The organism is Streptomyces sp. V3I8 (assembly GCF_030817535.1).
Lineage (GTDB): Bacteria > Actinomycetota > Actinomycetes > Streptomycetales > Streptomycetaceae > Streptomyces.
The window spans coordinates 4,847,205-4,962,547 of sequence record NZ_JAUSZL010000002.1 but is presented as its reverse complement, the minus strand read 5'-3'; the positions used below and the strand labels follow the sequence as shown (position 1 = coordinate 4,962,547).

At 71.6% G+C, this 115,343-nt stretch carries 94 protein-coding genes, 3 rRNA genes and 1 pseudogene (2 of these 98 cut by a window edge); 34 read left to right on the top strand and 64 right to left on the bottom strand.

Annotated elements, in window-relative coordinates; genetic code table 11:
- A protein-coding gene (locus QFZ75_RS22045) for a sortase-dependent protein (RefSeq protein ID WP_307539427.1) crosses the window boundary here: on the bottom strand, positions 1–145 show its 5' end (the start). It extends 212 nt beyond the left edge of the window; only the first 145 of its 357 coding nucleotides appear in the window; it begins with the start codon at positions 143–145; its stop codon lies off the left edge, out of view.
- Between the two features lie 521 nt (positions 146–666).
- On the opposite strand from QFZ75_RS22045, the gene QFZ75_RS22040 reads away from it, so the two are divergent.
- Entirely contained in the window at positions 667–2,811 is a 2,145-nt protein-coding gene (locus QFZ75_RS22040; protein ID WP_307539426.1) for a hypothetical protein, read from the top strand.
- A gap of 50 nt (positions 2,812–2,861) precedes the next feature.
- Here the strand turns inward: QFZ75_RS22040 and ccsB are convergent, their stop codons facing one another.
- The 7 genes from ccsB to hemL all read right to left on the bottom strand — a co-directional run bounded on the left by ccsB (position 2,862) and on the right by hemL (position 10,828).
- Entirely contained in the window at positions 2,862–4,001 is a 1,140-nt protein-coding gene (ccsB, locus tag QFZ75_RS22035; RefSeq protein ID WP_307539424.1) for a c-type cytochrome biogenesis protein CcsB, read from the bottom strand.
- Positions 3,998–5,854, bottom strand: a complete 1,857-nt coding sequence (locus QFZ75_RS22030) for a cytochrome c biogenesis protein ResB (RefSeq protein ID WP_373465918.1) — start codon at positions 5,852–5,854, stop codon at positions 3,998–4,000. Before QFZ75_RS22030 ends, ccsB begins: the two co-directional genes overlap by 4 nt.
- Before the next feature lie 3 nt (positions 5,855–5,857).
- On the bottom strand, positions 5,858–6,628 hold the full coding sequence (locus QFZ75_RS22025) for a cytochrome c biogenesis CcdA family protein (RefSeq protein ID WP_307539422.1): 771 nt from the start codon (positions 6,626–6,628) through the stop codon (positions 5,858–5,860).
- Positions 6,629–6,632: 4 nt separating this feature from the next.
- A complete protein-coding gene (locus QFZ75_RS22020; protein ID WP_307539420.1) occupies positions 6,633–7,256 on the bottom strand; it encodes a TlpA disulfide reductase family protein in 624 nt (207 codons plus the stop codon).
- Positions 7,257–7,334: 78 nt separating this feature from the next.
- A complete protein-coding gene (locus tag QFZ75_RS22015) occupies positions 7,335–8,678 on the bottom strand; it encodes a hypothetical protein (protein WP_307539419.1) in 1,344 nt (447 codons plus the stop codon).
- A 159-nt stretch (positions 8,679–8,837) separates the two neighbouring features.
- Positions 8,838–9,512, bottom strand: coding sequence for a histidine phosphatase family protein (locus QFZ75_RS22010; protein WP_307539417.1), 675 nt, complete (start codon positions 9,510–9,512; stop codon positions 8,838–8,840).
- Entirely contained in the window at positions 9,509–10,828 is a 1,320-nt protein-coding gene (gene hemL / locus QFZ75_RS22005; protein ID WP_307539415.1) for a glutamate-1-semialdehyde 2,1-aminomutase, read from the bottom strand. The genes QFZ75_RS22010 and hemL overlap by 4 nt, the downstream gene beginning before the upstream one ends.
- A 139-nt stretch (positions 10,829–10,967) precedes the next feature.
- Here hemL and QFZ75_RS22000 point away from each other — a divergent pair, with 139 nt between their 5' ends.
- Positions 10,968–11,630 carry a hypothetical protein gene (locus QFZ75_RS22000; protein ID WP_307539414.1) on the top strand — a complete coding sequence of 221 codons (663 nt, stop codon included), beginning with the start codon at positions 10,968–10,970 and terminating at the stop codon, positions 11,628–11,630.
- Between the two features lie 195 nt (positions 11,631–11,825).
- On the opposite strand, the gene QFZ75_RS21995 is transcribed toward QFZ75_RS22000, so the two are convergent.
- The 4 genes from QFZ75_RS21995 to QFZ75_RS21980 form a co-directional block, all read right to left on the bottom strand.
- Positions 11,826–13,154 carry an ABC transporter permease gene (locus QFZ75_RS21995; RefSeq protein WP_307544675.1) on the bottom strand — a complete coding sequence of 443 codons (1,329 nt, stop codon included), beginning with the start codon at positions 13,152–13,154 and terminating at the stop codon, positions 11,826–11,828.
- Between the two features lie 5 nt (positions 13,155–13,159).
- Positions 13,160–13,891 (bottom strand): ABC transporter ATP-binding protein, encoded by a 732-nt coding sequence (locus QFZ75_RS21990; protein ID WP_307539412.1) that lies wholly within the window; start codon positions 13,889–13,891, stop codon positions 13,160–13,162.
- A gap of 356 nt (positions 13,892–14,247) precedes the next feature.
- Positions 14,248–15,666 (bottom strand): HAMP domain-containing sensor histidine kinase, encoded by a 1,419-nt coding sequence (locus QFZ75_RS21985; RefSeq protein WP_307539410.1) that lies wholly within the window; start codon positions 15,664–15,666, stop codon positions 14,248–14,250.
- Positions 15,667–16,374 (bottom strand): response regulator transcription factor, encoded by a 708-nt coding sequence (locus tag QFZ75_RS21980; RefSeq protein ID WP_307539408.1) that lies wholly within the window; start codon positions 16,372–16,374, stop codon positions 15,667–15,669. It abuts the gene before it with no gap.
- Between the two features lie 237 nt (positions 16,375–16,611).
- Here QFZ75_RS21980 and QFZ75_RS21975 point away from each other — a divergent pair, with 237 nt between their 5' ends.
- Positions 16,612–17,958, top strand: coding sequence for a glycosyltransferase family 4 protein (locus QFZ75_RS21975; RefSeq protein WP_307539406.1), 1,347 nt, complete (start codon positions 16,612–16,614; stop codon positions 17,956–17,958).
- Between the two features lie 182 nt (positions 17,959–18,140).
- Here the strand turns inward: QFZ75_RS21975 and QFZ75_RS21970 are convergent, their stop codons facing one another.
- On the bottom strand, positions 18,141–18,905 hold the full coding sequence (locus QFZ75_RS21970; RefSeq protein ID WP_307539404.1) for an FMN reductase: 765 nt from the start codon (positions 18,903–18,905) through the stop codon (positions 18,141–18,143).
- Complete coding sequence (locus tag QFZ75_RS21965; RefSeq protein WP_307539403.1) at positions 18,902–20,020, bottom strand: LLM class flavin-dependent oxidoreductase; 1,119 nt, start codon at positions 20,018–20,020, stop codon at positions 18,902–18,904. The genes QFZ75_RS21970 and QFZ75_RS21965 overlap by 4 nt, the downstream gene beginning before the upstream one ends.
- A gap of 320 nt (positions 20,021–20,340) precedes the next feature.
- Here QFZ75_RS21965 and QFZ75_RS21960 point away from each other — a divergent pair, with 320 nt between their 5' ends.
- Together QFZ75_RS21960 and QFZ75_RS21955 are read left to right on the top strand one after the other, a co-directional pair.
- Positions 20,341–21,135 carry an SDR family NAD(P)-dependent oxidoreductase gene (locus tag QFZ75_RS21960; protein WP_307539401.1) on the top strand — a complete coding sequence of 265 codons (795 nt, stop codon included), beginning with the start codon at positions 20,341–20,343 and terminating at the stop codon, positions 21,133–21,135.
- Positions 21,135–21,293 (top strand): hypothetical protein, encoded by a 159-nt coding sequence (locus tag QFZ75_RS21955; RefSeq protein WP_307539399.1) that lies wholly within the window; start codon positions 21,135–21,137, stop codon positions 21,291–21,293. The genes QFZ75_RS21960 and QFZ75_RS21955 overlap by 1 nt, the downstream gene beginning before the upstream one ends.
- A 21-nt stretch (positions 21,294–21,314) precedes the next feature.
- On the opposite strand, the gene QFZ75_RS21950 is transcribed toward QFZ75_RS21955, so the two are convergent.
- Complete coding sequence (locus tag QFZ75_RS21950; RefSeq protein ID WP_307539397.1) at positions 21,315–22,508, bottom strand: RtcB family protein; 1,194 nt, start codon at positions 22,506–22,508, stop codon at positions 21,315–21,317.
- Positions 22,509–22,713: 205 nt separating this feature from the next.
- Between QFZ75_RS21950 and QFZ75_RS21945 the strand changes: the two genes are divergently transcribed.
- The 3 genes from QFZ75_RS21945 to QFZ75_RS21935 all read left to right on the top strand — a co-directional run bounded on the left by QFZ75_RS21945 (position 22,714) and on the right by QFZ75_RS21935 (position 26,330).
- Positions 22,714–23,595: a DUF3558 domain-containing protein gene (locus QFZ75_RS21945; protein WP_307539395.1), complete on the top strand. Its 882-nt coding sequence runs from the start codon at positions 22,714–22,716 to the stop codon at positions 23,593–23,595.
- Between the two features lie 149 nt (positions 23,596–23,744).
- A complete protein-coding gene (locus QFZ75_RS21940) occupies positions 23,745–24,686 on the top strand; it encodes a DUF3558 domain-containing protein (RefSeq protein WP_307539393.1) in 942 nt (313 codons plus the stop codon).
- Positions 24,687–24,914: 228 nt separating this feature from the next.
- Entirely contained in the window at positions 24,915–26,330 is a 1,416-nt protein-coding gene (locus QFZ75_RS21935; protein ID WP_307539392.1) for a DUF2637 domain-containing protein, read from the top strand.
- Between the two features lie 108 nt (positions 26,331–26,438).
- On the opposite strand, the gene lysS is transcribed toward QFZ75_RS21935, so the two are convergent.
- Positions 26,439–28,181, bottom strand: coding sequence for a lysine--tRNA ligase (gene lysS / locus QFZ75_RS21930; RefSeq protein WP_307539391.1), 1,743 nt, complete (start codon positions 28,179–28,181; stop codon positions 26,439–26,441).
- Between the two features lie 328 nt (positions 28,182–28,509).
- Between lysS and argS the strand changes: the two genes are divergently transcribed.
- The 3 genes from argS (at position 28,510) to QFZ75_RS21915 (ending at position 32,340) form a co-directional block, all read left to right on the top strand.
- Positions 28,510–30,300: an arginine--tRNA ligase gene (gene argS, locus QFZ75_RS21925; RefSeq protein WP_307539389.1), complete on the top strand. Its 1,791-nt coding sequence runs from the start codon at positions 28,510–28,512 to the stop codon at positions 30,298–30,300.
- Positions 30,301–30,537: 237 nt separating this feature from the next.
- Positions 30,538–31,464, top strand: coding sequence for a phosphotransferase family protein (locus tag QFZ75_RS21920; RefSeq protein ID WP_307539387.1), 927 nt, complete (start codon positions 30,538–30,540; stop codon positions 31,462–31,464).
- 78 nt (positions 31,465–31,542) lie between these two features.
- Positions 31,543–32,340 carry a DUF4253 domain-containing protein gene (locus tag QFZ75_RS21915; RefSeq protein WP_307539385.1) on the top strand — a complete coding sequence of 266 codons (798 nt, stop codon included), beginning with the start codon at positions 31,543–31,545 and terminating at the stop codon, positions 32,338–32,340.
- Between the two features lie 4 nt (positions 32,341–32,344).
- On the opposite strand, the gene QFZ75_RS21910 is transcribed toward QFZ75_RS21915, so the two are convergent.
- Both QFZ75_RS21910 and QFZ75_RS21905 read right to left on the bottom strand, forming a co-directional pair.
- Entirely contained in the window at positions 32,345–33,247 is a 903-nt protein-coding gene (locus QFZ75_RS21910) for an SAM-dependent methyltransferase (RefSeq protein ID WP_307539383.1), read from the bottom strand.
- A gap of 147 nt (positions 33,248–33,394) precedes the next feature.
- Entirely contained in the window at positions 33,395–34,690 is a 1,296-nt protein-coding gene (locus QFZ75_RS21905) for a helix-turn-helix transcriptional regulator (RefSeq protein WP_307539382.1), read from the bottom strand.
- Positions 34,691–34,905: 215 nt separating this feature from the next.
- On the opposite strand from QFZ75_RS21905, the gene QFZ75_RS21900 reads away from it, so the two are divergent.
- The gene (locus tag QFZ75_RS21900; protein WP_307539381.1) at positions 34,906–35,625 is read left to right on the top strand and encodes a DUF4232 domain-containing protein; all 720 of its coding nucleotides are present in this window, start codon (positions 34,906–34,908) and stop codon (positions 35,623–35,625) included.
- A 24-nt stretch (positions 35,626–35,649) separates the two neighbouring features.
- Here QFZ75_RS21900 and hemB read toward each other — a convergent pair whose 3' ends face one another.
- The 6 genes from hemB to QFZ75_RS21870 all read right to left on the bottom strand — a co-directional run bounded on the left by hemB (position 35,650) and on the right by QFZ75_RS21870 (position 42,742).
- Positions 35,650–36,642, bottom strand: a complete 993-nt coding sequence (gene hemB / locus QFZ75_RS21895; RefSeq protein WP_307539379.1) for a porphobilinogen synthase — start codon at positions 36,640–36,642, stop codon at positions 35,650–35,652.
- A gap of 133 nt (positions 36,643–36,775) precedes the next feature.
- Positions 36,776–38,464, bottom strand: coding sequence for a bifunctional uroporphyrinogen-III C-methyltransferase/uroporphyrinogen-III synthase (locus QFZ75_RS21890; protein ID WP_307539377.1), 1,689 nt, complete (start codon positions 38,462–38,464; stop codon positions 36,776–36,778).
- Entirely contained in the window at positions 38,461–39,423 is a 963-nt protein-coding gene (gene hemC / locus QFZ75_RS21885) for a hydroxymethylbilane synthase (RefSeq protein WP_307539375.1), read from the bottom strand. Before hemC ends, QFZ75_RS21890 begins: the two co-directional genes overlap by 4 nt.
- The gene (locus QFZ75_RS21880; protein ID WP_307539373.1) at positions 39,420–41,309 is read right to left on the bottom strand and encodes a glutamyl-tRNA reductase; all 1,890 of its coding nucleotides are present in this window, start codon (positions 41,307–41,309) and stop codon (positions 39,420–39,422) included. The genes hemC and QFZ75_RS21880 overlap by 4 nt, the downstream gene beginning before the upstream one ends.
- On the bottom strand, positions 41,306–42,079 hold the full coding sequence (locus QFZ75_RS21875; protein WP_307539371.1) for a redox-sensing transcriptional repressor Rex: 774 nt from the start codon (positions 42,077–42,079) through the stop codon (positions 41,306–41,308). The genes QFZ75_RS21880 and QFZ75_RS21875 overlap by 4 nt, the downstream gene beginning before the upstream one ends.
- A 363-nt stretch (positions 42,080–42,442) precedes the next feature.
- A complete protein-coding gene (locus QFZ75_RS21870; protein ID WP_373465917.1) occupies positions 42,443–42,742 on the bottom strand; it encodes a glutaredoxin family protein in 300 nt (99 codons plus the stop codon).
- A 206-nt stretch (positions 42,743–42,948) separates the two neighbouring features.
- Here QFZ75_RS21870 and QFZ75_RS21865 point away from each other — a divergent pair, with 206 nt between their 5' ends.
- The 3 genes from QFZ75_RS21865 to QFZ75_RS21855 all read left to right on the top strand — a co-directional run bounded on the left by QFZ75_RS21865 (position 42,949) and on the right by QFZ75_RS21855 (position 46,518).
- Positions 42,949–43,887 carry an HAD family phosphatase gene (locus QFZ75_RS21865; protein ID WP_307539367.1) on the top strand — a complete coding sequence of 313 codons (939 nt, stop codon included), beginning with the start codon at positions 42,949–42,951 and terminating at the stop codon, positions 43,885–43,887.
- A gap of 322 nt (positions 43,888–44,209) precedes the next feature.
- A complete protein-coding gene (locus QFZ75_RS21860; protein WP_307539365.1) occupies positions 44,210–44,986 on the top strand; it encodes an ECF subfamily RNA polymerase sigma factor, BldN family in 777 nt (258 codons plus the stop codon).
- Positions 44,987–45,291: 305 nt separating this feature from the next.
- Complete coding sequence (locus tag QFZ75_RS21855; RefSeq protein WP_307539363.1) at positions 45,292–46,518, top strand: DUF5667 domain-containing protein; 1,227 nt, start codon at positions 45,292–45,294, stop codon at positions 46,516–46,518.
- 91 nt (positions 46,519–46,609) lie between these two features.
- Here the strand turns inward: QFZ75_RS21855 and QFZ75_RS21850 are convergent, their stop codons facing one another.
- The 11 genes from QFZ75_RS21850 to QFZ75_RS21800 all read right to left on the bottom strand — a co-directional run bounded on the left by QFZ75_RS21850 (position 46,610) and on the right by QFZ75_RS21800 (position 59,089).
- Positions 46,610–47,671, bottom strand: a complete 1,062-nt coding sequence (locus QFZ75_RS21850) for a lysophospholipid acyltransferase family protein (protein ID WP_307539361.1) — start codon at positions 47,669–47,671, stop codon at positions 46,610–46,612.
- Positions 47,672–47,696: 25 nt separating this feature from the next.
- Entirely contained in the window at positions 47,697–48,758 is a 1,062-nt protein-coding gene (locus tag QFZ75_RS21845; RefSeq protein ID WP_307539360.1) for an NAD-dependent epimerase/dehydratase family protein, read from the bottom strand.
- 331 nt (positions 48,759–49,089) lie between these two features.
- Positions 49,090–49,188 (bottom strand): 30S ribosomal protein bS22, encoded by a 99-nt coding sequence (locus tag QFZ75_RS21840; RefSeq protein ID WP_003948845.1) that lies wholly within the window; start codon positions 49,186–49,188, stop codon positions 49,090–49,092.
- 167 nt (positions 49,189–49,355) lie between these two features.
- Complete coding sequence (locus QFZ75_RS21835) at positions 49,356–49,565, bottom strand: helix-turn-helix domain-containing protein (RefSeq protein ID WP_093781815.1); 210 nt, start codon at positions 49,563–49,565, stop codon at positions 49,356–49,358.
- A gap of 129 nt (positions 49,566–49,694) precedes the next feature.
- On the bottom strand, positions 49,695–50,510 hold the full coding sequence (locus QFZ75_RS21830; RefSeq protein ID WP_307539358.1) for a phosphatase: 816 nt from the start codon (positions 50,508–50,510) through the stop codon (positions 49,695–49,697).
- A gap of 222 nt (positions 50,511–50,732) precedes the next feature.
- Positions 50,733–51,905 carry an acetoin utilization protein AcuC gene (locus tag QFZ75_RS21825; RefSeq protein ID WP_307539356.1) on the bottom strand — a complete coding sequence of 391 codons (1,173 nt, stop codon included), beginning with the start codon at positions 51,903–51,905 and terminating at the stop codon, positions 50,733–50,735.
- Positions 51,856–53,085, bottom strand: coding sequence for an MFS transporter (locus QFZ75_RS21820; protein ID WP_307539355.1), 1,230 nt, complete (start codon positions 53,083–53,085; stop codon positions 51,856–51,858). The genes QFZ75_RS21825 and QFZ75_RS21820 overlap by 50 nt, the downstream gene beginning before the upstream one ends.
- 90 nt (positions 53,086–53,175) lie before the next feature.
- Positions 53,176–53,823 carry an HAD family phosphatase gene (locus tag QFZ75_RS21815; protein ID WP_307539353.1) on the bottom strand — a complete coding sequence of 216 codons (648 nt, stop codon included), beginning with the start codon at positions 53,821–53,823 and terminating at the stop codon, positions 53,176–53,178.
- A gap of 73 nt (positions 53,824–53,896) precedes the next feature.
- Positions 53,897–54,013: ribosomal RNA gene (gene rrf, locus QFZ75_RS21810) — 5S ribosomal RNA — on the bottom strand.
- Between the two features lie 108 nt (positions 54,014–54,121).
- A 23S ribosomal RNA gene (locus QFZ75_RS21805) occupies positions 54,122–57,244 on the bottom strand.
- A gap of 317 nt (positions 57,245–57,561) precedes the next feature.
- Positions 57,562–59,089: ribosomal RNA gene (locus QFZ75_RS21800) — 16S ribosomal RNA — on the bottom strand.
- The 16S, 23S and 5S rRNA genes sit together here, the layout of an rRNA operon.
- 852 nt (positions 59,090–59,941) lie before the next feature.
- On the opposite strand from QFZ75_RS21800, the gene trpS reads away from it, so the two are divergent.
- Entirely contained in the window at positions 59,942–60,940 is a 999-nt protein-coding gene (trpS, locus tag QFZ75_RS21795; RefSeq protein WP_307539351.1) for a tryptophan--tRNA ligase, read from the top strand.
- Positions 60,941–60,986: 46 nt separating this feature from the next.
- On the opposite strand, the gene proC is transcribed toward trpS, so the two are convergent.
- The 5 genes from proC to QFZ75_RS21770 all read right to left on the bottom strand — a co-directional run bounded on the left by proC (position 60,987) and on the right by QFZ75_RS21770 (position 64,802).
- Entirely contained in the window at positions 60,987–61,796 is an 810-nt protein-coding gene (proC, locus tag QFZ75_RS21790) for a pyrroline-5-carboxylate reductase (protein WP_307539349.1), read from the bottom strand.
- Between the two features lie 106 nt (positions 61,797–61,902).
- The gene (locus tag QFZ75_RS21785) at positions 61,903–62,724 is read right to left on the bottom strand and encodes an ABC transporter permease (RefSeq protein ID WP_307539347.1); all 822 of its coding nucleotides are present in this window, start codon (positions 62,722–62,724) and stop codon (positions 61,903–61,905) included.
- Complete coding sequence (locus tag QFZ75_RS21780) at positions 62,721–63,560, bottom strand: ABC transporter ATP-binding protein (protein ID WP_307539345.1); 840 nt, start codon at positions 63,558–63,560, stop codon at positions 62,721–62,723. The genes QFZ75_RS21785 and QFZ75_RS21780 overlap by 4 nt, the downstream gene beginning before the upstream one ends.
- A 364-nt stretch (positions 63,561–63,924) precedes the next feature.
- The gene (locus tag QFZ75_RS21775; protein ID WP_307539343.1) at positions 63,925–64,410 is read right to left on the bottom strand and encodes an EamA/RhaT family transporter; all 486 of its coding nucleotides are present in this window, start codon (positions 64,408–64,410) and stop codon (positions 63,925–63,927) included.
- 77 nt (positions 64,411–64,487) lie between these two features.
- Entirely contained in the window at positions 64,488–64,802 is a 315-nt protein-coding gene (locus QFZ75_RS21770; RefSeq protein ID WP_307539341.1) for a hypothetical protein, read from the bottom strand.
- 148 nt (positions 64,803–64,950) lie between these two features.
- Here QFZ75_RS21770 and QFZ75_RS21765 point away from each other — a divergent pair, with 148 nt between their 5' ends.
- Complete coding sequence (locus QFZ75_RS21765; protein WP_307539339.1) at positions 64,951–67,173, top strand: PQQ-binding-like beta-propeller repeat protein; 2,223 nt, start codon at positions 64,951–64,953, stop codon at positions 67,171–67,173.
- A 90-nt stretch (positions 67,174–67,263) separates the two neighbouring features.
- Here the strand turns inward: QFZ75_RS21765 and ilvD are convergent, their stop codons facing one another.
- The 4 genes from ilvD to QFZ75_RS21745 all read right to left on the bottom strand — a co-directional run bounded on the left by ilvD (position 67,264) and on the right by QFZ75_RS21745 (position 71,923).
- Positions 67,264–69,117: a dihydroxy-acid dehydratase gene (ilvD, locus tag QFZ75_RS21760; protein WP_307539337.1), complete on the bottom strand. Its 1,854-nt coding sequence runs from the start codon at positions 69,115–69,117 to the stop codon at positions 67,264–67,266.
- A 226-nt stretch (positions 69,118–69,343) separates the two neighbouring features.
- Positions 69,344–69,958 (bottom strand): TetR/AcrR family transcriptional regulator, encoded by a 615-nt coding sequence (locus QFZ75_RS21755; protein ID WP_307539335.1) that lies wholly within the window; start codon positions 69,956–69,958, stop codon positions 69,344–69,346.
- On the bottom strand, positions 69,955–70,779 hold the full coding sequence (locus tag QFZ75_RS21750; protein ID WP_307539333.1) for a sugar phosphate isomerase/epimerase: 825 nt from the start codon (positions 70,777–70,779) through the stop codon (positions 69,955–69,957). Before QFZ75_RS21750 ends, QFZ75_RS21755 begins: the two co-directional genes overlap by 4 nt.
- A 211-nt stretch (positions 70,780–70,990) precedes the next feature.
- Positions 70,991–71,923, bottom strand: coding sequence for a Ppx/GppA phosphatase family protein (locus QFZ75_RS21745; protein ID WP_307539331.1), 933 nt, complete (start codon positions 71,921–71,923; stop codon positions 70,991–70,993).
- A gap of 140 nt (positions 71,924–72,063) precedes the next feature.
- On the opposite strand from QFZ75_RS21745, the gene QFZ75_RS21740 reads away from it, so the two are divergent.
- Complete coding sequence (locus QFZ75_RS21740; protein ID WP_373466052.1) at positions 72,064–72,879, top strand: hypothetical protein; 816 nt, start codon at positions 72,064–72,066, stop codon at positions 72,877–72,879.
- 118 nt (positions 72,880–72,997) lie between these two features.
- Here QFZ75_RS21740 and QFZ75_RS21735 read toward each other — a convergent pair whose 3' ends face one another.
- Positions 72,998–74,890, bottom strand: a complete 1,893-nt coding sequence (locus QFZ75_RS21735; RefSeq protein WP_373465916.1) for a hypothetical protein — start codon at positions 74,888–74,890, stop codon at positions 72,998–73,000.
- Positions 74,891–75,108: 218 nt separating this feature from the next.
- On the opposite strand from QFZ75_RS21735, the gene radA reads away from it, so the two are divergent.
- A complete protein-coding gene (gene radA, locus QFZ75_RS21730; RefSeq protein ID WP_307539326.1) occupies positions 75,109–76,518 on the top strand; it encodes a DNA repair protein RadA in 1,410 nt (469 codons plus the stop codon).
- Between the two features lie 70 nt (positions 76,519–76,588).
- Positions 76,589–77,713, top strand: coding sequence for a DNA integrity scanning diadenylate cyclase DisA (gene disA, locus QFZ75_RS21725; protein WP_307539324.1), 1,125 nt, complete (start codon positions 76,589–76,591; stop codon positions 77,711–77,713).
- A gap of 226 nt (positions 77,714–77,939) precedes the next feature.
- On the opposite strand, the gene QFZ75_RS21720 is transcribed toward disA, so the two are convergent.
- Positions 77,940–78,776: a hypothetical protein gene (locus tag QFZ75_RS21720; RefSeq protein ID WP_307539323.1), complete on the bottom strand. Its 837-nt coding sequence runs from the start codon at positions 78,774–78,776 to the stop codon at positions 77,940–77,942.
- 233 nt (positions 78,777–79,009) lie between these two features.
- On the opposite strand from QFZ75_RS21720, the gene QFZ75_RS21715 reads away from it, so the two are divergent.
- The 5 genes from QFZ75_RS21715 to cseC all read left to right on the top strand — a co-directional run bounded on the left by QFZ75_RS21715 (position 79,010) and on the right by cseC (position 83,901).
- Positions 79,010–80,035 carry an A/G-specific adenine glycosylase gene (locus tag QFZ75_RS21715; RefSeq protein ID WP_307539322.1) on the top strand — a complete coding sequence of 342 codons (1,026 nt, stop codon included), beginning with the start codon at positions 79,010–79,012 and terminating at the stop codon, positions 80,033–80,035.
- Between the two features lie 323 nt (positions 80,036–80,358).
- A complete protein-coding gene (locus tag QFZ75_RS21710) occupies positions 80,359–80,916 on the top strand; it encodes a SigE family RNA polymerase sigma factor (RefSeq protein WP_307539320.1) in 558 nt (185 codons plus the stop codon).
- Positions 80,904–81,557, top strand: coding sequence for a hypothetical protein (locus QFZ75_RS21705; RefSeq protein WP_373465915.1), 654 nt, complete (start codon positions 80,904–80,906; stop codon positions 81,555–81,557). Before QFZ75_RS21710 ends, QFZ75_RS21705 begins: the two co-directional genes overlap by 13 nt.
- Before the next feature lie 135 nt (positions 81,558–81,692).
- Positions 81,693–82,421 (top strand): two-component system response regulator CseB, encoded by a 729-nt coding sequence (cseB, locus tag QFZ75_RS21700; RefSeq protein WP_307539316.1) that lies wholly within the window; start codon positions 81,693–81,695, stop codon positions 82,419–82,421.
- A 181-nt stretch (positions 82,422–82,602) separates the two neighbouring features.
- Positions 82,603–83,901: a two-component system sensor histidine kinase CseC gene (gene cseC, locus QFZ75_RS21695; RefSeq protein WP_307544673.1), complete on the top strand. Its 1,299-nt coding sequence runs from the start codon at positions 82,603–82,605 to the stop codon at positions 83,899–83,901.
- A 216-nt stretch (positions 83,902–84,117) separates the two neighbouring features.
- Here the strand turns inward: cseC and QFZ75_RS21690 are convergent, their stop codons facing one another.
- Positions 84,118–85,692, bottom strand: coding sequence for an MDR family MFS transporter (locus tag QFZ75_RS21690; protein WP_307544671.1), 1,575 nt, complete (start codon positions 85,690–85,692; stop codon positions 84,118–84,120).
- A 311-nt stretch (positions 85,693–86,003) separates the two neighbouring features.
- Here QFZ75_RS21690 and QFZ75_RS21685 point away from each other — a divergent pair, with 311 nt between their 5' ends.
- Positions 86,004–86,588, top strand: a complete 585-nt coding sequence (locus tag QFZ75_RS21685; protein ID WP_307539314.1) for a TetR/AcrR family transcriptional regulator — start codon at positions 86,004–86,006, stop codon at positions 86,586–86,588.
- A gap of 39 nt (positions 86,589–86,627) precedes the next feature.
- On the opposite strand, the gene QFZ75_RS21680 is transcribed toward QFZ75_RS21685, so the two are convergent.
- Both QFZ75_RS21680 and QFZ75_RS21675 read right to left on the bottom strand, forming a co-directional pair.
- A complete protein-coding gene (locus QFZ75_RS21680; RefSeq protein ID WP_307539312.1) occupies positions 86,628–87,320 on the bottom strand; it encodes a M23 family metallopeptidase in 693 nt (230 codons plus the stop codon).
- 388 nt (positions 87,321–87,708) lie between these two features.
- Positions 87,709–89,364, bottom strand: a complete 1,656-nt coding sequence (locus tag QFZ75_RS21675) for a carboxylesterase/lipase family protein (protein ID WP_307539310.1) — start codon at positions 89,362–89,364, stop codon at positions 87,709–87,711.
- 175 nt (positions 89,365–89,539) lie between these two features.
- Here QFZ75_RS21675 and QFZ75_RS21670 point away from each other — a divergent pair, with 175 nt between their 5' ends.
- Together QFZ75_RS21670 and QFZ75_RS21665 are read left to right on the top strand one after the other, a co-directional pair.
- Entirely contained in the window at positions 89,540–92,650 is a 3,111-nt protein-coding gene (locus QFZ75_RS21670; RefSeq protein ID WP_307539308.1) for an NACHT domain-containing NTPase, read from the top strand.
- Positions 92,651–92,804: 154 nt separating this feature from the next.
- Positions 92,805–93,446 (top strand): HAD family acid phosphatase, encoded by a 642-nt coding sequence (locus tag QFZ75_RS21665; RefSeq protein ID WP_307539306.1) that lies wholly within the window; start codon positions 92,805–92,807, stop codon positions 93,444–93,446.
- 157 nt (positions 93,447–93,603) lie between these two features.
- Here the strand turns inward: QFZ75_RS21665 and QFZ75_RS21660 are convergent, their stop codons facing one another.
- The gene (locus QFZ75_RS21660) at positions 93,604–96,132 is read right to left on the bottom strand and encodes an ATP-dependent Clp protease ATP-binding subunit (RefSeq protein ID WP_307539305.1); all 2,529 of its coding nucleotides are present in this window, start codon (positions 96,130–96,132) and stop codon (positions 93,604–93,606) included.
- Between the two features lie 440 nt (positions 96,133–96,572).
- Between QFZ75_RS21660 and QFZ75_RS21655 the strand changes: the two genes are divergently transcribed.
- Entirely contained in the window at positions 96,573–97,217 is a 645-nt protein-coding gene (locus QFZ75_RS21655) for an SCO3374 family protein (protein WP_307539304.1), read from the top strand.
- On the opposite strand, the gene QFZ75_RS21650 is transcribed toward QFZ75_RS21655, so the two are convergent.
- The 10 genes from QFZ75_RS21650 to QFZ75_RS21605 all read right to left on the bottom strand — a co-directional run bounded on the left by QFZ75_RS21650 (position 97,196) and on the right by QFZ75_RS21605 (position 106,187).
- A complete protein-coding gene (locus QFZ75_RS21650; protein ID WP_149512141.1) occupies positions 97,196–97,531 on the bottom strand; it encodes an Lsr2 family protein in 336 nt (111 codons plus the stop codon). The genes QFZ75_RS21655 and QFZ75_RS21650 overlap by 22 nt on opposite strands.
- A gap of 259 nt (positions 97,532–97,790) precedes the next feature.
- Positions 97,791–98,330 carry an amino-acid N-acetyltransferase gene (locus QFZ75_RS21645; RefSeq protein WP_307539301.1) on the bottom strand — a complete coding sequence of 180 codons (540 nt, stop codon included), beginning with the start codon at positions 98,328–98,330 and terminating at the stop codon, positions 97,791–97,793.
- Positions 98,331–98,339: 9 nt separating this feature from the next.
- Positions 98,340–98,756, bottom strand: a complete 417-nt coding sequence (locus QFZ75_RS21640; protein WP_373465914.1) for a BlaI/MecI/CopY family transcriptional regulator — start codon at positions 98,754–98,756, stop codon at positions 98,340–98,342.
- Positions 98,757–98,953: 197 nt separating this feature from the next.
- Positions 98,954–99,133, bottom strand: coding sequence for a hypothetical protein (locus QFZ75_RS21635; protein ID WP_307544669.1), 180 nt, complete (start codon positions 99,131–99,133; stop codon positions 98,954–98,956).
- A 78-nt stretch (positions 99,134–99,211) separates the two neighbouring features.
- On the bottom strand, positions 99,212–99,904 hold the full coding sequence (locus QFZ75_RS21630) for a hypothetical protein (protein WP_307539296.1): 693 nt from the start codon (positions 99,902–99,904) through the stop codon (positions 99,212–99,214).
- Positions 99,905–100,590: 686 nt separating this feature from the next.
- On the bottom strand, positions 100,591–101,388 hold the full coding sequence (locus QFZ75_RS21625; protein WP_307539294.1) for a type III pantothenate kinase: 798 nt from the start codon (positions 101,386–101,388) through the stop codon (positions 100,591–100,593).
- Positions 101,389–101,390: 2 nt separating this feature from the next.
- Entirely contained in the window at positions 101,391–102,407 is a 1,017-nt protein-coding gene (nadC, locus tag QFZ75_RS21620) for a carboxylating nicotinate-nucleotide diphosphorylase (RefSeq protein ID WP_307539292.1), read from the bottom strand.
- 5 nt (positions 102,408–102,412) lie between these two features.
- On the bottom strand, positions 102,413–104,239 hold the full coding sequence (locus QFZ75_RS21615) for an L-aspartate oxidase (protein ID WP_307539290.1): 1,827 nt from the start codon (positions 104,237–104,239) through the stop codon (positions 102,413–102,415).
- Positions 104,236–105,225, bottom strand: coding sequence for a pantoate--beta-alanine ligase (gene panC / locus QFZ75_RS21610; RefSeq protein WP_307539288.1), 990 nt, complete (start codon positions 105,223–105,225; stop codon positions 104,236–104,238). Before panC ends, QFZ75_RS21615 begins: the two co-directional genes overlap by 4 nt.
- On the bottom strand, positions 105,222–106,187 hold the full coding sequence (locus QFZ75_RS21605; protein WP_307539286.1) for a Rossmann-like and DUF2520 domain-containing protein: 966 nt from the start codon (positions 106,185–106,187) through the stop codon (positions 105,222–105,224). Before QFZ75_RS21605 ends, panC begins: the two co-directional genes overlap by 4 nt.
- 212 nt (positions 106,188–106,399) lie before the next feature.
- On the opposite strand from QFZ75_RS21605, the gene QFZ75_RS21600 reads away from it, so the two are divergent.
- Entirely contained in the window at positions 106,400–107,569 is a 1,170-nt protein-coding gene (locus QFZ75_RS21600) for a low specificity L-threonine aldolase (protein ID WP_307539284.1), read from the top strand.
- Positions 107,570–107,687: 118 nt separating this feature from the next.
- On the opposite strand, the pseudogene QFZ75_RS41170 reads toward QFZ75_RS21600, so the two are convergent.
- A pseudogene (locus QFZ75_RS41170) lies at positions 107,688–107,870 on the bottom strand (hypothetical protein); the annotation flags it as partial.
- A gap of 229 nt (positions 107,871–108,099) precedes the next feature.
- Between QFZ75_RS41170 and QFZ75_RS21590 the strand changes: the two are divergent.
- On the top strand, positions 108,100–109,203 hold the full coding sequence (locus QFZ75_RS21590; protein WP_307539282.1) for a DUF5937 family protein: 1,104 nt from the start codon (positions 108,100–108,102) through the stop codon (positions 109,201–109,203).
- A gap of 247 nt (positions 109,204–109,450) precedes the next feature.
- Here the strand turns inward: QFZ75_RS21590 and QFZ75_RS21585 are convergent, their stop codons facing one another.
- Both QFZ75_RS21585 and QFZ75_RS21580 read right to left on the bottom strand, forming a co-directional pair.
- Complete coding sequence (locus tag QFZ75_RS21585) at positions 109,451–110,122, bottom strand: response regulator transcription factor (RefSeq protein WP_307539280.1); 672 nt, start codon at positions 110,120–110,122, stop codon at positions 109,451–109,453.
- Between the two features lie 42 nt (positions 110,123–110,164).
- Positions 110,165–111,370 (bottom strand): sensor histidine kinase, encoded by a 1,206-nt coding sequence (locus QFZ75_RS21580; RefSeq protein ID WP_307539278.1) that lies wholly within the window; start codon positions 111,368–111,370, stop codon positions 110,165–110,167.
- A 149-nt stretch (positions 111,371–111,519) separates the two neighbouring features.
- Between QFZ75_RS21580 and QFZ75_RS21575 the strand changes: the two genes are divergently transcribed.
- Positions 111,520–112,596 (top strand): SAM-dependent methyltransferase, encoded by a 1,077-nt coding sequence (locus QFZ75_RS21575; protein WP_307539276.1) that lies wholly within the window; start codon positions 111,520–111,522, stop codon positions 112,594–112,596.
- 76 nt (positions 112,597–112,672) lie between these two features.
- Here QFZ75_RS21575 and QFZ75_RS21570 read toward each other — a convergent pair whose 3' ends face one another.
- A complete protein-coding gene (locus QFZ75_RS21570) occupies positions 112,673–113,824 on the bottom strand; it encodes an NADH-quinone oxidoreductase subunit D (protein ID WP_307539274.1) in 1,152 nt (383 codons plus the stop codon).
- A gap of 31 nt (positions 113,825–113,855) precedes the next feature.
- Between QFZ75_RS21570 and QFZ75_RS21565 the strand changes: the two genes are divergently transcribed.
- On the top strand, positions 113,856–114,383 hold the full coding sequence (locus QFZ75_RS21565) for a PH domain-containing protein (RefSeq protein WP_307539272.1): 528 nt from the start codon (positions 113,856–113,858) through the stop codon (positions 114,381–114,383).
- A protein-coding gene (locus tag QFZ75_RS21560; protein WP_307539270.1) for a PH domain-containing protein crosses the window boundary here: on the top strand, positions 114,380–115,343 show its 5' portion. The gene runs 347 nt beyond the window's last position; only the first 964 of its 1,311 coding nucleotides appear in the window; the start codon lies at positions 114,380–114,382; the stop codon falls past the right edge of the window. Before QFZ75_RS21565 ends, QFZ75_RS21560 begins: the two co-directional genes overlap by 4 nt.

Below are 115,343 nucleotides of genomic sequence, written 5' to 3'. Positions count from 1 at the left end.
AGGGGTCGGTCTCGGCCGGTGCGGCGCTCGGGGCCTTGGTGGCGGGGACGGGAGTCGGGGACGGCCCGTCGGCGAACGCGGGCACGGTGCCCGCCAGCACGGCGGTGCAGGCGAGTGCCAGGGCACTGAGGACAGTTCGGCGCATGTGGATGCTCCCTCTCATCGGTCCGCCCGCACGAGGACGTGACGGGCGGCGGGCGACTGCGTCATGGATCGAGCGGAGAGACGAGGCAGCGGTGGCACAGGTTGTAAAGGGATGGCAAAGTTCCGCGCCCCCGCCGCACGCGCCCCTACCGCACGCGTCGCCACCGCACACGTCGCCAACCGCCAACCGCCGGTGGCCGGCCACCGGTGGCCGGCCACCGATCGCTGCCTGACGAGGCGACGGCCTGGCAACCGTCGCGGCCCGCCTTCCGGGGGGGGGCAGGTGGTGGACGGTCTGATCGTGCTGTCGGGCGCGCGGGCCGGGGATCCGGGCGCGTGGACCGTGGCGGGCGCCCCCGGACCGCTCCGTGCACGGTCGGACTCCGTCGGCGGGACCGACATTTGCGGAAGCCGGAGGACACTCCGCGATCCATCCCGAAGCAACGCCCCCTGGCCGCCCCGCGGTTGATACACCTCACCTCAGTACGAGAACCGGACCCACGGGCCCCAGGGGGAGAAGCGGTGCGCACAGGGCTGTACGGCCGAGGCGCGTTGTTCGACACGGAACCGCCGGGCCTCGCCGCACGGCTCGTCGGTCTGCGTCCGTTCCAGCACGGGACCAGTCCGTACGAGCACCCGAGGGATCTGCCCTTCGTGGTGTTCGCCGGCGCCCGCGGGCTCGGCAGGAGCGCCGTGCTGGCCGAGCTGCGGGCCGCGTACGAGGGGCACACGCCCGTCGCGCTGATCGACTGCGAGGAGGACCGGTTCGCGCGGTGTCCCGCCGGGCGCCCGCAGGAGTCCTGGTCGCCGCTGTCGCAGGCGCTGGTGACGATCGCCGAGCAGCTCGCGGAGCCCGTGGCCGACGCGGGACGGATTCCGTTCCCCCGCCTCGCGACGGGCCTGCTGGCCGTGGCGGCGGGCGGCTGGAACGACCGGGACGTGCCCCGCGTCCGCCGGGAGGCCGAGCGCATCCTGCTGCTGAACGACACCGGTTCGTGGGCCGGCGGACACACGCGCCGCTGGATCGGCCGGGTGTCCGCCCGGCTGACCGACCCTCTCACCGGCCCCCTCACCGGCTCGCCGTCCGGTACGGGGCCGGTGGTCGAGCCGGTCGTCGAGGCCGCCCTGGAGGCGTTCTCCGAGGGGGTCTCCCCCACGCACCGCCGGCTGCGCAAGGCCGCCACCTGGTACCGCGACCACCCGAACGCCGGGGGCAGCCCCAAGCTCGGACTCCTGCTGCTCTCGGGCCACTTCAGGGCGGGCGGCGACCCGCGCGCCCACGCCGAGGGCCATCTCGTACGGGCCCTGCTGGCCGACCTCGACGACGCGTACGGCGGTGCGCTGCCGCGCGCGAACCGGCCCGGGCGTCCGGTGGTCCTCGTCGACAACGCGCAGACCGCTCCGGGGACCGGGCTGATCGGTGCGGTGCTGCGCGACCGGGCCGCCGGCGTCGCCGACCGGGTGGCGTTCTTCGCCGGGCTGCGCGGCCACGGCCATCCGGCGCTGCGCAACGCGGCCCGCGGCACCCTGTCCGGGCTGGCCCGCGCGAGCGGCTGGGAGCCCGGCGGCACGGCCTCCTCCCGGGCGCTGCTGGTGCCGCTGCCGCCGCTGTCCCCCGACGACTGCGCGCGGGTCGTCGAGACGGCCTGCCGGGGTCTGGCCGTACCGTCCCGGCTGCCGCGCGCCGCCCACCGGCTGACCGCGGGCAACCCGCTCGGCACCGCGCTGCTCGCCGAGTCGGCCCGCCGGAACCTGCCCCGCGGCGCCGTCACCCCCGGCGACCTGCTCACCGCGGACCTCGGCCGGGGCGACGGCGACCGCGCCGCCTGCCGCGAGCTCCTGGACCGTCTCGTGCCGGACGGGTGCCGGGACGCGGCGGCGCTGCTGGCCGTGGCGCACGACCGCGCGTCGGCGTGCGCGCTGGCCTCGGCGCTGCTGCCCGGCGACTTCGGCACGGCGGGGGTCCTCGCCCTGGAGGCACGCCTCGCCGAGGAGGGACTGCCCACGGTGCCCGGCCGGTTCGTCGGCGACCCGTTCCTGCGGGCCCTGCTCCTGCTGGAGCTGTACCGCGGGGACCCGGACCACACCGCCTGGCGGGCCGCCCACCGCACACTCGTCGCCCACTACACGGACGCCCCGGGCACCGAGGCCGCTCCGGACGACCGCGGGAGCGCGGACGACGGGGCGCGGCGCGTCCTGTACCGGCTGCACCACGAACTCGCCCTCGGCGCCACCGAGCCGGCGGTCACCCACCTGCGCGACGCCTTCCACCGCTCGGCCCCCGCGCAGTGGCTGTCGGCGCTGGCCTTCCTCGCCTCGGCCCCGTACCACCCCACCGCCGTGTCCGAAGCGGTCACCGTGCCCGAGGCCGTCCCCGCCGCCGTCGCCGATGACCGGCCGCCGGTCGCGCTCGGCCGCGTCGGCACCGGCCCCCGGCCGCCGGACGGCGTGGACACCGCGCTGCACCTGCGGGTGCGCCGGCTCCTGTACGGGGTCTGGCAGGTGACCGACCCGCTGGCGCTGCCCGACCCGGTCGTCGCCGAGCGGCTGCGGTCCGAGCTGGAGCACCTGTCGAGGCTCCGGCCCGCCGACGCCGAACCGCTGCGACGGGCCTCACGTCACTGGCCGCAGGACGCCCTGGCGGGCCGGCCCCTGCGCGTGGGTTAGCCACGCGCAGGGGCCGGCCCGCCAGGACCTGCGGGAACGTACGAAAGACGTCAGACGCCGGCGTACGAGTGCTTGCCGGTGACGAAGATGTTCACGCCGTAGTAGTTGAACAGCCAGCAGGCGAAGGCGATGAGCGCGATGTACGCGGCCTTGCGGCCCTTCCAGCCGGCCGTGGCACGGGCGTGCAGGTACGTGGCGTAGGCGACCCAGGTGATGAAGGACCAGGTCTCCTTGGGGTCCCAGCCCCAGTAGCGGCCCCACGCGTCGCCCGCCCAGATCGCGCCGGCGATGATCGTGAACGTCCACAGCGGGAAGACGGCGGCGTTCACGCGGTACGAGAACTTGTCGAGCGAGGCCGAGGCGGGCAGCCGCTCCAGCACGGAGGTCGCGAACCGGCCGGGCTTTCCGCCGGTCGCGAGCTTGTTCTCGTAGCTGTCCTTGAAGAGGTACAGGATCGTGCCGACCGCGCCCACGTAGAAGACCGCGCCGCAGAAGATCGCCGTGGAGACGTGGATGTACAGCCAGTACGAGTGCAGGGCGGGCACCAGCTGGTCGCTGGCGGTGTAGAGGACCGTGACGGCCAGACCGAGGTCCAGGAGGACCGTCGTCGTCAGGAAGAGGCCCATCCAGCGGACGTCCTTCTTCATCGCGAGCAGCGCCAGGTACACGCCGACGGCGACGGTGGAGAAGGTGATGTTGAACTCGTACATGTTGCCCCACGGCGCCCGCTGCACCGACAGGGCGCGGGTGAGCACGCCACCGAACGCGATGAGGAAGGCGAGCGCGGTGAGGGAGACCGCGATCCGACCGTAGAGGTCGCCCTGCTCGTCCCCGCCGTGCGCGCCGGGCCCGTCCGGCACGTCGCGGGCGCCGGCCGCGGCCCGGGTGACGACCTTGGGCCGTTCCAGCACGGCGGTGCCGCCCGCGTTCTGCACGGTGACCGCGGGGCCCGCCGCCTTCTTGGCGCCCTTGGCCCCCGTGGCGTCCTTGTCGGCGGTCAGCGCGGCGGCCGTGCGGCCGACCTTGCTGCGGCTGCCGAGGAGCCATTCGGCGATGTACGCGAAGAAGGCCAGCGTGTAGACGGCCATCGCGGAGTAGATCAGCGTGTTGCTGAGGTTCGCGAGGTTCTCGTTGGTCGCGGCAGCCAGATCGGTCGCGGCGGCGAGGTCGGTTGCGGCGGCGAGCGTCACTTCGTCTCAGCCCCTTCGGCAGGTGCGGCGGGAGGTTCGGGGGTGGTCTCGTTCTCGGCGTCCGGGCCCGGGTCCGGATCGGAGCCCGGGTCGGGGCCGGGGTCCGGGTCGGGGTCCGGGCTGTCGGGTGCGCCGGGTGCCAGGTCGTAGAGGTGGCCGGCCAGGACGCCCAGCTCCTCCGGGACCTTGGCGGACTCGCTGCGGCCCAGGCCCGCCATCTCGACGACCGTGACACCGTCGGGGCCCGTCACCGCGCGCACCCAGACGCGGCGGCGCTGGATGAAGAGGGAGGCAGCCAGTCCGAAGATGGCGCCGAAGGCCCCGGCGAGCGCCCAGCCGGCCCCGGGCTGCCGGGTGACCTGGAAGTTCGCCCACTCCTTGATCCCCTTCTCGAAGGTGATCGAGCCGGCGCCGTTCGGCAGCTGCATGGTCTCGCCGGGCTTCAGGTTCTCCCGCAACTGCTTGCCCTTGGAGTCCTTGAACTCCTTCAGGTTCTTCTTCTCCAGCTGGTACACGCTCTGCGGCAGGCCCGCGTCGACGCCGAGGTCGCCGTGGTACGCGGTGAGGTTCAGCACCGGGTTCAGCAGCGAGGGGAACTGCGAGACCACCGCGGTGCCGTCCCCGCCGTACGCCGGCAGGAAGAACGCCTGGAAGCCGAGCTGCTCCCGCTCGCCCTTGCCGTTCTCGTAGCCGTCCATGACCTTGATCGCGCCGGTCGAGGTGGAGTTGGAGTCGAGCGGCAGCAGCGGCACGGCCTGGCGGTAGACGACGTCGCCTGCGCCGTTGCGGACGGTGACGACGGGCGCGTAGCCGTGGGCGGTGAGATAGACCTTCGAGTCGTCGATGTCCAGCGGCTTGTTGACCTTGATGGTCTTCTTCTTCTCGGCGCCGTCGGCGCCCTCGCTGTAGTCGACGGTCGCCTGGTACGTGCGCGGGGTGCCCCGGTTGGGTCCCGTCGCCTCGTACGTACCGGTGAAGTCGTTCAGGACGAAGCTGAACGGCTCCAGGTCGTCGGTGTCGAAGAGGGCGCCGGACTTGAAGTCGTCGTACTGGGTGAGCGTGTTGGCGAACCCGTCGCCCTCGACGACCAGCTTGTTGCCCTCGGACTTGAAGAGCTGGCCCCAGGCGAAGGCGGTCAGCATCACGATCAGCGCGATGTGGAAGGCGAGGTTGCCGACCTCACGGAGGTAGCCCTTCTCGGCGGCGACCGCGTCCCCGGCCGCATGCGCCCGGAAGCGCCGCCGCTTCAGGAGCTTCAGCGCCTCCTCCCGGACCTCCTCGGGTCCGGCCTCGGTCCGCCAGGTCGTGTACGCGGGCAGCCGGGTCAGCAGGCGCGGCGCGCGCGGCGGGCGGCCGCGCAGCTGGCCGACGAACTGCCAGGTGCGGGGCACGATGCAGCCGATGAGCGAGACGAAGAGCAGGATGTAGATCGCGGAGAACCACACGGAGCTGTACACGTGGAACAGCCCGAGCTTCTCGTAGACCGGGCCGAGCGTGGTGTGCCGGGCCCGGAAGTCGGCCACCTTCGTCTCGTCGGTCCCGGACTGCGGGATCAGCGAGCCGGGGATCGCGCCCAGTGACAGCAGGAAGAGCAGGAGCAGCGCGACCCGCATCGAGGTCAGCTGCCGCCAGATCCAGCGCACCCAGCCGACGGCCTCGCGGCCGGTCCACACGAGCCATCCGGTGACACCGGGCGTGCGCGCGCCGCCGAAGGAGCCGGGCATCGCCGTCTCCCGGGGCGCGGTGGACAGCTGGGACCCGGCCTCGCCGAGCTCGCCCGCGTCCCGCGCCGCGGCGTCGCTCCCGTCGCTCTCCCCACCGGTTCGCACGTCAGTGTCCCGTGTCGTGCTCATACGTCAGACCCCTACCGTGAAGCCGTCGGACCAGCCCTGCATCTCCTGCACGATGCTGTCCCATGCGCCGGTCAGCAGGAGCAGACCGGTCGCGATCATCATGCCGCCGCCGATGCGCATGACCCACACGTAGTGGCGCTTGATCCACCCGAAGGCACCGAGCGCCTTGCGGAAGGCGAGCGCGGCGACGACGAAGGGCACGCCCAGACCGAGGCAGTACGCGACCGTCAGTATGGCCCCGCGGCCGGCGCTCGCCTGGTCGGAGGAGAGCGCCAGCACCGAGGCGAGCGTCGGTCCGATGCAGGGCGTCCAGCCGATGCCGAAGAGCGCGCCCAGCAGGGGCGCGCCGACCAGCCCGGCCACCGGCCGCTTGTGGAAGCGGAACTCGCGCTGGGTGAGCCAGGGCATCATGCCCATGAAGAACACGCCCATGACGATCATGAGCCCGCCCAGCACCTTGGACAGGATGCCCGCGTGCTCCTGCAGGGTGGAGCCGAAGTAGCCGAAGAGGGCGCCGCCGGAGACGAACACGGCGGTGAAGCCGAGGACGAACAGCGAGGCCCCGGCGACCATCCGGCCGCGGCGCGCCTCGGCCAGGTCGGTGCCGCTGATCCCGGTGACGTACGAGAGGTAACCGGGCACGAGCGGCAGGACGCACGGTGAGAAGAAGGAGACGAGCCCGCCGAGCAGCGCGATCGGGATGGCGAGGACGAGCGCCCCGGTGAGGACGGTCTGGTTGGTGCCGGTGCCGGCGGCGGCCACGAGGAGGGACACGAGGTCACTTCTCCGCGAGGATCGGCTTGAGCATCTTGCGCAGGCTGTCCTCGCTGAGCGCGGCCAGCGACCGGGAGGCGACCTTCCCGTCCCGGTCGAGCACGAGCGTGGAGGGGATCGTCTGCGGGTTGAGCGTGCCCTTCTCGAAGCGGAGCATCAGCTTGCCCGTGGGGTCGTACAGGCTCGGGTACTCGACGCCGTGGGCCTTCTCGAAGGCGATCGCCGGGGTGGTGCTGGTGTCGCGGGTGTTGATGCCGACGAACTGCACACCTTGGTCCTTCAGGTCCTCGGAGACCTTGACGAAGTTCTTGGCCTCCAGGCGGCAGGGGCCGCACCAGGAGCCCCAGACGTTCAGGACGACGACCTTGCCCTGGTAGTCGGCGACGTCGAGCTGCTTGCCGTCGATGGTCTTCCCGGACAGCTCGGGGGCCTGCGCGCGGCTGCCCCGCTCGACCGTGGCGATGCCGTCGGAGCCGGTCACGAAGCCGGTGTCGCCCGACCCGCCGGACCGGCCCCCGGATCCGCACGCGGACAGGAGCAGCGCCGCGGCGACGGCTGCGCCGGTCAGCGCGGCGGCGCGGCTACGGGTCCGGTTCGTGCGCCGTGGGGCGCGGCTGGCGGCACTCATGTGAAAAGTTTCGCATGTCCGTTCCGGGGATCTTGCGCACCCCCCTCGCGGGGACGGAACGGCGGGCAGGACCGCGTTTCAGGCAGCCTTCGCCGGGTTCCCCGTGCCACCCCGGCCGGAGCCGGAACCGGAGCTGGAACCGGAGCCGGAGCCGCTCCCGGAGTTCGTGGTGACCTCACCGAGGAAGGTGCTCCAGCCGCCGGAGGGCTCCTGCCCCACGTCCAGCGACCGCAGCTGCTCCAGGACGGCCTCGTCCTGCACGTCGAGCCAGTCCACGAACTGCCGGAACGACACCAGGCGTACGTCCTTCTTGCCGGCGATGTGCTTCAGCGCGCCCTCGACGGCGTCCATGTAGATGCCGCCGTTCCAGTCCTCGAAGTGGTTGCCGACGAAGAAGGGGGCGCGGTTCGTCTCGTAGGCCCGCGTGAAGCCCGCTATGTACGACTCGGTCGCCTGCTTGCGCCAGGCCGGGTAGTTGGCGGGCGGGGCCTGCGTCGTGGCGACCGACTGGTTCGCGAGGATGTTGTAGTCCATCGAGAGGACCTCGAAGGTGTGCCCGGGGAAGGGCATCGCCTGCAGCGGCAGGTCCCACAGGCCCTCCTTCTTGCCGGGCCAGACCTGGGTGCCGCCGGGCGAGGAGGCGTCGTAGCGCCAGCCGAGCTCGCGGGCGGCGGGCAGCAGGTTGTCCTGGCCCTTCAGGCACGGGGTGCGGCCGCCGACGAGCTCCTTGTCGTAGTCGAAGGGCAGCGAGGGCACCTCGTCCTCGCTCCAGCCCGTGTTCGTGCGCCACTCCTTGACGAAGGCCTTCGCCTGGGCGATCTCGCTCTTCCACTGGGCCGGCGTCCAGTTCTCGACCGTGCCGGTGCCACCGCAGAAGTGGCCGTTGAAGTGGGTGCCTATCTCGTGCCCGTCGAGCCAGGCCCGGCGGAGGTTCTTCAGCGTCGACTTGATGTGGCTGTCCGTCAGATAACCGATGTCGGACGCGCCCGGCGCGTTGTTCGGCGGGAGGTACTTGCGCTTTTTCGACTCGGGCAGGAGATAGAGACCGGAGAGGAAGAACGTCATTCGCGCGTCGTGCTCTTCGGAGAGCTTCAGGAATCGCTCGAAGAGGCCGTTGCCGACGTCTCCGGCGCCGTCCCAGGAAAAGACGACGAACTGCGGCGGGGTCTCGCCCGGTTCGAGCGGCACGGGTTTACCGGGCTGCTTGGGCTGCTTCCCGGTGAAGGAGGTGGAGCCGTCGCCGAGGGGACGGGCGGGACGTCCACCGCCGTGACCTCCCGAGTCGCCGGCGCCCGCGGAGTCCCCGGAACCGCCGACACCGTCGGAGTGGTTCCCCAGAGCGGTACCGCAGCCCGCGAGCCCCACGGCGGCCGCGGCTCCGACTCCGAGCCCCAGCATTCCCCTTCGGCCGATGTCACGCATTCCGTCCCCATTCGTCGTGCCCGTGCCCAAGCAATCTGGACACGTGGTTAGAGGGCACGACGAACGAGCGGGTTCCCCCGCACACTCAGATATTTGGGTGACTTTCCGATGATGAACTTGTAACGGAAATATGGGAACCGCCCGGCGGGGCGGGTCAGGCTAGGCCCCGTAAGCCTTGGACTTGCCCTTCACCGGCTTGGCCCCGGCCAGCAGGTGCGCGGGCACGAGCTCGCGCGCGGGCTCCGTGTAGCCCACGGACACGATCTTGTCCCCCCGGTACGTGAACGTGGTCAGCGACGCCAGCGTGCACTGCCGCTTGCGCGGGTCGTGCCACAACCGCCGCCGCTCCACGAAGGACCGCAGGATCCAGATGGGCAGCTGATGGCTGACGCACACGGCCTCGTGCCCCCGCGCCGCGTCCTTCGCGGCGTCCAGCGCCCCCATCATCCGTACGACCTGCTCCAGGTACGGCTCGCCCCAGGACGGCTTGAACGGGTTGACCAGGTGCTTCCAGTTCTCGGGATTGCGCAGCGCCCCGTCCCCGACCCCGAAGGTCTTGCCCTGGAAGACGTTCTCCGCCTCGATCAGCCGCGCGTCGGTCGCCAGCTCCAGGCCGTGCGCCTCGGCGATCGGCGTGGCCGTCTCCCGGGCCCGCTCCAGCGGGGAGGAGACGACGTGCGTGATGTCACGCGGCGCGAGGTGCCCGGCGACCCGCTCGGCCATCCGCTGCCCCAGTTCGGACAGGTGGTAGCCGGGGAGCCGCCCGTAGAGCAGTCCGTCCGGGTTCTCGACCTCTCCGTGCCGCATCACGTGTACGACGGTGATGTCACTCATGCTGCCGTGGCCTCCGCTGCTGCCCGTGCCGCCGCCGGAAGGGCGTCGGCGATCCGCTGTACCGCCTGCTCGTCGTGCGCCGTCGACACGAACCAGGACTCGAACGAGGACGGCGGCAGGTAGACGCCCTGCGCCAGCATCGAGTGGAAGAAGGCGTTGAAGCGGTACGACTCCTGCGTCTTCGCGTCCTCGTAGTTGCGTACCTCCGTCCCGGTGAAGAAGACGGAGAACATGTTGGACGCGTTCTGCAGTCTGTGCACCACACCTTCCTCGGTGAGGGCGTCCGTGACGAGCGTACGGATCTGCTCGGACACCGCGTCGACCTTGGCGTACGCGGCGTCGTCGAGCAGCCGCAGCTGGGCGAGGCCCGCGGCGGTCGCGACCGGATTGCCGGACAGCGTGCCGGCCTGGTAGACGGGGCCGACGGGCGCGAGGTGCGCCATCACGTCCTTGCGCCCGCCGAAGGCCGCGGCCGGGAACCCGCCGCCCATGACCTTGCCGAAGGTGACGAGGTCGGGCGCGACGCCGTCGATCCCGTACCAGCCCGCCCTGCTGGTACGGAAGCCGGTCATCACCTCGTCGGAGATGTACAGGGCGCCGTCCGCGGCGCAGGCGTCCTTGAGTCCCTGGTTGAAGCCGGGCAGCGGCGGCACGACGCCCATGTTGCCGGGCGAGGCCTCGGTGATCACACAGGCGATCTCGCCGGGATGCGCGCGGAAGGCCGCGTGCACGGCATCGAGGTCGTTGTACGGCAGGACGATGGTGTCCCCGGCCTGGGCGCCGGTGACGCCCGGGGTGTCGGGAAGCGCGAAGGTGGCGACGCCGCTCCCGGCGGCGGCCAGCAGGGCGTCCACGTGCCCGTGGTAGCAGCCGGCGAACTTCACGACCTTGGCGCGGCCGGTGAAACCGCGCGCGAGACGGATGGCGGACATGGTCGCCTCGGTACCGCTGGACACGAGCCGGACCTGCTCGACCGGCGCGACGCGGGCGACGATCTCCTCGGCGAGCGCGACCTCGCCCTCCCCCGGCGTACCGAAGGAGGTGCCTCGGGAGACGGCCGCCTGGACCGCCGAGATCACCTCCGGGTGGGAGTGGCCGAGGATCATCGGCCCCCAGGAACACACGAGGTCGACGTACTCCCTTCCGTCGGCGTCCGTCAGGTAGGGACCGTTACCGGACACCATGAACCGGGGCGTACCGCCCACGGCGCGGAACGCGCGGACGGGAGAGTTCACGCCGCCGGGCGTCACGGCCGCCGCACGGTCGAAAAGATTCTGCGAAACTGGGGCTTCGTACGGATAGCTCACACGGACCATGGTGTCAGAGGCTGCGAAGATCCTGCGGACAGGTGTTTCACCGTACGTTTCGGCGTGCGGCCGTGGGGGAGGTCACTGTCACGATGATCGGGTTGCGTGGCGGGGGTCGCGCGCCCTGGAAAAGCAGTCGGGTGGAGATATGCATCGCGGTGGCGGACTGGGCGAGGGGACCGATGACCTCGGTCCTCGGCGTGCCCGGCGGGGGAAGCACCGGCGCGAGGCGGAAGCGGCCGAAGCACGTCAGACTCAAGGGTCACAGGGCGAACCTGAGCGGATCGAGCCGTCCGCGCGTATGGACGGTATGGACTACACGGACCGCGGGGCGGACCAGCTCAGGCCAGGAAGCAGCGGGAATGGTGGCCGGGTGGGGGTGACCTACAAATACTTCGGGGCTCCGGACGGCGCGACAGCCGCCCGCGTCCCCATCTCCATGCGTCCGGAGGAGCTCGGCGGCGACGAGCTGGGTATGAACGGCATGTTCACGAAGATCAAGCCGGAGACGATGGCCGCGATGGTCCTCACCGGCATCGAGGGCATACCCCTGCACAAGGTGCCCCCGCTCGAACTCGTCGTCCTGCACCCCGACTACGCCGTCGTCAGGCTCCCCATGACCGTCGTCGACCCGCTGCGCGGCATAGGCGAGGAAGCCGTGGGCGCGGCCGCCTTCATCTGGTCCACGGTCCCGGACCGCGGCGGCCCCCGCGACGCGTACAACGTCTACCAACTGCTCCACGAATGGCAGGACTTCAGCCACCGGCTGCATGAGGCGGGGCACCAGCCGTACTGCCTGGTCTGGCCCTGACGGACCCCGTCCCCGGGGGCGAGGGGAACGGCCCGCTTTCAAGGGCCGCGGAGAGCTGCCCGCTTTCAAGGGGCGCGGGGAACTGCGCGATCAGCCACGGCGGACCCGCACCCGCGGAACCGGCCGAGGACGACGGACGACGGACAACGGAACGTGGGCGACCGCCCCGAGCGGTCGCCCACGTTCCGGCACAGATCACGCGGCCAGCGTCACCGCGCTGATCGCCGGCGCCCGCAGCGCCCGCCGCGCGGTGACCAGACTCGTCCCGAATACCGCCACCGCCGCCACCCCCGCGATCCCGAACCAGATCCCCAGCGCCGTCCCCCACTCCGGCAGGACCGCGTCCGTGCGGACCATCGTGAACGGGATGATCCCGGCCAGCGCGGCGACCGTACCGAAGAACACCCCGGTCACCGTCAGGACCGCGGACTCGATGCCGATCATGCCGAGGACCTGCCCCGGAGTCGCCCCCGCGAGCCGCTGCTGCCCGAACTCCTTGCGGCGGTAGGTCGTCGCCGCGTACAGGGAGTTGACCAGCATGATGCAGGAGAAGACCACGATGATGCCGACGACCGTGAGGTTGAGGGTCTCGAGGGTCTTCGCGTCGACCGACTTGGGGACACCGGCGGCGTCGATGGCGTCGTTCTCGACCGCCTGCATGCAGAGGGTCGCCACGGCCATGCCGGTGAACAGGGTCAGCGGCAGCAGCACACCGGACAGCTGAGCGGCCCTGATCTTCAGTGCGCGTACCGCGAGATAGGCGCTCGGACCGCGCAGGGGCAGCGCCCCGACCAGCCGCTTCAGCAGGGCCGGCGCCCCCGTCCCGAAGCCGGCCGCGAGCAGGATCGAGCCGTACACGGGCGGCGCCATCAGCGCCTCCCCGGTCGAGTCGAGGGCGAAGGTGACGGTGACCGCCACGGCGCCGGTGATCAGCGCGGCGCGGGTGAGGAACGTGCGTCCCCGACCCGGGGACGTGGTCCGCCGGGCGGTCCACCGGGTGGCCCGGCGCACCGCGAGGAACGCCGCGCCCGCCGCCGCGGTCACCGTGACGGCGAGGCCCGAACCGATGGCGGCGGGGCCGAAGACGTGGTCCACGGAGCCGGCGACCTGCCCGCTGTCGTGGAAGAGGCCGACCAGCGCCCGCCCGGCGAGCACGGCGGGACCGACGGCGAGCAGCGCGGCCACCACGGCGACGACCGCCGACTCCCCGACGACCATCCGCCTGATCTGTGCGGGTGTGGCCCCTGAGCAGCGCAGCAGTTCGATCTCCGCGGAGCGCTGGCGCACGTTCACCGTCAGCGTGGAGGCGATGGCGAAGAACACCAGGAGGCTGCCGTAGCCGCCGACGACGGCCGCCGAGGTGGTCAGGATGTCCTTGCTGACGGCGTCGACGCCGTCCGCGCCGGCCGTGTCCAGCAGCGAGTTGAACGTCATGACGATCGTCGCGCCCAGGAAGGCGGACAGCAGGGTCGCGGCGAAGCGCCCGGGGCGCTTGCGGACGGATCGCACGGCCAGGGTGACCATCATGGTCAGACCCCCGCCATCACGTCGTCGCCGAGGTGGGTGAGGCGCTCCGCCACCGCGTCCGCGGTCGGCCGGTGCATCTCGCCCACCAGCCGCCCGTCCGCGAGGAACAGCACCGAGTCGGCGTACGAGGCCGCGACCGGGTCGTGCGTCACCATGACGACCGTACGGCCGTGGACGCGTACCGCCTCCTGGAGGAGCCGCAGCACGTCCCGCGCGCTGCGGGTGTCCAGGGCGCCGGTCGGCTCGTCCGCGAAGATCACGCTCGGCTCGGTGACCAGGGCGCGGGCGATCGCGACGCGCTGGCGCTGGCCGCCGGAGAGCTGGTCGGGCAGGTGGCCGAGGCGGTCGCCGAGGCCGACGGCCGTGAGGATCTCGCGCACCCGGTCGCGGTCGACGCGGCGCTGGGCGAGCCTCAGCGGCAGGACCGTGTTCTGGGCGACGGTGAGCGTGTCCAGCAGGTTGTACTGCTGGAAGACGAAGCCGATCCGGTCGCGCCGGAACTTCGTCAGTTCCGCCTCGGTGCCGCCGGTCATCTCGGCGCCGTCGACCGTCACGGTGCCGCTGTCGGGCCTGTCGAGTCCGGCCGCGCACTGCAGCAGCGTGGACTTGCCGGAGCCCGAGGGCCCCATCACCGCGGTGAAGGTGCCGCTCGCGAGGCTGAGCGTCACGTCGTCCAGCGCCTTCACGGCGCTGTCGGCGCTTCCGTAGGTCCTGCTGACCTCGACCAGCCGCAAGGCCGTCCCGGCGGCGCCTGTGTCGTGGCCGCGGCCGTTGCCGTAACCATGGCCACTGCCGTAACCGTGGCCACTGCCGTCGCCACTGCTACGGCCATGGTCCTGACTACGTCGATCGGTTCGGCGAAACATCGTCATCAGCCTCCGTCGGGCACGGTCCGCACCCCTCCGTCGGACACTCCCTGTGCCTCGTGGAGAACGCTACGGAGCGAGCGGAGCGGGCACATTGGGCGCAGAGCCCGTATCCGCGGGTGTACTCAGCGCCACCCGTGCCATGCGGCGGGCCCCCGGCCCGGCGGCGACACCGCCGGGAGCGGGCCCGGACGACGGGCTCCGGGAGAGGCGGTGAGCGGGGGTCACCCCGCGCCGATCGTGAACCCGGTCACCGAGCCGCCGCCCTCCCGCCGCCCGGCGAACGGTTCTCCGCCGTGGGCGGCCGCCACCTCCCGGACGATCGACAGGCCGAGTCCGGAACCGGGCAGGCTGCGGGCGTCCGGCGCGCGGTAGAAGCGGTCGAAGACCCGGTCCAGGTCCTCCTGCGCGATGCCGGGCCCGCGGTCCATGACCTCGACGCGGACGGTGTCCCCGGCGCGCGTCACGACGATCTCGATCGGCTCGCCCCCGTCCCGGTCGAACTTCGCCGCGTTCTCCACCAGGTTGGACACGGCCCGCTGCAGCGCCATGGGCCGTCCGTCGGTCTCCGTGTCGCCGGACACCCGTACCGTGACGGCCCGCCCCGTGCGCCGGCGCGCCGCCACCGCCACGTCCTCCGCGATGCCGGCGACGGACACCCGCCGCGGCGGCTCGGTGTCGGAGCGGCCGGCCGCCAGCGCGACCAGTTCGTTGACCAGGTCGGTGAGTTCGCGGGACTCCTGGGCGAGGTCGGCGACCAGCTCCTCGCGGGCGGCCGGCGGGAGTTCGTCCATCCGGCGCAGGATCGAGATGTTCGTACGCAGCGAGGTCAGCGGCGTACGCAGCTCGTGCCCCGCGTCCTGGACGAGGCGCCGCTGGTCGTCCTCGGACTGGGCGAGCCGGCCCAGCATCCGGTCGAAGGACCGGCCCAGCCGGGCCACCTCGTCGTACCCGGCGACCGGCACCTGGATACCGAGGCTCCCGGTGCGCGCCACGTCCTCGGCGGCCCCCGCGAGCCGTACCAGGCGCGAGGTGATGCGCCGGGCCAGCCACCACCCGAAGAGGCCCGCGGCGACCACCACGGCCGCCTCCAGCAGCACGGTCCGCTGCTGGAGGTCGCGCAGCAGGTCCTCGGTGCCGCTGAACTCCTGCGCCACCTGCACGGCGCCCCGGCCGCCGCCGAGCGAGACGGTCGCGACGCGGTAGCCGTCGTCGCCGACGTCGACGTCCCGGTGCTCCACCAGCCGTCCGGCGGCCCGGCCGGTCGCGACCGGCCGGTCGGCGGCGTCCACGGGCAGCGGCGGGTGCCCGCGGTCGACGACCGTCCCGCCCGGCCCCAGGACCTGTACGACCGTGCCGCTCGGCCGGACGATCTCGTCGCGCGGGCCGCCGTCGGCGTCGCCGGTCGCGAAGTCCGCGGGCGACAGCGGGGTGCGCCGCACCTCGTCGAGGAGGTCCCGCACGACGCCCTCGAAGACGGTCTGCTGGTCCACGCGCACCAGCCGGGCGGCGGCGTCGTACGACAGGAGGCCGACGAGGACGGTGACGACCGCCGCCACGGCCGCGAACGACACGGTGAAACTGGTCCGCAGCGAGGACAGCCGCGCCCCGGCCGGCCACCGCCCGGACCGGCCCCGCCGCACTCAGTCCTCCCTCAGCACGTACCCCACGCCGCGCACGGTGTGGATCCGCGACGGCACGCCCGGTTCGTCCAGTTTGCGCCGCAGGTAACCCACGTACACGGCGAGGTTCTTGGATCCTGGCCCGAAGTCGTATCCCCAGATGCGGTCGTAGATGATGGTGTGGTCGAGGACGATGCCGGCGTTGCGGACGAGCAGCTCCAGCAGGTCGAACTCCGTGCGGGTGAGCTCGATCTCCCGCGGTCCCCGCCAGACCCGGCGGGCCTGCGGGTCGAGGCGCAGGCCCGCGGCGGCGATCCGGCCGTCCGGCAGGTGCCGCGGTTCGCCGGGGGCGTCCTCGGGGGCGACCGTGCGCCGCAGCAGGGCCCGCAGGCGGGCGAAGACCTCCTCGACGTCGAACGGCTTGACCACGTAGTCGTCGGCGCCGGCGTCCAGACCCGCGATGCGGTCCGCGGTCTCCACGAGCGCGGTGAGCATCAGAATGGGGGTGCGGTCGCCCTCCGCGCGCAGCACACGACAGACCTGGAGGCCGTCGATGCCGGGCATCATCACATCGAGGACGAGTACGTCGGGCGGGGTGCGGTGGGCCTGCGCGAGCGCCTGGACCCCGTCGGCGACCGCCGTGACCGCGTACCCCTCCAGGGTCAGGGCCCGCTCCAGGGCATGGCGGATCGCGCGGTCGTCCTCGGCGAGCAGCAGATTGTGGGGCACGGAACCAGTCTGCCAAGCCCTTCTGTACGTACTACCTGATGAAGGGGGTTACGGCCGGGCCTCTTACCCGGCTCTCACCCCGCCGGGACCGGTGGCTTACCTCGCCCAGCCACCGTGTCCCTCGTGCCGGGGGCGAGCGCCGCGACGGGGAGGGCCACGCACCGCATGAAGCGCACGGGACACACGGATCACACGGGACGTACAGAGCGTACGGAGGGCGAGGGGACCGCGGAACGCATGGGGCGCAGGGACTGGGGCCGGAGCCGGAACCGGGACAAGGATCGAGACCTGAGCCGGGCAGGTCGTACGGGCCGTCGCACGAAGGTCGTCTTCCTGCTGCACAACGCGTACGCCATAGGCGGGACCGTCCGCACGACGCTCAACCTCGCGGCGGCGCTCGCCGACCGGTACGACGTCGAGATCGTGTCGATGCGGCGGCACCGGGACGAGCCGCGGTTCGCCGTCGACCCGCGGATCAGGGTGGTACCGCTGGTGGACGAGCGGGACGGCAGCGCCGATCTCACGGATCCCGAGTACGCCCGGCCGGCCACGGACTTCCCGGACTCGGACAAGCGGTACGCGCAGTACACGCGGCTCACCGACCTGCGGGTCCGTGAGCACCTCACGGCCTGCGACGCGGACGTGGTGATCGGCACCCGGCCCGGCATCAACGTCTACGTGTCCCTCTTCGCGCCGCGCCGGGCCCTGCGGATCGGCCAGGAGCACCTGCGGCACGACGCGCACGGCAAACGGCTGCGGGGTGTGCTGGGCCGGCACTACCGGTGGCTGGACGCGGTGGTGACGACGACGGAGGCGGACGCGGAGGTGTACCGGCGGCGGATGCCCCTGCCGGGCGTCCGGATCGCGGCGGTGCCGAACATGGTCCCGGCGCCGGAGGGCATCATCCGCGACGGGTCGGCGAAGACCGTGGCCGCGGCGGGCCGGCTGGTCCCTGCCAAACGCTTCGACCTGCTGATCGAGGCCTTCTCGGCGGTCGCCTCGAAGGAGCCGGACTGGCGGCTGCGGATCTACGGCGGCGGCCCGCAGCGGGACCATCTGCAGGACCTGGTGGACGGGCTGGGCCTGTCCGCGCACATACGCCTCATGGGCCCGACCACCCCCATCGAGGCGGAGTTCGCGAAGTCGGCGATGGTGGTCTCGGCCTCGGACGCGGAGTCGTTCGGGATGACGCTGGTCGAGGCGATGCGCTGCGGGGTGCCGGTGATCAGCACGGACTGCCCGCTGGGGCCGGCCGAGATCATCACCGAGGGCGTGGACGGGCGGCTGGTACCCGTGGGCGACTCGCGCGCGCTGGCCGGGGCGATGCTCGACCTGATCGAGGACGCACCGCTGCGCCGCGCGATGGGCGAGGCGGCGCTGGTCAGCTCGCACCGCTACGACCCGGAGCCGATCGTGGCCCGCTACGAGTCGCTGTTCACGGAGCTCGCCGCGACCCGTGCGCGCCGGTCCTGGACGCGGACCCGTTCGCGGGCCGCTTCCTGGGCCCGCCGCCGGGCCCGCGTCCTCCGCCGTGCCCTGTCGGGCCGCCCCCGCCTGAACAACACCAGACCGGCAGGGCCGTGACCGGCGGCTCCGCCGGGGGCGGGTGAACGGGCGGTCGGCTCGGCCGCGGCCCGGGCCCGGCGGGGGCTGATCGCGCAGTCCCCCGCGCCCCTGACGGGACGTTGCTCCCCCGGCCCCGCAAGGGGCGCGGGGAACTGCGCGGCCCGCCCCCACCGGGCCGCGGCCGGATCCGCGGCCTCGGGCTACCGCGGCCGCAGCGCGGCGAGCTGGTCCGCGAAGGGGACCACGTCGAACCCGCCGACCCGAACGGCATCGGCCCGCCGCGTCGCAGGTACGGGCGCAGGCGCAGGCACGGCGGCGGGAGCAGGGGCAGGGACGGGAGCGATGTACGGCGCCGTGTCGGTGCCGTACTCCGCCCCGGCCACAACCCGGCGCCCCGCCCCGGAGCCGCCCGAGCCACCCTCGTCGCCCGAGCCGTCCGGGCCACCCGCAGGGACGAGCGCGAACAACTCCCCCGCCGCCCGGTCGATCCGCTCGGCCAGCCCCTCCGCCCCCCAGTCCTCCGAGGCCGCGTAGACCGCGGTCGGCACGACCACCGCCCGCAGGTACGCGAACAGCGGCCGCATCGCGTGTTCCAGGACCAGCGAGTGCCGGGCCGACCCCCCGGTCGCCGCGACCAGCACCGGCTTCCCCGCCAGCGCGTCGCGGTCCAGCACGTCGAAGAACGACTTGAACAGCCCGCTGTACGAGGCGGAGAAGACCGGCGTCACGACGATCAGCCCGTCCGCGTCCGCCACGGCGGACAACGCGGCACCGAGCGCCGGCCCCGGGAACCCGGTGGTGAGGTGGTGCGCGATCTCGACCGCGAGATCACGCAGCTCGACCACCTCCACCTCGGCCGGTGCCCCGGTGGGGGCACGTCCCACGACGGCCGCGGCGAGCCGGTCACCCAGCAGCCGCGTGGACGACGGGACACTCAGCCCCGCCGAGACGACGACGAGCCTCATGACGCGGACACCTCCTTGTCGGCATCGGCGCCGACAGCGGTCGCGGCGGCGGCAGCGACCCGCGCCGCGTGCGTGGGCGCCTCCGGCACCCCGGCGGCCCGCCTCTTCGCGAACTCCTCCCGGAGCACCGGCACGACCTCCTCGCCCAGCATGTCGATCTGCTCCAGCACGGTCTTCAGCGGCAGCCCGGCATGGTCCACGAGGAACAACTGCCGCTGGTAGTCACCGGCGTAGTCCCGGAAGGACAGCGTCTTCTCGATGACCTGCTCGGGCGTACCGACCGTCAGCGGGGTCTGCTGCGTGAAGTCCTCCAGCGAGGGACCGTGCCCGTACACCGGCGCGTTGTCGAAGTACGGCCTGAACTCCCGCACCGCGTCCTGCGAGTTGCGCCGCATGAACACCTGCCCGCCGAGCCCGACGATCGCCTGCTCGGGCGTGCCGTGCCCGTAGTGCGCGTACCGCGACCGGTACAGCTCGATCATCTGCTTGGTGTGGTCGGCCGGCCAGAAGATGTTGTTGTGGAAGAACCCGTCGCCGTAGTACGCGGCCTGCTCGGCGATCTCCGGCGAGCGGATCGAGCCGTGCCAGACGAACGGCGGCACGCCGTCCAGCGGCCGCGGCGTCGAGGTGAACGACTGGAGCGGCGTACGGAACTTGCCCTCCCAGGTCACCACGTCCTCGCGCCACAGGCGGTACAGCAGGGCGTAGTTCTCGACGGCGAGGTTGATGCCCTGGCGGATGTCCTTGCCGAACCAGGGGTAGACCGGGCCGGTGTTGCCGCGCCCCATCATCAGGTCCATCCGGCCGTCCGCGAGGTGCTGGAGCATCGCGAAGTCCTCGGCGATCTTCACCGGGTCGTTGGTGGTGATGAGGGTGGTGGAGGTGGAGAGGATGAGGTTCTCGGTGCGGGCGGCGATCCAGCCGAGCATGGTGGTCGGCGACGACGGCACGAACGGCGGGTTGTGGTGCTCGCCGGTCGCGAAGACGTCGAGCCCGACCTCCTCGGCCTTCTGCGCGATGGCGACCATCGCCTTGATCCGCTCATGCTCCGACGGGGTCCGGCCCGTGGTGGGGTCGGGCGTGACGTCGCCGACGGTGAAGATCCCGAACTGCATGGCTGTCTCATCCTCCGCAGGTTGTTTACGATTCAACTATACCCGCAAACGACCCTCCCTCCAGGACTATTCCCCCGCCCTCCTGGAAGCGGACCGGTGACGGCCGTCCGGTCCCCGGCGGCCCCGACCGGGTCCGCCCGCCCGGCAGGCGCCGCCATCAGGGGAGGGGAGACGTCCGCCTATCCTTTCCGGTGAAGCGGTCGAAGCGACCGCCCGTACGAGCGGACAGCGGCGGCAGTCGCCGCACCCGCGCCCGCCACCTCCCCCGTCCCGCCCTGCCCCGCCACGTTCCGCCCCGCCCCGCCTCCGAGGAGCAGCCCATGACCGCCGCCGCACCCGCCTCGTCCGCCGCGCCCGCCGCCGTGTCCCGTATCGCCGTCGTCACCGGCGCGAGCAGCGGGATCGGCGCCGCGACGGCCAGGCAGCTGGCGGCCGCGGGCTACCGGGTGGTGCTCACCGCGCGCCGCAAGGACCGCATCGAGGCGCTCGCGGAGGAGATCGGCGCGGCGGGCGGCCAGGCGACGGCGTACGCGCTGGACATCACCGACCGCGCGGCGGTCGACGAGTTCGCGACGGCCTTCAAGAAGATCGGCGTCCTGGTCAACAACGCGGGCGGCGCGCTCGGCGCCGACCCGGTCGCGTCCAGCGACCCGGCCCAGTGGCGCCAGATGTACGAGACGAACGTCATCGGCACACTGAACGTCACCCAGGCCCTCCTGCCCGCGCTGACCGCGTCCGGCGACGGCACGGTGGTCGTCGTCTCCTCGACGGCGGGCCACGGCACCTACGAGGGCGGCGCCGGCTACGTGGCCGCGAAGCACGCCGAGCACGTCCTGGCCGAGACGCTCCGCCTGGAGATCGTCGGCACGCCGGTCCGGGTCGTCGAGATCGCGCCGGGCATGGTGCGGACCGACGAGTTCGCGCTGACGCGCTTCGGCGGCGACGCGGAGAAGGCGGAGAAGGTCTACGCCGGGGTGGCAGAGCCCCTCACCGCCGAGGACGTCGCCGAGACGATCGCCTGGACGGTCACCCGCCCGTCGCACGTCAACATCGACCTGCTGGTCGTACGCCCCCGGGCCCAGGCCTCCAACACGAAGGTCCACCGGGAGCTGTAGTGCCGGCCCCCGACCCCGCCGACCGCACCCGGGAACAGCGCCGCCTGGCCCAGGAGAGGAAGGACGAGCGCTACGTCTGGTGGTACCTGGCCTACTTCCTCTTCGGCATCCACATCGTGGCGTTCGTGATGATCTACGCGGTCATGCACGCGAAGTGACCTGCGCCCCGCCGCAGGCGACTAACCCTTCACGCACACGACCTGCTTGAGCTTCGCCACCACCTGGACCAGGTCCCGCTGCTGGTCGATCACCTGCTCGATCGGCTTGTACGCGGCCGGGATCTCGTCCACGACACCGGCGTCCTTGCGGCACTCCACGCCCCGCGTCTGCTCCTCCAGGTCCTTCATCGTGAAGCGGCGCTTGGCCGCGCTGCGGCTCATGCGCCGTCCCGCCCCGTGCGAGGCCGAGTTGAAGGCCTTCTCGTTGCCGAGCCCCTTCACGATGTACGAGCCCGTGCCCATCGAGCCCGGGATGATCCCGTACTCGCCGGAGCCCGCCCGGATGGCGCCCTTGCGGGTGACGAGGAGGTCCATTCCCTCGTACCGCTCCTCCGCCACGTAGTTGTGGTGCGCGCTGATCTCGGGCTCGAAGGCCGGCCTGGCCTTCTTGAACTCCTTGCGGATCACGTCCTTCAGCAGCGCCATCATCAGCGTGCGGTTGTACCTGGCGTACTCCTGCGCCCAGAACAGGTCGTTGCGGTACGCCCCCATCTGCGGGGTGTCCGCGACGAAGACCGCGAGGTCCCGGTCGACCAGGCCCTGGTTGTGCGGGAGTTCCCGCGCGATACCGATGTGGTGCTCGGCCAGTTCCTTCCCGATGTTCCGGGAGCCGGAATGCAGCATGAGCCAGACCGAACCGTCCTCACTCAGACAGATCTCGACGAAATGGTTTCCCGATCCGAGCGTTCCCATCTGCTTCGTGGCACGCTCCTGTCGGAATTTGACCGCTTCCGCGACCCCGTCGAACCGCTCCCAGAAATTGTCCCAGCCCCCGGTGGCGAGCCCGTGGAAGCGGCCCGGGTCGACCGGGCTGTCGTGCATCCCGCGGCCCACCGGGATCGCCTGCTCGACCTTCGTCCGCAGCCGGGAGAGGTCACCCGGGAGGTCGTTGGCCGTCAGGGACGTCTTCACCGCGGACATGCCGCAGCCGATGTCCACGCCGACCGCCGCGGGGCACACCGCGCCCTGCATGGCGATGACCGACCCGACCGTCGCGCCCTTGCCGTAGTGCACGTCCGGCATGACCGCCAGGCCCTTGATCCAGGGCAGCGTCGCGACGTTGCGGAGCTGCTGCATCGCGCCGTCCTCGACCGACGCCGGATCCGCCCACATACGGATCGGAACCTTCGCCCCGGGCACCTCTACGTACGACATAACGTCCTCATTCCCCCGTGAAACGAACAAAAGTCTCACATCGCAAAACCGGCGCCAAGGCCAACGTATGGGACAGCGGACCGGCATCCACGGCAGTGCGTGCGATACACATTGTCTCCAGGGCCCGCCCCCGTGCGGCAACCGAATAACCACAGGACACCCCGGTCGCGAGCACAGCGGAGCGACCTGTCGAGAGGAGCCCACCGTGCAGCGGAAGGCGTACGTACCCGGCGTCACCGCGCTCCTCGCGGTGCTGCTGGCCGGCTGCACCGGTGGATCGTCGGACGGCGGCGGCAAGGACGACCCGAAGCCGGGCGGCACGGCGACCGCCGCCGCCGCACCGCAGCCCGGCAGGTACCGCACGCTTCCGGAGCCCTGCGGCGCGGTGGCGCAGAGCACCCTCGACTCGCTGCTGCCCGGCATCGCGCAGCTGACGGACGAGGAGCAGCGCGAGAAGGCGTACGAGGGCACGGCGACGGTCACGTACGACACGGACCGGAAGGTCGGCTGCCGCTGGAAGGCGGAGTCGGCGACCGCCACGGACCACCTGCTGGTCGACTTCGAGCGCGTGGTCTCGTACGACAACGCGGTCAGCGACGACGACCGCGCGACCGACATCTACGCGAAGAAGGAGGCGGCGGCCGACCTCCCGGAACCGGTCGCGTCCCCCTCGGAGTCGACCGAACCGAGCGAACCGAGCGGGTCGAGCGGGCCGGGAGAGCCGAGCGGGTCGACGGGTCCGGACGATTCGACCGGATCGTCCGCTTCGGCCGGCTCGAAGGCCTCAGGGTCCAAGGCGTCCAAATCGGCTTCCGCGTCGGCGTCGGCCTCCGGTGTTCCCGGCTCCGCCTCCACCGCCCTGCAGCCCCGCACGCTCGACGGCCTCGGCAGCGCGGCGTTCCTCGACGACGCGCTGAACGACTCCAAGCAGCGGTCGGTGACTGTGGTGTTCCGCACGTCCAACGTGGTCGTGACGATCCAGTACGACGAGCAGCCGGCGACCACGACGGACGTCCCGAGCAGCGAGGAAATGCAGGACAGGGCGCAGAAACTGGCGGGTCAGCTCGCCGAGACGTTCAGCGATTAGAGATGTTCGGCGGTGGTTTCGGCCTCGGCGGAACCTGAGCCGCACATGTCCCGTTCGGCGTACCGTGGCTCCCCGGACCCCGACCGAGTGCGGCCGGTGGAGAACGCGGCCGTCCGCACGCACACCCGAGCGTCTTGAGTGAAGGAACCATGCACCGATCCGTACAGCGACACCGTCAGCGACTCACCCGCGTCCTCGTCGGGGCGGCCGCCCTCCCGGTGATGCTCGTCGCCTCCGGCTGCTCCTCGGACTCCGGCGACGGCTCCGGTTCCGGCGACGACGCGAAGAAGGGCTCCGGCGCCTCGGCGTCGCCCTCCGCCACGGAGGCGGGCACGGTGGTGAAGGAGGCGGCGTACGCGAAGCTGCCCGAGCCCTGCAAGGTGTTCTCGTCGAAGACGCTGAAGGAGCTGGTCCCGGAGGGGGCCAAGTCCGGCAGGGAAGGCACCTCGGACGACGTCGCCACGCGCGGCAACTGCTCCTGGGACAGCCTGGACAACAACGGTGTGAAGGGCTCGCAGTTCCGCTGGCTGAACGTGTCGCTGCTGCGGTTCGAGTCCGACCAGACCCGTGGCACGGGCGAGAAGCTGGCCTCCGAGTACTACGCGAAGCACGCCGAGGACGCGCGCTCGGTGAAGGGCGCGAAGGACGCCAAGTCGGCACCGGTGTCCGGGACGGGCGACGAGGCGACCCTGGTGACGTACGACCTGAAGAAGGACGAGGGCACCTTCAAGCAGCAGACGCTCGTGACGCGCGTCGAGAACGTCGTCGTGACGGTCGACTACAACGGCGCCGGTCTCGCGGGGGAGAAGTCCCCGAAGGTGGCCGACCTGTCGAAGGCGGCGCAGAAGGCCGCGAAGGAGGCCGTCCAGGCGGTCGTGGCCGCCAACGAGGGCGGCGACGCGGCCGGCTCGGGCGGCGCCAGGACGACTCCCGGCAAGAGCGCCGACTCCGACGCGAGCGCGAGCGCCAGCAAGTCCTCGGGCAAGGGCGCGAGCATCGGCAAGGACGGCGACGACGGCTCGCAGGACGGCACGGACTCCGGCGGGTCCGCCACCAAGGGCGCCACCAAGGCCGCCGCCAGGAAGAGCTGACACGGGACCCGGACGGGCCTGATACCGACGGCCGGTTCCGGCGTTCACGGCGGCCGATCGCTGATCGGAGCATCCAGTCCGGTTGCCGTCCCACTCGCGGTCCGACCAGGACATTTGGTGGAGCCCGGCCCTCGCGGTGGCCGGGCTCCACCCGTACCGGGCGTCCGTACCCCGTACACATGTGCCACTCTGTTGCGCGCAACAGGTCGTAAGGGGAGGGGAGTACGGGTGGCCGCGCCTATGCAGCTCACCAAGACGCACAAGATCCTCATCGGGGTGGTCGTCTTCGGAGCGGTCGTCATCGCAGCGATCGGCTTCGCCGGTTCCTACGCGGCGGTACGTGAACTCGCCCTGGAGAAGGGCTTCGGGAACTTCAGCTACGTGTTCCCGATCGGCATCGACGCGGGCATATGCGTCCTGCTCTCGCTCGACCTGCTCCTCACCTGGATCAGGATCCCGTTCCCGCTGCTGCGCCAGACGGCGTGGCTGCTGACCGCGGCGACGATCGCGTTCAACGGCGCGGCGGCCTGGCCGGACCCGCTCGGCGTGGGGATGCACGCCGTCATCCCGATCCTCTTCGTGGTCTCCGTGGAGGCGGCCCGGCACGCCATCGGCCGGATGGCGGACATCACGGCCGACAAGCACATGGAGGGCGTGCGCCTCACCCGCTGGCTGCTCTCTCCGTTCCCCACGTTCCTGCTGTGGCGCCGGATGAAGCTGTGGGAGCTGCGCTCCTACGAGCAGGTCATCAAGCTGGAGCAGGAACGTCTCGTCTACCAGGCGCGGCTGCGCTCCCGCTTCGGCCGTGCCTGGCGCCGCAAGGCCCCGGTGGAGTCCCTGATGCCGCTGCGGCTGGCCCGGTACGGCGTGCCGCTGGCGGAGACGGCGCCCTCGGGTCTGGCGGCGGCGGGCATCGAGCCGGCGCTGCTGCCCCCGGCTCCGCAGCCAGCCCTGGAGCCGGCCGACGCGTCCGCGGGCGGCCGCGCCCCCGTGGTGGCGGCCGCCGCACAGGACGACAGGGCCCCTGCCCGCGGGCGGCGTCCCGCTCCGGGGAACGACGGGTTCCCCGAACCCCCGGACCATCCCGAACACCTCGAACACCTCGATCAGCCGGACCACTCCGAGCCGCAGAATCCGTGGCTCCACGCCCGGGACCCCCAGTCCGTCGCGTACCAGGGCGGCTACGACCCGACGTACGACCCGGAGGCCGCGTACACCCAGTGGTACTCGGAGCAGCAGCAGGCCGAGGAGTTCGAGGAACAGCAGCGGCTCCAGGACGAGCGGCGGTTCCAGGACCGGCGGCGGTTCGAGCAGGAGCCGCAGGCTCCCGGGTCCGCTCCCGAACCCGCTCCCGAGCCGTCCATGGAGGACACCGGCACCTTCCCGATCCCGTCGGGTCCCAACCGCACCCGCCAGCTCGGCGAGGGCGGCGGCACCCCGGTCCAGGAGCCGGACGAGGAGTCGTTCTACCAGCTCTTCAAGCGGTCGATAAACGGGCACGGCAGTTACCCGACTCCGCGTGAGTTCGGCACCGACGTCGAGGCGGAGTTCCGCCTCGACCTGCCCGAGCAGGAGGCCAAGCGGCTGGTCACGCGCTTCACGAACCGCCACTTCATGGAACTGGAAGAAGACCACATCGCCTAGCGCAGGCGCGCGTACGTGGAGGGGGCGCCCGGAGATCTCCGGGCGCCCCCTCCACGTACGACCACGTACGACCACGTACGACCAGTACGTACTGCCGCGACCCGCGGCCTACGCGCCGAGCAGCTTCCTCACCCGCTCCTGGCCCACCGCGAGGAGCAGGGTGGGCAGGCGCGGGCCGGTGTCACGGCCCACCAGCAGGTGGTAGAGCAGCGCGAAGAACGTGCGCTGGGCGACCTTGATCTCGGCCGGGAGCTCCTTGGGGCCGGCGTCGGCGGAGAAGCCGGCCTGGACCTTCGGAACGCCGTAGACGAGGTGGGTGAGCCCGTCCAGCGACCAGTGCGTGTCGAGGCCGTCGAGCAGCAGCCGCAGCGAGGCGCGGCCCTGGTCGTCGAGGGACTCGATGAGCTTCGTGTCGGCCTCGTCCCGGACGACGGTCCGCTGGTCGGCGGGGACCTGGGTGTTGATCCAGGCCTCGGCCTTGTCGAGCCGCGGCCGGACGTCGTCGAGCGAGGTGAGCGGGTCGGCGGGGTCGAGCTCGCTGAGGATGCGCAGGGTCTGGTCCTCGGCGCCGGCGGTGATGTCGGCGACGGAGGCGAGGGTGCGGTAGGCCATCGCGCGGGGCGTCGCCGGCAGCGCGCCCGCGGCGGTGCCGACGGCGCGCGCGTGGGCGGCGACGTCCGCCGGGAGGGCGGACCCGTCGGCGACCTTCCCCGCCAGCTTGTCCCACTCGTCGTACAGGCGCTGGATCTCCTGGTCGAAGGCGATCTTGAACGACTGGTTGGGCCTGCGGCGGGCGTAGAGCCAGCGCAGGAGCTGCGGTTCCATGATCTTCAGCGCGTCGCCCGGGGTGGGCACCCCGCCCTTGGAGGACGACATCTTCGCCATCCCGGAGATCCCCACGAAGGCGTACATGGGCCCGATGGGCTGCTTGCCGCCGAAGATACTCCCGACGATCTGCCCGCCGACCTGGAAGCTCGACCCGGGGGACGAGTGGTCGACCCCGCTGGGCTCGAAGACGACGCCCTCGTACGCCCAGCGCATCGGCCAGTCGACCTTCCAGACCAGCTTGCCGCGGTTGAACTCGCTGAGCAGGACGGTCTCCGAGAAGGCGCACTCCGTGCAGGTGTACGTCAGCTCGGTGGTGTCGTCGTCGTAGGCCGTGACGGTGGTGAGGTCCTTGCCGCAGCCGCCGCAGTAGGGCTTGTACGGGAAGTACCCGGCGGAGCCGGTGCCGTCGTCCTCGGCGGCCGCGCCGGACCCCTCGGCCGCTTCGAGCTCGGCCTCGTCGACGGGCTTCTGGCCCTGCTTCTTCGCGGGGGCCTTCTTGGTGCGGTACTGGTCGAGGATCGCGTCGATGTCACCGCGGTGCTTCATGGCGTGCAGGATCTGCTCGCGGTAGACCCCGGACGTGTACTGCTCGGTCTGGCTGATCCCGTCGAACTCGACGCCCATCTCCGCCAGCGCCTCGACCATGGCGGCCTTGAAGTGCTCGGCCCAGTTCGGGTACGGGGAGCCGGCCGGGGCGGGGACGGAGGTCAGGGGCCTGCCGATGTGCTCGGCCCAGGACGCGTCCGTGCCCGGGACGCCGTTCGGCACCTTGCGGTAGCGGTCGTAGTCGTCCCACGAGATCAGGTGCCTGACCTCGTGGCCGCGGCGGCGGATCTCGTCGGCGACCAGGTGCGGGGTCATGACCTCGCGCAGGTTGCCGAGGTGGATGGGGCCGGAGGGGGACAGTCCCGACGCGACGACGACGGGTTTGCCCGGGGCTCGGCGCTCCGACTCCTCGATGACCTCATCCGCGAAACGGGAGACCCAGTCGGTGGTCTCGGTGCTCTGAGCCACGATCGGCACGTCCTTCTTTCCTCAGGAGGTGTCATGGGCCGGCGGTACGGTTCGCACGGCTGACCGCTTCATTCTCCCAGCTACCGCCGCATCCACGAAAACGGCTTTCCCTCACCTCGGGGGCCGGCCCCCGAACCCCCGGTCCTCGGGCGCCGGACGGGCTGCGCATCCAGCCCGTCCGGCGTCCGAGGACGAGCGTGCCGGTGCGACAGGGGGGTCCGGGGGCGCAGCCCCGGGGGACGGGAAGGGCAGGGGCGGCGGGGGCGAAAACCCCTTTACCCCCCGTGGGATACTGGGCGCACCCACCCGTACCCACCAGGAGAACGGCATCCACTCCATGGCCCCGGTCACGTCCCTCACCGCCCACGTCCACCAGCGCCTGACGGCCGCGCTCACGGCAGCCCTGCCGGAGACCGCGGACGCGGACCCGCTGCTGCGACGCAGCGACCGGGCCGACTTCCAGGCCAACGGGATCCTCGCCCTGGCGAAGAAGGCGAAGGCCAACCCCAGGGACCTCGCGACCCGGGTCGTGGACCAGGTCGTCAAGGGTGACCTGATCGGGGACATCGAGGTCTCGGGCCCCGGCTTCCTGAACATCACGGTCACCGACCGGGCGATCACGCAGACCCTCGCGGCCCGCGCCGCGGACCCCGCGGACCGCCTCGGTGTCCCGTTCCTCGACCACCCCGGCACGACGGTCGTCGACTACGCCCAGCCGAACGTCGCGAAGGAGATGCACGTAGGGCACCTCCGCTCGGCGGTGATCGGCGACGCGGTCACGCAGATCCTGGAGTTCGTCGGCGAGAGCGTCGTCAGGCGGCACCACATCGGCGACTGGGGCACCCAGTTCGGCATGCTGATCCAGTACCTGGACGAGCACCCGCACGAGCTGGACCGCAGCGCGCGCGACGCCGGCGACGGCACCGCGGAGACGGGCGAGGAGGCGATGTCGAACCTCAACCGCCTCTACAAGGCCGCGCGGACGCACTTCGACTCCGACGAGGAGTTCAAGACGCGGGCCCGCCGCAGGGTGGTCGACCTCCAGGCCGGCGACCCGGACACCCTCGCCATCTGGCAGCGGTTCGTGGACGAGTCGAAGGTCTACTTCTTCTCGGTCTTCGAGAAGCTGGACATGGAGATCCGGGACGCGGACATCGTCGGCGAGTCGGGCTACAACGACATGCTGGACGAGACGTGCCGCCTCCTGGAGGAGTCGGGCGTCGCGGTCCGCTCGGAGGGCGCGCTGTGCGTGTTCTTCGACGACGTCAAGGGCCCGGACGGCAACCCGGTCCCGCTGATCGTGAAGAAGTCGGACGGCGGCTACGGCTACGCGGCCACCGACCTCTCCGCGATCAGGAACCGCGTCTTCGACCTGAAGGCGGACACGCTCCTGTACGTGGTCGACGCCCGCCAGTCCCTGCACTTCAAGATGGTCTTCGAGACGGCGCGCAGGGCGGGCTGGCTGAACGGGGAGACGAAGGCGCGGCAGCTGGCCTTCGGCACGGTCCTCGGCAAGGACGGCAAGCCGTTCAAGACCCGTGAGGGCGAGACGGTCCGGCTGGTGGACCTGCTGGACGAGGCGATCGACCGTGCCACGACGGTGGTCCGCGAGAAGGCCGGGAAGGTGGGCCTGTCCGAGGAGGAGATCGTCGGGAACGGCCGGTTCGTCGGGGTCGGCGCCGTGAAGTACGCGGACCTCTCCACGTCCGCGGTGCGGGACTACAAGTTCGACCTGGACCAGATGGTGTCGCTGAACGGCGACACCAGCGTGTACCTCCAGTACGCGTACGCCCGTATCCAGTCGATCCTCCGCAAGGCCGGGGACGCGCGTCCGCTGGCCCACCCGGAGCTCGCGCTGGCTCCGGCGGAGCGTGCGCTGGGGCTGCACCTGGACCAGTTCGGCGAGCTGCTCCTGGACGTGGCCGCGGGCTACGAGCCGCACAAACTGGCCTCGTACCTCTACCAGCTGGCGTCGCACCTGACGACGTTCTACGACCAGTGCCAGGTGCTGAGCGACGCGAACCCGAAGGAGGTCGTCGAGAACAGGCTGTTCCTCGTCGACCTGACGGCCCGCACGCTCCACCGGGGCATGGCGCTGCTCGGCATCAGGACCCCCGACCGCCTCTGACCTCGCACCACGACGGCAGCCCTTCACCCGTTCGGGTGAAGGGCTGCCGTGTGTCCGCACGTCACAGCGCTGGCCAAAGGTTGAGGTCCCGGGGCGCACCCCGCATGATGCGATGCTGCGGGGCCGCCCGCCCCGGATTCCGGGGGCCCACGGGCCCTGTTGGACCGCACGCTGGGAGCGCAATGAGCACCGCACTGCCCTTCTCCGCCCCTTCGGCCGACCGGAGGGTGGCCGCCCGTGCTGCCACTCGTTGAGACCGGCGAGGAGCTGGCCGACGTCGTCCGGGACGAGGCCCTGCTGCGGCCGGCCGTCGCCGACCTGTGCGAGCGCCTCGGGCTGGTCCCGAAGCCGATGGTCCGCTATGTCGAGGGCTCGCTGCCGGTGTACGCGATCGGCGCCGCGCACGTACTGAAGCTGTTCCCCGCCTTCGAGAAGCTCGACGCGCGGCGCGAGGAGCGGATGCTCACGCATGTGTACGGCAGGCTGCCGGTGCCGACACCGCAGCTGTACTCGGCGGGCGCGTACAAGAACGGCTGGTCCTTCGTCCTGATGTCCCGGCTGCCCGGCGAGAGCCTCGCGCAGGCGTGGCCGCGGATCCCGGCGGCGGAGCAGGACCGGCTCGTCACGGAGGCCGGCGAGACGCTCGCGGCCCTGCACGCGCTGAGCACCGCCCCGCTGGCGAGCTTCGCCGGCCCGGCCGACTGGGGCCAGTTCGTCGACGCGCAGCGCGTGAACGCGGTGGAGCAGCAGCGCGAGTGCGGGCTGCCGAAGGCGTGGCTCGACCAGATCCCGTGGTTCCTGAGCTCGGTGCCGCTGGCCGCGCCGGCCCGGCGGGTGCTGCTGCACACCGAGTTCATGCGCGAGCACCTGACCGTGGAACCGGACAGCTGGCGGTTGACGGGCCTGTTCGACTTCGAGCCCGCGATGATCGGCGACCCGGCGTACGACTTCGTGAGCGTCGGCCTGTTCGTCTCATGCGGGCAGCCCCGGCTCCTGAAACGTTTCTACGAGGCCTACGGGCGCCCGCCGTTCGACCCGCACACGCTCATGGCGTACACGCTGCTGCACGTCTACAGCGACCTGCCCACGTACCTGCGCGTGCTGCCCGAACCGCCGCTGCCGACGCTGGACTCGCTCGCGCAGACGTGGTTCGGCACCGGCTGACGGGGCGTCGGCCGCGGACGTCCGGTCCGGTGACGGCCCCCGGGACCGTTGTCGGTGACGGGTTCTAGAGTCATGGGCATGGCGACTCTTCCGAACCAGCTGCCGAAGCTCGCGGCCGACCCGACCGGTCGCCCGCTCGGCCTCGACCTGCCGCCCGGCGCCCTGCTCGACACGACGGTCGAAGGGCCCCACGGCGAACCGCTGCTGTGGCGCGCCCACGGCCCGGCGGCGCCGGGCGACTGGCTGCGGCTGGCGTCCGCGCGCCGCACGGCCGGTCTGTACCCGGTCCTGGTCGGCGGACGCCGTGACAGCGAATCGCACCCGGACAAGTGGGAGTTGCGCCCGGACCTCGCGTCCTACCCGGGTGACCACGACGCCGAGGAGGTGCTGGCGGAGCTCTGGGAGGAGTGCGCGGCGGACGTGCGGGAGACCGACTGGCCCGGTCTCGCCGCGGCGGGCGTACCGGACGTCGACCCGGACGTGTGGGCGGCCGAGGTGACGGACGCCCTGACCGGCGGGGCGGGCCCGCTGGAGGAGCCGCGCCTCGCGCTCGTCCCGGCCCGCCGCAGCGCGGACATCCCGGCCGCGCTCGGCTGGTGCGGCCCGGTCAACCACGTGAACGACGTGGCGGAGCTGTGCGCGGTCCTGCGGTCCTGGGAGGACCGCTTCGGCGTCCGGGTCGTGGCACTCGGCTTCGACCAGCTGGTCGTCTCCGTCGCGGCCCCGCCCCGCGGCCCGGCCGAGGCCGGGGCGGTGGCGGCCGAGCACTACGCGTTCTGCCCCGACAACATCACGCAGGGCGGCTACGCCTCCCTGCGGGCGTACGCCGAGCGCGAGGTGCTCGGCGCACGTTCCTGGACCTTCTGGTGGGACTGACCGCTCAGGGCTTGCGGCCGGTGACCGCGTACACGTTGATGTCCGCGTCCGTCACGTCGCCGATGTCGCGGTAGCGGACCTTCTCGATGTCGTCGAGGGTGTCGAGGTAGCCGTCCTCGGCCCGCTCGGGCGCGGGCGCCGCGTTGTCGGGCCGCCAGCGGTGGGCGGGGACCACGCCGGGCTCGTCCACCTCCAGGCCGTTCTCGGTGAGGAACCGCTCGACCTGCGCCTTCGTACGCAGCACGAAGGTGAAGCCCCGCTCGGTGTACGTCCGCTGGACCGCGCGGACGTTCTCCGGGTTGAGGTCCTCGGTGAGGTGGCTGAGCACGAGCCGGCTGCCCGGGGGCAGCGCGTCGATCAGCTCGCGCACGATCGGGTAGGCCCGCTCGTCCTCGACGAAGTGCAGGATCGCCACCAGCGCGAGGGCGATCGGCTGCCCGAAGTCCAGGGTCCTGGCGGCCTCTTCGAGGATCTGTCCCGGGTCGTGCAGGTCGGCGTCGATGTAGTCGGTGCGGCCCCGGGACCCGCTGGTGAGCAGGGCGCGCGCGTGGGCGAGGACGACCGGGTCGTTGTCGACGTACACGACACGGGAGTCGGGGGCGATGCGCTGGGCGATCTGGTGCACGTTCTCCTGGGTGGGCAGCCCGGTGCCGATGTCCAGGTACTGGTGGATGCCCTCCTCGCCGGTCAGTGTGTTCACGGCGCGGCGCAGGAAGTCGCGGTTGTGGCGGACGTCGAGGTAGCCGCGCGGGTTGGCGGCGAGCGCGGCGGCGGCCGCGGCCCGGTCCACCGGGTAGTTGTCCTTGCCCCCGAGGAAGACGTCGTAGACGCGGGCCGGGTGCGCCTTGCTCGTGTCGATCCTCCTTCTCAGCTCGGCGGGGTCCTGGCTGAGAGCGTCACCGGGCATGGGGTCTCTCCCTGGGGAGTCGCGTCGAAAGGGGTCCGTCAACGGGCAACAACCTAACTCCCGGGGCGACTTGATGGTGCCCCGGCCGCGCGATCCGGGACCTGGTCACCCGCCCGGCACCTGGTCACCCGTCCGTGGCCCGGGCGCTCATCCGGGGACGTCGGGCCGGTACTCGTCGCGCCCCCAGGCGGAGTCGCCGAGCGGGTAGGTGTACGCGGGCCGCCCCACGTGGCCGCTCGTACGGAACGGCCTGCCGTGGTCGTCGACGCGGAGGGTGCCCTTCCGGCTGCCGCTCGACCACTCCAGCTCCAGGTACCAGCTCACGTGGTGCGTGCGGGCGTCCGCGAAGACGTGGAAGACCTCGGGGTCGGTCTCGCTGACCTTGTACGGGAAGTCGCGCTGCCCGGCCCTGGGCGAGGTCGCGGGCCGCCCGTCGTCGAGGTCCACCCCGAACGACGCGGTCCGCACACCGCCACCGCAGCCGACGCCCATCGCGAAGTCGTTCCAGGCCAGGGGCGCGCCCCTGGCGACGACCCGTACATGCAGCTCTTCCAGGACGACGGTGGCCCTCCCCGCGCCCTGGACGGTCAGCGTGAGCATCTGCTGTCCGGCGGCGACCCCGCCGAGCGCGTTGACCCACCCGCGCGCGTCCGGCTCGCTCGGCGGCGGGGGCACCTGCCCGGGCCCGCGGTCGACGAGGTAGTGCTGGCTGCACTGGTCCTCCCAGCTGTACGCGTCGACGGCGACCGTGGGTGCGGTGGCGCCGCCGTCGCTCGCGGCGTCCGGCCCCGGGCCCCGGGCCGCGCCGCTCCGGGAGACGGAGGGCGAGGGCGCGGGCGAGGCGGACGCCGAGGGTTTCCCGGACGGCGAGGCGGACGGTGAGGCCGACCTGCCCTTCGCGTCGCCGGACGCACCGGTCTCCGGACGGCCTCCGGCGGATCCGGCGGCCCCGACCGACCGCCCGCGCCCCTCGTCGCCCCCGTCCGGCACGAGGTTCACCACGAGCGCCGCCACCACGGCGGCGGCCACGGCCGCCCCGGCAAGGACGCCGGTACGCCGCCGCCGTACGGCCGCCCCGCCCGCGGCGGCCGGCGGGGCCGGCGACCCGACGGGGGCGGACGGGCCCGGACCGTCCGCCGGATCCGCGCCCTGCGCCCCGGAGGCGGCCGAAGCGGCCGGAGTCCCGGGCACCGCGGGCTTCTGGCCCCGGGAGGCGTCCGCGAGGATCCACCGCCGGTGCAGTTCCACCAGTTCCTCAGGCGTCGCCCTGCACAGCCGGGCGAACCGCTCCACGGGCGCGTAATCCGTCGGAACGGCGTCCCCGTTGACGTACCGGTGCAGCGTGGACGCACTCGTGTGGAGCCGCTTCGCGAGGACCCCGTAACTGAGCCCGGACCGCTCCTTCAGCCGCCCCAGCAGGTCCGTGAACTCGTCCCCCGCCACCGTTTCTCCCTTGTCGGCGTCCCGGACCCGCATTCCAGGGGCAGGCCGTTCCCCCAGGTCAGGGCCGTTGCAGTCATTCCAGCGTCCCGAAGATCCCGGCCGGTGTGGCGGCCGGGACGGACCGCCGCACAAGCTTGGGCCATCCAAGCACGCCGCTCCCGGCACCCGGTCGAGCGGTCCGTGCCACCACCCGTACCGCACCAGGGGGATCACCCATGTCCGCACGCACCACCCGCACCCGTGCCCAGCTGCTCGCCGCCGCCGCGCTCACCGTCGCCACGCTGTCCCTGACCGCGTGCAACAGCTCGGAGGGCGTCCGCGACGAGGGTGCGTCGAAGAGCTCCTCGTCCACGTCGTCCACGTCCGAGGAAGGCAAGGGGACGTCCACGGGCAAGGGCCACGCGGACACGGCGGCCGCGAAGAACGACGAAGGCGGCACGGGCATCTCAAGCTCGACCGGCGCCAAGGGCCCGCGGGGATCGTCGGGCGCCGGCGGGGCCTCCGGCTCCGCGGGGGACCCGTCCGCCGCCCTCACGCCCTGCACCGACATCCGCACGACGGCCACCGTGGTCGACCGCCCCCTCAACCACCTCCTCCTCACCGTCACCAACACCGGTTCGAAGAACTGCGACCTGGTCCGCTACCCGGCCGTCCGCCTCGGCGCGGCCCAGTCGGTGCCGCCGGCCTACGAGGACTCCAAGCCGCAGGCGGTGGTCACCCTCGCGCCGGGCGAGTCCGGCTACGCGGGCGTACTGCTGTCGGCGGCGGACGGCAGCGGCTCCAACGGCTACACGGCCAGGACGCTGACGTTCTACCTCGACACGGACTCGCAGACGCCCGCCAGGCCGTCGCTGCCGAAGAAGGGCGTGTACGTCGACGACTCGATCCGCGTCACGTACTGGCAGGCCTCGATGGCGGACGCCCTCTCCTGGTGACGGCGGCCCCGCCCCGGCGCGCGCTCAGCGCAGCTTCTGCGCGACCTCCGTCGCCCAGTACGTCAGGATGTTGCGCGCGCCGGCCCGCTTGATGCCCGTCAGCGTCTCCAGGATCGCCCGGTCGCGGTCGATCCAGCCCTTCTCCGCGGCGGCCTCGATCATCGAGTACTCCCCGGAGATCTGGTACGCGGCGACGGGCAGGTCCACGGCGTCCGCGACGCGCGCCAGGATGTCGAGGTAGGGCCCGGCGGGCTTCACCATGACCATGTCGGCGCCCTCCTCCAGGTCGAGCGCCAGCTCCCGCAGCGACTCCCGGACATTCGCGGGGTCCTGCTGATAGGTCTTCCGGTCACCGCGCAGCGACGACCCGACGGCCTCCCGGAAGGGACCGTAGAAGGCGGACGAGTACTTGACGGTGTAGGCGAGCACCGCCACGTCCTCCCGCCCGATCTGGTCCAGGGCGTCGCGGACGACGCCGATCTGCCCGTCCATCATCCCGCTGGGCGCCACCACATGCGCGCCCGCGTCGGCCTGCACCTGAGCCATCTCGGCGTACCGCTCCAGGGTGGCGTCGTTGTCGACGCGCCCCTCGGCGTCCAGCACACCGCAGTGCCCGTGGTCGGTGGTCTCGTCGAGACACAGGTCGGACATCACCAGCAGCTCGTCCCCGACCTCGGCGCGCACGTCGCGCAGGGCGACCTGCAGGATCCCCTCCGGGTCGGTCCCGGCCGTCCCCACGGCATCTTTCTTGGACTCCTCCGGCACCCCGAAGAGCATGATCCCGGAGATCCCGGCGGCCACGGCCTCGGCGGCGGCCTTCTTCAGGCTCTCCCGGGTGTGCTGCACGACGCCCGGCATCGCGGCGATGGGCACGGGCTCGGCCACGCCCTCGCGCACGAAGGCGGGGAGGATGAAGTCGGCGGGATGCAGCCGGGTCTCGGCGACCATCCGCCGCATCACAGAACTGCTCCGCAACCGCCGAGGCCGCGTACCAGGGAAGGATCCGTAGCTCGTCATACCACCACGCTACGCCCGCCCCGGAAGCACCTTTACCGACGCGAAGTCGGAGCGCGGCACCCGGCGTACGACGGGAGCGGGCCGTGCCGGTACGTCGTACCGGCACGGCCCGCTCCCACGACGCGCCTCGCGGCTACGTGGTGGTACGCCTGCGCCGGGACCCGGGCCGCCGCTCGCTCGGCCGGGTGACCGGATCCCCGGCCTCGACCGCGGAGGCCCGCCGCCGCAGCCCGAACTCCGCCAGCGCCTCGGCCAGCCGGTGCACGGACGGCTCGGGCGACATGACGTCGACCCGCAGCCCGTGCTCCTCGGCGGTCTTGGCGGTGGCCGGACCGATACAGGCGATCACGGTCACGTTGTGCGGCTTTCCGGCGATGCCCACCAGGTTCCGCACGGTGCTCGACGAGGTGAACAGCACGGCGTCGAACCCGCCGCCCTTGATCGCCTCACGCGTGTCGGCGGGCGGCGGCGAAGCGCGCACGGTCCGGTAGGCCGTGACGTCGTCGACCTCCCAGCCCAGCTCGATGAGCCCGGCGACCAGCGTCTCCGTGGCGATGTCGGCACGGGGCAGGAACACCCGGTCGATCGGGTCGAAGACCGGGTCGTAGGGCGGCCAGTCCTCCAGCAGCCCCGCGGCGGACTGCTCACCGCTGGGCACCAGGTCCGGCTTGACCCCGAAGGCGATCAGCGCCTTGGCGGTCTGCTCCCCCACCGCGGCGACCTTGATCCCCGCGAAGGCACGCGCGTCGAGCCCGTACTCCTCGAACTTCTCCCGCACGGCCTTGACGGCGTTCACCGAGGTGAAGGCGATCCACTCGTACCGCCCGGTGACGAGTCCCTTGACCGCCCGCTCCATCTGCTGGGGCGTGCGCGGCGGCTCGACGGCGATCGTCGGCACCTCGTGCGGCACGGCCCCGTACGACCTCAGCTGGTCGGAGAGCGACGCCGCCTGCTCCTTCGTCCGCGGCACGAGCACCTTCCAGCCGAACAGCGGCTTGGACTCGAACCACGAGAGCTGCTCGCGCTGCGCGGCGGAGGAACGCTCACCGACCACGGCTATCACCGGCCTGCCGCCCTCGGGCGAGGGCAGCACCTTGGCCTGCTTCAGCGTCTGCGCGATGGTGCCGAGCGTCGCGCACCAGGTCCGCTGCCGCGTCGTCGTACCGGCCACCGTGACGGTCATCGGGGTGTCGGGCTTGCGGCCGGCGGCGACGAGCTCACCCGCGGCCGCCCCCACGGAGTCGAGGGTCGTCGAGACGACCACGGTCCCGTCGGACACCCCGACCTCGGCCCAGCAGCGCGCGGACGCCGTACGGGCGTCGACGAACCGCACGTCCGTGCCCTCGGCGTCCCGCAGCGGCACCCCCGCGTACGCGGGCACACCGACAGCGGCGGCCACACCGGGGACGACCTCGAAGGGCACCCCCGCCGCGGCGCAGGCGAGCATCTCGCCGGCGGCGTACGCGTCGAGCCCGGGATCACCCGCGACCGCACGGACGACCCGCCTGCCGCCCCGTGCGGCCTCCATGACAATATTGGCCGCGTCCTTCGACGCGGGGACGCCAGGGGTCGTCGACGTGCCGTCGACCACCTTCAGCTGAGGCGTGTCCGGGCTCGGGCCCGTACAGGTGTCGAGCACGGCGACGTTTCGTCTGGCGTGCGTGCGGACGACGTCGAGCACTTCGGGTTCGGCGACCAGGACATCCGCGTTCCCCAGCGCCTCCACGGCGCGCAGAGTCAGCAGTCCGGGATCACCGGGTCCGGCACCGAGGAAGGTGACGTGCCCGTGTTCGAGGCCGACGGGAAGGGTGGTGGGGCTCAATGTACTCGCTCCCCCATCAGACCGGCCGCGCCCTTGGCAAGCATCTCGGCAGCGAGTTCACGGCCGAGCGCCATTGCTTGGTCATGTGTCTCGGGTACGGGACCGGTGGTGGACAACTGCACCAGCGTCGAGCCGTCGGTCGTGCCGACGACGCCGCGCAGGCGCATTTCCTTGACAGTCTGCCCGTCGTCGGCCAGGAGGTCGGCGAAGGCGCCCACGGGGGCGCTGCAGCCGGCCTCCAGGGCGGCGAGCAGGGACCGCTCGGCGGTCACGGCGGCCCGGGTGAACGGGTCGTCGAGCTCGCCGAGCGCAGCGACGAGGTCCGCGTCGTCCGCGGCACACTCGATCGCGAGGGCCCCCTGACCGGGGGCGGGCAAAATTGTGTCGACCGGCAGGAAGTCGGTCACTTCACCGGTCCGTCCCACCCGGTTCAGTCCGGCGGCGGCGAGGACCACACCGTCCAGCTCGCCACCGCTCACGAACCCGATGCGGGTGTCGATGTTCCCGCGGATCGGAACGGTCTCGATGGTCAGCCCGTGATCGCGCGCGTACGCGTTCAGCTGGGCCATGCGGCGCGGCGAGCCGGTGCCGATGCGCGCGCCGTCCGGCAGCTGGGCGAACGTCAGGCCGTCCCGTGCGATCAGCACGTCACGCGGGTCCTCGCGGACGGGTACGGCGGCCAGTGCCAGCTCGTCGGGCTGCCCGGTCGGCAGGTCCTTGAGCGAGTGCACGGCGAAGTCGACCTCACCGCGCAGCAGCGCTTCCCGCAGGGCGGTCACGAAGACGCCCGTCCCGCCGATCTGTGCGAGGTGCTCGCGGGAGGTGTCCCCGTAGGTCGTGATCTCCACGAGCTCGACGGGCCGTCCGGTCACCTGGCTCACGGCGTCCGCCACCTGCCCGGACTGGGCCATGGCGAGCTTGCTCCGCCTGGTCCCGAGCCTCAGTGCCTGCTCAGTCATGCTCGCCCTCGGTTCTCGGCGCTCTCGAAGTTGTTGCTGTCGAAGGTCGTGCCGGCGGCAACGCGCCCGCCGTCGACGCGACTGCCGTCGGCGTCGCGGTCATCGGCCCGTGAGACGGCGGCGACCGTCTCCTGGTCCAGGTCGAACAAGGTCCGCAGCGCGTCCGCGTACCCGGCACCGCCGGGCTCGGCGGCCAGCTGCTTGACCCGTACGGTCGGCGCGTGGAGCAGTTTGTCCACGACGCGTCGCACGGTCTGGGTGATCTCGCTGCGCTGCTTGTCGTCGAGGCCGGGCAGCCGTCCGTCGAGCCGGGCGATCTCGCCCGCGACGACGTCGGCGGCCATCGTGCGCAGCGCCACGACGGTCGGAGTGATGTGAGCGGCCCGCTGGGCGGCGCCGAACGCGGCGACCTCGTCGGAGACGATCCGCTTCACCTGGTCGACGTCGGCCGCCATGGGCGCGTCCGCGGACGCCTCGGCGAGCGACTCGATGTCCACCAGCCGCACGCCGGGCAGCCGGTGCGCGGCCGCGTCGACGTCACGGGGCATGGCGAGGTCGAGCAGCGACAGGACGGGTGCGGGCCGGGGCACCTCGGCGACGGGCTCGGGCCGGCGCCGCTCGGGCACCCGTCCGAGAACGGCCGCGGCGGCGGCGAGCGCGGTGATGGCCGCGGTCTCGGCGGCCGGGTCGGCGGCCTGCTCCTCGGACCCGGTGGCCGAGCCCGTGGCCGAGGCGCCCTTGTCCACCCAGGCGGCGTGCTGCTCCAGCTCGGCCGCGGCCATGCCGGCCACGGCGGCCTCGCCCAGCACGGAGAACCCGGCGGTGCCCTGCACGGCGGAGAGGTCGAGGGGGCAGTTGTCCTCGGTGCCGACACTCGTGGGCGGCAGTTCGTCCCGTGCGGCGGAGGCGGCCGTACGGGCCGGAGCGCCGTCCGTCGCGCGGGTGCCGTCCGTCGCGCGGGTGCCGTCCGTCGCGCGGGTGCCGTCGCCGGTGACCGGCGGCCGGGCCGTGCGGCCCTCCAGCGCCGTCGCGACGACCTCGGCCGTGAGGACGAGACCCGTCGCACCGGTGCAGGACACGACGACATCGGCACGTGTCAGCTCATCCGCGACCGCGTCGATCGGCACCGCACGGGCCGCCACCGCGGTGCCGCCCCCGGAGCCGTCCTGTTCGGGGGAACGCCGCCCGTACTGCTGCGTGAGCAGTTCGGCGAGCCGCTCGGCCCGGTCGAAGGTGCGGTTGGCGACGACGACCTCGGCCACGCCCGCGCGCGCGAGCGTCGCCGCGGCCAGCGAGGACATCGAGCCCGCGCCGATCACGAGGACGCGCTTGTCCCGGGCCCAGGCGTCGACCGTCGAACCCTCGGCGAACTGCTCCAGGCCGAAGGTCACCAGGGACTGCCCGGCCCGGTCGATGCCGGTCTCGGAGTGGGCGCGCTTGCCGACCCGCAGCGCCTGCTGGAACAGGTCGTTCAGCAGGCGTCCGGCGGTGTGCAGCTCCTGCGCGCCGGCGAGGGCGTCCTTGATCTGGGCGAGGACCTGGCCCTCGCCGATCACCATCGAGTCCAGCCCGCAGGCCACCGAGAAGAGGTGGTGGACGGCCCGGTCCTCGTAGTGCACGTACAGGTGCGGGGTGAGTTCTTCCAGACCGACCCCGCTGTGCTGCGCGAGCAGCGTGGAGAGCTCGGCGACGCCCGCGTGGAACTTGTCCACGTCGGCGTAGAGCTCGATCCGGTTGCAGGTGGCGAGGACCGCGGCCTCGGAGGCGGGCTCGACGGCGACCGTGTCCTGGACCAGCTTGACCTGGGCGTCCGCGGACAGCGCGGCCCGCTCCAGGACGCTGACCGGAGCGCTGCGGTGGCTCAGCCCGACGACGAGGAGACTCATGCCGGCATCACGGCGGGGACATCCCCGTCGGGCCCTTTCCCGGCGTCCTTGGCCGCCGCGGCGGCGGCTTCGGCCTCGAGCACGGCGTCGGCCTGCGCCTCGGCCTCCTCGCCGGCCTTGCGCTGCTCGTGGAAGGCGAGGATCTGCAGCTCGATGGAGAGGTCGACCTTGCGCACGTCGACGCCGTCCGGCACGGACAGCACGGTCGGCGCGAAGTTCAGGATGGAGGTCACACCGGCGGCGACGAGCCGCTCGCAGACCTGCTGGGCGGCGCCGGCGGGTGTCGCGATGACCCCGATCGACACGCCGTTGTCGTCGATGATCTTTTCCAGCTCGTCGGTGTGCTGCACGGGGATCCCGGCGACGGGCTTCCCGGCCATCGCGGGATCGGCGTCGATCAGCGCCGCGACCCGGAACCCGCGCGAGGCGAACCCGCCGTAGTTGGCCAGGGCCGCGCCGAGGTTTCCTATGCCGACGATCACTACCGGCCAGTCCTGGGTCAGCCCCAGCTCACGGGAGATCTGGTAGACGAGATACTCGACGTCGTAACCGACACCGCGCGTCCCGTACGACCCGAGGTACGAGAAGTCCTTGCGCAGTTTCGCGGAGTTGACCCCCGCCGCGGCCGCGAGCTCCTCGGAGGAGACCGTGGGTACCGAGCGCTCCGACAGAGCGGTGAGGGCTCGGAGGTACAGCGGAAGCCTGGCGACGGTGGCCTCGGGAATCCCTCGGCCGCGGGTCGCCGTTCGGTGAGTTCGGCCAGTTGCCACGGTGCTCCTGCGGGTAGCGCGGGGCTGCAGGCGGTCACACGTCCCTGGACCGCCCCGTCGAATGCAGGTTATGTCTTTGTGAACGCGTGCACAAAGATGGTGTCCGATTTGCCCGGGCAACGTGACCGGGGTCACGCGCCCCCGGCGCACCGGTACGGAACCGGCGCTCACGCACCGTCGTTCCTCGGTTGTTGGGGGCAAAACCGCACACTCTCCTCTACGATCCCCGCCCCCGAGTCCGAATCGCCCTCGATCCTAAGTGACTTTCCGGACGCCTTGGACTGCTCGGTCAGGCCACAGATCCATTACTCCTGTACCGCTTCCGGCCATTCCCGTCCCGCTCCCGGCCCCCGGGAGCGGCCGCTACGACGTGAGCGCGCGCCGCAGCCGCGCCTCGTCCACCCGCCAGAAGGTGTGCTGGGCCCCGTCCACGAGCACCACGGGGATCTGCTCCCAGTACTCCCGGTGCAGCTCGGCGTCCTGGGTGATGTCCTTCTTCTCCCAGACGACACCGAGATCACCGCAGACCTTCTCGACGACGATCTGTGCGTCTTCACACAGATGGCAGTCGGGTTTCCCGATGAGCGTGACCAATCGCTCCCGAGGCACCTTCTTCTCCGCCCGACGTCCCGGACCCCGAAAAACAGAACTCATACGCCTCATTCTCCCGCCCCGTCAGGGGCGCGGGGAACCGCGCGACCGGCCCCCACCGGTCGGCGCCCGGCACCCAGCCCCCGGTGGAGCCGGAAAGAGCGGGCCGGAGGAGCGTCCGGAAGGGGCGGACTCCTTAACGACACCGCCGCGGAGAGTTCACCGCATCCGAACCTCCCGGCTCCGGTCCCACCGAACAAACTGGCTATGCTCACGCCATGGCCGCTCTCGGATGGCTCACCCCCCGCAGGCGCTCCGCCACCGCGCGCAGCGTGCTGGCAGGCGAGGCCTCGGCTGAGGCAGCGCGCAAGACCTCCCAGGTGCTGGAGGAGCTCGCGCAGGAAGGCGCGCCCGGAGCCGCCGAACCGGAGTTCCCGGTGTACGGCGACGAGCAGGCCGCCGCCTTCTTCGACCTCGACAACACGGTGATGCAGGGCGCCGCGATCTTCCACTTCGGCCGCGGCCTCTACAAGCGGAAGTTCTTCGAGTCCCGCGACCTGTACCGGTTCGCCTGGCAGCAGGCCTGGTTCCGGCTGGCCGGCATCGAGGACCCCGAGCACATGCAGGACGCGCGGGACTCCGCGCTGTCCATCGTCAAGGGCCACCGCGTCGCCGAACTGATGTCGATCGGCGAGGAGATCTACGACGAGTACATGGCCGAGCGCATCTGGCCCGGCACCCGCGCACTCGCCCAGGCGCACCTGGACGCGGGCCAGAAGGTGTGGCTCGTCACGGCCGCCCCGGTCGAGATCGCCACGGTGATCGCCCGCCGCCTCGGCCTGACCGGCGCCCTCGGCACGGTCGCGGAGTCGATGGACGGCGTGTACACCGGCAAACTCGTCGGCGAACCCCTGCACGGCCCCGCGAAGGCCGAGGCGGTCCGCGCCCTGGCCGCGGCGGAGGGACTGGACCTCGACCGCTGCGCCGCGTACAGCGACTCGCACAACGACATCCCGATGCTGTCGCTGGTGGGACACCCCTACGCGATCAACCCGGACGCCAAGCTCCGCAAGCACGCCCGCACCCTCGAATGGCGGCTGCGCGACTACCGTACGGGCCGCAAGGCCGCGAAGGTCGGCATTCCGGCCGCGGCCGGGGTCGGCGCGGTCGCCGGCGGCACCGCCGCCGCCATCGCCCTGCACCGCCGCCGCCGCTAGGGCCCGCCGGGCAGGCCCTGGCGTCCGCGCGGTTTCCGCGCCCCCTCCGGGCACAGCAGTGCTGTTGACGGGACCCGGCCACAACACGCCCTGGACTCAGACGGAACACGAACCGAATCGATCAACAACCGGTCATGATTCGGCACTTCACCAGGTGCCATTCGGTTACAGAAGCGACGTAATCGATGATTTGAGCAACTGGGTGTAGCACTGCCTGTACGAAGCGTTATTCTCCTCAGACGCATAACGGACCCCACCTTTCGCTACGACGGGTGAACGGTCCGGTACTGCACGTGATGGAAGCTCTGCCTCTGGGAGTCCCGTGTACCCACACGTCGGGGTTGACGCCTCGGGCCTGGCTACGCTGCGCGCAACGGTCCTCGACCGTCTGCGCGGCTTCGTCCCCACCGCGTACGCCGTCCCCGCCCTCGCTGTCTCCGTCGCGCCCGTCGGCCCGTGCTACGCACTGGCGGACGGAAACGCGGCGGTCGGCAGACGAGGACGTTCGAGCGCGTCGGCCACCCCCGCACGCCGCCCGGCCGCAGACAGTGACAGCGCCCGGATGATGGATCTCGTGGAGCGCGCACAGGCCGGTGAGGCCGAGGCCTTCGGCCGGCTCTACGACCAGTACAGCGACACCGTGTACCGCTACATCTACTACCGCGTCGGCGGGAAGGCGACCGCGGAAGACCTCACGAGCGAGACGTTCCTGCGCGCACTGCGCCGCATCGGGACGTTCACCTGGCAGGGCCGTGACTTCGGCGCCTGGCTGGTCACCATCGCCCGCAACCTCGTCGCGGACCACTTCAAGTCGAGCCGCTTCCGGCTCGAAGTGACCACCGGCGAGATGCTCGACGCCAACGAGGTCGAGCGCTCCCCCGAGGACTCCGTCCTGGAGTCCCTCTCGAACGCGGCACTGCTGGACGCCGTCCGCCGCCTCAACCCCCAGCAGCAGGAGTGTGTGACCCTGCGGTTCCTCCAGGGCCTCTCGGTCGCCGAGACCGCCCGTGTCATGGGCAAGAACGAGGGCGCGATCAAGACCCTCCAGTACCGTGCGGTCCGGACCCTGGCCCGGCTCCTCCCGGAAGACGCCCGCTGAGACCCCGCGCCCCCGCGGGCCCGACGCCACGCGGCCGGCCCGCCGGACCGTCCCCGGCGGGGCCCCGCACCGACCCGTACGCTCAGCGATTACCAACTCACCCTCCGTGAAAGCCGGTTGACTTCACGGTCCGATCATCCGTCGTCCGTAACCCAAGTGCCGAGCCGCTCGTTGTGCGGGATACAGGCTCCCTGTGGTCACACCCTGACCGTCTTCGATCACTCGACCGAGTGCTCGTGGTCGCGGGGCGCGACCCCCAGGACCCCCTGGGGAGCCGACCGTCATGACGAGAGGAGGTGCCGCCAGTGATCGCGAACGTATCGGCGCACCGGCGGACGAACGCCTTCGCCCAGGCCCTGGAGGAGCGCTCCGACAGGGACACGGCGGCCGAGCGGACCGAAGGTCCTGCTCCGGCCGTCGCGGACCGGTCCGAGCAGAGCCGGATGCTGTCCCTGGCGACCGGCCTCGGCGAGCTGCCCAAACCGCAGATGGACCCCGAGGTCAAGGTCGTCCAGCGGGCCCAGCTGGTGGCCGCGATGGAGGCCATGCTCATGGAGGGCACGGCCGCGGGCGAGGCGACGGGCCCTGCGGTGCCCGAGCAGCGGTCCCACCGGGGCCGGGGCGCGCACAGGGCGACCGGGCTGGGGAAACTGCGGCCCCGTTCCCGGCTGTCGAAAGGGCTCGCCGCGGGCGGACTCACCGTGGGCGTGGCCGCCGGAGCCTTCGGCGGAGTGGCCGCCGCCAGCTCCGACGCCCTGCCCGGTGACTCGCTCTACGGGCTCAAGCGCGGCATGGAGGACCTCAGGCTGGGCATGGCCGCCGGCGACAGCGACCGGGGTGAGCTCTACCTCGACCAGGCCTCCACCCGGCTGAGCGAGGCGCGCCGCCTGATGGAGCGCGGCCGCTCGGGCCCCCTGGACCACGAGTCCCTGGGCGAGATCCGGCGCGCGCTGTCCGGCATGCAGCACGACGCCTCCGAGGGCCACCGCCTGCTGCACGAGGCCTACGAGCGGGACCCGGACTCCCTGGGCCCCATCCAGACGCTCTCCGCCTTCTCGCAGTCGCACCGCGACGCCTGGGGCGCCCTGCGCGACCGGCTGCCGGTCCAGCTCGGCGACGTCAGCCGCCAGGTCAGCTCGGTCTTCGACGCCATGGACGAAGAGGTCGCCCCGCTGCGCGCGCTGCTCCCGGAGCCGCCCGTCCCCGAGGGCACCGGCCGGCACCGCGGCGCGAGCTCCGACTCCCCCGGCTCCTCCGGCTCGGACCGGCCGGCCCCGCCCAGCGCCACCGGCCGCGACTCGTCCGACCGCCCCGGGACCGGCAGCGGCAAGCCCAAGCCGTCCACGTCCAGGACCGAGGACGACGGCCTGCTCGGCGGCAGCACGGGCGGCCTCCTCGACCCGCCCGAGGACGACACCAGCGCCAGCCCCTCGGGCAAGGGCACTCCGTCGCCCGAGCCGGACGTCACCCTGCCGCCCCTGCTTCCGGGCCTGCTCCCCGGCCTGGGCATCGACAGCGAGGACGCGGACTAGATCCCGCCGGTACGCGGCTGGGGCGCCCCCTTTTCCGGAAAAAGGGGGCGCCCCAGCCGCGTACCGGCATGCCGTTCTCCGGGGCCGTCGGTCAGAAGAAGACCGAGCGGCGCTGCACCAGCAGTTTGTACAGGGTGTGCTGGATCTGTTCCCTGACCTGGTCCGTCAGGTTGAACATGAGCATCGGGTCCTCGGCCGCCTCCGGCGGATAGCCGTCCGTGGGGATCGGCTCGCCGAACTGGATCGTCCACTTGGTCGGGAGCGGGACCGCGCCCAGCGGGCCGAGCCACGGGAAGGTCGGCGTGATGGGGAAGTACGGGAACCCGAGCAGCCGTGCGAGGGTCTTCGCGTTGCCGATCATCGGGTAGATCTCCTCCGCCCCCACGATCGAGCACGGGATGATCGGGGTGCCCTGGCGCAGCGCGGTCGACACGAACCCGCCACGGCCGAACCGCTGCAGCTTGTAGCGCTCGCTGAACGGCTTGCCGATGCCCTTGAAGCCCTCCGGCATCACCCCGACCAGTTCACCGCGCTGCAGCAGGCGTTCGGCGTCCTCCGCGCACGCGAGGGTGTGCCCGGCCTTGCGGGCCAGCTCGTTGACCACGGGCAGCATGAAGACCAGGTCGGCCGCGAGCAGCCGCAGGTGCCGGTTCCCGGGGTGGTTGTCGTGGACCGCGACCTGCATCATCAGGCCGTCCAGCGGCAGCGTCCCCGAGTGGTTGGCGACGATCAGCGCCCCGCCCTCCGACGGGATGTTCTCGATGCCCTTGACCTCCACGCGGAAGTACTTCTCGTAGAGGGGGCGCACCAGCGACATCAGGACCTGCTCGGTGAGCTCCTGGTCGTACCCGAAGTCGTCGACCTCGTAGTCGCCCGTCAGGCGCCGCCGCAGGAACGACAGACCGCCGGCGACACGCCGCTCCCAGCCGTCGCCCCGCGGCTCCTCCACGGCAGCCGGTCCTGCGGCCGGTTCCTCATGCGTCACAGCCACATCATCCTGCTGAATCGTTCGTGCGGGCAGGGGCTGGACCTCGTGCACCGCCGCCTGCTCGCTCTTGCGCCTGTTCCCCCCGCTGCGCCGCCGCGGCGGCCGCTGTGCGGCGCTCCCACGGGACCGGTCGTCGTCGAACGGAATGACCTTGGCGTCCGCCATCGTTGATGCGCTCCTCGGTTGGCGCTCAGTCGGCGCTCTGCGTCAGGGGGTGGTTGCCGCCCAGAGCGGGCAGTGCGGCGATCCGGTCGACGGCCCCCGCGAGGACCTCGGGGGGCAGCAGTCCCGGACCCCGGCCGCGGGCGAAGTCCGCGAACGCCTCCGCCGTGGAGAACTTCGGCCGGTATCCGAGCGTCTCGCGCATCTGGTTCGTCGCCACGACCCGGCCGTGGGTGAGCAGTCGCAGCTGCTCGGGCGAGAAGTCCGTCATGCCCACCGTGCGCAGCGCCGAGCCCACCCAGGTGATCGCGGGCATCAGCAGCGACACCGTGGGCCGGCCGAGCCTGCGCGCGCACTGCGAGAGCAGCAGGACGCCGTCACCGGCGATGTTGAACGTGCCGCTGTTGAGCGTGCCCCGCTCGGGCTCGTGCGAGGCGATCCGCAGGACGTCGATCACGTCGTCCTCGTGCACGAACTGCAGCCGCGGGTCGTAGCCGAGCACGGTCGGCAGCACGGGCAGCGAGAAGTAGGCGGCGAGCGGGGTGTCCGCGCCGGGACCGAGGATGTTGGCGAACCGCAGGACGCACACGGCGACGTCGGGCCTGCGCCGCGCGAAGCCGCGTACGTACCCCTCGACCTCGACCGTGTCCTTCGCGAAGCCGCCGCTGGGCAGCGACTTGGGCGAGGTGGTCTCGGTGAAGACGGCCGGGTCGCGGGGCGCCGACCCGTAGACGTTGGTGCTGGACTTCACGACCAGCCGCTTGACCGTCGGCGACTTCTGGCAGGCACCGAGCAGCTGCATGGTGCCGATGACGTTGGTCTCCTTGACCGAGGCGCGGCTGCCGCTGCCCAGCGGGGTGCCCGTCACGTCCATGTGCACGACCGTGTCCACGGAGTGCTCGGCGAGCAGCCTGGCGATGGTGGGCTGCCTTATGTCGGTGCGGACGAACTGCGCCCCGCCCAGGTGGTGCTCCGGCGCGATCGCGTCCACGGCGATCACCCGGTCCACCTCGGGGTCACGCTGGATGCGTCGTACGAACCGGCCCCCCAGATGACGGGCCACTCCGGTCACGAGCACGACCTTCCCCAAGATCAGCGCCTTCCTTCCAGCCGTCGACGACACCTGCTCGTACTCTGCCGTGTTCCCCGTGACGGTCACGTTAGCGGGTCGGTGTCGCGCTGTGACGTCCGCCCGATGCATGAAGTGACGGCGTGCCCGGACATACGGACGGACCGAGCCATCCGCCGCACGGAACGTACGCCCGGACCCCCGCACGGCGTTCGTTCCACCGGACGGACCAGGGGGGTTCACCGCATACGACTGTGGCCCCCCACCGAACCGGTGGGGGGCCACAGAGCGCACTGTCGCGACGTCGCCCACGCCCCGCCTCCGCGTGGTGGGCGACCGCCGCAGGTCGCGACTACTTCTTGTTGCGACGCTGAACGCGAGTGCGCTTGAGCAGCTTGCGGTGCTTCTTCTTGGCCATCCGCTTACGCCGCTTCTTGATAACAGAGCCCACGACTACCCTCGCTCACTTCTCTTTACTCGTTGCTGGGCTGCATGGGCCCACACGACTTATGAGGGGCCAGCCTACCCGCCTGAGCGCCGGAGGTTGTAATCGAGGGGTTCCGGGCGGGATCCCGGGGACGCCGTCGAGCCGCCCCGGGGATCCCGCCCGGACCGCCGTCAGGCTGTCTCCACCCCCACGTAGGACTCGCGGAGGTACTCGTGAACCGCTTGCTCCGGGACGCGGAATGACCTCCCGACCCGAATCGCGGGCAGATGACCGCTGTGCACCAAGCGGTACACGGTCATCTTCGACACTCGCATCACCGAGGCGACTTCCGCCACGGTAAGGAACTGAACCTCGTTCAGAGGCCTCTCGCCTGCAGCCATGACACACCTGAACCTTCCGCACTCGACGGTCACCGGCTTCCCCTTCCGGTAACACTTCGTCGTTGCGTGCTCACTCCCCAGAGTAGGGGCGGGTGATGCGAGTGGGGAAGAGGAGCCCCCATCGGCGGCCTACTGTGACAGACACGCTCGATTGAGTACATAGCGAGTAAGCGGTCGGTAGTAATCAGACCGCACAGCGTCATCAAGTGGAACGACGACGGACACCCGCCCCTCCGCCTCGCCGACGAACAGCGCGGGATCGTCGGTGTCACCCAGCCCCATGGCCTCGAACCCCAGCTGACCTGCTCCGCAGACCCATCCGTGGTCCCCCACCACGAGTTCCGGAAGCGGTCCGCCGGCCTCTGCCGCGGCGGCCAGAACGGCCCGAACCGGGAGGGGGGAGTGCGTGTGCACGCCGGTCTCGCGGACGGCGTCCCGCGCCCCGGGTTCCCGCACCAGCGCGACTCCTCGTACGTAGGCAAGGTTGTACGTGCGTAGGCCGAACCGGGTCGTTATGTCGACACAGCGACCATACGCGGGGGTGAGGACGGTACATCCGGCCGCCGACAGAGCGTCCGCGAGAGTGGCGTAGAAACCGATCAGCCGATGCGGGTGTCCGGTGCCGAACAGCACCGGCGAACGGTTCCGCGCGGCTTCCGCAAGCCGTCCCGCGAAGGCGTCGAGCGCCTCCAGGGTCCGGTCGGGATCGATCACATCGGGTCCGGTGGTATGCCGGGGATCGCCGGATACCCCGCATTTGTCCGCCATCAAGGCGATCAGATCGGACTGTTTCCAGTCCCGTTCAGGATCGATCCCGATCGTCACCCGCGGATCCCGGGCCGCGAACAGCCGATAACTCCTGAGGCTCACCTCACGGGAGGTGGCCACGTCCCCGGCCAGCCCGACCGCCAGCAGATGCGCCCGTAACGCTCCGGTACTCAGCACGCGTCGATGCTGCCGCACGCGCCGACACAGCGCCCCCGGAACGGCGAAGGGGTCGCACAGTCGGCGTAACGGACTCGCGGCCATCTCCTTCAGCCCGTCCGGCGTTCGAGGACGAGCGCGTCAGCGCGATCACGGGGGTCCGGGGGCGGCAGCCCCCCGGGGCCGGGACGGGAAAGGGGGGCGGGGCGAGGAAAGCCGGGTGGCCCCACCCCCGCGAACGCCCTACGCCAGTAGCCCCCGCAAGGGATACACGGCTCGCCGCGCGGCCAGCACCGCCTGGTCCAGGCGGTCCGCCGGGTCGTACCCCGCCTCCCACCCCACGAACGACACGGGCCACCGCCCGTCGGTCATCCGCGCGGGCCCCGACTGCCGCGTACGGGCGAACACTTCCTGCCGCCAGCTCTCCGGGATGACGGACGAGGGCGCCACCTCCCGCCCCGCCGCGATCGCGACGAGATGCGTCCAGGACCGCGGCACGACGTCCACCACGGCATATCCGCCCCCGCCGAGCGCCACCCACCGCCCCTGCGCGTACTCGTGCGCGAGCTCATGACAGGCCACCTGCACGGCCCTCTGCGCATCGAGCGACACGGCGAGATGGGCGAGCGGATCCTCGAAGTGCGTATCGGCCCCGTGCTGGGTGACCAGCACCTGCGGCCGGAAGTCGGCGATCAGCTCGGGCACCACGGAGTGGAAGGCCCGCAGCCACCCCGCGTCCCCGGTCCCGGCCGGCAGCGCCACGTTCACCGCGGAGCCCTCGGCCCCGGCGGCCCCGGTCTCCTCGGGCCACCCGGTCTGCGGGAAAAGAGTCCGCGGGTGCTCGTGCAGGGAGACCGTCAGAACCCGCGGGTCCTCCCAGAAGGCCGCCTGCACCCCGTCCCCGTGGTGGACATCCACATCCACGTACGCGACCCGCTCGGCCCCGAGTTCGAGAAGCCGGGCGATGGCCAGCGCGGCGTCGTTGTAGATGCAGAACCCGGACGCGCCCCCGGGCATCGCGTGGTGCAGCCCGCCCGCGAAGTTCACCGCGTGCAGCGCCTCACCCCGCCACACGGCCTCCGCCGCGCCCACCGACTGCCCGGCGATCAGCGCGGACACCTCGTGCATACCGGCGAAGGCCGGATCGTCCGTGGTCCCGAGGCCGTACGCCGCGTCCGCCGACCGGGGATCCGCGGAGGCGGCCTTGACCGCCTCGACGTAGTCCTCCCGGTGCACCAGCCGCAGGGTGGAGTCCCCGGCGGCCCTGGCCGCGACGACGTCCACCTCCCGGTCGAGCCCGAAGGCGTCGACCAGGCGCCGGGTCAGCGACAGCCGGACCGGATCCATCGGATGGTCCGGACCGAAGTCATAGCCCGTTACTGCCTCGTCCCACATCAGCTGTGCGCGGCCGCTCATGCCCGTCACCGTATCCGGAAGGTCCGGAGGCGAACGAGCGGGCGTAGAACAGTGTCACCAGCACCAGCGCCATGGGCACGAGCATCGCCCACCGATAGCTCCACGCATCGCCCAGAACGCCCACCAGCGGCGAACCGATCAGGAATCCCACGTAGTTGAAGATGTTCAGCCGGGCGACGGCCGCGTCCGCCGTCCCGGGGAACAGCCTCCCGGCCGCCGCGAAGGTCTGCGGCACGATCACGCACAGCCCGAACCCCACGAGGGTGAAGCCGAGCATCCCGGCCCAGGGGCCGGGCGCCACCGCCACGACCAGGAAGCCGGCGGCCGCGACCACCGCCCCCAGCCGCACGACCGCCACGGCCCCGAACCGCCGCACCCCGAAGTCCCCCACGGCCCGCCCGAGGAGCGTGGTGACCATGTAGACGTTGTACGGAACGGTCGCCAGCTGCTCCGAACTGCCGAGCACGTCCTGGAGGTACTTGGCACTCCAGTTGGAGACGGTCGAATCACCGATGTACGCGAAGGCCATCACCAGACACAGCGGCAGCAGCAGCTTGAACCCGACGCCCGCACCGCCGGCCGCCTCCGACACCGGTTCCTTCGGGCCTCCTCCCCCGGCCCCGCTCCCGTCCACGTACCACCGGCTCCCCACCAGCGCGGCGGGCAGCAGCACCAGCACCGCGGGCAGGTACGACACGAACAGCGTCAGGTTCCAGTGCGCCCCCGCCCACGCCAGCGAGGCCCCGACGATCCCGCCGAGACTGAACGCGGCGTGGAAACCGAGCATGATGCTGCGCCCGTACGCGTGCTGGAGGCTCACCCCGAGCATGTTCATGGACGCGTCGAGGGCTCCGACGGCCAGCCCGAAGGCGCCGAGTGCGAGTCCGAGCTCCCACAGGCTCTCCCCGGTCCCGACCCCGAGCAGCGCGAGCAGGACGACCGGCTGCGACCACCGCAGTACGTGACTCGGCCGTATCCGTTTCACCAGGTGCTCGGTGCAGACGCTGCCGACACCGGCGAGGATCGGCACGGCGGCGAGGAAGGCGGGCAACAGCCCGTCGGACACCCCGTAGCGGTCCTGGATGGCCGGGATACGTGTCACGAGCAGCGCAAAGGCGACGCCCTGGGCGAAGAAGCCGAACGCCAACGAGGCCCGGCCGCGCCGGAGCACATCTGTCATGGCGGCTCAGCGTAGGGCTCAGGCTTACCCGTGGGTAGACGCTGCAGAAGATGAATTCCGCTCAGCTTCGGGCCCGGCTTCGGCCGGATGTCAGTTCTGGAGGAGTCCCAGCAGTTCGCTCATCTCCGCGAAGAGCCGGTCCGCCCCCGCCAGCCGCTCGGCCGGTGTCATCGCGGTGAAGCCGTACACGTCCATGCCGGCCGCCCGGGCCGCCTGCACGCCGAGCGGGCTGTCCTCCACGACGAGGCACTTCTGCGGGGCCACGCCCATCCGCTCGGCCGCGTACAGGAACAGGTCCGGGGCCGGCTTGCCGCGCCCCACGTCCTGCGAGCTGAAGATGCGGCCGTCGTCGAACCACCGGTCCAGCCCGGTCGTGCGGTGCCCGACCCGGATCCGCTCATGGCTCCCGGACGACGCCACGCAGTACGGAACGCCGTCCGCGGCCAGCTTCTCCAGGACCTCCTGGGCTCCTGGCACCGGCTGCAGCTCCCGCTCGAACGCGGCGAAGACGCGCCCGTGGAAGACATCGTCGAAGTCGGCGGGCAACCGCTGCCCGGTCCGCTCCCCGACCAGGTCGTGCACGCGGTGCATGGCGGCCCCCATGTAGTCGCGCAGGGAGTCCTCGTACGAGGTGGGGTGCCCGAGCTCGGTCAGATATGCGGCGAGAAGGGTGTTGGAGATCGGCTCACTGTCCACCAGGACGCCGTCGTTGTCGAAGATCACCAGGTCATAGCGCATATCGAAAACCCTAAGCGACCCGAAACGCAAAAAAGCCCCCGCACCGAAGTGCGGGGGCTTTCTCGTAATATTTGTTCGGCGGCGTCCTACTCTCCCACAGGGTCCCCCCTGCAGTACCATCGGCGCTGTGAGGCTTAGCTTCCGGGTTCGGAATGTAACCGGGCGTTTCCCTCACGCTATGACCACCGAAACACTTTGAAACTCTGATTCAAACACCCGCACCACACCCCCCGTGGCCAGACAAAGGGGTATGGGGTTGTTCGTGGTTTCAGAACCAACACAGTGGACGCGAGCAACTGAGGACAAGCCCTCGGCCTATTAGTACCGGTCAGCTCCACCCCTTGCAGGGCTTCCACATCCGGCCTATCAACCCAGTCGTCTACTGGGAGCCTTAACCAATCAAGTTGGTGGGAATACTCATCTCGAAGCAGGCTTCCCGCTTAGATGCTTTCAGCGGTTATCCCTCCCGAACGTAGCCAACCAGCCATGCCCTTGGCAGGACAACTGGCACACCAGAGGTTCGTCCGTCCCGGTCCTCTCGTACTAGGGACAGCCCTTCTCAATATTCCTACGCGCACAGCGGATAGGGACCGAACTGTCTCACGACGTTCTAAACCCAGCTCGCGTACCGCTTTAATGGGCGAACAGCCCAACCCTTGGGACCGACTCCAGCCCCAGGATGCGACGAGCCGACATCGAGGTGCCAAACCATCCCGTCGATATGGACTCTTGGGGAAGATCAGCCTGTTATCCCCGGGGTACCTTTTATCCGTTGAGCGACGGCGCTTCCACAAGCCACCGCCGGATCACTAGTCCCGACTTTCGTCCCTGCTCGACCCGTCGGTCTCACAGTCAAGCTCCCTTGTGCACTTACACTCAACACCTGATTGCCAACCAGGCTGAGGGAACCTTTGGGCGCCTCCGTTACTCTTTAGGAGGCAACCGCCCCAGTTAAACTACCCATCAGACACTGTCCCTGATCCGGATCACGGACCCAGGTTAGACATCCAGCACGACCAGACTGGTATTTCAACGACGACTCCACACGGGCTGGCGCCCGCACTTCACAGTCTCCCAGCTATCCTACACAAGCCGAACCGAACACCAATATCAAACTATAGTAAAGGTCCCGGGGTCTTTCCGTCCTGCTGCGCGAAACGAGCATCTTTACTCGTAGTGCAATTTCACCGGGCCTATGGTTGAGACAGTCGAGAAGTCGTTACGCCATTCGTGCAGGTCGGAACTTACCCGACAAGGAATTTCGCTACCTTAGGATGGTTATAGTTACCACCGCCGTTTACTGGCGCTTAAGTTCTCAGCTTCGCACACCCGAAAGTGCACTAACCGGTCCCCTTAACGTTCCAGCACCGGGCAGGCGTCAGTCCGTATACATCGCCTTACGGCTTCGCACGGACCTGTGTTTTTAGTAAACAGTCGCTTCTCGCTGGTCTCTGCGGCCACCCCCAGCTCAAGCAGCAAGTGCTCTCACCAGTGATGGCCCCCCTTCTCCCGAAGTTACGGGGGCATTTTGCCGAGTTCCTTAACCATAGTTCACCCGAACGCCTCGGTATTCTCTACCTGACCACCTGAGTCGGTTTAGGGTACGGGCCGCCATGAAACTCGCTAGAGGCTTTTCTCGACAGCATAGGATCATCCACTTCACCACAATCGGCTCGGCATCAGGTCTCAGGCTATGTGCTGTCCGGATTTACCTGGACAACGCCCTACACCCTTACCCCGGGACAACCACCGCCCGGGATGGACTACCTTCCTGCGTCACCCCATCACTTACCTACTACAGGTCTGGACCGTCGGCTCCACCACTTTCCTTTCCCCGAAGGGTCCGGAACGGCTTCACGGACTTAGCATCGCCTGGTTCGATATTTGACGCTTCACAGCGGGTACCGGAATATCAACCGGTTATCCATCGACTACGCCTGTCGGCCTCGCCTTAGGTCCCGACTTACCCTGGGCAGATCAGCTTGACCCAGGAACCCTTAGTCAATCGGCGCACACGTTTCTCACGTGTGTATCGCTACTCATGCCTGCATTCTCACTCGTGAACCGTCCACCACTAGCTTCCGCTGCGGCTTCACCCGGCACACGACGCTCCCCTACCCATCCCAGCAGGCGTTGGCCCTATTGCTGAAATGACACGACTTCGGCGGTACGCTTGAGCCCCGCTACATTGTCGGCGCGGAATCACTAGACCAGTGAGCTATTACGCACTCTTTCAAGGGTGGCTGCTTCTAAGCCAACCTCCTGGTTGTCTGTGCGACTCCACATCCTTTCCCACTTAGCGTACGCTTAGGGGCCTTAGTCGATGCTCTGGGCTGTTTCCCTCTCGACCATGGAGCTTATCCCCCACAGTCTCACTGCCGTGCTCTCACTTACCGGCATTCGGAGTTTGGCTAAGGTCAGTAACCCGGTAGGGCCCATCGCCTATCCAGTGCTCTACCTCCGGCAAGAAACACACGACGCTGCACCTAAATGCATTTCGGGGAGAACCAGCTATCACGGAGTTTGATTGGCCTTTCACCCCTAACCACAGGTCATCCCCCAGGTTTTCAACCCTGGTGGGTTCGGTCCTCCACGACCTCTTACAGCCGCTTCAACCTGCCCATGGCTAGATCACTCCGCTTCGGGTCTTGAGCGCGCTACTGAATCGCCCTATTCGGACTCGCTTTCGCTACGGCTTCCCCACACGGGTTAACCTCGCAACACACCGCAAACTCGCAGGCTCATTCTTCAAAAGGCACGCAGTCACGACCCACAGAGTAAACTCTGTGAGCGACGCTCCCACGGCTTGTAGGCACACGGTTTCAGGTACTATTTCACTCCGCTCCCGCGGTACTTTTCACCATTCCCTCACGGTACTATCCGCTATCGGTCACCAGGGAATATTTAGGCTTAGCGGGTGGTCCCGCCAGATTCACACGGGATTTCTCGGGCCCCGTGCTACTTGGGTGTCTCTCAAACGAGCCGTTGATGTTTCGACTACGGGGGTCTTACCCTCTACGCCGGACCTTTCGCATGTCCTTCGCCTACACCAACGGTTTCTGACTCGTCTCACAGCCGGCAGACTGTGAAAGAGAGATCCCACAACCCCGTATGCGCAACCCCTGCCGGGTCTCACACACATACGGTTTGGCCTCATCCGGTTTCGCTCGCCACTACTCCCGGAATCACGGTTGTTTTCTCTTCCTGCGGGTACTGAGATGTTTCACTTCCCCGCGTTCCCTCCACACACCCTATGTGTTCAGATGTGGGTGACAGCCCATGACGACTGCCGGGTTTCCCCATTCGGAAACCCCCGGATCAAAGCCTGGTTGACGGCTCCCCGGGGACTATCGTGGCCTCCCACGTCCTTCATCGGTTCCTGGTACCAAGGCATCCACCGTGCGCCCTTAAAAACTTGGCCACAGATGCTCGCGTCCACTGTGCAGTTCTCAAACAACGACCAACCACCCATCACCCCACCCTTACAGGCGAGTGCACTGGGGCCGGCACCGAAGGACGACCATGTACGGCCGTACCTTCAGACACCCAACAGCGTGCCCGACACCCCCGACCCCCAGATCAGCTTTCCACGCCCCGAAGGACAGTACTTGCAGCCTGAGCAGACTGAGAATGCCGAATAATCAACGTTCCACCCTTGAGCAACCAGCACCGGACATTCGCCGATGAACTGGCCTCTGGACCGTCAGGTAAACCTGCCGGCCAAGAAATGCTCCTTAGAAAGGAGGTGATCCAGCCGCACCTTCCGGTACGGCTACCTTGTTACGACTTCGTCCCAATCGCCAGTCCCACCTTCGACAGCTCCCTCCCCACAAGGGGGTTGGGCCACCGGCTTCGGGTGTTACCGACTTTCGTGACGTGACGGGCGGTGTGTACAAGGCCCGGGAACGTATTCACCGCAGCAATGCTGATCTGCGATTACTAGCAACTCCGACTTCATGGGGTCGAGTTGCAGACCCCAATCCGAACTGAGACAGGCTTTTTGAGATTCGCTCCACCTTGCGGTATCGCAGCTCATTGTACCTGCCATTGTAGCACGTGTGCAGCCCAAGACATAAGGGGCATGATGACTTGACGTCGTCCCCACCTTCCTCCGAGTTGACCCCGGCAGTCTCCTGTGAGTCCCCATCACCCCGAAGGGCATGCTGGCAACACAGAACAAGGGTTGCGCTCGTTGCGGGACTTAACCCAACATCTCACGACACGAGCTGACGACAGCCATGCACCACCTGTCACCCGACCACAAGGGGGGCCGTATCTCTACGGCTTTCCGGGCGATGTCAAGCCTTGGTAAGGTTCTTCGCGTTGCGTCGAATTAAGCCACATGCTCCGCTGCTTGTGCGGGCCCCCGTCAATTCCTTTGAGTTTTAGCCTTGCGGCCGTACTCCCCAGGCGGGGAACTTAATGCGTTAGCTGCGGCACCGACGACGTGGAATGTCGCCAACACCTAGTTCCCACCGTTTACGGCGTGGACTACCAGGGTATCTAATCCTGTTCGCTCCCCACGCTTTCGCTCCTCAGCGTCAGTAATGGCCCAGAGATCCGCCTTCGCCACCGGTGTTCCTCCTGATATCTGCGCATTTCACCGCTACACCAGGAATTCCGATCTCCCCTACCACACTCTAGTCTGCCCGTATCGTATGCAGACCCGGGGTTAAGCCCCGGGCTTTCACATCCGACGCGACAGACCGCCTACGAGCTCTTTACGCCCAATAATTCCGGACAACGCTTGCGCCCTACGTATTACCGCGGCTGCTGGCACGTAGTTAGCCGGCGCTTCTTCTGCAGGTACCGTCACTTTCGCTTCTTCCCTGCTGAAAGAGGTTTACAACCCGAAGGCCGTCATCCCTCACGCGGCGTCGCTGCATCAGGCTTTCGCCCATTGTGCAATATTCCCCACTGCTGCCTCCCGTAGGAGTCTGGGCCGTGTCTCAGTCCCAGTGTGGCCGGTCGCCCTCTCAGGCCGGCTACCCGTCGTCGCCTTGGTGAGCCACTACCTCACCAACAAGCTGATAGGCCGCGGGCTCATCCTTCACCGCCGGAGCTTTCAACCCCCACCCATGCGAGTGGAAGTATCATCCGGTATTAGACCCCGTTTCCAGGGCTTGTCCCAGAGTGAAGGGCAGATTGCCCACGTGTTACTCACCCGTTCGCCACTAATCCCCACCGAAGTGGTTCATCGTTCGACTTGCATGTGTTAAGCACGCCGCCAGCGTTCGTCCTGAGCCAGGATCAAACTCTCCGTGAATGTTTTCCCGTAATCGGGACAACACCATGAGAGCGGAACAGTCGACCGGAATAAGGAAGACTGTTCACAGCGTCCTCGCTGATGCGCCTACCAGGCGTTAACCCGGCAGGACTTTTTCAAAGGAACCTCCACCCGCCACCAAACGGTGACGGACGGGGTATCAACATATCTGGCGTTGATTTTTGGCACGCTGTTGAGTTCTCAAGGAACGGACGCTTCCTTTGTACTCACCCTCTCGGGCTTTCCTCCGGGCTTTTCCCTTCGGTCTTGCTGTCTTGCGTTTCCGACTCTATCAGACCGTTTCCGGTTCCGATTTCCTCGGCGCTTTCCAGGTTTTCGCTTTCGCGTTTCCCTTTCCGGCGGTTCCGACTCTACCAGATCCTCTCGGACCCGATTCCCAGTCGAAGTGGGTTGTCCTCGCGGCTGTTGGGCCGTTCCGACGAGTGAGACTTTAGCGGAATCCCGGCCCCCGAGCTAATCGGGGTCGCGCCCTTTCGAACGTGGATTCCTCATTTCGCAAACACGCGTGAAAACGAGCCGACGACGGATCGTCGATCGCTGTGTGCTTGTTGCGGAATGGCTGTCCGGGGACCAACCGAAGTCGGCGCTCACGTCGGACAACTCGGAGAACACTACGTAGCGGGCCCGGGCGTGTCAACCTGCTGTCGGGGTCCACCCCGGAGGCGTACGCTCGGGGCCATGACTACGCACGCGTGCACCCAGCTGTGGTGGGCCGCCTGACGGCGGCCGTACATACGCGTGTACCCAACGGCCGCCGCCTCGGCGGCCGTTTTCGTTCCTCCCCGGGGCGCCGGCCGGCGGTGGTGGCGGCCTCGACCAGGAGGTAGCGGAATGAAGAGGGTCTTCAGCGGGATCAAGCCGACCGGGCATCTGACCCTGGGCAACTACCTGGGGGCGATGCGGCGCTGGAGCGAGGTCGACCAGCACGGGGCCGACGCGCTGTTCTGTGTCGTCGACCTGCACGCCCTGACCGTGGACCACGATCCCGGACGCGTGCGCAGGCTCAGCCGGCAGGCGGCCACCCTGCTGCTGGCCGCGGGGCTCGATCCGAAGCTGTGCACCGTCTTCGTACAGAGTCATGTCGATGAGCACGCGCGGCTGTCGTACCTGCTCGAGTGCGTGGCGACCGACGGCGAGATGCGCCGGATGATCCAGTACAAGGAGAAGGCGGCGGCCGAGCGGGCGCGGGGCGGGAGTGTGCGGCTGTCGCTGCTGACGTACCCCGTGCTGATGGCGGCGGACATTCTGGCGTACGGGACCGACGAGGTGCCGGTGGGGGACGACCAGGCGCAGCACGTGGAGCTGACGCGGGACCTGGCGGTGCGGTTCAACCAGCGGTACGGGCAGACGTTCGTGGTGCCGCGGACCACGCATCCGGAGGTGGCGGCGCGGGTCATGAACCTGCAGGACCCGACGTCGAAGATGGGGAAGTCCGACGACGCGGGGCCGGGGATCGTCTATCTGCTCGACGAGCCCGAGGCCGTCCGGAAGAAGATCATGCGGGCCGTGACCGACAGCGGGTCGGACGTCGTCCACGACCGGGAGGCCCGGCCCGGGGTCTCGAACCTGCTGGAGATCCTCGCGGCCTGCACGGACGGGAACCCGGACGAACTGGCCGGCGCGTACCAGACGTACGGAGCGCTGAAGAAGGACACCGCCGACGCCGTGGTGGAACTCCTCGACCCCGTACGGCGCAGGCACCGGGAGCTGTGCGCCGATTCCGCGTACGTGGAGAAGGTGCTGCGCGAGGGTGCCGAGAAGGCCAGGGGGATGGCGAGGCCGAGGGTGGACGCGGCGTACCGGGCGATCGGGCTGCTGCCTGCGGAGTGAGGAGCGGCGGGGCGGGGGGCCGGAGGCTGGTCCGGCCCCGGGGCCTCTAGCTGTTGCCGGAGGCCAGTTCGCGGCTGCGGTCGCGGGCCGCCTCCAGGGCGGCGATGAGGGCGGCGCGTACGCCGTGGTTCTCGAGCTCGCGGATGGCGTTGATCGTGGTGCCCGCGGGGGACGTGACGTTCTCGCGGAGCTTCACGGGGTGCTCGCCGCTGTCGCGGAGCATCACGGCGGCGCCGATCGCGGACTGGACGATCAGGTCGTGGGCCTTGTCGCGGGGCAGGCCGAGCAGGATGCCCGCGTCGGTCATGGCCTCGACCAGGTAGAAGAAGTACGCCGGGCCCGAGCCGGAGAGGGCGGTGCAGGCGTCCTGCTGGGACTCGGGGACGCGGAGCGTCTTGCCGACGGCGCCGAAGATCTCCTCGGCGTGGGCGAGGTGCTCGGCGGTGGCGTGGCTGCCGGCGGAGATGACGGACATGGCCTCGTCGACGAGGGCGGGGGTGTTCGTCATGACCCGGACGACCGGGGTGCCCTGGGCGAGGCGCTCCTCGAAGAAGGCGGTGGGGATGCCCGCGGCGCCGCTGATGATCAGGCGGCCGGCGGGGACGTGCGCGGCGAGTTCGTCGAGCAGGGTGCCCATGTCCTGGGGCTTGACCGTGAGGATCAGGGTGTCCGCCGTCTTGGCGGCCTCCTGGTTGGTGACGGCGGTGACGCCGTGGCGCTCCTGGAGTTCCCTGGCGCGCTCCGGGCGGCGAGCGGTGACCAGGAGGTCGGTGGGCGCCCAGCCCGCTCGGATCATTCCGCTGAGCAGGGCCTCGCCGATCTTGCCGGTGCCGAGCACCGCGACTTTCTGGCTCATGTTCGGTTGCCCTCCGGGGTACGTCGTCCGGGGCCCATCCTCGCACCGGGGTACGGGAGCGGGCTGCGTTGTCCGCTGGGCGGGACGCGGGCGGGGCTGTCCGGAGTCAGGCGGTGCGGCGGCGGAGGGTGGCCGCGCCGAGGATCAGGACGAGGAGGGCGCAGGCCGCGACGATCAGGGTGTCGCGGACGAAGGCGGCGGTGACGTCGGTGTGCTGGAGGACCTCGTTCATGCCGTCGACGGCGTACGACATGGGCAGGACGTCGGAGATGCCCTCCAGTACGGGGTGCATGTCGGAGCGCGGGGTGAACAGGCCGCAGAGGAGGAGCTGGGGGAAGATCACGGCCGGCATGAACTGGACGGCCTGGAACTCGGAGGACGCGAACGCCGAGACGAAGAGGCCCAGAGCGGTGCCGAGCAGGGCGTCGAACAGCGCGACCAGGAGGAGCAGCCAGGCCGAGCCGGTGACGTCGAGGCCCAGGACCCAGACGGCGAGGCCGGTGGCGAGGACGGACTGGACGACGGCGATCGCCCCGAAGGCGAGGGCGTAGCCGGCGATGAGGTCGGCCTTGCCGAGGGGCATGGCGAGGAGGCGTTCCAGGGTGCCGGAGGTGCGTTCGCGCAGGGTGGCGATGGAGGTCACCAGGAACATCGTGATGAGGGGGAAGACGCCGAGCAGCGAGGCGCCGATGGAGTCGAAGGTGCGCGGGCTGCCGTCGAAGACGTAGCGGAGCAGCAGGAGCATCACGCACGGGATGAGGATCATCAGCGCGATCGTGCGCGGGTCGTGGCGGAGCTGGCGCAGGACCCGGGTCGCGGTGGCGGTGGTGCGCGCGAGGCCGAAGGCGCGCGGCTCGGCCGGTGAGCCCGGTGTGGCCGGACTCGTACGTGGGGTACCTGAGGTATCTGAGGTGCTGGTCGTGTTCATCGGAGGGTCTCCTTGTGCGGCCGGTCGCCGGCCGCGATCGCTTCGTCGACCAGGTGGAGGAAGGCGGCCTCGACGGTGTCGGTGCCGGTACGGGTGCGCAGGGCGTCCGGGGTGCCCCCGGCGAGGATTTCGCCCTCGCGCATCAGGAGCAGGCGGTGGCAGCGCTCGGCCTCGTCCATGACGTGGGAGGAGACGAGGAGGGTGGCGCCCCGGTCGGCGGCGATGGCGTGGAAGAGCTGCCAGAGGTCGCGGCGGAGTACGGGATCGAGGCCGACCGTGGGTTCGTCGAGGACGAGGAGCTCCGGGGTGCCGAGGAGGGCCGCGGCGAGGGAGACGCGGTTGCGCTGGCCGCCGGAGAGGTTGCCCGCGAGGGCGTCGGCGTGGGTGGCGAGGTCGACGTCGGAGATGGCGCGGGTGACGCTCTCGTGGCGGCGGTCGGCGGCCGCGCGGCCGGGGTCGAGGATCGCGGCGAAGTAGTCGAGGTTCTGGCGGACCGACAGGTCGTCGTAGACGGAGGGGGCCTGGGTGACGTAACCGATGCGGGAGCGGAGGGCGGGGTCTCCGGCGGGGAGGCCGAGGACGTCCAGGGTGCCGGTGACCTTGGCCTGGGTGCCGACGATCGACCGCATGAGGGTGGACTTGCCGCAGCCGGAGGGGCCGAGCAGGCCGGTGATACGGCCGCGGGGGACGTCGAAGTCGATGCCGCGCAGGACCTGGCGGGGGCCGCGGAGGACGGTGAGGCCGACGGCGTGGACCGCCGGGTGGTCGGTGGTCGGTGGTGTGGGGTCGGGGGCCGGTGATGCGGGGTCGGGTGGGCCCGACGCTATATTCATCATGTGATGAATATTGCGCCCGGGTCGTGGGGTCGTCAAGCCCGCGCGGCGCGTACGGGGCTTCCGCGAAGACGTCCTCCGCGTGGGCCCGGAGGCCCGAGGCCCGCTTCTCGGCGACGTCACCGCCGATGAGCTCCTCCACGTGCCGGCTCTGCTCGTCCTGCCAGGGCACATCACGGACGGCGGTGTTCCACCCCACCTGAGGGCCAGGGCTGGGGGTAGGTGAGGAGGAGTCGGTCATGGGGCCGTCGTGGCTGCCGCCGGTTTGGGATGGGCCGGGTGGGCTGTGGCTGAGCGCGCAGTTCCCCGCGCCCCTTGAAAGCACCGGGGCTTTCCGTGCGCCCCGACCGGTGGGGGTGGGTCGGCCTCAGCGTCCTCTGCGGCGGGGCGCTCGGCGGTTGTACGCGGCGCGGGCCGTCTCGTACTCGGTGCGGTGCAGGTGTTCGCCCGGGGCTTCCGTCAGGGCGCGGAAGAAGTACGCGGTGAGGGTGCCGATGAAACCGATGGCCAGCAGGCCGCGCAGGGAGGACTGCGTGTCCGGGGCCGGGCGCTGCGCATAACCCGCCCAGGTGTGGCGGAACGCGAGCGCGCTGCAGACGGCGAACATCGTCACCACGAGGACGGTGACGAAGCCGCCCACGGCTGCGATCTCCAGACCCTCGTACGCGAAGCGGAGGACCAGGCAGCCGGCCACGATCACGGCGAGTGCGCCGACGGCCGCGGCGGCACGGCGGACCGCGTAGCCGCCGTCATGGTCCACCCAGGTCGTTCCGAAGAAGCGGATCGGTTCGGGGCGGGGGCCTGCGGTGGCGCCCGCGGTAGTGGCTGCGGTGGTGCCTGCTTCGTCGCTCACCGCTCGATTATCGCCTCAGCCCTCGCGGCCCACGGGCTGCTTACCCCGTGGGCCGCGAGGGCCGGTCGGCCGGGGCGTCAGGCGCAGCGCGCCGCCACGTACCCGTCGCTGCCCGTGTGGACGTACGCGTCCGAGACGTACTCGCCGTTGGCGATGTTGTCCCAGAGGTTCGTCGTGCCGTACGTGCCGCTCACCCACTCGCCGGGCTTCTGGCAGTTGATCGGCACCCGGGCGCCGAGTGCCAGCGCCTTGATGAGCTGGTACTGCGTGCCCGGCCCGCTGCGGACGTTCAGGCGGATGCCCTCCGCCACCGAGTAGCGGACCGCCACCGCCCCCTCCGCCGCGCTGTCGACCGCGTCGTCGACCGTTCTCGTACCTTCCTCAACAGCCATCGCTGCCACCCCCGTTGATGTACTTCCTGTAACCGCTGCCACGGATTCCGCCCGCGACCCGCGCAGGCTAGCAAGCACGTCCGACATCGCACGCACCATCGACTAGGCTCCGTGCGTCGCTCGGCGGACACAGACACGGGGGTGGGCCATGGCCCCGCTGCGCAGCTTCGGACCCGGACAGGAAGCGGAACACCCGGACTATGCCGGGCAGTACCGCCTCGAATCCTGCCTGGGTGCGGGTGGCATGGGTGTGGTGCACCTCGCGACGTCCGCCTCCGGCCTGCGTCTCGCGATCAAGGTCGTGCATGGCGAGCATGCGGCGGATCCCGAGTTCAGGGCCCGCTTCCGGCAGGAGGTGAGCGCCGCCCGGCGGGTGAGCGGAGCCTTCACCGCCCCCGTGGTGGACGCGGATCCCCATGCCACGCTGCCGTGGATGGCAACGCTGTTCATCCCCGGTCCCACGCTCGCCGAGCAGGTGAAGCGGAACGGTGCGATGGAGGCCGCCGAGGTGCGCAGGCTCGGGGCCGGTCTGGCCGAGGCACTGCGCGACATCCACCGGGCAGGTGTGGTCCACCGCGATCTCAAGCCGAGCAACGTCCTGCTCGCGCCCGACGGCCCCAAGGTCATCGACTTCGGCATCTCGCGGCCGACGGACAGTGATGTGCGTACGGAGACCGGGAAGCTGATCGGTTCGCCGCCCTTCATGGCGCCCGAGCAGTTCCAGCGGCCGCGGGAGGTCGGACCGGCCGCGGACGTGTTCGCGATGGGCGCGGTGCTGGCCCACGCGGCGACGGGCCGCGGCCCCTTCGACTCCAACAGCCCGTACGTCGTGGCGTACCAGGTGGTGCACAACGAACCGGATCTCGCGGGCGTCCCGGACGACCTGGTACCGCTGATCCTGCGCTGCCTCGCGAAGGATCCGGCCGAACGGCCGCTGCCCGCCGAGGTGATGGACGCCCTGCGGCAGCCGGTGCCCGCGTCGGCGCCCAGGCCCCGCATCCCCGCCCAGCGGCGCTCCCCGGACGAGACGCACATCGGTGCGGGACCGCAACCGCGGACGGAACCGGAACCGGAACCGGAATCAGAACCGGGGTCGGGATCAGGATCGGGATCGAGGTCGCGACCGGCCGCTTCCTCGTGGGTCCGTCGGCGTCCCGGGCGGGTCACGGTGGTCGGCGTCACGCTCGTACTGGCCGCCGGGGGCGCGTTCGGCGTACGGGAGCTGACCTCGGCCGGGACGACCACGGCCGGTCCCGCCGAGGCGAGCCCCGGGACCTTCCGGCCGTGGAGCACGGTTCTCGGCGGCACGCAGGGCGACGGCGCCGGTGCCGTGCCGCCCGTCTGCACTTCGGGTGGGGGCGCCCTCTACTGCTCGGCCCCGGGGGTTCCGGCAGCGCGGCTCGATCCCTCGAACGGCCGGGTCCTGTGGTCGTACAAAGGAGAGGGTGAGGGTGACGGTGGTGGCTCGGCGGGGGCCAAGACGCCGCCCGAGCTGTCCGGCGGTCTGCTGCACCTCACGAGCGGCAGCCGGCTCACAGCGGTCGACCCCCGGTCGGGCACGCAGAGCTGGGAGGCCGACATCTCCGCGTACGCCGCCGTCGTGCACAGCGCCGACACCACACTCCTCGTCGGTGGGCACGGCACCGTGCGGGCGCTGGACAGTGCGACGGGCGGGGAGCGCTGGAGCACGCGGATCGGCGGTGTCGGCACCCAGTGGATCGGCGGTCCGGCCGGGACCAGGTCCGGTCCGGGCGTCCTCTACGCGGTGACGCCCTCCGCCGACGGGACCGCCACGCAGGTCAGCGCGGTGTCCGTGGAGGGCGGCACCGTGCTGTGGACGAGGTCTGCGGCCGGGAACCTGAGCCCGTTCTCCGCGCCGGACGGAGCCCTGTACCTGCTGTCGACCAATGCCGACCAGCTGGTCGACGCGATCGTCCGGTTCGACAGCGGAAAGCGCAGCGCCCGCCGGGTGTCCCTGCCGACCCCGCTCGACCGGGCGTCCGCCGCGCAGAGCGGTGGCGTCGCGTACCTGAGCGACGTGGGCGGCTCGCTCGTGGCCGTCGACACGCGCCGGGCCGGGAAGAACGGGGTGGGCGCCGAGCTGTGGCGCCTGGAGACGTCGGTCAGCCGTCCGTCGCGGCCCGTGGTGTCGGGCGGCCGCGTGTACGTCACCGCTCCCGACGGCCGTCTGCTCGCCACGGACGCCCGCCGCGGTGAACCGCTGGGCCAGACCCGCCCCCGGCTCGGCGGCGACACGGCACGGGTCGTGGCGGAACTGCCCCGGCCGGTGGTCATGGACGGCGAGGTCTTCGCCGGCGCACCCGACGGCAGCGTCTTCGCCGTGGACGCCCGCAGGCCCGCCGGCTGGTGAGCTCCACGCGACTGGTGAGCTCCACGAACGACGAACCCGCCCGGTGGTGAGGACCGGGCGGGTTCGCGTACGCGGTGGGGCGGAGTCGGGTCAGCCGAGCTTGGAGACGTCGCGGACCGCGCCCCGGTCGGCGCTGGTGGCCATCGCGGCGTACGCGCGCAGGGCGGCCGAGACCTTGCGCTCGCGGGCGACCGGTGCGTACACACCGCCGAGGGCCTCGCGGCGGGCGGCCAGTTCCTCGTCGGCGACCAGCAGCTCGATGCTGCGGTTCGGGATGTCGATGCGGATGCGGTCGCCGTCGCGGACCAGGGCGATGGTGCCGCCGGACGCCGCCTCGGGCGACGCGTGCCCGATGGACAGGCCCGAGGTGCCGCCGGAGAAGCGGCCGTCGGTGACCAGGGCGCAGGTCTTGCCCAGACCGCGGCCCTTGAGGAAGGAGGTCGGGTAGAGCATCTCCTGCATGCCGGGGCCGCCCTTGGGGCCCTCGTAGCGGATGACGACGACGTCGCCGTGCGTGATCTCCTTCTTGAGGATCTTGTCGACGGCCTCCTCCTGCGACTCGCAGACGACCGCCGGGCCCTCGAAGGTCCAGATCGACTCGTCCACGCCGGCTGTCTTCACGACGCAGCCGTCGACGGCGAGGTTGCCCTTGAGGACCGCCAGTCCGCCGTCCTTGGAGTACGCGTGCTCCGCCGAGCGGATGCAGCCGCCCTCCGCGTCCGTGTCGAGGGCCTCCCAGCGCTCGGACTGGGAGAAGGCCTCGGACGAGCGGACGCCGCCGGGTGCCGCGAACCACAGCTCCAGGGCCTCCGGGGAGGGGGAACCGGCGCGGACGTCCCAGGTCTTGAGCCAGTCCGACAGGGACGGGCTGTGCACCGAGTGCACGTCCTCGTTCAGATGGCCCGCGCGGTGGAGCTCGCCGAGCAGGGCGGGGATGCCGCCGGCCCGGTGCACGTCCTCCATGTAGTACGTGCGGTCCTTCGCCACGTTCGGGGCGACCTTCGCGAGGCACGGCACGCGGCGCGAGACCGCGTTGATCTCGTCCAGGCCGAACGCGACGCCGCCCTCCTCGGCGGCGGCCAGCAGGTGCAGGATCGTGTTGGTCGAGCCGCCCATGGCGATGTCGAGGGCCATGGCGTTCTCGAAGGCCTCGATCGTGGCGACGTTGCGCGGCAGGACCGACTCGTCGTCCTGCTCGTAGTACCGGCGGGTGATGTCCATCACCGTGCGGCCCGCGTCCTCGTACAGGCCCTTGCGGGCCGTGTGCGTGGCGAGGACCGAGCCGTTGCCGGGCAGGGACAGGCCGATGGCCTCGGTCAGGCAGTTCATGGAGTTGGCCGTGAACATGCCGGAACAGGACCCGCAGGTCGGACAGGCGTTCTCCTCGATACGGAGGATGTCCTCGTCCGAGACCTTCTCGTTCGCCGCCTCGGACATCGCGTCGACCAGGTCGAGCGTACGGACCGTGCCGTCGACCAGCGTGGCGCGGCCGGACTCCATGGGGCCGCCGGAGACGAAGACCGTCGGGATGTTCAGGCGCAGGGCGGCCATCAGCATGCCGGGCGTGATCTTGTCGCAGTTGGAGATGCAGATCAGGGCGTCGGCGCAGTGGGCCTCCACCATGTACTCCACGCTGTCCGCGATGAGGTCGCGGGACGGCAGGGAGTACAGCATTCCGCCGTGGCCCATCGCGATGCCGTCGTCGACGGCGATCGTGTTGAACTCGCGCGGGATGCCGCCCGCGGCCGTGACGGCCTCGCTGACGATCCGGCCGACCGGCTGGAGGTGGGTGTGGCCCGGGACGAACTCCGTGAAGGAGTTGGCGACCGCGACGATCGGCTTGCGGCCGATGTCCGCGCCCGGTACACCGGAGGCGCGCATAAGGGCGCGTGCGCCCGCCATGTTGCGGCCGTGGGTGACTGTGCGGGACCTCAGCTCGGGCATCGTCGATCGCTCCTTCGGAGAGTGTTGACTGTCGTCGAGCGTACGCCGGTCATCCAGGGTTCGGACATGGCGTCCGGAATGCGGGACGGCTGTCTCGGGTTCCGGGTGCCTGGGCCTGGGAGATCGGGTGCCCGGGGCCTGGGGACCTGATGTTCGGTGACGGTCGGGTGGGGCTGGGCGCGGTTCCCCGCGCTCCTTCGGGGGCGCCCGTGGAGGGCCGCCCGGTTCAGGGAGCGGTCAGGTGGGACTGGATCACCGGGGAGACCCTGGCGATGATCTGTTCCGGGTCCGCCGAGGCCAGGGGTTCCACCTTGATCACGTAGCGCAGCATGGCGATGCCCACGAGTTGCGCGGCGGCCAGTTCGGCGCGCAGTTCGGCGTCCGGGAGATCCAGCTGGAGGGCGACGCGGCGCAGCAGCTGGGCGGAGATCAGCCGGCGGAAGACGCCGGCCGCGGTCTCGTTGTTCACGGCGGAGCGGACGATCGCCAGCAGGGCCCCGCGGGTGGCCGGGTTCTCCCAGACCCCGAAGAAGAAGCGGGCCAGCCGCTCGCCGACGCCGTCGAGGGGGCCCTCGCCGACCGAGCCGGGGGCGCTCAGGAGGGGGCCGATGGCGACCTCGATGGCCGCCTCGAAGACCTGCTCCTTGGTGCCGAAGTAGTGGTGCACGAGCGCCGCGTCCACGTCCGCCGTCTTCGCGATGCCGCGTACGGAGGTCTTCTCGAAACCCCGCTCGGCGAACTCCTCGCGGGCCGCCGCCAGGATGCGGTCGCGGGCCGCGGGGCCGTCCGCCGAGTCCGTACGGGAGGGGCGGCCCCGGCGGCGCGGGGCGGCGGCTGTCATGGACGCGGGATCCGGGCCGCCGAAGCGAGGTGGAGGCGGGTGAAGGCGAGGGCCTCCGCCAGGTCGGCCTCGCGCTCGGCGCTCGACATGGCCCGGCGGGTGTTGACCTCGATGACGACGTGGCCGTCGAAGCCGGACAGGACGAGCCGTTCGAGCAGTTCGGCACAGGGCTGGGTGCCGCGGCCGGGGACCAGGTGCTCGTCCTTGTTGGAGCCGTTGCCGTCGGCGAGGTGGACGTGGCCCAGGCGGTCGCTCATGCGGTCGACCATCTGGAGCGCGTCGGTGCGGGCCGTCGCGGTGTGGCTCAGGTCGATCGTGAAGTGCCGGTAGTCGTCCTTCGTGACGTCCCAGTCGGGTGCGTAGGCGAGCATCTCGCGGTCGCGGTAGCGCCAGGGGTACATGTTCTCGACGGCGAACCGTACGTCCGTCTCGTCGGCTATCCGCCAGATTCCGGTGACGAAGTCACGGGAGTACTGGCGCTGCCAGCGGAACGGGGGGTGCACGACGACCGCGCTCGCCCCGAGCCTCTCGGCTGCCGCCCGGGCGCGCTGGAGCTTGGTCCACGGGTCGGTGGACCAGACGCGCTGGGTGATGAGCAGGCAGGGGGCGTGCACGGCGAGGATCGGGACGCCGTGGTAGTCGCTGAGGCGGCGCAGGGCTTCGATGTCCTGGCTGACCGGATCGGTCCACACCATGACCTCGACGCCGTCGTAGCCGAGGCGCGCGGCGATCTTGAAGGCCGTCGCTGTCGACTCCGGATAGACGGAGGCCGTGGACAGGGCGACCTTCGCATCCGGGATGCGCACGACTGGTTCTGCCACGGGGACAGGTTACGGGGTGGGTCCGTCGGGTGTGGCGGGGTGGGGGGTGGGGGTGCGGGGTGGGTGGGCTCGTGGCCGGTCCGGTGGGGGTTGCTCGCGCCGTTCCCCGCGCCCCTGAAAAGACTGCGCCGTTCCCCGCGCCCCCGAAAGCCGAAGACCGCGCCGTCGCCCGCGCCCCCGAAAGCCGAAGACCGCGCCGTCGCCCGCGTCCTCACGGGGTTGTCATCTGGTCCAGGTTTCGGAGGATCACTCCCTCGCGGAGGGCCCAGGGGCATATGTCCACCGTTTCCACCTCGAAGAGGGCCATCGCCCCCTCGGCCACGACGGCGCCGGCCAGGAGCTGGCCCGCGCGGCCCTCCGAGACCCCGGGGAGCTCGGCGCGTTCGGCGGTGGTCATGGCGGCCAGGCGCGGGACCCAGTCCTCCAGGGAGCGGCGCTTGAGCTCGCGCGGCACGTACAGGCCGTCGGCCGAGCGCGCGGCCCCGGCGAGGCGGGCCAGCTGCTTGAAGGTCTTGGAGGTGGCGACCACGTGGTCGGGGGCGCCGAACCGGCTGAACTCCCCGACCGTACGGGCGATCTGGGTCCGCACATGGCGGCGCAGGGCCTTGACCTCCGCCGGGTCCGCCGGATCGGTCGGCAGCCAGCCCGCGGTCAGCCGGCCCGCGCCGAGCGGCAGGGAGGCGGCCGCGTCGGGCTCCTCGTCCATCCCGTACGCGATCTCCAGCGAACCGCCGCCGATGTCCAGGACGAGCAGTTTCCCGGCCGACCAGCCGAACCAGCGGCGGGCGGCGAGGAAGGTGAGCCGGGCCTCCTCGGCGCCGGTGAGGACCTGGAGCTCCACACCGGTCTCGTCGCGCACCCGGGCCAGCACCTCGTCGGCGTTGCCCGCCTCGCGCACCGCGGAGGTCGCGAACGGCAGCAGGTCCTCGACACCCTTGTCCTCGGCGGCCTCGAGCGCCTCCTTGATGACGGCGATCAGTCTGTCGACGCCCTCGGGGTGGATCGAGCCGCTGTCGTCGAGGAGTTGGGCGAGCCGCAGCTCCACCTTGTACGAATGCGCGGGCAGCGGGCGTGCGCCGGGGTGTGCGTCCACCACCAGCAGGTGCACCGTGTTCGAACCCACGTCCAGGACACCGAGTCTCATGTACGGCACGCTACTGCGCCCGGACCGCCCGGCCGTCCCCGGAGTGGTCGCGGGCGACTTACTCTGGACGGGTGCCAAAGACGAAAAAGGCGAAGAGCGACAAATCGTCCGCGAGTTCCGCCACCGAACCCGTCGAGGACCTGCTCCGGACGAAGGTCCGCGGGTCCAAGAAGCCCGGAAAGCTTCCCAAGCCCCCGAAGGGCGACGAGAAGGGGCTCGACTTCGCACGCGCGTGGGTGGAGTTCCCGGATCCGGCCGACGACGAGCAGGTCTTCCGCTGCGACCTGACCTGGCTGACCTCTCGCTGGAACTGCGTCTTCGGAAGCGGCTGCCAGGGCATCCAGGCGGGGCGCGCGGACGACGGCTGCTGCACGCTGGGCGCCCACTTCTCGGACGAGGACGACGAGAAGCGCGTCGCGGACCACGTGGCGCGGCTCACGCCGGACATCTGGCAGCACCACGACGTGGGCACCGCGACCGGCTGGGTCTCGCAGGACGAGGACGGTGAGCGGCAGACGCGCCCGTACCAGGGGTCCTGCATCTTCCAGAACCGCCCCGGTTTCGCCGGCGGCATGGGCTGCTCGCTGCACATCCTGGCCGTCAAGGAGGGCCGCGAGCCGCTGGAGACCAAGCCGGACGTCTGCTGGCAGCTGCCGGTGCGGCGGACGTACGAGTGGATCGACCGGCCCGACGACACCCGCGTGCTGCAGGTGTCGATCGGCGAGTACGACCGCCGCGGCTGGGGTCCCGGCGGCCACGACCTGCACTGGTGGTGCACGTCGGCGACCTCGGCCCACGGCGCGGGGGACCCGGTGTACGTCTCGTACCGCCCGGAACTGATCGAGCTGATGGGCACGTCGGGCTACGACCGTCTGACGGCCCTCTGCGAGGAACGCCTCGCCTCCCAGCTCCCCCTGCTGGCCCCGCACCCCGCGGACCCGACCCCCGTCGTGTGAGCACCGGGAACCCGCGCGCCGTCAGGGGCGCGGGGAACTGCGCAACCTGGGGTACCCCCCGGCCGAAGGCCGGGGGACCACGAGGGACCCGCGGGCGAGCGACGACCGGCGGCAGCGCTCATCCCCCCGGGGAACCCGGCTCCCCGTCTCCTCCGGTGGGCGATCCCGCAGAACCTCCGGAGGACTCCGGCGGCGGCTCCGGCTCCGGGTCCGACGGGCTCGGCCCGCCCGTCCCGGGATCGGACGGTCCGGGCTCCGAGGGTCCAGGACCGGACGGCGTCGGTTCGGGACCGGGTCCCGGACCGTCCGGCCCGGGCTCCGAAGGCCCCGGGCCGGACGGTCCGGGACCGGACGGCGCCGGCGGATCCGGCCGGGGCCCGGGGCCCGGCCGCGACGGCCCCGCCGCCCCGTACCCGCTGATCGTCACGACCGCCCCCGCCGGCGCGACCGCCACCCGCGCGCTCCACGCGCCGTTCGGCTCGCGCAGACGGTCGACGTACACCCTGATCGTCACCGACTCCCCCGGCCGCAGCGTCCCCGACGACCGGCTCAGGTAGAGCCAGGACGCCCCGGTCCGCGCGGACCAGTGGACCGGCGGACCGTCGTCCGCCGCCGTGAGGGTCACGAGCGTCGTGTCGCCGCTGGAGTCGGCCGTCACGGAGAGCCCGCCCCGCCCCGGGGCCACGCCGACGACCTCCACGGAGACGTCGGACGAGCCGCTGCGCGGGGTGAAGCGGGAGCCGGGCCGCGTACGGGCGTTGCCGGCGTTCTCGTAGCCGGCGGCCCCGTCGCCGAGGGCCTCCGGGTCCTGGGCCTCGTTCGCCGTGACGGGCCGGCCGTCGGCGCCCTCGCCGAGCAGGGGCGCACCCCGGTAGGCCGCCCACAGGGCGAGCACGGGAGCCGCCACGACGGTGGCGACGACCGTGGTCGTGACGGCACGCGCGCGCAGGCGGTCCCGGCGGGCCGCGTGGTCCTTGGGGTCCATCGGGAAACCGCGCCGGTCGAAGCGCGGACCGCCGCTCCGCGCGCGCGGGAGGTGCGTGAGCGCCCTGTGGAGGGCCGCGCGCGGGGCTTCGAGCACGGGCAGCGCGGCGGGCGTGACGCTGGTGCCGGGCCAGGCGCCGGGCACCGCGCGCTCGGCGGTCCGGCGGCAGCGCGGGCAGTCGTCGACGTGCCGGACCAGTTCGCGGCGCAGGGCCGTGCTCAGGACGAGGTGGCGGTCGCCGGTGAGCCGGGCGACGCCCGGACAGGTGCCGGTCTGGACGACGGCCAGAGCCGCGCGCGTGCGTTCGACCTCGCAGGCCGCCGCCGCGAGGAGTTCCCGCGCGGCGACCGGGTCCATGCCGAGGACGGCGGCGACCTCGTGCACGGTGAGCTGGTGGCGTACGGCGAGTTCGAGTGCCTCGCGCTGCTCGGGGGTCGTGCCGGCCGCCTCCGGCCAGGCCAGCAGGGAGAGTTCGCGACGGCGGCGCTCCTCCTCCGCGGCGGCGGGGAGGTCGGCGGCCGCGTCGCCGGCGGCGCGGCCGCCGGCAGGGCCGCCCGAACGGTCCCCGGGGCGGCCGAGGTCGCGGTCGCGCGCGCGGTCCGGGCCCGTGGAGGGGCCGCGGCGGGCGTCGGCGCGGGCGCCCTCGGTACGGTCCTCCGTGCGCCCCCGGCCCTCGGTACGGCCCGACGCGTGGGTGCCATGACGTTTCTGCTTGGCCTCGGCCAGCTTGCGCAGGCAGGACCAGCGGGCGAGCGCGTACAGCCAGGCCCTGCGGTCGCCGGGCTCCTCCGGGCCGCGCTGGCCACGGCGCTCGGCGAGCGCGAGGACGTCGCCGAGGGCGGCGGTCGCGGTGTCGTGGTCGCACAGGACGGACAGACAGTAGGTGAAGAGGCCGTCCAGGTACGGTTCGTAGCGGGCCGGCGGGGACTGCGCCAGCGTGCGCGCCGCCGCCCGGTCGCGCGCCTCGCTGTGCGCCCGGTGTGCGCCGGTGGTGCGGGTCGAGGTGTCGGGCCTGCTGCTCATCACCCGTGCGACCGTAGGCGCCTGGCCGCGGCCCCCTCTTCCTGCTTGAGCACATTTAATCCGTACGGGTGAAACGATCCCTCATAAGAGGACAGGAACCCTGGATTCCGTGTCGTTCCCTTGACGGAATGTGTCCGGAACACGAGGGCCGCCCGGCCGCCGACGCGGTGACCCGGACGGCCGTGACCGCGCTGTCAGTGGCGGCGGTTACGGTTCGTGTCATGGCTGCTCGTACGAAGACCGCGAAGGACCGGCCGTCCTACCGCTGCACCGAGTGCGGCTGGCAGACGGCGAAGTGGCTCGGCCGCTGTGGCGAGTGCCAGGCCTGGGGGACGGTCGAGGAGTACGGCGCGCCCGCGGTGCGTACGACGGCCCCCGGCCGCGTCACCACGTCCGCGCTGCCCATCGGCGAGGTCGACGGCCGGCAGGCGACCGCCCGCTCGACCGGGGTGCCCGAGCTGGACCGCGTGCTCGGCGGCGGCCTCGTGCCCGGTGCGGTGGTGCTCGTGGCGGGCGAGCCGGGCGTCGGCAAGTCCACCCTGCTGCTGGACGTGGCGGCCAAGGCGGCGAGCGACGAGCACCGCACGCTCTACATCACCGGTGAGGAGTCGGCGAGCCAGGTCCGGCTGCGCGCCGACCGCATCAAGGCGATCGACGACCATCTGTACCTGGCGGCGGAGACCGACCTGTCCGCGGTCCTCGGGCACCTGGACGCGGTGAAGCCGTCCCTGCTCGTCGTCGACTCCGTACAGACGGTGGCCTCCCCGGAGATCGACGGCGCCCCCGGCGGCATGTCCCAGGTCCGCGAGGTGGCCGGGGCGCTGATCCGCGCCTCCAAGGAGCGCGGCATGGCCACGCTCCTGGTGGGCCATGTCACCAAGGACGGCGCCATCGCGGGGCCACGCCTCCTGGAGCACCTGGTGGACGTCGTCCTGAGCTTCGAGGGCGACCGGCACGCGCGCCTGCGGCTCGTCCGGGGCGTCAAGAACCGGTACGGCACCACGGACGAGGTCGGCTGCTTCGAACTGCACGACGAGGGCATCACCGGGCTCGCCGACCCCTCCGGCCTCTTCCTCACCCGCCGGGCCGAGCCCGTCCCCGGCACCTGCCTGACCGTCACCCTCGAAGGCCGCCGCCCCCTGGTGGCCGAGGTGCAGGCGCTCACCGTGGACACCCAGATCCCCACCCCGCGGCGCACCACCTCCGGCCTGGAGACCTCCCGGGTGCAGATGATGCTCGCCGTCCTGGAGCAGCGCGGCCGGATCAGCGCCCTCGGGAAGCGGGACATCTACACCGCGACGGTCGGTGGCGTGAAGCTCTCCGAGCCCGCCGCGGACCTCGCGATCGCCCTCGCGCTGGCCAGCGCGGCGAGCGACACCCCGCTCCCGCAGAACCTCGTCGCGATCGGCGAGGTGGGGCTCGCGGGCGAGGTCAGACGGGTCACGGGGGTCCAGCGCCGGCTCTCCGAGGCGCACCGCCTGGGCTTCACCCACGCCCTCGTCCCGGGCGACCCGGGCAAGATCCCTCCCGGTATGAAGGTCCTGGAAGTCGCCGACATGGGGGACGCGCTGCGGGTCCTCCCGAGGTCGCGTCGGCGAGACGCCCCACGGGACGAGGAAGAGCGCCGGTAGACTTTGCCCAGGTCTCGCCCGTGCGTACGAACCGAGGGCGCCCTCAGAAGCCTGCGACCGGAGGAGTGCAGTGGCAGCCAACGACCGGGCAGCAGTTCCCGGCAAGTCCGGCGGGAGTTCCGGCACCGATGGCCTGATGCGCACGGCTCTCAGCGCCGTGGCCCCCGGCACCGGGCTGCGTGACGGCCTGGAGCGCATCCTCCGCGGCAACACCGGCGGGCTCATCGTGCTCGGCTGGGACAAGACCGTCGAGGCGATGTGCAGCGGCGGTTTCGTGCTGGACGTCGAGTTCACGGCGACGCGGCTGCGCGAGCTGTGCAAGCTCGACGGCGGCATCATCGTCGACAAGGACATCACCAAGATCCTGCGGGCCGGCGTGCAGCTGGTCCCCGACCCGACCATCCCCACCGAGGAGACGGGCACCCGGCACCGCACCGCGGACCGGGTGAGCAAGCAGGTCGGCTTCCCCGTGGTCTCCGTCTCCCAGTCCATGCGCCTGATCGCACTGTACGTGGACGGGCAGCGACGGGTCCTGGAGGACTCGGCCGCGATCCTGTCCCGGGCCAACCAGGCCCTGGCGACGCTGGAGCGGTACAAGCTGCGGCTCGACGAGGTCGCGGGCACGCTGTCCGCGCTCGAGATCGAGGACCTGGTCACCGTCCGGGACGTGTCGGCGGTGGCCCAGCGGCTGGAGATGGTGCGCCGGATCGCCACGGAGATCGCCGAGTACGTGGTGGAGCTGGGCACGGACGGTCGGCTGCTCTCCCTGCAGCTGGACGAGCTGATCGCCGGGGTGGAGCCGGAGCGCTCGCTCGTCGTGCGGGACTACGTGCCGGAGCCGACCGCCAAGCGCTCCCGCACGGTCGACGAGGCGCTCTTCGAACTCAACGCGCTCAGCCATGCCGAGCTGCTCGAGATGCCGACGGTGGCGCGGGCGCTGGGGTACACCGGGTCGCCCGAGGCGCTCGACTCCGCGGTGTCGCCCCGCGGGTTCCGGCTGCTGGCGAAGGTGCCGCGGCTGCCCGGGGCGATCATCGACCGGCTGGTCGAGCACTTCGGGGGACTGCAGAAGCTGCTCGCCGCGAGTGTGGACGATCTGCAGACCGTGGACGGGGTGGGGGAGGCCCGGGCCCGGAGTGTGCGGGAGGGGCTTTCGCGGTTGGCCGAGTCCTCGATCCTCGAGCGTTACGTGTAGCCCGCCGGCGGCTTGGCGTGGCCTCCCGGGGAGTCGGGGCCGGGTGTGCGCGGTTCCCCGCGGCCCTGGGAGGGCTGGGTTGTTCTTCGGGTACCGGTCGGTGGGGGCTTGTCGCGCAGTTCCCCGCGCCCCTCGAAGTACGCGGGTCATGCTCCGCCGTGCGACGCACCGCACCGGACACCGCGGCCTGATCCGACCTGATCCGACCTGATCCAAAAGGAACGCCCTAGTCCTTCTTCAGGACGAAGGAGATCTGGGACTTGGGGAGGTCCGGGGTCCTGGCCTCCACCAAGTAGGTGCCGGGAGTCGCCGTGAGGGCGGGCGGGGTCGCGCACCGGGGGGCGCTCGCCTTGCGGTTCCATTCGACGGTGCGGACGACCCGGTCGTTCGCGGGGACGCGGAAGAGGATGCTCGCGGCGCCCGTCGGGCAGTCCGCCGAGGACCAGATCTCGTCGTCGCTCTCCGCCTGAGTGATCGTCAGCACCGCCCGCTTCGGGCCGAGATCGAGCTTGCAGTCGCTGCCGGAGGAGTTCCTGGCGATCAGCTCGAAGGTCGGCTTCTCGTCGGGCGTGTAGGAGTTGCTGACGCTGCGCAGCGTCAACTTCACCGCTCCCGCAGTGCAGTTGGGAAGGCTGGACCCGGCCGGAACCGTGTCGCCGGAGCCTCCGCCGCCCTCACCGTCGTCCGCGCCGCCCCCGCCACCGCCTGAACCGGAACCTGAACCGGAGCCGCCCGAGGCGGAACCGTCCGAACCGCCGGAGCCCGCCGAGCCGCCCGAACCACCGGAGCCGCCGTCCCCGTCGCCGCCGTCGCTCGACTCGTCGCGTCCGCCCGGTGCTTGACTGATCGCGGGGCCCGAGTCGGAGGGGCCCGGAGTGATCGACGCGGTGGGATTCTTGCCGTCGGGCCCGTCGGCTTCGTTCCCGCCGCCGCCTCCGCCTCCGGAGGTGACCACCCAGGTGATCAGCAGCGCCAACACCGCGACCATGGACGCCAGAATGGCCCTCCGTCGCCAGTAGATGGAGGAGGGAAGCGGCCCGACCGGATTGCGCATAGATCCCACGGCGCAACTCTACGAGAGTCTCGGCACTTCACCGCCCCCACCCGCCGCTCAAACCCCCAACTTTTTCCGATCATCGGCCCGCAACGGCGATGCGCACCGGAGAAGAGGCACACCACGCCCGCCCGGGGCGCGGGGAACCGCGCGACGGGCCCCACCGGCCGGCGCCCGGGAAACAACACAAACCCCCCACCCGCCGCGAAACCGCCGGAGGCCATGGCAGGATCGGAGGTGCCATGACTGCCCCCACGAAGCCCCCCTCGCCCTCCCGGCCCGACGCCCGGTCCGACGCCCAATCCGACGCCAGGCCCGAAGCCCAGTCCGAAGCCCGGTCCGATGCACGGCAGGACGCCCGGCCCGACACTCCCGAGGCCGGCGGCGAATCCGCCGGCCACACCCTCCACGCCCCCGTCATCGACTGGTTCGAGGAGAACGCGCGCGACCTGCCGTGGCGGCGGCCCGACGCCGGCCCGTGGGGCGTGATGGTCAGCGAGTTCATGCTGCAGCAGACCCCGGTGAGCCGCGTGCTCCCGGTGTACGAGCAGTGGCTCGCCCGCTGGCCGCGCCCCGCCGACCTCGCCGAGGACGCGCCGGGCGAGGCCGTCCGCGCCTGGGGCCGCCTCGGCTACCCCCGCCGCGCGCTGCGCCTGCACGGCGCCGCGGTCGCCATAACGGAGCGCCACGGTGGCGACGTACCCACGGACCACGCGCAGTTGCTCGCGCTGCCCGGCATCGGGGAGTACACGGCGGCGGCGGTGGCCTCCTTCGCGTACGGGCAGCGGCACGCCGTCCTCGACACGAACGTGCGGCGCGTGTTCGCGCGGGCCGTCACCGGCGTCCAGTACCCGCCGAACGCCACGACGGCCGCCGAGCGCAAGCTCGCCCGCACGCTGCTGCCCGACGACGACCGCACGGCCTCGCTGTGGGCCGCCGCGTCCATGGAACTCGGCGCGCTCGTCTGCACGGCGAAGAACGAGACGTGCGTACGCTGCCCGGTCGCGGCCATGTGCGCCTGGCGGCTGGCCGGGAAGCCCGCGCACGAGGGACCGCCGCGGCGCGGCCAGACATACGCGGGCACGGACCGGCAGGTGCGCGGCCGGCTGCTCGCGGTACTGCGCGAGGCGGTCGCCCCCGTCCCGCAGTCGGTACTCGACCAGGTCTGGGAGGAGCCGGTGCAGCGGGCCCGCGCCCTGGACGGCCTGGTCGCCGACGGACTGGTCGAGCCGCTCACCGGCGGTCTGTACCGGCTGCCGCAGAGCTGACACCCGGTCGACCGCCGGTTGATCACCGGTTGATCACCGGTCGACCGGCGGTCGGCCCTCAGTTGTTCCACAGGCCCCGCCGGGCTCCGTGACAGTGGCCCGGCGGGCAAATCGCCCCGTACCCGCACCAGTCGCCATCCCGCTTTACCCCGCGCCTACTTCCGTTACACAACCTATGGACAGCCGAGTGCTCACCGCATGCTCGCTCGGACAGCCCCGTGACAACACGTCCGTAACTTCAGTGCCGTACCGCACACCAGCGGTACGGCAGGCAACGGACAGCCGGCAGCACACGGGCCGGAACGGGGACGGAGGCGGTTGGAATGGCGCACGGCGAGGTGCTCGAGTTCGAGGAGTACGTACGCACCCGGCAGGACGCGCTGCTGCGCAGCGCACGCCGCCTGGTCCCCGACCCCGTCGACGCGCAGGACCTCCTGCAGACCGCGCTGGTGCGCACCTACGGTCGCTGGGACGGCATCGCGGACAAGCGTCTCGCCGACGCCTATCTGCGCCGCGTCATGATCAACACACGTACGGAGTGGTGGCGGGCGCGCAGGCTGGAGGAGGTCCCCACCGAGCAGCTGCCGGACGCGAGCGTGGACGATTCCACCGAGCAGCACGCGGACCGCGCCTTCCTGATGGACCTCATGAAGGTGCTGGCTCCCAAGCAGCGCAGTGTCGTCGTGCTGCGACACTGGGAGCAGATGTCCACGGAGGAGACGGCCGCAGCCCTCGGCATGTCGGCCGGCACGGTCAAGAGCACACTGCACCGGGCCCTGGCCCGGCTCCGCGAGGAGCTGGAGCGCCGGGCCCGCGACGAGAACGACGAGCTCGGCGTACACCTGCCGAAGCGTGAGGAGCGGGAGCGTTGCGCGGCCTAGACGCAGGGGCCCCCCGGGTCCGCGGGGCACGGAAGGCGGTGATCACGGCAGTGGCCGGGTTCGCCGCCCTCGGCCTTTTCGTGTCCGCCTGCGGTACGGGCGGCACCGGCGCCCGCGACGAGGGCCCGGCCCTCTCCGACCCGGCCGTCGGCAGCGCGTCGGTGCCCGCCACCCTCTCCCCCTCCTCGCCTCCCGACCGGGTGAACGCGGTGCGGCTCGTCAAGGCCGACCCCGAGGTCAGCACGGCCGTCAAGCGCGACCTGAAGCCGTGCGTCGGCGACGAGTACCCGGTCGACGTGTCGTACGGCAAGCTCACCGGCGGCTCCGTCGACGACGTCGTGATCAACGTGATGACCTGCGGGGACGCGGTCGGCGTCGGCTCCTACGTGTACCGCGAGGAGGGTTCCGGGTACCGGAACGTCTTCCGCGCCGAGGAGCCCCCGGTGTACGCGGAGATCGACCGGGGCGACCTGGTGATCACCCAGCAGGTGTACGCGAAGAACGACTCGGTGACCTATCCGTCCGGCGAGGAAGTGGTCACGTACCACTGGACGGCGACCCGTTTCACCGAGCGGGCCAGGACGCACAACGACTACAGCAAAGTGGTGGGCGGCGAGACCCAGGCCCCGGCCGGGCAGTGAGGCCGGCCGAGCGCCGCTGAGAACCCTCCGCCACCTCGGCGATCCCCTACTCCGACCTACTCCCCTACCCCGCTACCCCACCGACCCCACCGACCTCACCGACCCCGCCACCACCGAGAAACCGAGAGCAGCCGGATGGCAGAGCAGACCCACGTCCTCTTCGTCGAGGACGACGACGTCATCCGCGAGGCCACCCAGCTCGCGCTGGAGCGCGACGGCTTCGTGGTCACCGCCATGCCCGACGGTCTCTCGGGACTCGAGGCGTTCCGGGCGGACCGGCCCGACATCGCGCTCCTCGACGTGATGGTGCCGGGCCTCGACGGCGTGTCGCTGTGCCGGCGGATCCGCGACGAGTCGGCGGTCCCCGTGATCATGCTGTCGGCCCGTGCCGACTCGATCGACGTCGTCCTCGGCCTGGAGGCGGGTGCCGACGACTACGTGACGAAGCCCTTCGACGGTGCCGTGCTGGTCGCCCGCATCCGGGCCGTGCTGCGGCGCTTCGGACACGCGAGCGGCCCGCGTTCGGGCGCCGACGCGGCCGACGGCGCCTCGTCCGCGTCCGTCGGCGGTGTGCTGTCCTTCGGCGCCGGCGCGGGCGAACTGGAGATCGACACGGAGGGCATGGAGGTGCGCAGGGGCGGCACGCCGGTGGCCCTGACGCCCACCGAGATGCGGCTGCTCCTGGAGTTCTCGTCCTCGCCCGGTACGGTCCTGTCGCGCGACAGGCTCCTGGAACGGGTCTGGGACTACGGCTGGGGCGGCGACACCCGGGTCGTCGACGTCCATGTGCAGCGGCTGCGTACGAAGATCGGCCAGGACCGGATCGAGACGGTCCGCGGCTTCGGCTACAAGTTGAAGGCCTGAGGCGGAGCGGACGATGCGGGGCACGAACGACAGCCACCCGGCGACCGGGGGCCCTGTCCCGGGGGACGGGCACTCTGAGCGCGACGGGCACGACGGGCGCGACGAATTGACCGGACGCGGGGATCGCGAGGAGCGGGTCCGGGCCGGGCGGCGGCTGCGGCGCGAGCGGCTCGGGCAGCTGATGCCGCGTACGAGCATCAGGTGGAAGCTCAGCGCCGCGATCGCGGCGGTCGGAGCGCTGGTGGCCGTCGCGCTGAGCCTGGTCGTGCACAACGCCGCCCGGGTCTCGATGCTCGACAACGCGCGCGACCTGGCGGACGAGCGCGTCCAGATCGCGCAGCGCAACTACGAGGCCTCCGGGCGCCCGAACTTCCCCGGCATCAAGATCGACGACCCCGGCCTGCCGGAGGATCTGCTGGCGAAGGCGAAGGAGGGGCGCCGGGCGACCTTCGTGACGGAGCACTCCAACGGCGTGCCCGACATCTGGGCCGCCGTACCGCTCAAGGACGGGCGGATCCTGTCGCTGCACACGAGCTTCACCGACCGCAGCACGACCGTGCTCAAGGACCTCGACGAGGCGCTGCTCATCGGTTCCATCGCGGTGGTCTTCGGCGGCTGCGCGCTGGGCGTACTGATCGGCGGCCAGCTCTCGCGGCGGCTGCGCCAGGCCGCCACGGCGGCCCGGCGGGTCGCGCAGGGCGAGCCGGACGTACGGGTGCGGGACTCCATCGGCGGGGTCGTGCGCGACGAGACGGACGACCTGGCGCGGGCCGTGGACGCCATGGCGGACGCGCTGCAGCAGCGCATCGAGGCCGAGCGGCGGGTGACGGCGGACATCGCGCACGAGCTGCGCACGCCGGTGACCGGGCTGCTCACCGCGGCCGAACTGCTGCCGCCGGGCCGGCCGACCGAGCTGGTACGGGACCGGGCGCAGGCCATGCGGCAGCTGGTCGAGGACGTGCTGGAGGTGGCCCGGCTGGACAGCGCGTCCGAGCGGGCCGAGTTGCAGGACATCGTGCTGGGCGAGTTCGTGACGCGGCGGATGATCGCGCGGGACCCGGACATCCTCGTACGGGTCGTGCACGAGTCCGCGGTCACCACCGATCCGCGCCGGCTGGAGCGGGTGCTCATCAACCTGCTGGTCAACGCCGCCAAGCACGGCAAGCCGCCGATCGAGGTGACGGTGGAGGGGCGGGTGATCCGGATCCGCGACCACGGGCCGGGATTCCCCGACGCGCTGCTCGCCGACGGGCCGCGCCGCTTCCGCACCGGCAGCAGCGACCGTGCGGGGCACGGGCACGGGCTGGGGCTCACGATCGCCGCGGGGCAGGCGCGGGTGCTGGGCGCGCGGCTGACGTTCCGCAATGTGCGGGCGGTGGGGGCGCCCGACGGCGTGCCCGCGGAGGGGGCGGTGGCGGTGCTGTGGCTGCCGGAGCACGCTCCGACGAACACCGGCAGCTATCCGATGCTGCCGGCGTGAGGGGAGCGGAGTTTTCCGCCCCCGCCGTCCCTTCCCGACCCGACCCGACCCGACCCGACCCCGGGGGCTGCGCCCCCGGACCCCGCGTCGCGCTTGCGCGCTCGTCCTCAAACGCCGGACGGGCTGAGGATGTCGCAGCAGAGCCGCGAATCCTTCAGCCCGTCCGGCGCCTTGTTCAGCCCGTCCGGCGTTTGAGGACCGGGGGTTCGGGGGTGATCAGACTCCCGCGTCGGCCGCCGCCCGCTCCCCGCCGGCACCGCCGGAGGGACCGGCACCGGCTCCGCGAAGCGGAACCTCCTTCACGAACACCGCCGTCACCAGCGCGAGCACCGCGACGACCGCCCCGAGCAGGAACGCGGAGTGCGTCCCGGACGACACCGCGTGCTGGTACGCCTCCCGCGCGGCCACCGGCAGCTTCGCCAGGCTCGCCGCGTCCAGCTGCGCCGACTGCTCGGTCACCTTGGACCCCAGCGCCCCGGCCCGCTCGGACATCACGTCCTGGACCCGGTTGTTGAACAGCGCGCCCATGATGGCGACACCGAAGGACGAGCCGAGCGTACGGAACAGGGTGGTCGAGGAGGACGCGACGCCCATGTCCTTCATCTCCACGCTGTTCTGCGCGACCAGCATGGTGACCTGCATCAGGCAGCCCATGCCCGCGCCGACCACGGCCATGTACACACCCGACGTCAGCCGCGACGTGTCGGTGTCCATGAGCGACAGCAGGTACAGCCCGACCACCATCAGCGCGCTGCCCACGATCGGGAAGGCCTTGTAGCGCCCGGTGCTGGTGGTGACCCGCCCGGCGATCATCGAGGTCACGAGCATCGCACCGAGCATCGGCAGCAGCAGCAGGCCGGAGTTGGTCGCGGACGCGCCCTGCACCGACTGCTGGTAGAGCGGCAGGAACAGCACCGCGCCGAACATCACGAACCCGGCGACGAAACCGACGACGGACATCAGCGTGAAGTTGCGGCTGCGGAAGATGTGCAGCGGCATGACGGGCGCTGCGACCTTGGTCTGCACGAACAGGAAGCCGACCAGTGCGGCGACCCCGATCGCTATCAGCTCCATGATCCTGGCGGAGCCCCAGGCGTACTCGGTGCCGCCCCAGGTGGTGACGAGCACGATCGCGGTGATGCCCACGGTGAGCAGCGCGGCGCCCAGGTAGTCGATCCGCGCGTCCACCCGCTTCTTCGGCAGGTGCAGTACGGCGCTGATGGCGACCAGTGCCACGATGCCGAGCGGCAGGTTGATGTAGAAGGACCAGCGCCAGCCCCAGTGGTCGGTGATGGTGCCGCCGATCAGCGGTCCGCCGATCATGGCGAGGGCCATCACGCCGGCCATCATGCCCTGGTACTTGCCCCGCTCCCGGGGCGGGATCAGGTCACCGATGATCGCCATGACGCCGACCATCAGACCGCCCGCGCCGAGCCCCTGGACCGCGCGGAACCCGATGAGCTGCCCCATGTCCTGGGCCATGCCGCTCAGCACCGACCCGATCAGGAAGAGCACGATCGAGGTCATGAAGACGCCCTTGCGTCCGTACATGTCGCCGAGCTTGCCCCAGATCGGGGTGGAGGCGGCGGTCGCGAGCGTGTACGCGGTGACGACCCACGACAGGTGCTCCAGCCCGCCCAGCTCTCCCACGATGGTCGGCATCGCGGTGCCGATGATCATGTTGTCGAGCATCGCGAGCAGCATCGCGATCATGAGCGCGAGCAGGACGACCCGGACGCTCCGGGGCTGCTTGCCCCCGTCCGCGGCACCCGCGGCGTCCGCGACATTCACGCCGTCCGCGGCACTCACGCCGTTCCCGGCGTCCACGACGTCCGTGACGTCCGCAGGCACCGCTCCCCGTTCCCCCGCGCCCACGGTGTCCGCAGGCGTCTCCTTCTCGCTCGCCGCTCCGGCCGCTCCGGCCGTCCCGGCCGTCCTGGTGTCCGCCACTGTCCCATCTCCCCTGGGTACCGCCCTGCCACTTACTTGCCGACCGGCAAGTTGACTACACTGGAGGAAAGTAGACCCGTAACTAGCCGGGCGTCAAGTAAGTTTTTCTTTACCCGCGCCGACGGCGTGCGACGAGGACGAGGAGCGCCACGATGGACGGCAACAGGCAGCGGCGGCGCGGAGACACCCGCCAGCGCATCCAGGACGTGGCCGTCGAACTCTTCGCCGAGCAGGGCTACGAGAAGACCTCCCTGCGCGAGATCGCCGAGCGGCTGGACGTCACGAAGGCGGCCCTCTACTACCACTTCAAGACCAAGGAGGACATCCTCATCAGCCTCTTCGAGGACCTGACGAGGCCGATGGACGAGCTGATCGAGTGGGGCAGGGCCCAGCCGCACTCCCTGGACACCAAGCAGGAGCTCCTGCGGCGCTACAGCGAGGCCCTCACACAGGCGGCCCCCCTCTTCCGCTTCATGCAGGAGAACCAGGCGACGGTCCGCGAGCTGAGCATCGGCGAGTCCTTCAAGAACCGCATGCTCAAGCTGCTGGACATCATCAAGGAGCCGGACGCCCCCCTGACGGACCAGGTCCGGTGCGTGAGCGCCCTGTTCACCATGCACGCCGGGATGTTCGCCCTCAAGGACATGGAGGGCGACCCCGAGGACAAGCGGAAGGCCGTCCTGGAGGTCGCCGTCGAGCTGGTCACGCGGGCCCACTCGGGACCCCACGAATCCTGAGAACCCCGCGACCCCCGGGAAAACGCCCACGGGCCGGTCCTAGAGGCTCAGGCCCTTGGAGCGCAGGAAGGCGACCGGGTCGACCGCCGTGCCGTAGTCGGCCGTCGTACGGATCTCGAAGTGCAGGTGCGGCCCGCTGGAGTTGCCGGTGTTGCCGGACAGCGCGATCCGCTGGCCGGTCCCGACGGTCTGGCCGGACCGCACGTCGATACGGGACAGGTGCGCGTACTGCGAGTACGTGCCGTTGCTGTGCCTGATCACGACCGCGTTGCCGTACGCGGGTCCGTCGCCGGCGCCGTTGCCGCCGGTCTTCACGACGGTGCCGCCGTGGGCGGCGACGACCGCGGTGCCGGAGGGGACGGCGAAGTCCTGCCCGGAGTGGGTGGACGACCAGAGCTTGCCGGCCTGGGCGAAGCTCGCGGAGAGCTTGTACTTCTTGACCGGGTCGACCCAGGAGGCGGCCGTCTTCGCGGCGGTCTGCCCGGCCGCGACCTTCTTCGCCGCCTCGCTCTTGGCCTGAGCGGCCTTGGCGGCCTTGGCCTGGGCGGTGGCCTGCTGCTGCACGGAGGCGGCGGCCGAGGCCGGCAGGGCCACGGCGCTCGACGTGGCGTCGGCTGCGACCGCGACCCCTGCTCCCACGGCGGCCGAGGCTCCCAGGCCGAGGGCCAGGACGGCCGCGCGGCCACGGAGTCGGGACGTGCCGGGGATGCGGGACTTGGTGCGCTGCGACATGCGGGACTACCTCCGGGGGACGGGGGATGGGGTCGGTCGTCCCTTGGTAACCCGCACCCCCGCCGTCCCCCAAAACACCCATCTACGACCACAAGTCGTACTTGACCTCAAAACTTTCGACTTCTTGACAGAAATACCGGACGGTAGGCAATCGCCCCTTTTTTCTGTCGGACAACCGGTTCAGGCCCACCTCACACACGCCCACCGCGGCCCGGGACCCGCCCCCGGGCCTTCGCCGACAGGTCCGGGGCCCGGGTCCCACGGCGTAGGGCCGAAGGTCCCGTCCGCCCGCCCCGGACCGTCCACTACCGCCCCTAGTAGGGCGGGAACCGCCTGTGCGTCATGTCACCGGGCGGCAGGATCCACGGGCCGCGCGATGTGACGGCGACTACAGGCTCTCGCCACCGTCCTCGCCGGCCCTCTCCCGCCCGATCAGCGGCAGCGCCCCGAAGACGTGCCCCTGCCAGAGCGACCGTGACACCTCCTCCGGATACGCGGTCACGGTCGGCCGCACGTCGAAGAGCCGCACCTGTCGCCGGTCGGGGTCGTACGCGGGCCACCCGGGCCCCTCCCCCGCCGCGAACCCCGTCCACGCGGCCCGGAACTGCTCCGACAACTCCTCCGCCCCGGCGGGCGGCGCCTCCCCGAACAGCAGCGAAGGCAGCCCGCCGCCGAGGTTCCCGAAGACCAGCGGCACATCGAGCCCGTGGCAGGCCCCGAGCAGCCCGCCCATGCCCGGCGCCTCCCAGACCAGCTCGTAGACATGGGCCCGGCCGCCGCCCACGACCTGGGCCTCGGCCAGGTGCAGCGACGGCATCCGGAAGAGCCAGTCGGAGTGGACCAGCTCGTACAGCCCCGCCGGACCGAGCCCCGGGAAGGCTTTCCGGTACGCCTCGTCGCCGTCCCCGCCCCCACCGCCGAGGCCACCGGAGCCACCGGAGCCACCGGAGCCACCGGAGCCACCGGGGGAGAACGTCCGCAGCGCCGCCGTCACGCGGCCCTCCGCCGGCTCCTCACCGAGCGTTCCGTCGAACGCCATGAAGAGCCGGTACTCGTCCCGCGTGTGGCCGGCCATCAGCTCGATGTCCCGCGCCGCCCCGGCGGCGAGCGCCTCCCAGGGCGCGCGGGGCAGCACGTCCCCGTCCACCACGGGCGCCAGCGGGATCGCCGTGTGCGCCAGCACCCCCCAGCGTCGCGCGTGGTGCCCCATCCGCGCCCCGAGCGCGTCCGCCGCCGCGGGCAGCAGCCCCGGCGCCACCGTACCCAGGTCCGCCACGGTCGGCCGCAGTCCCAGCTCCGCCGCGAGCTCCCCCGCGATGTCCGCGGCGAGCGCGGCCGAGAGGAACGGACCGGGCATGCTCTGCACGACGGCCCGGCGGAAGAGGCCGGCCGCGCGCGGCATCGACAGCAGCGCGGCGAGCGAGCCGGCGCCCGCCGACTCGCCGAAGACCGTGACGCGGTCCGGGTCGCCGCCGAAGGCGCGGACGTTGTCCCGCACCCACTCCAGCGCGGCCACCTGGTCGAGCAGCCCCCGGTTGGCGGGCGCGCCCTCGATGTGCCCGAACCCCTCGATACCGAGGCGGTAGTTGAGCGTCACCAGGACGACCCCGCCCTCCCGCGCCAGCCGTCCGCCGTCGTACTCGGGCAGGTTCGACATCCCGATGACGTACGCCCCGCCGTGCAGCCACACCATCACCGGCAGCCCGGCGCCGGGACCGGGGTCGGGCGTCCAGACGTTGAGCGTCAGCCAGTCGCCGTCGTCGGCGTCCGGGGGTGCCAGCGTGTCCATGCCGAACGCCGCGGACTGCGGGGGCGGGGTCCCGAACGCGGTCGCCTCCCGTACGCCGTCCCAGCCCTGCGCGGGCCGCGGCGCCCCGAACCGGAGCGGGCCGACGGGCGGGGCCGCGAAAGGGATCCCCCGGAACACCGCCGCGCCCCCCTTCCCGGTCCCGGCCCCGCCCGTCTTTCCGGCCCCGCCCGTTCCTTCTGTCGTGCCCCTCAACACACCTGCTGCGGTACGGACTTCGGGTGCGTCGGCCTCCATGGCCGCTCCCTCCGTGGACAGTTCGGACAGTACGGATCCTCCCGCCGCGACGGGCCGTACGGCCACCGCATTTGTCGCGCCCGAACCCCAGGCGTGCCGAACTCCGGACGTGCCGAACCCCACGCGTCCCGGCGATAGGCTGGCCGACCACCCACCATGACCTCGGGGGACAGCCATGGAACCGGCGACCGTGGGCATACGGCTGGCGTCCGGCGTGGCCGCACCGCTCATCAGGAAGCTCTTCGTGACGGAGGGGCCGGGCGCGGGCCTGCTCGACCGGCCCGTACGCATCTCGTCGCGCGTCTCCTTCAGGGGCGAACAGCGCACGCTGAGCGCGAAGGACCTGACCGGGCTCGCCACCGAACTGGTCGCGCGGGCGGTCGGGGAGGCCGCCGAACGCCCCGTGCCCGCCGACCAGGAACAGCCCGTCGCGCACGCCCTGGCCGACACCCTGCACGCCCTCGGCGACCTCACCATGACGGACGCGCAGGCCGTGGCGCTCGGTCACCCGGGCCTCGCCCTCCACCTGCGCCGCACCGCCGGGGACCCCGGCCGCCGGCTCGGTCTCGACGCGACGCTGCTCTACGAGCGGCTGCTCGACACGGCCTGTCTGCACATCCTGCACTTCTTCACCCAGCGCTCGACGTTCGTGGCCAGGACACTGGTCGAGCAGACCCGCCGGCAGGCCGAACTGATCGCGAAGGTCGACGAGCTGATCGCTCGCACGCCGAGGCCCGGCGGGGGCGACCCGGCGTTCGAGCGGCGCTTCCTCGCCTACACGGCGACGAAGCACAGCAAGCTGACCATCTACGGCATCGATCTGGTGGACTCCCCCGACCGCTGGCCGCTGGACGCCGCCTACCTCACCCTCCAGGCCCTGCGCCCCGCCACGGGCGACGAGGACGGCGAGGCGGCCGGCTCCCCCGTTCTCCCGTTGTCCGCCGAGGAGGCCCTGTCCGAACAGGACCTGGTGCTGCTGAAGGGCGTGGCCGGTTCGGGCAAGACGACGCTGGTGCAGTGGCTCGCGGTGACGGCGGCGCGGGGCGGGCGCGGCGACCGGATCCCCTTCGTCCTGCCGCTGCGCACCCTCGTACGCCGTCCCGGCGGGCTGCCCGCGCCCGCCGACTTCCTCGCCGCCGCCCGCGTGCCCTTCCACGGCGCGGCCCCGGACGGCTGGCCCGACCGGGTCCTGGCGGCGGGCCGCGCACTGCTGCTGGTCGACGGCGTCGACGAGGTACCGGAACCCGACCGCGAGCGCACCCGGCGCTGGCTGCGCGACCTGCTCGACGCCTACCCGGGCAACCAGTGGCTGGTCACCTCGCGCCCCTCCGCCGTGCGGGAGAACTGGCTCGCCGCGGACGGCTTCACGGAGCTGGCGCTCGCGCCGATGAGCCGCGACGACATCACGGCGTTCATCCGGCGCTGGCACACGGCGGCCCGCGTCGACGCGCCCGACACCGAGCGGCTGACCGCGTACGAGACCTCGCTGCTCGACGCCGTCGCCACCACCCCGGACCTCGGCCGCCTCGCCACCAACCCCCTGATGTGCGGTCTGATCTGCGCCCTGCACCGGGACCGGCGCGGCTATCTGCCGCACGGACGGCAGGAGTTGTACGACGCCGCGCTCTCCATGCTCCTCGCGCGCCGCGACCAGGAGCGGGACATGCTCCCGCACGACGGCGTCCGGCTCACCGAGCTGCCGCAGATCCAGCTCCTGCAACGGCTGGCCTACTGGCTGGTGCGCAACAACCGGCTGGAGATGGACCGTGAACGGGCCGAGCGCCTGATCGCGGACGCCCTGCCCGCCCTGCCCGCCGTCGCGAGCCAGGGCGACGCGCCCACGATCCACCGCCACCTCCTCGTACGCAGCGGACTGCTCCGCGAGCCCTCGCCCGGGACGGTCGAGTTCGTCCACCGCACCTTCCAGGACTACCTGGGCGCGAAGGCGGCGGTGGAGGACGGCGACTTCGGGCTCCTGGTCCGGAACGCCGCCGACCAGCAGTGGTCGGACGTGATCCGGATGGCCGTCGCCCACGCCCGGCCCCGCGAACGGGCGGACCTCCTCGTCCAGTTGCTGGCCGCCGCCGACCGGGCCGGACCGGCCGGCGGCACCCGCATCCGGCTCCTCGCGCTGGCCTGCCTCGAACACGCCACGGAACTCGACCCGCGGGTCAGGGCCGCCGTGGAGGAGCAGGCGGCCACGCTCATCCCGCCCCGCACCGCCGAGGAGGCCCGCGAGCTGGCCTCGGTGGGCCCGCTGGCCCTGGAACTCCTGCCGGGCCCCGGGGGTCTGTCGGAGGCGGAGGCCAGGGCGGTCGTCGTCACCGCGTCGCTCATCGGCACCGACGCGGCCGTCCCGGTCCTGGCCCGCTTCCGCACCCACCCGTCCCTGTCGGTCCGCTCGCAGCTCACCTGGGCCTGGCACCGCTTCGACGCCGAGCGGTACGCGGCGGACGTCATCGCCCACCTGCCGCAGGACGACCTGTACTTCACGGCGCACTCGGCGGAGCACCTGCGCGCCCTGCGTGCCCTCGGCGGCCGCCGCAACCTCCACCTCATCGGGGACATCGAACCGGCGGAACTGACGGCCGGCCCCGCGGCGGACACGACGCGTCTGCTCGTCGTCCGGGACAACGGCCGGCTGCGCGACCTGGCCGCCCTCGCACCCCTGCACCGGCTCCGGCGCCTGGCCATCAGCCGCAGCGTGCACGTCGACGACCTCACCCCGCTGGCCGGACTGCCGCTGGAACAGCTGTCGCTGGACTACATGCCGGGTCTGGAGAAACCGGACGCGCTGACACCGCTCTCGGCCTCGGCCACCTTGCGCGAACTCGACACCGGCGTACCGCTGCGGGCCGAATCCCTCGATGCCGCGCTCCCCCGCGTTCCCTTCACCTCGCTGCGTTTCAGCAAGAACGCCCTCCGGTTCACCGGACTGCGCGGCCTGCGGCAGCTGGACTCGTTGAAAAGGCTGACCCTGGGGACCCTCTTCGAACCACTCACGCCCGAGGACTACGAAGAGGTCGCGCGGCTTCCCGGACTCGAGGAACTGGGCGTCAAGTGGGCCACCCTCCCCTGGAGCGAAGGCCCCGTCCTGCCCGGCATCAGGCGGCTGCGGCTCAACAAGTTCACCGGAGCCGAAGACCTCTCGGCGGTTCCGGCCCTGTTTCCCGGGCTGCGCTCCGTCGTGTTCGTCCTCGCCCCGGAGGCGGCGGAGGTGCCCGTACACACCCGGCGGCTCTTCCCGGACATGCACACCGTCACGAAGACGTACACCGTTCTCTGAACTCCGTGTCCGCACGGGGCTGGCCCAACACCGGCCGACCGCCCTACAGTTACCGGCCGGTAATCTCATTGTCCCCCACTGGCCCCCCACGCCCGCGAGCATGCTCCACGACCCGTGTCCCGCAGCGCTCCGACGCGAGAGGAACCCCCCACCCATGACCGGAAGCAGCCTGCAGCGCCTCATCGGCGTGACCGTCGCCGCCACGGCCGCCACCGTGGCCCTGACGATCCCGGCCACCGCCGCCGCGACCCCGGCCGCGGCCACCACCGCGTCGGCCGCCACGACGGCCGCCGCCACGGCCGACGTCGACCACGACACCTGGCAGAGGGACTGCCGGGCCGTCATGGCGGAGGCCCTGCCCTACCTGAAGGAACGTATCGCCGGCGCGCCCGCGGGCGAGAAGCAGGCCATCGTCCTCGACATCGACAACACCGCACTGGAGACCGACTTCGGCTTCAGCTACCCCTCGCCGGCCAACGCGCCCGTCCTCGACGTGGCGCGGTACGCGCAGGACCACGGCGTCGCCCTGTTCTTCGTCACCGCCCGCCCGGACATCATCAGATCGGTGACGCAGTACAACCTGGAGCACGCCGGCTACCGGGTCTCCGGCCTGTACGTACGCACCTTCCTCGACCTCTTCCGGGACGTGGCCGAGTACAAGACGGCGCAGCGCGTGGCCGTCGAGGCCAAGGGCTACACGGTCATCGCGAACATCGGCAACAGCGCCACCGACCTGTCGGGCGGACACGCCGAGAAGACGTACAAGCTGCCGGACTACGACGGACAGCTGTCCTGACAGACAGACGGACAGACAGACAGACAGACGGATGAACGAACGGACGGACGGGGTGTCCCGGCGCCGGGGCACCCCGGCACGCCGATGGGGCCGGTGCCCGAAGGCACCGGCCCCATCAGCCGCTCGGTGAGCGGTCGTGCTCAGGCGGACCCGGGGGTCACGCCTCCTTGCTCAGGTTGGGACCGGCACCGCCGGCCGCCTGCTCGATCGGCGGGACGTCCGGCAGTGCGGACTTCTCCTCGCCGCGGAAGGTGAAGGTCTGGGTCTCACCCTCGCCCTCGGTGTCCACGACCACGATGTGACCGGGGCGCAGCTCACCGAAGAGGATCTTCTCCGACAGGGTGTCCTCGACCTCGCGCTGGATCGTGCGACGCAGCGGACGCGCGCCCAGCACCGGGTCGTACCCCTTCTTGGACAGCAGCTCCTTGGCGGACTGGGAGAGCTCGATGCCCATGTCCCGGTCCTTCAGGCGCTCGTCGACCTTGCCGATCATCAGGTCGACGATCGTGAGGATGTCCTCCTGCGTCAGCTGCGGGAAGACGACCACGTCGTCGACGCGGTTGAGGAACTCGGGCCGGAAGTGCTGCTTGAGCTCGTCCGAGACCTTGTTCTTCATGCGCTCGTAGTTGGTCTTCTTGTCGCCCGAGGCCGCGAAGCCCAGGTTGAAGCCCTTGGAGATGTCCCGGGTGCCGAGGTTGGTCGTCATGATGATGACCGTGTTCTTGAAGTCCACGACCCGGCCCTGGGAGTCGGTCAGGCGACCGTCCTCCAGGATCTGCAGCAGCGAGTTGAAGATGTCCGGGTGGGCCTTCTCGACCTCGTCGAAGAGGACGACGGAGAACGGCTTGCGGCGGACCTTCTCGGTCAGCTGCCCGCCCTCCTCGTAGCCCACGTAGCCGGGGGGCGAACCGAAGAGACGCGAGACCGTGTGCTTCTCGCTGAACTCCGACATGTCGAGGGAGATCAGCGCGTCCTCGTCACCGAAGAGGAACTCGGCGAGCGCCTTGGACAGCTCGGTCTTACCGACACCGGACGGGCCGGCGAAGATGAACGAACCACCGGGACGCTTCGGGTCCTTCAGACCGGCGCGCGTACGGCGGATCGCCTTCGACAGCGCCTTGACGGCGTCGACCTGGCCGATGACCCGCTTGTGGAGCTCGTCCTCCATGCGCAGCAGACGCGAGGACTCCTCCTCGGTCAGCTTGAAGACCGGGATGCCGGTGGCGGTCGCGAGGACCTCGGCGATCAGCTCGCCGTCGACCTCGGCGACGACGTCCATGTCGCCGGCCTTCCACTCCTTCTCGCGCTTGGCCTTGGCGGCCAGGAGCTGCTTCTCCTTGTCGCGCAGGGAAGCGGCCTTCTCGAAGTCCTGCGAGTCGATCGCGGACTCCTTGTCGCGGCGCACGCCGGCGATCTTCTCGTCGAACTCGCGCAGGTCCGGCGGCGCGGTCATCCGGCGGATGCGCATCCGGGAACCGGCCTCGTCGATCAGGTCGATCGCCTTGTCCGGGAGGAAGCGGTCCGAGATGTAGCGGTCGGCGAGCGTCGCCGCCTGCACCAGGGCCTCGTCCGTGATGGACACGCGGTGGTGCGCCTCGTAGCGGTCCCGCAGGCCCTTGAGGATCTCGATGGTGTGCGGCAGCGACGGCTCCGCGACCTGGATGGGCTGGAAGCGGCGCTCGAGCGCGGCGTCCTTCTCCAGGTGCTTGCGGTACTCGTCGAGCGTCGTGGCACCGATCGTCTGCAGCTCACCACGGGCCAGCATCGGCTTCAGGATGCTCGCCGCGTCGATGGCGCCCTCGGCGGCACCCGCACCGACCAGCGTGTGCAGCTCGTCGATGAACAGGATGATGTCGCCGCGGGTGCGGATCTCCTTGAGGACCTTCTTCAGGCGCTCCTCGAAGTCACCGCGGTAGCGGGAGCCGGCGACCAGCGCGCCGAGGTCCAGGGTGTAGAGGTGCTTGTCCTTGAGGGTCTCGGGCACCTCGCCCTTGACGATGGCCTGGGCGAGGCCCTCGACGACGGCGGTCTTGCCGACGCCGGGCTCACCGATCAGCACCGGGTTGTTCTTCGTACGGCGGGACAGCACCTGCATGACCCGCTCGATCTCCTTCTCGCGCCCGATGACCGGGTCGAGCTTGGACTCACGGGCGGCCTGGGTGAGGTTGCGGCCGAACTGGTCGAGGACCAGGGACGTCGAGGGCGTGCCCTCGGCAGGACCGCCACTGGCGCCGGCGGTCTCCTTGCCCTGGTAACCGGAGAGCAGCTGGATGACCTGCTGCCGCACCCGGTTGAGATCGGCGCCCAGCTTGACCAGGACCTGGGCGGCGACGCCCTCGCCCTCACGGATCAGGCCGAGCAGGATGTGCTCCGTGCCGATGTAGTTGTGGCCCAGCTGAAGGGCCTCGCGGAGCGACAGCTCCAGGACCTTCTTGGCACGGGGGGTGAAGGGGATGTGCCCGGACGGGGCCTGCTGCCCCTGCCCGATGATCTCCTCCACCTGCTGGCGGACCGCCTCGAGCGAAATCCCGAGGCTCTCCAGGGCCTTAGCGGCGACACCCTCACCCTCGTGGATCAGGCCCAGGAGGATGTGCTCGGTGCCGATGTAGTTGTGGTTGAGCATCCGGGCTTCTTCCTGAGCCAGGACGACAACCCGCCGCGCGCGGTCGGTGAACCTCTCGAACATCGTTAATCGCTCCTCAGAGCGGTCAGGCAGTAAGGGGACGCTCCCCTCCCTGTCCTTCCGCAGCTTAGTCCCGCAAGCGGGGACCGCTCATTCCATCTGCCGACACCGGACCGAGAACCAGCACTGCCTCCTGACCCCGAACGCCGACATCCGTTCCAACCCGATGGTGCTGGGCGATGTTCCCGCAGGCCAGGCAGATACCCTCACCATCAGTACGCCGATGGCGAACGTGAGACGCCCCGGCCGTGCGTGTCGCCCCTCCCACTAGGGATGTCTTACCCGTACGCACTGACACTCCATGCCGAGCACACCGGTTCCCTCCGCTACGGGCGAACACCCTTGCGTCGGCGGACCCCCGGGAACGCCCTCGCGGGCGCCACCCTTCGCACACGGAGGACCACCCAGCGTAACCCGGACGCCCCTTCGGCGGTTGGCCCTGCATGGTGCCCACGGTCCCTCCTCCCCGCCGTCCGTCCGGCGCGCGCCGCCCGGACGACCCGGTGCGGCACTGGTACGAGAACGAACTGGGCTGGACGACGGTGCCCGGTCCGCCGGTGCAACTGCCGACGGGGCTGAGGTTCGACGTCCTCGAGGTGCCGGCGGAGGCGGGCTTCGCGGCGCTGCGGCACCTGGGGCCGTACTCTCCGGTGGCCGTGCGGGCGGACCGGATGCGGCTGTTCGTCGCGGCGGGCAGCGCCGAGGAGCTGCCCGGGCTGCTGGACTGGCTGGAGTGGGGCTCCCTGCCGCTGGACCTGGTGGCGACCGGTTCGGGCGGACGCGTCGAGGCGCCGCTGCCGCCGGTCCCGGTCCGCGCGGGCCGCAGTGGGGCGGGAGGCCGGGGCGGAATGGGGAGCCGGGGCGGGGCAGGGGGCCGTGCGGATCCCGCCGCCGGCTCGCAGGGGGCCGCCGTGTGGCTGCGGCCCCCTGAGCCGGGCTGCGAGGTGGAGCCGTCGCTGCCGACGCTGTCGGGGCTGGGCGGGGGCGGTGGGGGCGCCCCCGATCTCGTACGGCTCGTGGAGACGGTGGCCACGGGGTGCCACCGCATCCGACTGCGGCGCTGCGCTCAGCCGTTGGCCTTCTCGTAGGCCTCACGGATGGACGCCGGGACGCGGCCACGGTCATTGACCTCGTAACCGTTCTCCTTCGCCCAGGCACGGATCTGCGCGGTGTCCTGGCTGCCGCCCGAAGCGGCGCGCGCCTTTCCACGCCCGCCCGAAGCGCGGCCTCCGGTACGACGACCGCCCTTGACGTAGGGGTCGAGAAGTCCACGGAGCTTGTCCGCATTGGCAGTCGTGAGGTCGATCTCGTACGTCTTGCCGTCCAACGCGAACGTCACGGTCTCGTCCGCCTCGCCGCCGTCGAGGTCATCGACAAGAAGGACCTGAACCTTCTGTGCCACCGGTTTTCCTTTCATCGATATCTTCAGGGCCGAGGGTCCACGGCGGCTGCCGCAGTTTCGTGTCCCCTGTTATATGCACTACTGCAGTACGTCGGAAAGCAAACCGCTTTTGATGGAAAAACACAAACCCCTGGGAGAGACCGATGGTCCCCGGGAAGACCGGAAACGTGCGCGTTTCGGACATAGGGACACCGGGCAGGGGCGGCAAGGCGTGGCGGACCGGTGCCGGAGGTATGTCCGGAGTATTACCCGCGGGCGATCACAGATGCAGAAGCATCCGGCTGTTGCCCAAGGTGTTCGGTTTCACTCGTTCGAGCCCCAGGAACTCGGCCACGCCCTCGTCATAGGAACGCAACAGCTCGGCGTGGACATCGGTGTCCACAGGCGTCTCACCGATCTCCACGAAACCGTGCTTCGCGAAGAAGTCCACTTCGAAGGTCAGGCAGAATACCCGGCGAACACCGAGCCACCGTGCGGTCTCCAGCAACTTCCCCAGCAGCCGGTGACCCACACCGGCGCCCTTCAGAGCGGGATCGACCGCGAGGGTGCGGACTTCCGCGAGGTCTTCCCACATGACGTGCAGAGCGCCGCAGCCCACGACCTCCGAACTCGCCCCGGTGCCGTGTTCCGCCACCCAGAACTCCTGGATGTCCTCGTAAAGCGTCACCGTCGCTTTGTCGAGCAGGATGCGACCGCGGACGTAGGAGTCGAGGAGGCGGCGAACCGCCGGGACATCGCTGGTCCTGGCCCGGCGGACGGTGAGGGCATTAGTGCTGACTTCGGGCTGCTCTGCTGGCATGTGGGGACGTTATCGCCCGGTCACGCCCTCCGCGGCGGCGGGGTTCTCGCGCGCCGTGTTCTCCTCGGGGGGCGTTTCCGGCCCTTGGACGATACGCACGGCATCACGCAGCGCTTCGCGCTGTTGTGGCGACATCATGCCGAAGAACGCGACGAGAGCGGCGGCCGGGTTGTCGCTCTGGGACCAGGCGTCGTTCATCAGTGCGGCCGAGTAGGCGGCACGTGTGGAGACCGCCTCATATCGATAGGCCCGGCCTTCCGCCTCACGGCGCACCCAGCCCTTCTGATGGAGATTGTCCAAAACGGTCATCACCGTGGTGTAGGCGATGGACCGCTCCTGCCGGAGGTCTTCCAGGACTTCTCGTACGGTCACCGGGCGGTTCCACTTCCACACCCTCGTCATGACCGAGTCTTCGAGTTCTCCCAATGGGCGAGGCACAGCTCAGAACAATAGGGGGAGATGTCTCCGATCGCGCGGCGGACGTGGCAGTGCGCGACAAACGGCAACAAAAAGGGCGTACGGCTCGAGAAAACGATGAGCCGTACGCCGTGCCGTGCTTGCTGTGCTGTGTTGCGCCGTGCTGTGTTGCGTCGCGTTGCGCCGTGCTGTGCCGTGGGCGGAACTCAGGCGTCGGTGTCGCGGGGGGTCTGCCGGGTGTGTTCGGCGTTCGCGAGGACCGCGTCGACCACCGCGTCCTCCTTGGCCTTGTTGGCGCCGCCCTGGGTCTTCACGATCGTCACGATCAGACCGATGAAGAACACGGCCATCACGACCGGGGGCACGAGCGCGGAGACGTAGTCCATGCCGTCCAGAGTAGCCACGGCGACGGGCTCCGTACGGCTCGGGGTCGCGAGTGTCCCCGGCGGCTTCCCGCGGGCCCGCTAGACGGCGGCCAGCCGTTGGGACGGGTTCGCCGGCGGGGTGGCCGGTCTGCGCCTCGGGAAGACCTCGCCCGGGGTCGGAACGGGGCGGTTCCTGTTCGGGGACCGCGGCCCCGGGCTGGAGGCCGGATCGGCAGCGGGCTCCTCCACCGGCTTCCCGCCGGGGTCCCCGGTGGTGGCCGTCGCCACCCCGGCCCACCGCGCCGCCCGCGCGGGCGGGGCCGCCGCCGCGAGGCCGCCGGGGAGCGCGGTCAGCCGCGTACGGGCGCGGGTGCGCGGGACGGAGACCGGGCGGTGGGCCGGGCGCCTGCGCACGTCCTGTTCCGCGGGCGTGCGGCAGCGGTCGAGGAGGGCGGCCGCGACGGGGTTGCCGCGCAGGGCGCGCAGCGCGTCCAGGTCGTCGGGGACCGGGTGGTAGCCGGCCCGGACGGCTTCCTCCAGGAGCGTCAGGAAACCGGCGGCCGTGCCCGGCAGGGCGGCGCGGTACCGGGCGAGGTCGGCCAGCAGGAAGGCGCGCAGCCGGGCGCCCTCGCGGGCCGCCTCATCGACGGTCTCCGCGAGGCGGAGGCAGTCCTGGACGTCCTGGGCCGAGGCGGGGGAGGGGTGCAGGGCGAGGGCGAGGGCGCGTCGGAGCACACGCAGCTCCTCCGCACCGAACGCCAGACCGCCGCGGGATCCGTAAGGCGTGGGCATGATCGCGACCATACGCGCTAATCAGACAAAATCCGCGGATCGCTGCCGTGCGGCGTGGCCACGCCCTCCGGGTGGCCGCGCGCCTCGGGCGGAGACGGCCGCCGGGCGGGACGACCCGCAGGCGGGGCCGCCGTCGAGCGGCGGCGGCCGTCGAGCGGAGGCGGCCGTAGTGCGGAGGCGGCCGTCAGGCGGGGCGGTCGTCGAGTCACGGCAGCCGTCAGGCGAAGACGGTCGTCGAGTCGCGGCGGCCGTCAGGCGAAGACGGTCGTCGAGTCGCGGCGGCCGTCAGGCGAAGACGGTCGTCGAGTCGCGGCGGCCGTCAGGCGAAGACGGTCGTCGAGTCGCGGCGGCCGTCAGGCGAAGGCGGCCGTCCCGGTGCGCAGGTCCGTCGAGTCGCGGCAGCCCTCGGGCGAAGGCCGTCGTCGAGTCACGGCAGCCGTCAGGCGGAGGCGGCCGTCCCGGGGCGCGGGTCCGTCGAGTCGCGGCAGCCCTCGGACGAAGCCGATCGTCGAGTCACGGCAGCCGTCAGGCGAAGGCGGCCGTCCCGGTGCGCAGGTCCGTCGAGTCGCGGCGGCCCTCGGGCGAAGACGATCGTCGAGTCACGGCAGCCGTCAGGCGGGGGCGGTCGTCCCCGGGGCGCGGGTCCGTCGCGGAGCCGCCGGTCGGGGCGGCTCCGCTCGGTTCCGTCAGGTGCGGGAGACGTTGCGCTCGTAGACGAGGCGCAGGCCGATGAGGGTGAGCCAGGGCTCGTGCTCGTCGATCACCGAGGCCTCGCCGAGCACCATCGGGGCCAGCCCGCCCGTCGCGATGACGGTGACGTCGTCCGGGTCCTCGGCGAGTTCCCGGGCCATGCGGTTGACGACGCCGTCGACCTGCCCCGCGAAGCCGTAGACGATGCCGGACTGCATGGCCTCGACGGTGTTCTTGCCGATGACCGTGCGCGGCCGGGCGATCTCGATCTTGCGGAGCTGGGCGCCCTTGACGCCCAGCGCCTCGACGGAGATCTCGATGCCGGGCGCGATGACGCCGCCGGCGTACTCCCCGCGCGCGGAGACCGCGTCGAAGGTCGTCGCCGTGCCGAAGTCGACGACGATGGCCGGTCCGCCGTAGAGCTCGACCGCCGCGACCGCGTTGATGATGCGGTCGGCGCCGACCTCCTTGGGGTTGTCCATCAGGATCGGGACGCCCGTCTTGATGCCCGGCTCGACGAGGACGGCGGGCACGTCGCCGTAGTAGCGGCGGGTCACCTCGCGCAGCTCGTGCAGGACCGAGGGCACGGTCGAGCAGATCGCGATGCCGTCGATGCCGTCGCCCAGCTCGTCCCCGAGGAGCGGGTGCATGCCCATCAGGCCCTGCAGGAGCACGGCCAGCTCGTCCGCGGTGCGGCGCGCGTCCGTGGAGATGCGCCAGTGCTCGACGATGTCCTCGCCGTCGAAGAGCCCGAGGACGGTGTGCGTGTTGCCGACGTCGATCGTGAGCAGCATGCCTACTCAGCCTCGCTCAGCGGCGCCCCGGGGGCGTCGCGCAGGTCGAGGCCGATGTCCAGGATGGGCGCGGAGTGGGTGAGGGCGCCCACCGCGAGGAAGTCGACGCCGGTCGCGGCGTACGTCGCCGCGGTGCTCAGGGTGAGGCGGCCCGAGGCCTCCAGGAGCGCGCGGCCGCCCACCAGCGCCACGGCCTCCTCGCACTCGCCGGGCGTGAAGTTGTCCAGCAGGATCAGGTCGGCGCCCGCGTCCAGGACCTCGCGCAGCTGGTCCAGGGTGTCGACCTCGACCTCGATCGGCACGTCGGGGAAGGTCTCCCGGACGGCCGCGAAGGCCTGGGCGACGCCGCCGGCGGCGATCACGTGGTTGTCCTTGACGAGGGCCGCGTCCGAGAGCGACATGCGGTGGTTGACGCCGCCGCCCGTACGGACCGCGAACTTCTCCAGGGAGCGCAGTCCTGGCGTCGTCTTGCGGGTGTCGCGCACGCGCGCGCCGGAGCCCTCCAGGACGTCCGTCCACGCGCGCGTGAGCGTCGCGATGCCGGACAGGCGGCACAGCAGGTTCAGCGCGCTGCGCTCGGCCGTCAGCAGGTCGCGGGTGCGGGTCGTGACGCTCAGGAGCCGCTGCCCGGCCACGACGCGGTCGCCGTCCTCGACGTGCCGCTCGACCTCGAACTCGTCGGTGCAGACCACGGAGACGACCGCCTCGGCGATCCGCAGGCCCGCCACGACGCCGGCCTCGCGGGCGGTGAAGTCGGCGGTGGAGACGGCCTCCTCGGGGATGGTCGCGACCGTGGTCACGTCCACGCCGTGGTCGAGGTCCTCCTCGATGGCCAGGTGCGCGATGTCCTCGACCTCGACGGGGTCGAGGCCGGCGTCGGTGAGGAGCCGCGCGAGGTCGGGGTCGAGCCCGCACTCGGCGTACTGGGCGTGCTCGGCGGCGTCGAGGCCGTACTCGCCGCAGCCGCAGCCGTCGCCGCAGCCACCGCCGTCGAGGAGGGGAAGGTCGGGGGTGCTCACTTCTGTCACTGCTCCTGGGGACTGGGCGTGGGGGTGGCTCGAACGGAGTCGCGAGCGCGAGGGAGTGTCGGGGGGAATTCTGGGGTGTCGGTGGTGTGTACCGCGAGCGTGCGGTCCGGATTGAGCCGTACGACGATGTGGCGGCGCCAGGTGTCGTCGTCCCGTTCGCCCCGGTCCTCGCGCCAGTGGCAGCCGCGGGTCTCCTCACGGAGGCGGGCGGCGGTGACGAGGACACGGGCCACGCACAGGAGGTTGGTCGCCTCCCAGGTGTCGACGCCGGGCTCGGCGGTCTTGCCGTGCGCGTCGAGGGTGTCCCGGGCGTCGGCGTGCAGCCGCTGCAGGCGGTCGGCGGCGGTCTCCAGGGAGACCGCCGAGCGCAGCACGCCGGCGCCGTCCGTCATGATCCGCTGGATCGCGAACCGTGCCTCGGCGGCGAGCAGCGGGTGGGCGGGCTTCTCCGGCCGCCCGCCCGGCGAGGGCACACGCGCGCGTGAGCCGCTCTCCCCGTGGCCGTCGCCGCCGTGACCGCTGTCCTCGTGGCGGCCGTCCTCGTGGCGGCCGTTCTCGCGGCGGCCGTCCTCGTGGCGGTCCGCGATGTCCGCCGCGATGCGCTCGGCGTAGACGAGGCCCTCCAGGAGGGAGTTGGAGGCGAGCCGGTTGGCGCCGTGGACGCCGGTGCAGGCGACCTCGCCGCACGCGTACAGGCCGGGGACGGTGGTACGGCCCCGGGAGTCGGTGCGGACGCCGCCGGAGGCGTAGTGGGCGGCCGGGGCGACCGGGATCGGCTCGGTGACCGGGTCGATGCCGTGGGCCCGGCAGGCGGCCAGGATCGTCGGGAACCGGTGCTCCCACATGTGCGCGCCGAAGTGCCGGGCGTCCAGGTACATGTGCTCGGCGTCCTGCTCCTGCATGCGCCGCGTGATGCCCTTGGCGACGATGTCCCGGGGCGCCAGCTCGGCCAGCTCGTGCTGCCCGACCATGAAGCGCTCGCCGGCCGCGTCCACCAGGTGGGCGCCCTCGCCGCGCACCGCCTCGGACACCAGGGGCTGCTGGCCCTCGGCGTCCGGGCCCAGGAACAGCACGGTCGGGTGGAACTGCACGAACTCCAGGTCGCTGACCTCGGCCCCGGCGCGCAGGGCGAGGGCGACGCCGTCGCCGGTGGACACCGACGGGTTGGTGGTCGCCGAGAAGACCTGGCCCATGCCGCCGGTCGCGAGGACCACGGCGGGCGCGTGGACGGCTCCCACGCCGTCGTGCTGGCCCTCCCCCATGACGTGCAGGGTCACGCCGGCCGTGTGTCCGTCGGCGTCCGTGAGGAGGTCCAGGACGAGCGCGTTCTCGACCGTGCGCATGCCACGCGCGCGGACCGCCTCGACGAGGGCCCGGGAGATCTCGGCGCCGGTCGCGTCGCCGCCCGCGTGGGCGATGCGGCGGCGGTGGTGGCCGCCCTCGCGGGTCAGCTCCAGGTCGCCCGCCTCGGACTCGTCGAAGTGGGCGCCGGTCTCGATGAGGCGGCGTACGGCGTCGGGGCCCTCGGTGACGAGGATGCGCACGGCGTTCTCGTCGCACAGGCCGACGCCCGCCACCAGGGTGTCGTCGAGGTGCTGCCCGGGGGTGTCGCCCTCGCCGAGCGCCGCGGCTATCCCGCCCTGGGCCCAGCGGGTGGAGCCGTCGTCGAGGCGGGCCTTGGTGACGACGACCGTCCGCAGGCCGGCGGCCTCGCAGCGCAGGGCGGCGGTGAGTCCGGCGACCCCGGAGCCGACGACCACGACGTCGGCGTCGATCGACCAGCCGGGTGCGGGGGCGTGCAGACGTATGCCTGTGCTGGTCACGAGGCGGCTCCGAAGGTCAGAGGAATGTTGTCGATCAGCCGGGTCGTCCCGACCCGGGCGGCGACGGCGAGGACGGCCTCGCCGGTGTGGTCGTCCGGGACCTCGGTGAAGTCGGACGGATCGACCAGCGCCAGGTAGTCCAGGACGAGCGGCGGGCCGAGCCGGGCCGCGTCGTCGAGGACCAGGCGGGCGGCGGCGCGGACCGCGGCGGGGCCGCCGGGGTCCGCCTTGGCGACGGCGTGCGTGTCGGCGGCGGCGCGGGACTCGCCGATGGCGCTGAGGGCCTCGGCACGCGCGTGCGTGGCGGGCACTTCGCGGGCTCGCGCGCGCAGGGCCTCCTGGGCGGCGTGCCGGTCGCTGCCCGCGAACAGGGCCTGGGAGAGGGCGAGCGCGGTACGGCGCTCGGCGGCCGACAAGTAGCGGTTGCGGCTGGACAGGGCCAGCCCGTCCGCCTCGCGCACCGTCGGGACGCCGACGATCTCCACACCGAAGTTCAGGTCGCGCACCATGCGGCGGACCAGGGCGACCTGCTGGGCGTCCTTCTGCCCGAACAGCGCCACGTCGGGCCGGGTGAGGTGCAGCAGCTTGGCGACGACGGTGAGCATGCCGTCGAAGTGCCCGGGCCGGGTCGCGCCCTCCAGACGCTCCCCCATGGGCCCCGCGCTGACGCGCACCTGGGGTTCGCCGCCCGGGTAGACCTCGTCCACGGCCGGGGCGAACACGGCGTCCGCGCCGGCCTGCTCGGCGATCTTGACGTCGGCGTCCAGGGTGCGCGGGTAGCGGTCGAGGTCCTCGCCCGCGCCGAACTGGAGGGGGTTCACGAAGACGGTGACGACGACCTCGCCGTCGCCCGCGATCTTCCGGGCGGTGCGGATCAGGGTCGCGTGGCCCTCGTGCAGGGCGCCCATCGTCATGACGACGGCACGGCGGCCCCCGCGGACGCGTGCGTGCAGCTCGTCGGCCGTGCTCAGCAGGGCGATGGTCATCGGACGTCTCCTTCGGGGCCGCCGGAGGGACCGGAGGCGCCGGGGCCGCCCGGGTGTGCGGGCGCGTCGGCGAGTACGCCCAGGAGGTCCTCGGCGAGTTCCGGTTTGAGCAGGCCGTGGGCGAGGGCCCGGTCGGCGGTCGCGCGGGCCATCGCCAGATAGCCGGCGACGGTCTGCGGCGCGTGCTTGCGCAACTCGGTGACGTGCGCCGCGACCGTGCCCGCGTCGCCGCGCGCCACCGGTCCGGTGAGGGCGGCGTCGCCCGACCTGAGGGCGTTGTCCAGCGCGGCGCCCAGCAGCGGGCCCAGCATCCGGTCCGGGGCGTCGACCCCGGCCGCGCGCAACAGCTCCATGGCCTCGGCGACCAGGGTGACCAGGTGGTTCGCGCCGAGCGCCAGGGCCGCGTGGTACAGCGGACGGGCCTCCTCGGCGATCCACTCGGGCTCGCCGCCCATCTCGATGACCAGCGCCTCGGCGGCCAGCCGCAGCTCCTCGGGGGCGGTGATCCCGAAGGAGCACCCGGCGAGCCGCTGCACGTCCACGGGGGTGCCGCTGAACGTCATGGCGGGGTGCAGGGCCAGAGGCAGCGCTCCGGCGCGCAGGGCGGGGTCGAGGATCTTCGCCCCGTACCGGCCGGACGTGTGCACGAGCAGCTGGCCGGGCCGGACGGAACCGGTGTCGGCCAGCCCCTCCACCAGTCCCGGCAGGGCGTCGTCGGGAACCGTCAGCAGCACCAGGTCGGCCCGCTCCAGGACCTGCGCGGGTGTTACCAGCGGCACGTCGGGCAGCAGCCGCGCGGCGCGGCGCCGGGAGGCGTCGGACACCCCGGACACGGCCACCGGGCGGTGCCCGGCGAGCTGCAGCGACGCGGCCAGGGCGGGGCCCACGCGCCCGGCGCCGACGACGCCGACGGTGAGCCGCGCGGGGCGGTCCCTGGGGTCTGGCTGGGAGAATGTACTCACTCGACGGCGGCCTTCCGTTCCAGTCCGCTCGGGGTACCGGACGATTTCTCGTCATGTTAACGCGATCGGTCCGAGGCCGTTTTTCCGTCCACAGGTCCTGTCCACAGGTCGCGTCCACGGATTCCCGCCCACGGGTTCTCCTCCACAGCCTGGGGAATACGGCCCGGAGAATTCGCGTGACCCCCGCCGCGGCGTCCTGCATGATCCGGGACATGAGCGATGTGGCGCAGGGACCGGAAGTGACGGAGCGGACGTCCGAGCAGCGGCGGGAGCGGCGCAGACTCGCCTGGCGCGGTGCCCGGCGGGCGCTGTGGCGGCCCGGTTTCCGCTCCACGGTCGGTGAACTGCTGACCGGGCTGACGGACGGCGCGCCGGACGTGTACGACCTCGACCTGCCGGTGGACATGTACGGCAACGGGATCGTCGAGACGCTGGAGGAGCGGGTCGCGGGCCTGCTCGGCAAGGAGGCCGCCGCCTTCTTCCCCTCGGGCACCATGGCCCAGCAGGTCGCGCTGCGCTGCTGGGCGGGCCGTACGGGCAACGCGACGGTGGCGATGCACCCCCTCTCCCACCCGGAGGTCCACGAACGGCACTCCCTCAGTACCCTGAGCGGCCTGCGGACCGTCCACCCGACGCGCGAGCTCCGGATGCCCTCCGCCGAGGAGGTGCACGACCTGGACGAGCCCTTCGGGACGCTGTTCCTCGAACTGCCCCTGCGGGAGGCGGGTTTCGTCCTGCCCTCCTGGGAGGAACTGGTAGCCGTCACGGACGCGGCCCGCGCACGCGACGCCGTGGTGCACATCGACGGGGCCCGGTTGTGGGAGTGCGCCCCCCATTTCGGCCGCCCCCTGGACGAGGTCGCGGCTCTCGCGGACAGCGTCTACGTGTCCTTCTACAAGTCGCTCGGCGGGTTCGGCGGCGCCGCCCTCGCAGGCCCGAGGACGCTGGTCGGCGAGGCGAAGGCCTGGCGCCACCGGTACGGCGGGCAGGTCCTCCAGCAGTTCCCCACCGCCTTGTCCGCGCTGATCGGCCTGGAGCGGGAACTGCCCCGGCTGCCGCAGTACGTGGCCCACGCGCGCGTGGTCGCCGCCGCGCTGCGCGAGGGGTTCGCCGGGGCCGGGCTCCCCTGGGCCCGGGTCCACCCGGAGGAGCCGCACACGCACCAGTTCCAGGTGTGGCTGCCGTACGAGGCCGACGTCCTCGCCGAGGCGGGGACGCTGCAGGCGGAGGAGACGGGCGTGTCGCTCTTCCCGCAGCTCTGGGAACGGGGCGGGCCGAGCCTGTCGTACACCGAGGTCACGGTGGGCGAGCCGGGCCTGGAGTGGACCGCGGACGACGTACGGGCCGCGGTCACGGAGTTCGTGGCGCGCGTTCCCCACTGATCCCCGGGCAGGCCCCGCCACCCGCCCGGCGACTCCGGCCGACCCGGTCGAGGCTGCCGCCCCGGTTGAAGCGGCCGAGGCGGTCGAGGCGGCCCGGGCGGCTCAGGCGGCCGAACAGCCGGCCCCAGGCCGCCCTCGTCCGTCCGCGTGCCAGCCGCCCGGCCAGGACCGCGCGGAACCGCCGCTGGTCGCGCAGCTCGCGCACGGCCTGCCAGTCGTGGGCGCCGGGGGCGGGCGGGGTCGGGTCCCCGTGCCGCCGGGCGCGATAGGTGTCCAGTAGGTACTGCTGCGTGATGCTCATGGCGGATCGCCTTCTCGGGACGGGTACGGACGTCTCCGGGGCCGGGACCGGGATCGGAACCGTCGCCGACGGCGGTCCTGATCCCGGTTCCGGTCCCGGATGTTCTCCGTGGGCCCCGCGGTGCCCCGGTGACGCCAGCCTGCGCCCGGCCGGCCACGGCCGTCGCGTCGATTGACGGCGCTCGTCAATCGGGGGCCGGGTTGTCGGCGCCGGGGTGCACCATGAGGTCATGAGCGTGACCATCGACATCTCCGGGCTGCGCAGGGAGCGGGTGGCCGTCGTGCCCTCGCCCCTGGCCGAGTTGTGCATGGCACTGCACGCGCTGGCCGAGCCGGGTCACCATCCCGGCCTCCAGGGCTGGGCGACCGGTGTGACCGCCCGGCTCGATCCGCACCTCGCCGACCGGATGTGCGAGGCCGACTTCCTGTGGCGGACGACGTTCTCGGATCTGTTCCTGCCGTACGCGGCCGCGGGCGGCGGCGCGCTCCCGGGCGCCACGCTCGCCGAGGAGCTGGACCTGCTCGACAAACTGTCGGACGAGCAGTTCGTGGACGCGGCCCTGGAGTTCACCTGCGCGCTCCCGTACAGCGCGCCGGGCGCCTGCGCCCTCACCGACCCCGCGTCGCGCCGCCGCGCCCTGGAGCTCGCCGCCGCGCGCGGGCCGCGGGCGGCGGAGTTCACCGAGCGGCTGCTGGCCGAGCCGCCGCGGATCCGGGCCTGGCTGCGGCAGTTCCTGGAGGACTGCGACGAGGCGTTCTTCGCCGGGACCTGGTCCCGGCTGCGTCGGCAGCTCGAGGCGGACGCCCGCCGCAAGACGGACCTGCTCGGCCGCCGGGGCCTGACCGAGGCGCTGGCGTCGGTGTCGCCCGCGGTGACGCTCGACGAGGCGAGCGGCCGGATCGTCATCGACAAGCTGGGCCACGGCCACACCTCGATCCGGGCCGGCGGGCTGCTGCTGGTGCCGACCAGCCTCGGCTGGCCGCACCTCATGGTGCTGCACCGGTACGGCTGGCAGCCGGTGATCCACTACCCGGTCGGCTCCCCGGAGCTGACGGTCCCGACCTCCGTCGAACAGCTGACCCTGCGGATGACGGCGCTGTCCCATCCGGTGCGGATGCGGCTGTGCCGGAGCCTGGCGCGCAGCGCGTTCACCACGAGCGAGCTGGCGCAGACGCACGGGATGACGCCGCCGGAGATATCCCGGCACCTGGGGGTGCTCAAGAAGGCGGGCCTGCTCACCACCCGCCGCCGCGGCCGGTACGTCCTGCACCAGCTGGACGTCACGATGGTGGCCCGGCTGGGCAGCGACTTCCTGGAGGGCATCCTGCGCTGACCGCTGCCGCGCCGGCTTGACGCCGAACTGCCCGGGTCCCGCTGCCGGCTGCGGGCCGGTGGGGCCCGGTCGCGCAGTTCCCCGCGCTCCCAGACGGCCGGGGCCCGGGGCATGTCACATGGGTCGCCTGCACCCATGGCCCCTCAGGGGCCCGGGGAACTGCGCGACCGGCCACACTCGGCCGGCAGCCGACAACCGGCACCGGCCCTCCGTCCCCGCGCGCCGAGCCGCGCGCCGAGCCGCCCGATCAGCCCTGCCCGCCGGCCCGCACCAGACCCGTCTCGTACGCCAGGACGACCACCTGGACGCGGTCACGCAGGCCCAGCTTGGTGAGGATGCGGCCCACATGGGTCTTGACCGTCGCCTCGGAGAGGACGAGCCGGGCCGCGATCTCACCGTTGGACAGCCCCTGCGCGACCAGCATCATGACCTCCCGCTCCCGCCCGGTGAGCCGCTCCAGCTCCTTGTGCTGGGGCTCCTTGCCGGCGTTGGGCAGCATCGGCGCGAAGCGGTCGAGCAGACGCCTGGTCGTCGAGGGCGCCACCACCGCGTCGCCGCTGTGCACGGAGCGGATCGCGGCGAGGAGCTCACCGGGCGGCACGTCCTTGAGCATGAAGCCGGAGGCGCCCGCCTTGAGCCCGGAGAAGGCGTACTCGTCGAGGTCGAAGGTGGTCAGGATCAGCACCTTCGGCGGGTTCGGGTCCGAGCAGATGCGGCGGGTCGCCTCGACGCCGTCCAGCTTCGGCATGCGGACGTCCATCAGGACCACGTCGACGTCGCTCCCGCGCAGCACCTGCAGGGCCTCCACGCCGTCGCCCGCCTCGGCCACGACCTCCATGTCCGGCTGGGCGTCCAGCACCATCCGGAACCCGGTGCGCAGCAGCACCTGGTCGTCGACGAGCATCACGCGGATCGGCATGGGAGGTCCTCAGGTCGGAACGGATTCGAATACGTGCACGTGTCAGTGGGCGGGTTTCAGCGGCAGCAGGGCGCTGATGCGGAAACCGCCCCCGGGACGCGGCCCGGCGTCCAGGGTGCCGCCGACCATACCGATGCGTTCGCGCATACCGATCAGGCCGTGGCCCTGCCCGTCGACCCCGCCCTCCTCGTACAGCTCGTGCGGAGCGCCCTTGCCGTCGTCCTCGACGAGCAGACCGAGCCCGTCGTCGAAGTAGACCAGGCGCACACTCGCCCCCGTGTTCGGCCCCCCGTGCTTGCGGGTGTTGGTGAGGGCCTCCTGCACGATGCGGTACGCGGTCAGCTCGACGCCGCTGGGCAGCGGGCGCGGGGTGCCCTCGATCTTGTAGTCGACGGGCAGGCCGGAGCCCCGGCACTGCTCGATCAGGTCGCCGAGCTGCTCCACGTCGGGCTGCGGCACGTACTCGCCGGACTCCTGGTGCTCGCCGGTGCGCAGGACGCCGAGGAGGCGGCGCATCTCGGCGAGGGCCTGCCGGCCCGTCCCGGAGATGATCTCCAGGGCCTTCTTGGCCTGGTCGGGGGCGGTGTCGAGGACGTACGCGGCGCCGTCGGCCTGCACCACCATCACCGAGACGTTGTGCGCGACCACGTCGTGCAGCTCGCGGGCGATCCGGGCGCGCTCGGCGGCGACGGCCACCTTGGCCTGCGCCTCGCGCTCCTTCTCCAGCCGGGCGGCCCGCTCCTCCAGCTGCGCGAAGTAGGCGCGGCGGGTCCGCAGCGAGTCGCCGAGGACCCAGGCGAGGGCGAACGGGACCGTCTGGAAGACCACTATCGCGATCTGGCCGCCGACGCTCTGCTGCTCCTCCGGCCAGCGCAGCTGCGCCAGCGGAGCCGCGCACAGGCCCGCCGTCAGGGCGAGCCGGGACGCCCAGCGGGTGCCGTTCGAGGCGACCGTGAAGGTGATCACCAGCAGCGCGAAGTCGGCGGGCGCCAGCGACATGTCCAGCACCAGCTGCGCCGCGCCCATGGAGACGCCCAGGACCAGCATCGCCTCGGGCATACGCCGGCGCAGCGCGATCACCAGGCACAGCAGGAAGGTGATCGGGAGGGTCACGGCCAGATGATCGGTACCGGCGGAGTTCTCCGGCCCGGACGTTCCGCTCATGACCGAGATCCCGAGCAGGACGACGGCCCAGAAGCCGTCGACCCATGTCGGGTGCCTGCGGAGAAAGTCATAGAGACGCTGCACGTGACCCAGCGTAGGGAAGCGTGTTGTGTGCAGGGGTCAACCGGAGGATCGATCCGTGACCGGTGCTTGTACTCCCCAAGGTGGAGGCCGCCCTGCATCCGGCCTTTAACCTGGCGCGACGACGGCGACGGCGGGCGGAGGCGGGCGCAGTGCGGTGTGGGACGGCGGACGGGGTGCGCGGATGGCGCCGGGCGACCGAGGAGGCGCTGTACGGGCCTTCCGGTTTCTACCGGCGGCCGGAGGGGCCCGCGGGCCATTTCCGCACCTCGGTGCACGCGTCACCGCTGTTCGCGGGGGCCGTGGCCCGGCTGCTCGGGCTCGTCGACGAGGCGCTCGGCCACCCCGCCGAACTCGCCTTCGTCGACCTGGGCGCGGGACGCGGCGAGCTGGTGACCGCCGTCCTGGGGGCGCTGCCCGCCGAAGTGGCCTCCCGCGCGCGCGGGTACGCGGTCGAACGCGCCGCCCGCCCCGCCGGCGTCGACCCCCGGATCGCATGGCTCCCGCAGCCTCCGCCGGGCGTCGAGGGGCTCCTGTTCGCCAACGAGTGGCTCGACAACGTGCCGGTGGACGTGGTCGAGGTGGACGCGCGCGGCGTGCCCCGCGTCGTCCTGGTGAGCGCGGACGGGACGGAGTCCCTCGGGGAGCCGGTGACGGGGGCGGACGCGCGGTGGCTGGCGAGATGGTGGCCGCTCATGGCGCACGGCTCCCCCGTCCCCCCTGCCGAGGACCTCGGTATCGAAGGCCTTGGTACCGAAGGCCTCGGTACCGAAGGCCTCCGTGCCGAGGTCGGTCGTCCCAGGGACGCCGCCTGGGCGGCCGCCGTGGCGGGTCTCGGCCGCGGACTCGCCGTCGCTGTCGACTACGGGCACCGTGCGGGCGCCCGGCCGCCCTTCGGGACGCTGACGGGCTTCAGGGCGGGCCGGGAGACGGCGCCCGTGCCCGACGGCTCCTGCGACATCACCGCCCACGTGGCGCTGGACGCGTGCGTCCTGCCCGGCGGCCGGCTGCTGGGCCAGCGGGCGGCCCTGCGGGCGCTGGGCGTGCGCGGGGACCGCCCGCCCCTGTCCCTGGCCTCCACGGACCCCGCGGCCTACGTACGGGCCCTCGCGGGCGCGGGCGAGGCCGCCGAGCTGACCGCCCCGGGCGGACTGGGCGACTTCGGCTGGCTGCTGCAGCCGGTGGGGATCCCGGACCCGCTGCCCGACGGCGACCGGCTCCGTGGGTGAGCGGGTGAGCGGGTGACGGGCCGGGCCGCTCGCCCGCCCTCCGCCTCCCCGCTCGTCGACGCCCCGCGCGCCCGGCCTACTTGTCGATGTCCCCGACGACGAAGAACAGCGACCCCAGGATCGCCACCATGTCCGCGACCAGCGTGCCGGGCAGCAGCTCGGCGAGCGCCTGGATGTTGTTGTACGAGGCCGACCGCAGCTTCAGCCGGTACGGGGTCTTCTCGCCCTTGCTGACGAGGTAGTAGCCGTTGATGCCGAGCGGATTCTCGGTCCAGGCGTACGTGTGGCCCTCGGGGGCCTTCAGGACCTTCGGGAGCCGCTGGTTGACGGGGCCGGGGGGCAGTTCCGCGAGCCGGTCCAGGCAGGCGTCCGCGAGGTCGAGCGCGTTGTGGGTCTGCTCCAGGAGGCACTCGAAGCGGGCCAGGCAGTCGCCCTCCTGGCGGGTGACGACCTTCAGGGTGTCCTGCAGCTCCCCGTACGCGAGGTAGGGCTCGTCCCGGCGCAGGTCGAAGTCGACACCGGAGGCGCGCGCGATCGGCCCGCTCACCCCGTAGCCGTGCACCGCCTCCGGGGAGAGCACCCCGATGCCGCGCGTCCGCCCGCGGAAGATCTCGTTGCCGAGCACCAGGTCGTCGAACCGGTCCATCCGGGAGCGCACCCCGGAGACCACCGCACGCACGCGCGTGGTCCAGCCGGCCGGCAGGTCCTCCTTGAGGCCGCCCACCCGGTTGAACATGTAGTGCATGCGGCCGCCGGAGATCTCCTCCATGACGTGCTGCAGCTCCTCGCGCTCGGTGAACGCGTAGAAGATCGGGGTGATCCCGCCGAGTTCCAGGGGGTACGACCCGAGGAACATCAGGTGGTTCAGGACGCGGTTCAGCTCCGCGAGGAGCGTGCGGGTCCACACCGCGCGCGGGGGCACCTCCATGCCGAGCATCCGCTCGACGCCGAGGACCACGCCCAGCTCGTTCGAGAACGCGGACAGCCAGTCGTGGCGGTTGGCCAGCATGATGATCTGCCGGTAGTCGCGTGCCTCGAAGAGTTTCTCCGCGCCGCGGTGCATGTAGCCGATCACCGGCTCCGCACGCTGGATCCGTTCTCCGTCGAGGACGAGTTTGAGCCGCAGCACACCATGGGTGGACGGATGCTGGGGCCCGATGTTGAGCACCATGTCGGTGCTCTCCGCGGCGCCGCCGATACCGACCGTGGTCTCCGTCGTAGGAGTCATGCGGACAGTGTGTCGTACGTACGCTTGCGGCATGGAGACGGGGACCTCGGGACATACGGGTCGGCCGGCGGGTCCGCCGGCCCGGCCGACGACGGACGGGCCGACCTGGACAGGGCTGCCACCGGGACTGCTGCGGATGCGGCGGCTGCTGCTGGTGGTGTGGCTGGGGCTGCTGACCGTCGCGACTGCCCTGCTGCCCGGCCTGCTCGCCGGTCCCGCGTGGGCGGCCCTGGCCCTGCTGCCGCTCGCGGTGCTGCTGTGGGGCTGGCCGATGCTGGGCCGCAACTGGCGTTCGTGGCGGTACGCCGAGCGGTCGGACGACCTGCTGATCAGCCGGGGCGTGCTGTGGCGCGAGGAGACCGTCGTGCCGTACGGACGGATGCAGCTGGTGGAGGTCACCTCCGGCCCCGTGGAGCGGCACTTCGGGCTGGCGAGCGTGCAGCTGCACACCGCCGCCGCGGCGACGGACGCCCGCATCCCGGGGCTCGACCCGGCCGAGGCGGAACGTTTGCGCGACCGGCTCACCGAGCTGGGCGAAGCCCGGTCGGCGGGGCTGTGACGACCCCGCCGGACGCCCCCGTGCTGCGCGAGCGGCGGCTGCACCCCGTGACACCGCTGAGGCGCGCGTGGGCGCCGGTCGCCGTGATCGCCGGATGGGCCGTGCACGACCCCGACCAGGCCCAGCGGCAGCTGACCCGGCTCGCGACGACCACACTGCTGGCCGTCCTCGCCGCCGCCGTCCTGGGCGCCGCCCTCTACGGCTTCCTGAGCTGGTGGTTCACGCACTTCGCGGTGACCGACACCGAACTGCGCATCCGTACGGGCCTGCTGTTCCGGCGCACCGCGCACATCCGGCTCGAACGGATCCAGGCCGTCGACCTCACCCAGCCGCTGCTGGCCCGCGTGGCCGGGGTCGCCAAGCTGAAACTCGACGTCGTGGGCGCCGACAAGAAGGACGAACTGGCCTACCTGGGCCAGGAGGAGGCCCGGAAGCTGCGGGCCGAACTGCTCGCCCGCGCGGCCGGTTTCGCGCCCGAGACCGCGCACGAGGTGGGCGAGGCGCCGGCCCGGCAGCTGCTGCACGTACCGGCCGGCGTCCTCGCCGTCTCGCTCGTCCTGACCGGGGCCACCTGGGGAACGCTGGCCGCGGCCCTCGTCGTACCGCCGCTGCTGTGGTTCGCCACCCACAGCGTGTGGACGGTGCTGGCGACGGCGCTGCCCCTGCTCGGCGCGGCGGGCGCGAGCAGCGTGGGCCGGTTCATGGGCGAGTACGACTGGACCGTGGGCGAGTCCCCGGACGGGCTCCGCATCGACCACGGACTGCTCGACCGCACGCACGAGACGGTGCCGCCCGGACGCGTGCAGACCGTACGCATCGTCGAGCCGCTCCTGTGGCGGCGGCGCGGCTGGGTCCGCGTCGAGCTGGACGTGGCGGGCTCGGCCAACTCCGTGCTCGTACCGGTGGCTCCGCGCGAGGTCGCCAAGTCGGTCGTCGCGCGCGTGCTGCCCGGGGTGACCG

Coding starts and splice junctions, on each gene's coding strand:
- panC (WP_307539288.1), bottom strand. CDS start 105,225: ATGACCATCGCCCTGCTGAGCACGGCCGACGAGCTGCACGCACGCGTC.
- QFZ75_RS22000 (WP_307539414.1), top strand. CDS start 10,968: ATGCATCGCGGTGGCGGACTGGGCGAGGGGACCGATGACCTCGGTCCT.
- QFZ75_RS21880 (WP_307539373.1), bottom strand. CDS start 41,309: ATGAGTCTCCTCGTCGTCGGGCTGAGCCACCGCAGCGCTCCGGTCAGC.
- QFZ75_RS21780 (WP_307539345.1), bottom strand. CDS start 63,560: ATGATGAATATAGCGTCGGGCCCACCCGACCCCGCATCACCGGCCCCC.
- QFZ75_RS21950 (WP_307539397.1), bottom strand. CDS start 22,508: ATGTCGTACGTAGAGGTGCCCGGGGCGAAGGTTCCGATCCGTATGTGG.
- QFZ75_RS21660 (WP_307539305.1), bottom strand. CDS start 96,132: ATGTTCGAGAGGTTCACCGACCGCGCGCGGCGGGTTGTCGTCCTGGCT.
- QFZ75_RS21820 (WP_307539355.1), bottom strand. CDS start 53,085: ATGACAGATGTGCTCCGGCGCGGCCGGGCCTCGTTGGCGTTCGGCTTC.
- QFZ75_RS21715 (WP_307539322.1), top strand. CDS start 79,010: ATGACTGCCCCCACGAAGCCCCCCTCGCCCTCCCGGCCCGACGCCCGG.
- QFZ75_RS21815 (WP_307539353.1), bottom strand. CDS start 53,823: ATGCGCTATGACCTGGTGATCTTCGACAACGACGGCGTCCTGGTGGAC.
- cseC (WP_307544673.1), top strand. CDS start 82,603: ATGCCGCGTACGAGCATCAGGTGGAAGCTCAGCGCCGCGATCGCGGCG.
- QFZ75_RS21910 (WP_307539383.1), bottom strand. CDS start 33,247: ATGCCCGGTGACGCTCTCAGCCAGGACCCCGCCGAGCTGAGAAGGAGG.
- cseB (WP_307539316.1), top strand. CDS start 81,693: ATGGCAGAGCAGACCCACGTCCTCTTCGTCGAGGACGACGACGTCATC.
- QFZ75_RS21940 (WP_307539393.1), top strand. CDS start 23,745: ATGCACCGATCCGTACAGCGACACCGTCAGCGACTCACCCGCGTCCTC.
- QFZ75_RS21665 (WP_307539306.1), top strand. CDS start 92,805: ATGACCGGAAGCAGCCTGCAGCGCCTCATCGGCGTGACCGTCGCCGCC.
- QFZ75_RS22020 (WP_307539420.1), bottom strand. CDS start 7,256: ATGAGTGCCGCCAGCCGCGCCCCACGGCGCACGAACCGGACCCGTAGC.
- QFZ75_RS22010 (WP_307539417.1), bottom strand. CDS start 9,512: ATGAGTGACATCACCGTCGTACACGTGATGCGGCACGGAGAGGTCGAG.
- ilvD (WP_307539337.1), bottom strand. CDS start 69,117: ATGCCCGAGCTGAGGTCCCGCACAGTCACCCACGGCCGCAACATGGCG.
- QFZ75_RS21770 (WP_307539341.1), bottom strand. CDS start 64,802: ATGGCTGTTGAGGAAGGTACGAGAACGGTCGACGACGCGGTCGACAGC.
- QFZ75_RS21870 (WP_373465917.1), bottom strand. CDS start 42,742: ATGAGGCGTATGAGTTCTGTTTTTCGGGGTCCGGGACGTCGGGCGGAG.
- QFZ75_RS22015 (WP_307539419.1), bottom strand. CDS start 8,678: ATGCGTGACATCGGCCGAAGGGGAATGCTGGGGCTCGGAGTCGGAGCC.
- QFZ75_RS21590 (WP_307539282.1), top strand. CDS start 108,100: ATGAGCGTGACCATCGACATCTCCGGGCTGCGCAGGGAGCGGGTGGCC.
- QFZ75_RS21570 (WP_307539274.1), bottom strand. CDS start 113,824: ATGACTCCTACGACGGAGACCACGGTCGGTATCGGCGGCGCCGCGGAG.
- QFZ75_RS21975 (WP_307539406.1), top strand. CDS start 16,612: ATGGGGCGCAGGGACTGGGGCCGGAGCCGGAACCGGGACAAGGATCGA.
- QFZ75_RS21565 (WP_307539272.1), top strand. CDS start 113,856: ATGGAGACGGGGACCTCGGGACATACGGGTCGGCCGGCGGGTCCGCCG.
- QFZ75_RS21680 (WP_307539312.1), bottom strand. CDS start 87,320: ATGTCGCAGCGCACCAAGTCCCGCATCCCCGGCACGTCCCGACTCCGT.
- QFZ75_RS21710 (WP_307539320.1), top strand. CDS start 80,359: ATGGCGCACGGCGAGGTGCTCGAGTTCGAGGAGTACGTACGCACCCGG.
- QFZ75_RS21995 (WP_307544675.1), bottom strand. CDS start 13,154: ATGGTCACCCTGGCCGTGCGATCCGTCCGCAAGCGCCCCGGGCGCTTC.
- QFZ75_RS21600 (WP_307539284.1), top strand. CDS start 106,400: ATGAGCGATGTGGCGCAGGGACCGGAAGTGACGGAGCGGACGTCCGAG.
- hemL (WP_307539415.1), bottom strand. CDS start 10,828: ATGGTCCGTGTGAGCTATCCGTACGAAGCCCCAGTTTCGCAGAATCTT.
- QFZ75_RS21865 (WP_307539367.1), top strand. CDS start 42,949: ATGGCCGCTCTCGGATGGCTCACCCCCCGCAGGCGCTCCGCCACCGCG.
- QFZ75_RS21900 (WP_307539381.1), top strand. CDS start 34,906: ATGTCCGCACGCACCACCCGCACCCGTGCCCAGCTGCTCGCCGCCGCC.
- QFZ75_RS21850 (WP_307539361.1), bottom strand. CDS start 47,671: ATGGCGGACGCCAAGGTCATTCCGTTCGACGACGACCGGTCCCGTGGG.
- QFZ75_RS21585 (WP_307539280.1), bottom strand. CDS start 110,122: ATGCCGATCCGCGTGATGCTCGTCGACGACCAGGTGCTGCTGCGCACC.
- QFZ75_RS21970 (WP_307539404.1), bottom strand. CDS start 18,905: ATGAGGCTCGTCGTCGTCTCGGCGGGGCTGAGTGTCCCGTCGTCCACG.
- QFZ75_RS21915 (WP_307539385.1), top strand. CDS start 31,543: ATGGCGACTCTTCCGAACCAGCTGCCGAAGCTCGCGGCCGACCCGACC.
- radA (WP_307539326.1), top strand. CDS start 75,109: ATGGCTGCTCGTACGAAGACCGCGAAGGACCGGCCGTCCTACCGCTGC.
- QFZ75_RS21785 (WP_307539347.1), bottom strand. CDS start 62,724: ATGAACACGACCAGCACCTCAGATACCTCAGGTACCCCACGTACGAGT.
- QFZ75_RS21685 (WP_307539314.1), top strand. CDS start 86,004: ATGGACGGCAACAGGCAGCGGCGGCGCGGAGACACCCGCCAGCGCATC.
- QFZ75_RS22030 (WP_373465918.1), bottom strand. CDS start 5,854: ATGAGCACGACACGGGACACTGACGTGCGAACCGGTGGGGAGAGCGAC.
- QFZ75_RS21625 (WP_307539294.1), bottom strand. CDS start 101,388: ATGCTGCTCACGATCGACGTCGGCAACACGCACACCGTCCTCGGGCTC.
- argS (WP_307539389.1), top strand. CDS start 28,510: ATGGCCCCGGTCACGTCCCTCACCGCCCACGTCCACCAGCGCCTGACG.
- trpS (WP_307539351.1), top strand. CDS start 59,942: ATGAAGAGGGTCTTCAGCGGGATCAAGCCGACCGGGCATCTGACCCTG.
- QFZ75_RS21825 (WP_307539356.1), bottom strand. CDS start 51,905: ATGAGCGGCCGCGCACAGCTGATGTGGGACGAGGCAGTAACGGGCTAT.
- QFZ75_RS21645 (WP_307539301.1), bottom strand. CDS start 98,330: ATGCCAGCAGAGCAGCCCGAAGTCAGCACTAATGCCCTCACCGTCCGC.
- QFZ75_RS21960 (WP_307539401.1), top strand. CDS start 20,341: ATGACCGCCGCCGCACCCGCCTCGTCCGCCGCGCCCGCCGCCGTGTCC.
- QFZ75_RS21755 (WP_307539335.1), bottom strand. CDS start 69,958: ATGACAGCCGCCGCCCCGCGCCGCCGGGGCCGCCCCTCCCGTACGGAC.
- QFZ75_RS21675 (WP_307539310.1), bottom strand. CDS start 89,364: ATGGAGGCCGACGCACCCGAAGTCCGTACCGCAGCAGGTGTGTTGAGG.
- QFZ75_RS21635 (WP_307544669.1), bottom strand. CDS start 99,133: ATGGACTACGTCTCCGCGCTCGTGCCCCCGGTCGTGATGGCCGTGTTC.
- QFZ75_RS21670 (WP_307539308.1), top strand. CDS start 89,540: ATGGAACCGGCGACCGTGGGCATACGGCTGGCGTCCGGCGTGGCCGCA.
- QFZ75_RS21765 (WP_307539339.1), top strand. CDS start 64,951: ATGGCCCCGCTGCGCAGCTTCGGACCCGGACAGGAAGCGGAACACCCG.
- QFZ75_RS21965 (WP_307539403.1), bottom strand. CDS start 20,020: ATGCAGTTCGGGATCTTCACCGTCGGCGACGTCACGCCCGACCCCACC.
- proC (WP_307539349.1), bottom strand. CDS start 61,796: ATGAGCCAGAAAGTCGCGGTGCTCGGCACCGGCAAGATCGGCGAGGCC.
- QFZ75_RS21655 (WP_307539304.1), top strand. CDS start 96,573: ATGGTGCCCACGGTCCCTCCTCCCCGCCGTCCGTCCGGCGCGCGCCGC.
- QFZ75_RS21630 (WP_307539296.1), bottom strand. CDS start 99,904: ATGCCCACGCCTTACGGATCCCGCGGCGGTCTGGCGTTCGGTGCGGAG.
- QFZ75_RS21835 (WP_093781815.1), bottom strand. CDS start 49,565: ATGGCTGCAGGCGAGAGGCCTCTGAACGAGGTTCAGTTCCTTACCGTG.
- hemB (WP_307539379.1), bottom strand. CDS start 36,642: ATGACGAGCTACGGATCCTTCCCTGGTACGCGGCCTCGGCGGTTGCGG.
- QFZ75_RS21745 (WP_307539331.1), bottom strand. CDS start 71,923: ATGAGACTCGGTGTCCTGGACGTGGGTTCGAACACGGTGCACCTGCTG.
- hemC (WP_307539375.1), bottom strand. CDS start 39,423: ATGACTGAGCAGGCACTGAGGCTCGGGACCAGGCGGAGCAAGCTCGCC.